This is a genomic window from Paenibacillus sp. J22R3 (genome assembly GCF_056269305.1).
The window spans coordinates 57,672-173,014 of the sequence record NZ_JBWDNS010000006.1 but is presented as its reverse complement, the minus strand read 5'-3'; the positions used below and the strand labels follow the sequence as shown (position 1 = coordinate 173,014).

The window sequence follows — 115,343 nt, the reverse complement described above, 5'->3', positions numbered from 1 at the left end:
AGTTGATTTTGGCGGATATCGATTCCGTTGACCGCAAGATCGAGCGTTCCCGCAAAAACCTTAAAGGCGGCGACAAGAAGGTCGTGCAAGAGGTAGAAACGCTTGAACGAATTAAAGAAGCGTTGTACAACGATCAACCGGCGCGCAGCCTGGACCTCTCCGAGGATGAGAAAGCGCTTGTTCGCGATCTTCACCTGCTGACGATGAAACCGATCTTGTACGCAGCCAACGTTAGCGAAGGCGAAGCGGCAAACTCCGATGGCAACCAATACGTGGAATTGGTACGTGAATTCGCGAAAGCAGAAGGCGCGGAAGTAGTGCCGATCAGCGCGAAAGTAGAATCCGAAATCGCTGAGCTTGAAGGCGAAGACAAAGAAATGTTCCTAGAGGAGCTTGGCCTCACGGAATCCGGCCTTAACCGCCTGATCCGCGCAGCATACAAGCTGCTTGGACTGTACACTTACTTTACGGCAGGCGTGCAAGAAGTGCGTGCTTGGACGATTCGTAAAGGGATGAAGGCACCGCAAGCGGCCGGCGTTATTCATACGGATTTTGAGCGCGGCTTTATCCGTGCTGAGGTTGTTTCCTATGACGATCTGATGGCGGCAGGTTCCATGAATGCCGCGAAGGAAAAAGGACAGCTTCGCCTTGAAGGTAAAGAATACGTGGTGCAAGACGGCGACGTTATGCATTTCCGTTTTAACGTTTAGCGATTGAATGGTTGGTTTTAGGGCCCGAAATTCTCGGGTCCTTTTGCTATGTCTTGCGGCAGTTGTACTAAAGTCGGCAAATTCTCCAAAATTGTCACGTTTATGGTTTGTAGTGCGTTATGTTATACTAAAGGAACAATCAATTGGATTTATTCTAAAGTAGAGGTGAATGACAGTGTTGGACCGTTTACAGGCACTCGCTGACCGGTATGAGAAATTGAGCGAGCTGTTGTGCGATCCGGATGTGGCTAGCGATCCGAAGAAGCTGCGCGACTACTCCAAGGAGCAGTCGGACTTGCAAGCTCCTTATGAGGCATATACGGAATATAAGCAAGTTTCCGAGCAGCTTGATGATGCAAAAGTAATGCAGAACGAGAAGCTTGATGATGAAATGCGTGAGATGGTGAAGATGGAAGTCGATGAGCTGAGCACGCGCCAGGCTGAGCTTGAAGAACATATTCATGTTCTCCTGCTGCCTAAAGACCCGAATGACGATAAGAACGTTATCGTTGAGATTCGCGGCGCTGCCGGCGGCGACGAAGCGGCCTTGTTCGCATCGGATTTGTACCGGATGTATATGAAATTTGCGGATACTCAAGGCTGGCGCGTAGAGCTTCTTGAATTCAGCGAGAGCGATCTTGGCGGCTTCAAAGAGGTTATCTTCATGGTAACCGGCAAAGGCGCATACAGTAAGCTGAAATTCGAGAGCGGCGCGCACCGCGTTCAGCGGATTCCGGTAACGGAGTCCGGCGGCCGGATTCACACGTCGACATCAACGGTTGCAGTTATGCCTGAGGTTGAAGAGGTCGAGATTGAAATCCTCGATAAAGATATTCGGGTCGATACGTTCTGCTCCAGCGGTGCAGGCGGTCAGTCCGTTAATACAACCAAATCAGCGGTTCGAGTGCTTCACGTTCCGACGGGCATCATGGCTCAGTGTCAGGATGGGAAGTCGCAGAACGAGAACAAAGCGAAGGCGCTTCAAGTTCTTCGTGCGCGGATTTCGGATATCAAGCGTCAAGAAGAAGAAGCCAAGTATGCCGGCGAACGCAAGAGCAAAGTCGGTACAGGCGACCGCAGCGAGCGGATTCGGACCTACAACTACCCGCAAAGCCGGGTAACGGATCACCGTATCGGCCTTACGCTGCACAAGCTCGATTCCGTATTGAACGGCGATATGGGAGAAATCATCAATGCGCTGACCTTAACGGCTCAGACGGAATTGATGGAACGCGAGAATTTGGTTTAAGAGTTCGGTGAAATAGCAATCTTAGAGCGAATTATAGATGGAGTAAACGGGAGCGGCCTAGGCTGCTCCCGTTTGTGTAGCTTGGAGATGTGGGACCTCGAAAGAATGATGCGAGTGGAGCTTGAAGGAACGAAGTAAGCGAACTTTGAGAGAAGAAGCGAACCTCGAGAGAGGAAATCGAACTTCGAGAGAAGCAGCGAACTTGTGTAGAGATTATAAAGTTTGAGAATAAGGGAGTGCTTGTTGTGGTGGAAAATGGTCAAGCTGGAGGAGTTAGCGGAAGCGGGGTGCACCTTACAATTGGGGAAGTCTGCGTGCGTGCGACGAAGATGCTGGAAGCCCGTGGCGTCAGCGAACCTCGCAATAATGCGGAGCTGCTGCTGCTGCATGTGCTCGGAATAGAGCGGGCGGCGCTGATTCGCGATTGGCGAGACCCTTTTCCGCAGCAGCACGCGGCAGAATGGGAAGCGCTGCTTGCCCGCAAAGCAGCCGGCGAGCCGGTGCAGTATTTAATCGGCGAGCAGTGGTTCTACGGCTTGCCGTATCTTGTCACGCCCGCGGTGCTCATCCCGCGACCGGAGACGGAGCTGCTGGTTGAAGCCGTACTGGAAGCGGCGGATAAACTGTGGCCGGAAGCTGCGGGCGAGGGCGATGCAGGAAGTGAAGGAGCAGCGGCGAGTGGTAGTGCGCCTGTAAGCGAAGGCGCGGGAGTGAGCGGCGAGGCGGTAAAAGAAGGCGGGGAAGTGAGTGGCAAGGCTGTAAAAGAAGGTGAAGCAGCGAGTAGGGCGAGTGTCGTCATGGGGCCGACAGTGGTTGATGTCGGCACAGGCAGCGGCGCCATTGGCGTGACGCTGGCAACGCTGCGTCCGCAGTGGCGCGTATGCGCGTCCGATCTGTCGCCGGACGCGCTCGCTGTCGCCCGAACGAATGCGGAACGCCAAGGCGCAGCGGCGCGCATGACGTTCGTGCAGGGCGACCTGCTCGGGCCGTTCGCGCAGACGCGGCCCGAGGAGCCTGGAGTCGACGCGAATGGCGGCGTGGCCGGCCTGCGCATCGACGTGCTGGTCTCGAACCCGCCGTATATTCCGGCGGGTGACATTGCCGGCTTGCAGCCGGAAGTGCGCGATCATGAACCGCGTCTTGCTCTCGATGGCGGCGATGACGGCCTGACGCCGTATCGGCGCATGGCCGAGCAGCTCATGCAGCTGTCCGCGCTGCCGCGCATCGTCGGCTTCGAGCTCGGCATGGGCCAAGCCGAAGCGGTCGCCGACCTGCTCCGCGGCATCGGCGCTTGGCGCGAGGTGCGCATCATCGACGACTATGCAGGCATTGGCCGACATGTGCTGGCGGTGGAATAGCCTTTGTTGTTGCGGTGAGAATCGCGCTTTCTATGGGGCTGAGAGATCGGAAATCGAACTCTCAGTATGACGATCAGCGGAAGCAGCTTCTAGTTGGAGCTGAGAGTACAAAAATCCGACTCTCAGCAGTGAACTAGCGTGTATATTTGCCTGAGAGTTCCGAAATTGAGCTCTCAGGCTTTTTGTTGGCCGTTTTGAAGGTTGAAATGGCGAAAACAGAACAGGTGCAGGCTCCAGAAAACGTTAGAATTAGCGACTATGCCGCTAAAGAGGACCAAACTAGCTAGTTTCCACCATTCTTAAGCGGCTATTCCGCTTACAGTTGTTCAATCCCAAGAGTGTTTTCTAAACGCCAACATGTTCCGCCTATAATAGCCGATTTTACGCACTCGAAACTACTCCAACTAACATACATGAGCCAAGTTACATGAGGCGCTGTTTCTCTTTTACTCTACGAAACTTTTTAAGAGGATTGATAGGTTTAGAGAGCCGCCGCGAGGGACATAATGGGGATATGATCGTTCCGGAACGCAAGCCGATGCACCGACGGGTGCCACAAAGGAGCTTGTCGTTATGATTCGCACTTATTCCCGTTTTCCTTATCGTCCGATTTATGGGTATGTCCTTCTTATCGCCGCAGTATTGCTTATGAGCTGGGAAAGTCAACGTGCCGATGCGGCGATTGCCGGCGGCGGCATTCCGTCTGAATCTATTCGTCTACGTATTCTAGCGAATTCCGACAGCGCGTCCGATCAAGCGGTAAAACGTGAGGTTCGTGATGCCATCGTAGCGGAAATGAACAACTGGGTGGCTGGTCCGCAAACAATCGAGGAAGCGCGTGCCACAATCCGCAATCATATGAGCGACATCGAAGGCATTATTTCGGCCGAACTCAGCTCGCGCGGTTTTCACTATGGATTCCAAGCGGAACTCGGCCAAGTGCCGTTTCCAACTAAAATATATGGCACGCAAGTGTACCCTGCCGGTAACTACGAAGCGCTTCGCATCACGCTCGGTGCTGGTGCCGGACAAAACTGGTGGTGCGTACTGTTCCCGCCGCTCTGCTTCGTGGATGCTGTGAGTGGGGAAGCGTCAACTCCGGCGGTAGCTGCAACAGCAAGTGTAAGTGCCAAAGCAGACAACGATGCAAAAGTAACCTCAGTCGCGGCAGATGCTCCTGCCCAAGATAAAGCTTCCGATCAAGATGTTCAAGCAGGTGAAGCGAAGCAGCCGGAAGTGAAGTTTTTTCTGTGGGAAATCATCAAGTCGATCTTGAGCTTCTTCCGCAGCCTCTTTAGCTAACAATTAATAAAGCTCAATCGCGCACCTCGCGATTGGGCTTTTATTGTATGGGAGAGGGCTGTTTGGATGGCGCTTGGCGGCGTATGGTATAATGGGGCAAAACAAAGCAGAAGCTGGGGATACGACATTGACCATCCATCTACGAAAAACATTACTCTGGGAAGTGGACAGCCACCACCCGCGTGACGGTGAACTTAACGAGGCTGCAGCTTTGCTGCGAGAAGGCGGGACCGTTGCTTTTCCGACTGAAACGGTCTACGGGCTAGGGGCGGATGCGAGGAGTACGGCAGCGGTTGAACGGATTTTTGAGGCAAAAGGGCGCCCCTCCGACAATCCGCTAATCGTTCATATCTCGGATCGCAAGCAGCTGGAGGAGCTGACACTTCCGCTGGAAGGAGAATCGTCCATGCTCGCTGAGCGGCTCATGGATCGTTTCTGGCCGGGGCCGCTGACGATTGTGCTGCCGGTGAAGCCTGGGGCTGTTTCGCCACGGGTTACAGCCGGACTTGCTACCGTTGCGGTGCGGATGCCTGCTCATCCTGTGGCGCTGCAGCTTATTGCTGCTTCGGGTTGTCCGCTGGCGGCACCAAGCGCGAATCGCTCCGGCCGTCCGAGTCCGACACTGGCCTCCCATGTGCGAGATGACCTGAGCGGCCTGATCGACGGTATTGTCGACGGCGGCGCTGCAGGTGTAGGCCTTGAATCGACCGTCGTCGAGGTTGACGGCGATCTTGTGCGGATCTTGCGCCCCGGCGGCGTGACGGCCGAAGCACTGCGCGAGGTTGCGGCGCAGGTCGATTTCGACGCGGTTGCCGCGCCGGGCGCCGGCATGGAGGCAGCCGCTGCTGCGCCATCAGCGGCGGAAGCTCGCGCTGCGGAAGCGCAGGCGCCGCGCTCGCCCGGCATGAAATATGCGCATTACGCCCCGCAGGGGCTGATGCACTTGGTCAAAGGCGACGCTGACGCCGTCTCCGCCTATATTCAGGCGGAGGCCAGCGCAGCGAAAGCGCGCGGCGAGCGCACAGGCGTGCTCGCCTTCGCCGAGCATGCTGCTCGGTACGACGCCGACTGCGTGCTCGTCGTCGGCAGCCTGGCGCAGCTGGAAACGGCTGCGCACGGCCTCTATAATGCGCTGCGCGAGTTCGACAATCGCGGCGTACAGCGCATTTGGGCCGAGACCTGCTCGGAGCAGGGGATCGGCCATGCGCTCATGAACCGCTTATCCAAAGCGGCCGGCCACGCGGTGGTCCACGTCTAGCGACGGCGCTTGCCGTGCTCCAGCTACGCGGTTGCTCTCACCGCGCCGGGCCTAGCGAATCCGCGCGCACCAAGCGCCACCGGTCCAGCCTTAACCGCATCACCCCGCCGCAGCCCGTGCCACCGGCCCTTTCGCGCGCCTAGCGCCTCCCCAAGGTCATCTTTCCAATCTTGTCCGCATATGCTTGTGGAGAGGTTGCGGACAAGGAGAGGATGAAATGGTTGAGGCGGGCATGCATGCCGGACAATTGCTGACGCTGCTGATCATTGCTGTGGCACTAGGGATGGATGCTTTTTCGCTGGGTATCGGCATTGGGCTCAAAGGCATTCGGCTGCAGGATATAGCAAAGCTTAGCGCGATCATTGCGCTTTTTCACATGATCATGCCGCTCATGGGCATTTTCACGGGTAAATATGTAAGTACGCTGCTTGGCGGCGTTGCGACGACTGCGGCAGGTGCGCTGCTGCTGCTGCTCGGCGGCCATATGATCTACAGCTCGCTGCGCGGCGACGCCGTAGAGTCGATCGACTATCGCAGTTCATGGGGGATGCTGCTGTTCGCGTTAGGCGTGAGCGTGGATTCCTTTTCCGTCGGCATCTCTCTTGGCATGTTCGATACGGACATGCTGCTGACCGTACTGCTGTTCGGCGTTGCCGGAGGGATGATGTCCGTATTTGGACTGCTGCTCGGTCGTAAGGTGGGGACAAGTCTCGGCGGGTACGGGGAAGCGTGCGGCGGCGTCATCTTATTTACATTCGGCTTGCTGTTCCTGTTCTGACCTTCCGGCACACGCACGCTTACGAATCATACAGCGATTCGTTAGCGCGAAACGAAATACGGCATAGCAATCTTGCGTCAGCATCATTTTCTTCACCAATTCACCAATTCACCAGTTCACCATATCCCAAACCACACCTACGAAGAGGAGCGAAATCAATCGTGAAACGGATTCTATTCGTGTGCACCGGCAATACTTGCCGTTCACCAATGGCTGAAGCGCTGCTTCGGGCGATGTCCCAGCAAAGGGGCATGCAGCTCGATATTCGTTCCGCAGGCGTGTCCACGATCGATGGACTGCCTGTTTCCAATCATGCACGGACAGCGCTGTCCAATCGTGATATCGCGCACAACGGCACCTCAAAAGCGCTCGAAGGCGGCTCGATTGCGTGGGCTGATCTTATATTGACGATGACTGCCAGCCATAAGAGGCAGCTGCTGCAGCATTTTCCGGCTGCGGTGGACAAGACGCATACGCTGCTCGAGTTCGTGAATACGGACCCCAAGGTGCTCTCGGACATCGCCGAACTGGAAGGGCTCTATTCGACCTGGCAGATCAAGCAAGCGCTGGGCCAGCCGCTGACTCCGCAGGAGCGGTCCAAGCTCTTAGAGCTGGAGCGGCAAATTCCCAGCTTCGATGTGGAAGATCCTTTCGGCGGATCGCTGGCCATGTATGAGCAGAGTGCGACCCAAATCGAAGCGGCGCTGGGCCGTCTCCTGGACCGACTGAAGGGATAAGTTTGATATTATTTCTGTAAATTTCCCTCTCTTTTCTTTGCGCCACAGAGAGTGCTTCCAAAGGATGGCAGATGCCGTTTCTTGCCGGCAACGATTGATTTTGAGGCCGAAATCCGTTATGATAAAAGCAACTAAAGACGGTTTCCGATGTAACTGGCGACGAAAGTGGGTTAAACCACGGTGGAGCATCGGATCATACGGCCGGTCGCCTGGGCAAAGAGCAGCGTGCATTATGCATGCTTGCTCTTTTTTCGTCTTTTTCGGCGAAATCAGGTATACTAATGCCATTGTGAATCGACAATTTCCGCCATGTGCGGTTCTATTGGGAGGAAAATGGATATGAAAATCGCCATCGGCGCAGACCACGCGGGCTACCGCTTGAAAGATGAGCTAGTTCCGTTTATCAAATCGCTTGGTCACGAGATTGAGGACGTTGGCTGCGATTGCGACCAGTCCGTAGACTACCCGGATTATGCTCTTCCTGTTGCGGAGCTTGTTGCACAAGGCAAGGCAGAGCGCGGCATTCTCATCTGCGGCACTGGAATCGGCATGTCCATCGCGGCTAACAAAGTCAAAGGCATTCGCTGCGCGCTCGTGCACGATATGTTCTCGGCCAAAGCAACCCGCGAGCACAACGATACCAATGTACTGGCCATGGGTGAGCGCGTTATTGGTCCCGGCGTGGCCCAAGAGATTATCCGGATTTGGCTCGAGACCCCGTTCTCTAGTGGCGAGCGTCATATCGGCCGTGTGAACAAAGTAATGAAGCTTGAAGCAGACTTCGCCGATGCGGCGAAATCTGAGTAAGGGGCGTACCCGGCGATGAGCGACCAAGACCACGGAATAAACAGCATGGATTCGGCAAAGCTGACCAAGGATGTAGAAACCATAGTCCGCGAGCTTGCAGCCGCGTCCGGCATTCGCCAAGGACAGCTGCTCGTAATCGGCGTGTCTACCAGCGAGGTGCTCGGACAGCGGATCGGTACATCAGGCACGATAGAAACGGCAGCTGCGATCTATGCGGGGGTCGAGAAGGTGCGTCAAGACTTGCAGTTTTATCCGGTTTATCAGTGCTGCGAACATCTCAACAGGGCCCTTGTCATGGAACGGGAAGCTGCCGAGCGGTATGGCTTAGATCTCGTTTCGGCAATCCCTGTGCGCAAAGCCGGCGGTTCGATGGCAGCCTACGCGTTCCAAACGCTGCAGGATGCCGTGCTGACCGAGACGGTTCAGGCACATGCGGGCATCGATATCGGCGACACCTTCATCGGCATGCACTTGAAGCGTGTTGCGGTACCGGTGCGACCAACGATTCGAGCAATCGGATCCGCGCATTTAACGATGGCTTACACCCGTCCGAAGCTAATTGGCGGGGAACGTGCGGTTTACACGCGAGAAGCGGCTGGCCCGGCAACATCTGCTGGCACTTGCGACTAACGAATATACTTATTTATCTTGAGGAGGACTCATCAACATGGAAAACCTACGTAAACAAGATCCGGAAATCCTGAAAGCCCTAGGCCTGGAACTTCAGCGCCAACGCGACAACATCGAGCTTATCGCATCCGAGAACATCGTTTCCGAAGCGGTATTGGAAGCAATGGGCACTGTGCTGACGAACAAATACGCAGAAGGCTACCCGGGCAAACGTTACTACGGCGGCTGTGAGCATGTCGATATCGCGGAAGATATCGCACGCAACCGTGCCAAAGAATTGTTCGGTGCCGAGCACGCGAACGTTCAGCCTCACTCCGGTGCACAAGCGAACATGGCTGTTTACCTGGCAGCTCTAAACCCGGGCGACACGGTTCTTGGTATGAACCTGGCGCATGGCGGTCACTTGACGCACGGCAGCCCGGTTAATGCATCCGGTCTTCTGTACAACTTCGTGGCCTACGGCGTTAACGAAGAAACATTTACAATCGACTATGCAGAAGTGCGCAAGCTGGCGTTCAAACACCGTCCGCGCATGATCGTTGCAGGCGCATCGGCTTACCCGCGCATCATCGATTTTGAAGAAATGGGCCGTATTGCTAACGACGTAGGCGCATTGCTCTTCGTTGACATGGCGCACATCGCAGGTCTGGTAGCTGCTGGCTTGCACCCAAGCCCGGTTCCACATGCACACTTTGTAACAACAACTACGCACAAAACGCTTCGCGGACCTCGCGGCGGTATGATCCTTTGCCGCAAAGCATGGGCGCAAGCGATCGATAAAGCAGTATTCCCGGGTTCCCAAGGCGGACCTCTGATGCACATTATCGCGGCAAAAGCAGTAGCTTTCGGCGAAGCGCTTCAGCCTTCGTTCAAAGAATACGGCAAGAACGTTGTCGACAACGCAAAAGCGCTTGCTGACGCTCTTATTGAGAAAGGCATCAACATCGTTTCCGGCGGTACCGACAACCACTTGATGCTGATCGACCTTCGCAACCTGAACATCACAGGTAAAGATGCGGAGCACGTTCTGGATTCCGTTCAAATCACAGTCAACAAAAACGCGATTCCGTTCGATCCAACGAGCCCGTTCATCACAAGCGGTATCCGTATCGGTACGCCTGCAGCGACATCGCGCGGCATGGGCGTAGACGCAATGGCTACAATCGCAGAAGTCATCGCCATGACGCTCAAGAATCCGAAGGACGAGTCCGTTCTGGAGAAAGCACGCGGTATGGTAAGCGACCTCGTGTCGCAATACCCGCTTTACCCGGGCATGACTTACTAATATCGACTTGGCAAAATCACAAAAAGGTGGCAAAGGGTTCATCCCTATGCCACCTTTTTGTGCGTTCCGTGGGGTTCAGTCCTGTGCCGCCTTTTTGCGTTCAGCACCATGCATGCCGCGGAGCCGGAATCATTAGTCAGGTGAGAGGGGAGCGCTGCTGCACTCCTGCCACCGCACGTTCAACTCTAACGAACCGTAGAGGTCTTATTTCGCCGTTTTCCCCCGATTTAAAATTCTAACGAACCGCACAGGTCTTATATCACCTCAATCATGCTCGATACCGCCATTTCCGACGAAATAAGCCCCCTGTGGTTCGTTAGAATTTTAGAAGACCCTATTTCCGCAAAATAAGACCTGTACGGTTCGTTAGCGAGAGTGAAATTGAGAGTGGGAGTGGAGGTGAGGTGAGGTGAGGGTACGAGTGAGTAACCACAGCAACTAGCTTGCCAACACCGCCGCCTGATACACAATTTCCCCGCTCGAACCCCTTGCTCATTTTCCTAACTGTCGCTCCTGCTACACCACAACTCATCGCCCCAACTATCGCGATCCGCAGTCCCGCCGCATACTGTTCCATCTGTAGCAACCCGCAGTCCCGCTGCTCGATCTCTGTCCTGCTACTGCCCTGCCGACCATGCAAATTACTCACACTAATCATCTAGCTTTTGTCGATTAATTTATGTTGCAATCGCTTTCTTTCTGGTTATATAGTGGGAGTGCGGGTAATCCGAAACGTTTCGGAATGGCTAGCCATAATAGGATGAAGACGAAGGAGTCGAACCGAACATGAAACTTGGAATCATTGCAGATTATCGTGCTGAAAGCTTCGATTATGCGGCCAATCTCGGCTTGGCCTTTTTAGAGTTTTGCGTCAATGTGGGCACTCCTGCTGCTACCTTCACGGACCTTGTGCCGGAGCTGAAAGCCGCGAGTGAGCGGACCGGCGTAGCTGTTGCATCGATCGGACGTTGGGGCCCTGATCGGATCAATAAGGATGGCAGCATCAACGAAGAGGAACTGAAGGCATCACAAGCACTTATCGATGCTTGCCAAGAGCTTGGTTGTCCGGTATTTGTAGGCGGCTGCAACTACATCGAAGAGCTCTCCTATTACGAGAACATCACAGCGGCGATTAACTACTTCACCGTCCTGATTGAATATGGCAAAACGCGCGGAATCACCATTGCGACGTACAACTGCCACTGGAACAATTACATTGTGGACGATGCAGCGTGGAAGCTCATTCACGGCCATTTGCCGGAGCTTGGCATCAAATACGATCCTTCGCATGCCCGATATGCCGGACAAGATTATTTGAAAGAAATCGTGGATTGGGGCTCGCGCATCAAGCATATCCACATCAAAGGCTCCGTCATCATTGACGGCAAACGTTTCGATGATCCGCCGGCAGGCATGGATCAGACAGATTGGGGAACGTTCATGGCGATCCTCTATGGGAGTGGCTACCAAGGCGGCTTGAGCATCGAACCGCATTCCCACACATGGACGGGCGAGCTCGGCGACAAAGGCGTTCAGTTCACAATCGACTACTTTAACCGCCTGCTGCTCCGCGGGTAATCCTACGAAAAGATGGCATTCGGCTCGACCGGATGCCATCTTTTTTATTTGCTCGGCAGTTCCTTGTGATGGATATACCGCTGATCTGGAACGAGGTGGACGATATATTGCCCAATATGCAACATTATGTGGATTTAATAGTCTCATAGAGGAAAATGATGCTGAGATTACAACATTCTTGCTTCAAACAGCCGATTAAGGGCCAATCCCCATTGGAATGTTGCATTTCGCGCAACATAAGGTAGAGAGTGCCCATTGGGAGGAGAGAGATGTTGCCATTCTAGCAACATTTACTCGTTACCATCCTATTAACACGTTACCATCATATTAGCCGCCACCCACAAACCATTCCCACATGCGACCTGCAACAGCTTCTTTTTCACGCTTACCTCGCTCAACCAACCGATTAATTTTCCTGAATTTAGCGAAAAATAATCAGCGCATCTGCCTCGGCATGATATGATGACCCTATATCCCTAACAAAGGCGGTGAGCCTCGACGTATGAGCATATTTGGAGTTTTTTTCATAATTATCTTGGTGTTTATCGTGGTGAAGCTGTTCCAATCCCGAGGTACTCAGCAGCAGTCTCGAGCAGGCGGCTTCCATGCAGGCAGTGGCCGTCGAAACGTCATGCCGACGCGTAAGCCACCGGAATACCTCGGCGTACCCGAGGGGCATCCGGCACGTTCCGCTGCCGAGCGGCTCGAGGCTGCGCTGTCGCAGGACTTCGAAGCGCGCGTGAAAGACCGCGTAATGAAACGCACGCCAAGCATGCGTGAGGGCGAATGGCAATGGCAGTGGTTTGAGCTGAAGCGTTATTTTCTCATGTGCGGGGTGCTTCGGAACGTACCGATGTACAGCGTGCGCGTAGATGAGGTTTGGCATGAAATGCTGATGTTCACCCGGGAGTATGAGCAGTTCTGCAAGCAGTTTTGCGGAGGGACGATTCATCATGCCCCGCATGGTCCGGATGCGAAGCCTGCACAGGGCGAACGAGCCTGGTTCGATTGGATCTACGGTGAGCTGTTTCTTCCTGTACCGGTGAGCGGACAGCTATGGGGCGCGTTTTATCGGACACCGCTGCCGCATGAGTTGATGTATGAGCTGGAAACGAGCGACTCCGATGACTTGCGCAGCAAACGATTCAACGAGAAGGCAGCAGCGCAATTTGATGATTTGAATGCAACCATCGATTACTTAATTGATCGTGGCGGCAAGCTCGCGTCCGCTAAGGAACAGCCGATTTACAAAGATAACCGTGTCACGGACTCCTCCGACATGATGACGACCGGAGTGCTCTCCGGGATGTTTTTCTACTCTTCATTCGGGCCGATCGACAACTTTCATAATCAGATGGATGAGAGTCAAACCGAGGAACAACGTAACGCGAACGGCGACGGCAGCGGTGGGACTACCCCGATTTGCAGCAACGACGACGATAGGGGCTCCTCTGACTATAATGACGGCGGCAATAATGATGCCGGCAATGGTGATTCCGGCAACGGAGGATTCGATGGCGGTGGCAGCAATTGTTCAGGTGGTAGTGGCGACTCGGGAGGCGGTTCGTCCTGTGGAAGCAGCTGCGGCGGCAGCAGCTAAGCTTGTAATTACGCTCACTCCCATGTTCACATTCACGCGCACGTCCGCGTTCCCGTCCATTTTCTCGCTCACGCTCTCGTCCACGTAATTCAAGCCCCTTTCGGGTATACTTTGCATGTGTTTCTTGCTTTGCATGGCCCACATAGCACATTGATGCGCCGAATGTTATAATAGTCAGTTGAAGAAGCATTTCAGGAGGATGAATAGAACTATGGGCAATCTCACAATATGTGACCATCCGCTAATCCAGCATAAGCTGACCTTTATTCGCGACAAAGATACGAAAACCAAGGATTTCCGCGAATTAGTCGATGAAGTCGCCACGATGATGGCATATGAAATTACGAGAGATTTACCGCTTGAAACGACTACAGTCACAACGCCGGTCATTGAAGCGACAAGCAAAATCGTCTCCGGACGCATGGTTGGCCTTATTCCAATACTGCGCGCAGGACTCGGTATGGTGGAAGGGATGCTTAAGTTGATTCCTTCGGCTAAAGTCGGCCACATCGGGCTGTTCCGTAATCCGGAAACACTCGAGCCGGTGGAGTATTACGTCAACCTGCCTGCTGATGCTACAGAGCGTCAGTTAATCGTTATTGATCCGATGCTCGCTACGGGCGGATCGGCGAACGCAGCTATTCAAGCGCTCAAGACACGCGGCTGCACGCAAATCAAGCTAATGTGTCTCATCGCGGCACCGGAAGGTGTTGCTGCTGTACAGAAGGCGCATCCGGAAGTCGATATTTTCCTTGCTTCGCTGGACAGTCATCTTAACGATCACGGCTATATCGTACCAGGTCTGGGCGACGCCGGTGACCGTATGTTTGGCACCAAATAATCAAGCGTCTGCAACTTGGGGCTCTATTTGCTACGCTACAATTAGGAGTGACATGCTTTGTCTAAAATTAAAGTAATGACGATTTTTGGCACCCGACCGGAAGCGGTTAAGATGGCGCCGTTGGTACTTGAGCTGGAGAAGCATCCGGATCAGATTGAGTCCGTTGTCTGCGTGACCGCGCAGCATCGCCAAATGCTCGATCAAGTGCTCGATTTTTTCAAAATCACGCCGGAGTACGATCTCAACGTGATGAAGGATCGGCAGACGCTGACGGAAACGACCGTCAAAGTACTTGAAGGTCTTGAACCCATACTTCGCGAAGCGAAACCGGATATCGTGCTCGTGCATGGCGATACGCAGACTTGTTTCTTGGCCAGCTATGCTTCCTTCGTGCAGCAGATCCAGGTTGGGCATGTTGAAGCAGGCCTGCGTACATGGAACAAAATGTCTCCATATCCGGAAGAGATGAACCGCCAACTGGCAGGCGTGCTCTCGGATGTGCATTTCGCACCGACGGACAGAGCGGCTGACAATCTGCGCAAAGAGAACAAATCGGAGTCTACGATCTACATAACCGGCAACACGGCGACAGACGTATTCCAATACACGGTGGACAAGTCATTCACGCATCCCGTGATCGAATGGGCGGCGGGTAAGCGCATGATTCTGATGACGGCTCATCGCCGTGAAGCGCTGGGCGAGCCTCATCGTAATATTTTCCGCGCGGTGAAACGGATTGCTGATGAATTTGAAGACGTGGTTGTCGTGTATGCGGTGCATCTGAATCCTGCAGTTCGCGAGCCGGCGAATGAGATCCTTGGCAATCATCCGCGTATTAAGCTAATCGAGCCGCTCGATGTGTTTGAATTCCATAACTTCTACCCGCATACGTACATGATTATGACGGATTCCGGCGGTTTGCAGGAAGAAGCGCCGTCCTTCGGCGTTCCGACCCTAGTGCTTCGCGATACGACCGAGCGACCTGAAGGTATTGATGCAGGGACACTTGAGCTGGTAGGCACGGACGAAGAGGTTGTTTATGAGCGTGCTCATGCGCTGCTTTCCGACTCCAAGCTGTATGAGAAAATGAGCCAAGCGGCCAATCCTTACGGCGATGGGCAAGCATCTGTTCGGATTGTTCAGGCGATCCTGCATCATTTTGGAAAAGTGGACAATCGTCCAGAGCCGTTCACACAACGTTCATAGTTTACATCGGTAGTATAGCATTCCGAGTAACGCAACAGCATACAGTGCTACTGTACGGTTTGGAAACCCGGAAACCCCAGGTAAATCAAGGGTTTTCGGGTAACCGTTCACTAAATGTTTGAATTTATATCAATTGACAAAAGCGAACCCGCTTGGCTAAAATAAATAAGAGTTTTGGAGTGATTCTAGGATGACGAATCCGTCCCATAACGACAATAATCGCAACACGGATAACAGCAGCTTCGGAGATAATCCTTGGCGTGCCATGGGTCTTATCGGATCCGTTGGCGGGACAATCGGTGCCTGTCTTGGACTGGGCTACTGGATTGGACTCAAGGTTGATCAAGCGCAAGACACCGGGTACGGCTCCATTGTTGGCATGGCTATTGGTTTTGTTGTCGCGGTCTTCATCACCATCATTCTGATCAAGGCGTTTACAGGGGGCAAAGCGAAATAATGGATGATTTGTCCGGCCACCTTCGAACGGTTAAGCGTATTACGTTCTTTTTTTTGTCTCTATGTTTTATTGGATGGGCCCTCCTTCCGGAATATAAACCGTTCTTCGGCGGTCTTGTTCTCGGAACTGCGGCAAGTCTTGCAAACGCCTTCCATCTTTCTTGGAAAGTACAGCGAGTCGGCGCTATATCGGCTGCGGGAATTCAGAAACGCCATAACCTTGGTTTTCTGACTCGCGCATGTATTGCACTGTTGGCGGTTGTAATCGCAACCAAGTACTTTTCGTTTAGCCTCTATGGAACAGTAGCTGGATTATTTGTTGCTCAATTGGCAACACTCATATTGGGATTTAAAGCCAAGAGAGATCCGGCCGTACGGCAATCCACCGATGAAAGGGGTGAAAACAACTAATGGATCATATTTTTCCTGAAGTAAATCTGGGTGGCATTCGATTTGATTTGGCTGCCATTATCATGATAGTTATCACCAGCATTATCGTATTTATTATTGCTAAGCTGGCGGTTCGTAACGCTTCGGTCACTAACCCGACTAAGATGCAGAATTTCTTGGAGTGGGTTATCGAATTCGTACAGAACATCATCGGTACAACGATGGACTTGAAGAAAGGCCGTCCGTACCTGACGCTGGGTATTGCTATGATCATGTACCTGTTTGTTGCCAACTTGCTGGGTTTACCATTCGGTATCATTACCGAGGCGCATCATGGAGCAACATTTGCAGGCATGGAGCTTAACCTGCACGGTGAAGAGGAAGCGCATCTCGCATGGTGGAAATCACCAACTGCCGATGTCGCGGTTTCCGGCGCATTGATGGCTATCGTAATCGTGCTCACGCACATCGAGGGTCTGCGTCGCAATCGTAAGCATTACCTCAAGCATTACTTCGAGCCTTATGCAGCATTCTTCCCGCTTAACGTAATCAAAGAGGTCGCTAAGCCGCTTTCGCTTTCGCTTCGTCTATACGGTAACATTTTCGCGGGTGAGGTTATGATTGGCGTCATCATGGGCATGGGATGGTTTGGTATCCCGGCGCTAATTGTATGGCAAGGATTCAGTGTTTTCGTAGGCGCAATTCAATCGTTCGTATTCGTTATGCTAACGATGGTTTACATGTCGCAAGCGATTGTTCACGAAGAACATCATTAAGTCAGTAACAAACCTGCTACTGGCAGGAAACAATAAAACTATATGTAAACATTTTAAGGAGGATTTCTCTAATGGGAGCTTTGGCATTAGTTGCAGCAGCAATTGTATTCGGTCTTGGAGCACTGGGTGCAGGTATTGGTAACGGTTTGATCGTAGGTCGTACAGTTGAGGGTATTTCCCGTCAACCAGAACTTCGTGGTACTCTTCAAACTACAATGTTCATCGGGGTAGCGCTTGTAGAGGCACTTCCAGTTATTTCCCTAGTACTAGCGTTCATCTTCTTGGGCAAAGCGTAAGATTACTAATGCATTATGGCGGGGAGTGCAATCAGCCTCCGCGCCTTCCTTTTGCCTGCTTCAATTGAGAGCCGGCTAATCTACGGAAAGGAGTGACGTACGTTGGATATCGTATGGTCCAATTTTTTCATCCAACTGGTTGCTTTCGGAATTCTTTACTGGCTGCTAAGCCGTTACGCTTTCGGTCCGCTATTCTCCATCATGGAACAGCGCAAGCAGTTCGTGAAAGAACAGCTTGAGAGCGCGGAGAACAGCCGCAAACAAGCCGAAGCACAGTATGAAGAGCAGAAGCAATCCCTTCAACAAGCACGTAAAGATGCTTATGAAATTATTGAGCAAGCGAAACAAACTAGCACGAAGCAAGCTGATGAAATCGTACATGCTGCTAAATCCGAGGCTACTCGCCTGAAGGACGACGCTGTCAAAGATATCGAAAGCGAGAAGAACAAAGCGATTTCTGCACTCCGCAGTCAAGTTAGCGGTATGTCCGTCATGATCGCTTCCAAAATCATCGAGAAACAAATCGATGACAAATCGCAAGAGCAGCTTGTTGACCAATACTTGAATGAGGTTGGAAGCAAATGAGCCGCGAGAGCGTCGTAGCTAAACGCTACGCTAAAGCGCTGTTTGAACTTGCACAAAGCAATAATGCGATTGCAGATGTTGAGAAACAACTGAAAATCGTCGTCGACGCACTGACCGGAGACGCGGAAATCCGTAAGTTTCTTGGTTTGCCAAACGTTGAAGTGACGAAGAAGATCGACATTATTAAAGGTGCGCTATCTGACAAAGTGTCGGTAATGGTACTGAATACAGTAGAGCTGCTCATTCTCCGCGGCCGTCATGACGCGATCGCAGAAGTGTACGAAGCTTATACGAAGGTAGCGGGCGATGCGCTCGGTCAGGCACACGCTACTATATATACGGCTAAATCCTTGTCCGCTGAAGAGCTGTCCAAAGTGGCTGCGCAATTCGGTACAATGGTTGGCAAACGCATTATCGCGAAACAAATCGTTGAACCGGCTTTGCTCGGCGGCGTGCAAGTACGCATCGGCGACCGTCTGTATGATGGCAGCCTCTCCGGCAAGCTGGCTCGACTTGAACAAGCTTTGAAAACTCAAGCATTGTAGATAGGGGTGAACGGAATTGAGTATCAGACCTGATGAAATCAGCACGCTGATTAAACAACAGATCGAACAATTTAAATCCGAAATTCAAGTCGTTGATGTCGGTACGGTCATCCAAGTCGGTGACGGTATCGCACGTGTGCACGGCCTAGAGAACGCTATGGCCGGCGAACTGCTCGAATTCTCGAACGGCGTTATGGGTATGGCCCTTAACCTTGAAGAGAGCAACGTCGGTGTCGTTATCATGGGACCTTACACAGGCATCCGCGAAGGCGACCAAGTGAAGAGAACAGGTCGTATCATGGAAGTTCCGGTTGGCGAAGCTTTGCTTGGCCGCGTAGTAAACGCACTGGGACAACCGGTTGACGGCAACGGACCAATCAACACAACTAAAGCACGTCCAATCGAATCTCCTGCACCGGGCGTAATGGCTCGTAAATCGGTATTCGAGCCGATGCAAACGGGTATCAAAGCGATTGATGCGATGATTCCAATCGGCCGTGGTCAACGTGAGCTTATCATCGGCGACCGCCAAACAGGTAAGACTCAAATCGCGATCGACACGATCGTGAACCAAAAAGGCAACGGCGTTATCTGTATCTACGTTGCAATCGGTCAGAAACAATCCACTGTTCGTACGGTTGTTGAATCCCTTCGCCAACAAGGCGCTTTGGATTACACAATCGTTGTTACAGCGAGTGCTTCCGAGCCGTCCCCGCTTCTTTACCTGGCACCTTACACAGGCTGCTCGATGGGTGAGGAGTTCATGTACAACGGTAAACACGTACTAGTTATCTATGATGACCTTTCCAAACAAGCGGCAGCATACCGTGAGCTTTCCTTGCTGCTTCGCCGTCCGCCGGGTCGTGAGGCTTATCCAGGGGACGTATTCTATCTTCACTCCCGTTTGCTTGAGCGCGCAGCTAAGCTGAACGATGAGCTTGGCGGCGGTTCCTTGACTGCATTGCCATTCATCGAGACGCAAGCCGGCGATATCTCGGCTTACATCCCGACAAACGTAATTTCGATTACGGATGGTCAAATCTTCCTAGAGTCCGACCTATTCTACTCCGGTCAGCGTCCAGCGGTTAACGTTGGTAACTCTGTATCCCGTGTAGGTAGCTCCGCTCAAATCAAAGCCATGAAGAAAGTTGCGGGCACGCTCAAAACTGACCTTGCTCAATACCGCGAATTGGCAGCATTTGCAGCATTCGGATCTGATCTTGATAAAGTAACGCAATCCCGTCTAAACCGCGGTGAGCGCACGCTGGAAATCTTGAAGCAAGGCGTTAATGCGCCATTGCCGGTAGAGCGCCAGGTCGTTTCCCTTTACACGGTTACACGTGGACACGTTGATGATATTCCGGTTCAAGATGTACGCCGCTTCGAAGCTGGCCTTCTGGCTTACGTGGATGCTAACAAACCAGAAATTTTCGCTTCCATCCGCGATACGAAAGATTTGACTTCCGACAATGAGAAAGTGCTTGTTGAAGCGATCAAATCGTTCAAGAACAGCTTTGCAGTGTCGGTTTAAAACCTTTCTTTAATCATTCAAACGGTATGCTGCTTAACGTATACCGTTTGAATACTGTGCGGAATAGAACTGGTTAGGGTGAGGCTTGCTTCACCCATACGGCCGGTAATAAGGTGGTGACAACGAATGGCTAAAGGTATGCGCGAAATTAAGCGCTCGATCAAGAGTAAGCAGAATACGAAACAGATCACGAAGGCAATGGAGATGGTTGCATCCGCCAAGCTCAAGAGAGCTCAAGATGCCGCTGTAGCATCACGTCCATATACCGACAAGATCAAGGAAGTCGTAGCGAGCATTGCATCGGGCGGGGGCGCGATTAAGCATCCTATGCTGCAAAGCCGCGAAGTCAAACGTACGGCCTACCTGGTCGTCACGTCGGACCGCGGTTTGGCGGGCGGATACAATGCGAACGTGCTTCGTAAAGTATGGACGGAGATTCAGGAGAAGCATAAGTCTGCTGCTGAATACGACGTTTTCGTCATCGGACGTAAAGGCCGGGATTACTTCAAACGCCGGAACATTAACCTTGCTGATGAAGTAACAGGACTTTCCGATTCACCGAAGTTTGCCGATATCAAGTCGTTGGCAGCAGCTGCTGTTAAAGGCTTCGAAAGCGGTAAATATGACGAGCTAAACCTGGTGTATAACCAATTCTATAATGCAATTACCCAAGTTCCTGTCATTAAGCAGCTGCTTCCACTGGATCAGTCTGAATTTACAGGCGCGAAGGCAAGTTACGAATATGAGCCGTCACCTGAGAAGGTACTCGACGTTCTATTGCCGAAATACGCGGAAACGGTTGTTTACAGCGCGGTATTGGAAGGTAAAGCGAGCGAGTTCGGCGCACGTATGACAGCGATGGGCAATGCAACGAAGAACGCGACGAAGATGATCGCAGGCTTGACGTTGACGTACAACCGTGCACGTCAGGCAGCAATCACACAAGAAATCGCAGAGATCGTCGGCGGAGCTAACGCACAGGCATAAGCTTCACCATTAATGCATCCGAAGTAAGCACCAGCTGGTTGTGATCGGTCTAACGGCCGTTTCACTTCCGGCGGTGCAGCTCCGGAAAACATGAAGGAGGTACAAGAATGAGCAAGGGGCGTGTAGTCCAGGTAACAGGACCGGTAGTCGACATTGCGTTCGACAACGGACAATTGCCTGAGATTCTTAATGCGATAAAAATCGAAAGAGCGGCTCAAGGCGCAGGCGAGCGCGATATCAACCTTACGGTTGAAGTAGCAACTCACCTCGGCGACAATCTGGTTCGCTGCGTTGCGATGTCTTCCACTGACGGTCTTGTCAGAGGAACAGAGGCTGTGGATTTGGGTAAACCGATCACAGTACCTGTAGGACCAGCAACACTTGGCCGTGTATTTAACGTACTTGGCGATCCAATCGATAACAATGGTGATGTTGACCGTACGATCTCTAACCCGATCCACCGTCAAGCACCTCCGTTTGAAGAATTGTCGACATCACAAGAAATCTTGGAAACAGGGATCAAAGTTATCGACTTGATGGCTCCTTACTCCAAGGGTGGTAAAATCGGTCTCTTCGGCGGTGCGGGCGTAGGTAAAACCGTAACGATGCAAGAGCTTATCCACAACATCGCACAAGAGCACGGCGGTATCTCCGTATTCGCCGGCGTTGGTGAGCGTACTCGTGAAGGTAATGACCTTTACCACGAGATGAGCGACTCCGGCGTTATCGCTAAGACAGCGATGGTATTCGGTCAAATGAATGAGCCTCCGGGTGCGCGTCTTCGCGTAGCTTTGACGGGTCTTACAATGGCTGAGTATTTCCGTGATGAAGAAGGAAGAGACGTTCTTCTGTTCGTCGATAACATCTTCCGCTTCACGCAAGCTGGTTCAGAAGTATCCGCTTTGCTGGGCCGTATGCCATCCGCAGTAGGTTACCAACCAACATTGGCAACTGAAATGGGTCAACTGCAAGAGCGTATCACTTCCACGAAGAAGGGTTCCGTTACTTCCATTCAAGCGATCTACGTTCCTGCCGATGACTATACGGATCCGGCTCCTGCAACGGCGTTTGCCCACTTGGATGCAACGACTAACCTTGAGCGTAACATCGCTGCAATGGGTATCTTCCCGGCCGTAGATCCGCTCGCTTCGTCTTCCCGTATCCTGACGCCTGAAATTCTTGGCGAAGAGCACTACCAAGTAGCGCAAACCGTTAAGAAAGTTCTGCAACGTTATAAAGAGCTTCTGGATATCATCGCGATCCTCGGTATGGACGAATTGTCTGAAGAAGACAAGCTGATCGTTCACCGTGCGCGTCGTATTCAAGTGTTCTTCGCGCAACCACTGCACGTTGCGGAAGCGTTCAATGGTATCCCGGGCTTGTACGTTCCTGTTAAAGAAACGGTACGCAGCTTCAAAGAAATTCTTGAAGGTAAGTACGACCACCTTCCAGAATCGGCATTCCATAACGTCGGAACGATCGAAGACGCGGTTGCTAAAGCGGAAAAACTTGCTCAAGAGGTTTAATCGCTCATAGCTAGGGAGGTAATATCATGAGCTCCTTTTTATTGGAAATTGTAACACCTGAGCGTAAAGTTTACGCGGAGGATGTAAATATGATTATCGTTAAAGGCTCCGAGGGTGAGATGGGTATTATGCCTAATCACATTCCGATGGTAACGCCTTTGCGAATTGCTCCTGTTACGATCAAGAAAGACCGCTCTGAAGAAACAATTGCCGTTAACGGCGGGTTCCTTGAGATCCGTAAGGATAAAGTGGTTATCTTGGCTGAGAGTGCAGAACTGCCGGGCGACATCGATCTTTCCCGCGCAGAATCCGCGAAGCAGCGTGCAGAGCAACGCATCAACGGCAAGCGCGACGAGTATGATCAACTTCGCGCTGAGCTCGCCTTGCAGCGTGCACTTAACCGTATCTCGGTAAAGTCGCGCTAAGATAGTTAGCGAAGAAGACTGATTCTTTTCGCAGAGGTATTCTGTGAGAGAATCAGTCTTTTTGTTTTGTGATCATATATGTAATCATTTGGAAATAAACTGACAAATGATGGACACACTCAGATGGTAAATCTGTAGTATAATGAGAAAATCCGACATCGTAAGGAGGTCCTGCCATGATCGATATTCATACGCATATATTGCCGGGCATTGATGACGGTGCTGCTGATATGGAAGAAGCACTGGATTTGGCTAGAGCCGCTGTGTCGGATGGCATTACCGGACTGATTGCCACTCCGCATCACGCGAATGGCCGTTATATGAATGACGCGGCTTTCACGCACCAGCAAGTAGAGCTGCTGAGAGAGCGTCTTGCAACGGAGAGAATTTCGCTTGAACTGCATGTGGGACAAGAGATTCGTGTACATAGTGATATGTTTGAAGCACTAAGTGCTGGGGAGCTGACCACATTGGCCAAATCCCGTTATATTTTATTAGAGATGCCGTCTTCATCCGTTCCTAAGCGGATGCTGGAATATATTCATGAATTCAAGATTATGGGCATACGACCGATCATTGCCCATCCCGAGCGTAATGGTGAGGTTGTTCAGAATCCATCCAAATTAAGAGAAATGGTAGACGCAGGTGCCTATGGCCAAGTGACGACTCACTCTCTGCTTGGTGGATTTGGTAAACAAATCGAACGTTCCGCCTGGCAGCTATGCCAAGAAGGTCTCATACATACGCTCTCTTCAGATGCACATCATGTCGTGCGTCGCGGTTATCGCCTTCAAGAAGCTTATAAGAGAGTAAGAGAAGAATTGGGAGAGAACTTCGAGCAATGTTATAGGCAAAATGCGGAAGCCATAATTAAAAATTATGTATTCAATGAATCTCCAGTAGTGGGCAAAACTTCCAAAAGTAAAAAGCTGTCAAATCTCCTAAAATTCTTTGGTAGATAATTGACCACCTAGTTAATGGATGGTACTATTGGTAGTGATTGTTACATATGGCGGCAATTTTAGACAAATTCTTAAGTAGAGGTGACTTATAGTGACAGTAAGAAAAAAATTAGTAGTAACTACCATCGCAGCAAGTCTAGTAGCCGGTTCGTTGGCAGGATTGCCACTTAGCAACAAAGGATTGGCACAGCAACTTGGGTTGTCGAATGTTGCAGCAGCAGCAACGGCAACAACGCCAACATATGCTGATTTCTTGGCTAGACTAGATCGTGTTCACACAGCACTAATCGCAGGTGGCGAAGCGCAAAGTGTTCGCGACCTTCGCGAAGTTATTGGCGATTTGGATTATGCTACTGCAAACTCACTGGTTGATCCGTTACTAGAGTATATTCCTTCTGAACTTTCGGACAACGAAGATTTTAAACAAGCTCTGTTTACGATTTTCCAAAGCATCGGTACTGTGACTTACAGCACGCATGTTTCCGAAATTGATGCAGTCCGCAACAGCGCTGAAGTACGTACAGCGTTTGCGGAACTTGAGGAAGCAACCGGCGTTAAGCTGACATTGAATGATCTGCTGGCATACGTAAGCGCAGTTGAAAGTGCTGCAGTTAATCAACTGAAGGCACCTGGTAAGTTAGCGCTTGTAGCTGCAGCAATTGTAAGCGGTAATACTGAAGCAGTTTCGGAAATGTTTGGTTCTGCTGCTGAAGAAGTATTGAACAATAGCTCTCTTAAAGTGAATGCACTTATTACATGGTTTGCTAATGAGAATACAGCTCCAAGACAAGAGCTAGTAGATGCTGTTGCAGCTACTCTGGAGAACTTTACAACGAATTACCCTGAAGAGGCTGAAATCGCAGCTGAGGCTACGCAAGCACTGGCAGTAGCATTTATCCGTGCTGAGACAACGGGTAGTGCAGTATCTTCTAACAATGGCCGTACACAAACGGTTACGCTTTCGTTGTTGAAAGATATCAAGATCCCATCTGATGTACTAGAGTGGGAAGTTACAGGTAGCACCAATATTTCAAAAGATGCAACTCTATCTGGTGTAGTTAACCTTGCAAGCACGGCTACTACGGGCACAGCAACGCTAACCGCATCCGTTATGGATAAAGTGATTTACAGCGAAGTAATCACACTAACTTATAGTGCTGGTTCCGTATATATCCCTAGCGCGCCTTCCATTTTCGATACTCTCGGTGATCTTAAAGGCAAGATCGCAGCTGCAACAGGCGCAGAGAAAGCCAAGCTGATCCAAGAAGCAATTGATAAAGCTGCAGCAGCTATCGCAGAACTCGCGAAGATTGATGCTAAAGGCGATGTTAAAATTGTAGATGGTAAAGCAACTGTAACGGTAAGTGCGGCGGCAATTGAGAAAGCTATCAACGAAATCGCAAAAGTTATCGCAGCTTTGAAAGATGCGGCTCCTGGTGCGGAAGCTGCGCTTAAAGTGGTACTGACAGTTGATCTCGGAACTGTTAATGCCAAAGATGTTAGTGTTTCCGTTATCGGCGACAGCGTGAAGAAAGTTACCGGAGCTAACGTAATTGGCTTCAACTTTGGCTTCAATGGCTTTAGCGCGACATTGCCGGTTGGTGCTGAGATCAACGATGCTTTCACATTCAACGTGAAGAACAACGCTCCTGCGGGTCCTGCAACTTCGTTGAAAGCTGTATCTGACGCTTACGACTTCGCCCTAGCAGTTGGAGGCAAAGAAGTTCACGAGTTCAGCAGCCCAATTGAAGTTAACATTCCTGTAAATACAACAGGCGTCGACAAAGAACTTCTAACAGTATTCGACGGTACGACTTATTATGGGGGCGTATTCCACGATGGCGTGATCACTGAGAAGCGTGACCACTTCTCCACCTATGTAGTAGTTGAGAACAAAGTTGCATTCAAAGATATTAATAAAGTAAAAGCATGGGCTGGCCGCCAGATCGAAGTTATGGCTGCTAAAGGCGCTATCCAAGGCCGCTCTAATGGCGCATTCGTTCCGAATGGTGAAGTAACACGCGCTGAGTTCGCTAAGATGCTCGTTCGTGCACTTGATCTGGACAACGTATTGGCCAAAGAAGGCTTTAGCGACGTGAATGCTGCTGACTGGTTCGCACCATTCGTAGCTGCAGCATCCGAAGCTGGTATCATCAAGGGCCGTACAGCTACTTCCTTCGCGCCTAACGCTACAATTACACGCGCAGAGATGGCTGTAATGGTCGCTCGTGGTCTGGAAGCAGCTAAAGGGGTCAAAGCTAGCGCAGAAGACCTGAAGGCTCTAGACGCATTCAAGGATGCTGGTTCGATCAATGCTAGCTTGAAGGACGGAGTAGCTTTTGCAGCGAACAACGGACTTGTTGTGGGCGATAAAGGCAAATTCAATCCAAACGCTACAGCTACACGTGCTCAAGCGGCAGTTATTATCTACCGTGCATTTAACTTCAAGGGTTAATCAACTCGCGTTACAGGATGGAATGGCATAATATACATCCCCCTTCAATGGGGGATGTATATTGCTTTAAAGAACAAAATTCACCCAGATTAATCCAAAATTACGATGATGAAATTGCGAGGGATATGATGTGCAGATCGAGTTAGAACTCCGAGACTATATACGGATTATTACCAAACGGAAATGGATGATCGTTGCAATTGTAGTCATCTGTTCAATGGCAGCGGGGTTGTATAGTTATTTCATGATTGAACCGGTTTATCAAGCGACGACGAAGATTGTTGTCAATCGTACAGCCGCCACAGGTGCTTCCGCGAACGACTTGGATTTGAACGAAGTGAATGCCAATCTACGTTTGATCGATACCTACAAAGAAGTTATCAAGACACCGGCTATTATGGAGGCTGTGTCCAACAAGCATCCGGAGTTTAACATGAGCGTGGATGATTTGATTGCGAAAGTGAAAGTAAGCTCCGTTAACAACACGCAAGTAATGACCATGTCCGTTCAGGATCTCTCCTATGAGAAAGCAGCAGAAATTGTGAATGCAGTGTCGCTGATGTTTAAAGAACAAATTCCGACAATCTTCAACGTTCAGAACGTAACCATATTAAATCTAGCAAAGTTGAATCCCAGCAAAGAGCCGGTACCGGTTAATAACAAGCTCGAGCTGAACGTGATTTTGGCATTTGTTGTATCCCTTATGGCAGCATCCGGAATTGCTTTCTTACTTGAGTATTTAGATGACACGATTAAGACTGAAGCGGATGTTCTTCGGTACTTGGAGCTTCCAACGATGGGGCAAATCGCAAAAGTGAAGAACGAACATGCGAACAGAGAAGAAGCGATTAAGACGGCTAAAGTGAAGGCAGGTGAGATCTCGAATGTCCAAGTTGGGAAATAGCAGATATCTGATTACGTATTATGAACCAAAGTCACCTATTTCAGAAGCTTATCGTGCCATGCGGACGAATATCGATTTCTCCTCAGTCGATGATCACATTCAAGTCATCATGGGAACCTCTGCATCACCGGGAGAAGGAAAATCAACGACAATCGCTAATCTTGCCGTAGTTTATGCCCAAGCGAATAAGAAGGTTGTTCTCATCGATTCCGATATGCGGAAGCCGACGATGCATCACACATTTGGTCTTAGCAACCGTCATGGTTTGTCTTCCTTACTATCCCGTCAGTGCGATCTGGATGAGGCGGTTAAAACGACGGACATCCCTAATTTATTCATTATTCCTTCCGGTCCTGTGCCGCCTAATCCTTCCGAGATGGTTGCGTCTCAGCGGATGAGTGCACTACTTGAAGAGCTGCGGACGAAGTTTGATATTGTCTTAATCGACAGTCCTCCGACCTTAGCCGTAACAGATGCACAACTTATTTCGACAAAATGTGATGGCGTATTACTTGTTGTCGAATCAGGTAAGGTCAAACGCGATGCAGTTATCAAGGCGAAGCAGCAGCTAACGAATGTGAAGGCCAGAATACTCGGTGTGGTTCTTAAGAACATTGAGCAGAAGAACAGTGATGGCTACTACTACTATTATTATAGTGAAACAGAAAAATAGTTCTTAAGTATTGTTTTGCTAGGGAATAAGTTCTATTATTATATCTGGGACTGTTGTCTAATACTTCCAATTGAGGGCATATAAGCCGGATACTAATACTGAGAACATGGGGGAAGTCCAATGCTATACAAGAAGCGTTCTTTGCTTTTATTGGGAATTGATTCATTAATCGTTTGCTTCAGCGTTGGAACGTCGTATTTATTCCGATATGAAGGGAACATACCAGCTGAGTCTGTACTTCAAATGCTAATTTATGCATTAGTTACAGCAGTTATATGTAATATGACAATGGTTTACTTCAAGATGTACCAACGGATATGGAGATATGCCAGTATTGGTGAGCTTGTTTCACTGCTTCGAGCAGTCATTCTCGGTTGGGTAATTTCCTATGGTCTAACGAGCATCTTCATGGATGAGAACGTACCATTGCCAATAGCGGTACGTACCATGGAGACGATGCTTTTGATTATGGGTGGCATCCGCTTCGTATGGAGAATGATCGTAGACAGTAAGAATACAGCCGCTAATAAGTCTAGAGTGCTTGTTATCGGAGCCGGAGACTGCGGTGCCATCATCGCGAAAGAAATTAAGAGCAATGCTAATGCGCAATTATATGTGGTTGGCTTTATTGACGACGATAAGAAGAAGTTACTGCAGCGCATACTGGGTATACCCGTTCTTGGTGATCGGTACGCAATCGAAGCGATTGTAAGAAGGCATAAGATTAACGAGATCATTATTGCCATTCCATCAGCTGTGAAATCGGAGATTTCTGAAATTATTTCAATTTGCAGAGAAACGGATGCTAAGGTGAAAATCATACCTGCACTAAATGATTTAATCGCTGGAAAAGTATCGGTTAGCGCAATGAGAGACATAGACCTGGAAGACTTGCTGGGACGCGATCCAATCCTGCCTGATTTGAAAGGGATTGCCGACTATGTAGAGAACAAGGTTGTTCTGGTAACCGGTGCAGGTGGATCCATAGGTTCTGAATTGTGTCGACAAATCACGATATTCAGGCCCAAGAGCTTGATTCTATTAGGGCATGGAGAGAATAGCATCTATACCATTGAGATGGAGCTGCGCAGACGTTTCCCAGACCTCGCACTCGAAACCATCATTGCAGACATTCAAGACCGTGCACGCATTGATGATGTATTCCGCGAACATAGACCACAAGTCGTCTTCCATGCTGCAGCGCATAAGCATGTTCCACTAATGGAAAGAAATCCGGCTGAGGCCGTTAAGAATAATGTATTTGGCACAAAGAATGTATCAGATGCTGCTGATCGTTACGAAGTTGAGAGATTCGTTCTCATATCATCTGATAAGGCGGTTAATCCTTCGAGTATTATGGGGGCAACCAAACGGATTGCTGAGATGTACATACAGATGCTAGATCAAGTGAGCCATACCAAATATGTTGCTGTAAGGTTCGGTAATGTTCTCGGCAGCAGAGGCAGTGTTATTCCAAGGTTTAAGGAGCAGATCGCAGCCGGCGGTCCAGTGACCGTCACGCATCCAGAGATGGTACGTTACTTTATGACCATACCAGAGGCTGTACAACTCGTAATACAAGCAGGTGCTTTTGCTGCGGGTGGTGAAATCTTCGTACTGGATATGGGCCAGCCTGTCAAGATCGTAGAGCTTGCGGAAGATGTTATCCGATTGTCTGGATTTGAACCATATACCGAGATTCCAATTGAATTTACCGGTATTCGTGCAGGTGAGAAACTGTATGAAGAGTTGCTGCTGAATGAAGAGGCGATTGCGAAGACGAAGCATAATCGTATATTTATAGGTAAGCCATTAGGTATTAATCAAGCGGAGTTGGAGCTTCAGTTTAAGCGTCTGGAACGTGCAATAGGTGATGAGAAAGATGATATTCGAAATGTTATTGAGTATATCGTTCCGTTGTTTAAGGATGTTTCCTAACATCAAGAACTGAAATGTACGTGAAAGGAATGAATACAATGCAAAAAATGAAGAGATGGAAAAAGGTTGCTTTGTGGATTGCATCAATAGTTGTCGTACTTGGAATTGGTGGTATATTCGCAGCTAACTATGCTGTGAATAAAGTCATTGGATCCTTGGCTGATAGTCTTGAGCCTGATATAACAACCGATACTGCAGGCGAAGTAATTGCAAATGAACAAACAAATAATAATAATGGCGATAATGAGGGAGTACAAGCTGGCACGAATAATGTTGTGCCAACTGAGAATGAACCGACCAAAGATACAACTCATAACCAGGATAAAGACAATCTAGAAAGTAAACCCGCTTCGAGTGAGGGGGAAACTAAGACGAGTGATGAACAACTCAACGTGTACTCGCCTGAAGTATCAATTAAAAAGGCTGAAGACATAAAGGAATCCGTCTCGGTAAAGGATAAGGCATCAGTAACTTCGATTCTTCTAAGAAAACTTAGTATAAAAGACATGAAGAAACTACAGCAGCTAGCCAGTGGTGGTCTAAGTATTGAGGAGAAAAGAGAGGCTCGTAAGATTGTACTGAATGGGGTTAGTCCGGAACAATATAATGAGCTGTCTCAAATTGCGAAGAAGTATGGAGTTAGTCAAGGAAAGACGTATGATGCTGTAATTAAAGAAGAAAAGTAGCTAGTTAAATGCATTTTAGTTTTAGGAAATCACCTGCTTTCCTTGAGCTGTTAATAATATCAGCTTCAAGGAAAGCTTTATTTTAATTTACAAATAATACATAATTTATATTGTAATTGGAAATTTTTTTAAAATAATCGAGGAAGGAAGTTTTATATAATGAGAGAAAGAATTTTCCTTTCTTCGCCGCATATGAGTGATGAAGGTTATGAGTTGAACTATGTAAAAGAAGCATTTGATACAAACTGGATTGCTCCACTAGGTGAAAATGTGAATAAGTTTGAAGATGAATTAGCGGTAATGGTGGGTTCTACTGCTGCAGCTGCACTTACTTCTGGAACAGCAGCGATTCATTTGGCTCTAAAAGCTGCTGGGGTAGAGGCAGGAGACATCGTTTTCTGTCAGTCACTCACCTTCTCAGCAACAGCCAATCCGATTATATATCAGAACGCTATTCCTGTATTTATTGATAGTGATTATTTAACTTGGAATATGTGTCCAAAAGCACTCGAAGAAGCATTTAAGAGATATCCAGAGGTTAAAGCAGTGATTGTAGTACATTTATACGGTATGTCAGCTGAAATGGATAGAATAGTAGACCTTTGTAGAAAACATAATGTTGTTTTAATTGAAGATGCTGCTGAAAGCTTAGGTGCATATTATAAGAATCAACATACAGGTACCTTCGGTGATTATGGAGTTTTTTCTTTTAATGGGAACAAAATAATAACGACATCGGGCGGCGGGATGTTAGTTTCAAATAATAAAGAAATTATAGCCAAAGTGAAATTCTGGGCAACACAATCCAGAGATACGGCAAGACACTATCAACATAGCGAACTAGGTTTTAACTATAGAATGAGTAATGTGCTGGCAGGGATTGGTAGAGGTCAGCTTAAAGTTCTAGCTGCAAGAGTTGCAAAGAAAAAATATATTTATGAGTTTTATAAGAGTGAGCTAGCAAATCTTGACGGTATCGGTTTTATGCCGTCAGTTGAATGGAACAAACCAAACTATTGGTTAAGCTGTATAACACTTAATGGTGTTGTAAGACCAATTGATATTATTAATGCATTAGAACGAGAGAACATTGAATCTAGACCAGTTTGGAAACCGATGCATTTACAGCCCTACTTTGAAAAATATAATTATGTAGGAACGGATGTATCGGAGAAGTTGTTTGAAAATGGTGTTTGTTTGCCTAGTGATACGAAGATGACGGATGATGATCTAGAGAGAGTTGTAAAGGCTATTAAAGGGTTGTGGTTGGAGTAATGAATTATTCTAAAATTAAAACTTATAAAAGGTATATAAAACGACCTATGGACTTTATGCTTTCATTAATTGCTATTTTAGTTCTAAGTCCAGTGTTAATAATAGTTGCTATTCTTGTAAGAACGAAGTTAGGCGGTCCAGTGCTGTTTAAGCAAAAAAGACCGGGGCTTAATGAAGAGATATTTATGATGTACAAGTTTAGGACTATGACGAACGAAAGAGATGTAAATGGGGGCCTTCTTCCTGATAGTGTTAGGCTGACGAGGTTTGGTAAAATATTACGTTCTTCATCCATCGATGAACTACCAGAACTATTTAATATTTTAAAAGGTGATATGTCAATCATAGGTCCCAGACCACTATTAGTACAATATTTACCTCTTTATAATCACCACCAAAAGAAGCGGCACGATGTAAGACCAGGGTTATCTGGTCTGGCACAGGTCAGCGGTCGCAATGCAATTAGTTGGGAAGAGAAATTTAATCTCGATATTGAGTACGTAAACAATGTAAGTTTTATTGGGGATTGGAAGTTGATTTTAAAGACTTTAAAGAAGGTATTCGTTAGAGAAGGGATTAATTCTGATACTTCGGCTACGATGGAGCCTTTTAAGGGTAGTATCAAAGAAGAGAAAAATACTTCGAGAAAAAAACTATTAATAGTTGGCGCCAGTGGTCATGGGAAAGTTGTAGCTGATATTGCGATCAAACTGAATAGATGGCAGAGCATAGCTTTTCTAGATGATGATGAAAGTATTGAATCAGTAATGGGAATGAAAGTTATTGGGGATTCTGATCAACTTCTTACACATGTTGATGAGTACGAAATTTTTGTTGGTATAGGTAATAATGCTACGAGACTAAAGTTACATGAGATGATTGAAACAGTAGGTGGAAGTATACCTACATTGATTCATCCGAAAGCAGTTATAGGGGAACAAGTTGAGTTAGGAACTGGAACTGTTGTAATGGCAGGAGCAATAGTTAACAGTTGTACGACAGTAGGTAAAGGATGCATTATTAATACTGGTTGTACAATTGATCATGATAATTTCATAGAGGATTTTGTACATATATCACCTGGCGTACATTTAGCGGGTGCAGTAAGAGTTGGTCGAGGATCATGGGTAGGGATTGGTAGCGTGGTGAGTAATAATATAAATATCGTCAGTGGATGCAAAATTGGAGCTGGTGCTGTCGTGGTTAAAGATATAACTGAGGCAGGAATCTATGTTGGAATTCCGGCAAGGAGAGTTTAGGAGTATGAGGATCCTTGTGTTAGCTAACTTTGGTATGGGGCTATATAAGTTTAGAAAAGAATTGTTGGAAGAACTAATTCATCAAAATAATGAAGTGTATATTTCGTTGCCTAATGATGATGAATATGTACCGAAATTAAAACAAATGGGTTGTAACTTTATAGACACTCAACTAAGTAGGCGTGGAACTAATCCATTTTCAGATTTCAGGCTTTTGCTAAATTATTTAAAAATAATAAAAAAGGTAAAGCCAGATGTTGTCCTAACATATACGATTAAGCCCAACGTGTATGGAGGAATCGCATGTGGAATTACTAAAACACCATACATAACAAATATAACAGGGCTAGGGACATCAGTTGAAAATAAGGGATTAATTCAGAAGATCACATTAATGCTCTATAGCGTTGGATTAAGAAAAGCGTCTTGTGTTTTTTTTCAAAATAACACTAATCGGGATTATTTCATTAACAATAGAATTGTTAAGTGTAGTACAAGGTTAATCCCAGGTTCAGGAGTCAATTTAGCAGAGCATAGTTTCGAAGAGTATAATCAGGATGATAAAACAATAACGTTTCTTTTTGTTGGAAGAATCATGAAAGCAAAAGGTATAGAGGAATTGTTACAAGCGGCCAAAATCATTAATGATAAATATCCAAATGTAAAATTCGATTTATTAGGTGATAGTGAAGAAGACTATACATCACAATTGCAAGAGTTAAATCAAATAGGGGTTATCAGTTATCACGGTAAGCAAGAAGGTGTACATTCATTTATAAAGAATGCTCACGCAACAGTACTTCCTTCTTATCATGAAGGTACGGCTAATGTATTATTAGAATCCGCAGCATCTGGACGACCAGTATTGGCCTCAAGAGTACCTGGCTGTACTGAAACCTTCGATGACGGTTTAAGTGGTATTGCTTTTGAAGCTAAGAGTGTCGACAGTTTAGTTGAGGCAATTATTAAATTTATTAATCTACCTTATGATAAAAAAAGACAACTAGGTATTGCTGGCCGGAGAAAGATGGAAATTGAGTTTGATAGAAATTTAGTGATTACCGCATATATGAAAGAAATAAATATGATAATGAAAAAGGAGAACTATAATGAACCTTTACGAGAATTTAGTAAATAAAGAAGCTAAAATATCACTAATTGGGCTTGGTTATGTAGGGATGCCGGTTGCTGTAGCTTTTGCAAAGAGAGTTAATGTAATTGGGTTTGATGTTAATAAGAAAAAAGTTGAACTTTATCAAAATGGAATAGATCCAACTAAAGAAGTAGGAAATGAAGTGATAAAAAATACGACAGTTGAATTTACTTCTGATGAATCAAGGCTTAGAGAAGCACAATTTCATATTGTTGCGGTTCCCACGCCTGTAAAAGAAGATCGTACTCCGGATCTATCGCCTGTGGAATCAGCAAGCCGTACACTAGGTAGAAACTTAACAAAGGGTTCCGTTGTTGTCTTTGAATCGACTGTTTATCCTGGTGTAACTGAAGATATCTGTGTGCCAATATTAGAAAAAGAATCGGGTTTAACATGTGGAGTGGATTTTAAAGTAGGATACTCTCCGGAAAGAATTAATCCTGGTGATCAAGAACATAGATTAGAAACAATTATTAAAGTAGTTTCGGGAATGGATAAAGAAACACTTGATGTTATTGCAAAGGTATATGAACTAGTGGTAGAGGTTGGAGTATTTAAAGCGGAAAGCATTAAAGTAGCTGAAGCTGCAAAAGTAATCGAGAATTCTCAGCGTGATATTAATATTGCTTTTATGAATGAGTTGTCAATTATATTCAATAAGTTAGGGATTGATACGAAGTCAGTACTTGAGGCAGCAGGAACAAAATGGAACTTCTTAAAGTTTTCACCCGGACTAGTAGGGGGGCACTGCATAGGTGTTGATCCATATTACTTGACATACAAGGCAGAACAAATGGGTTACTACTCTCAGATTATTCTCTCAGGGAGAAAAATTAATGATGACATGGGTAAGTATGTAGCTGAAAGTACTGTGAAGAAAATGATAAAAGCAAATAAACAAGTTAATAGAGCAAAAGTAGCTATATTCGGTGTTGCATTTAAGGAAAACTGCCCTGATGTTAGAAATACAAAGGTAGTAGATGTAATTAAAGAATTAGAAGAGTATGGAATAGAAGTGAAAGTTATTGACCCTGTGGCAGATAAGGAAGATCTGTGGCATGAATATAAAATTATTCCAAGTAAGTTTGAACAAATAAAAGAAGTGGATGCAGTGATATTTGCAGTTCCTCATGAAGAATTTAAAGGTATTAATTTAATGGACGTCAAGAAGATGTTTAGATCAACAGGATTTAATAATTTAGAGGCTATGAATGAGGTTGCATCTAGCTCGGAGTTTGAAGTAGGAATTGAAAGTGATGCTCATGTATTAATTGATATTAAGGGAATGTTTAACCGAAAAGAAGCAGAACAAATGGGATTTTCATATTGGAGGCTATAAAATGGGTTATGAGAATATAAATTTTCCAGACAATACAAAGTTTTTAGTTACTGGTTCTGCTGGTTTTGTTGGTTCGAATTTAGTGGAAGCGATTATTAAACTTGGCTATCGAGTTAGAGGTCTTGATAACCTTTCAACAGGGAAAAAAGAAAACGTCGAAGAGTTTATAAATAATCCTAACTATGAATTTATTGAAGGAGATATTAGAGATTTAGATACATGCATGAAGGCTTGTGAAGGCATCGATTTTGTTTTACATCAAGCAGCATGGGGTAGTGTACCAAGGAGTATTGAAATGCCATTGTTTTATGAAGAGAATAATATTAAAGGTACATTAAATATGATGGAAGCAGCCAGACAAAATGGCGTAAAGAAGTTTGTTTATGCTTCAAGTTCTTCTGTATACGGTGATGAGCCTAATCTGCCAAAGAAAGAAGGGAGAGAAGGTAATCTGTTGTCACCATATGCACTTACGAAAAAAGTAGCTGAGGAGTATGGAAGACTTTATACCAAATTATATGGTCTTGATACATATGGATTACGTTATTTCAATGTGTTTGGTAGAAGACAAAATCCAAATGGGGCATATGCAGCGGTTCTACCAAAATTCATAAAACAACTACTTAATGACGAACAACCAACTATTAATGGTGATGGTAAACAGAGCCGAGATTTTACTTACATTGAAAATGTAATAGAGGCTAATATTAAGGCTTGCAAAGCGCCTCATGAATCAGCAGGAAGAGCCTATAACATAGCTTTCGGTGGCAGGGAGTATTTAATTGATATCTATAATAATTTATGTAAAGCATTAGAAAAGGATATCAAGCCAATATTTGGACCAGATCGAAAAGGTGATATTAAGCATAGTAATGCAGATATTAGTAATGCTCAAGAAATGCTTAAATATGACCCGGAGTGGAGTTTTGAACGAGGGATTGTAGGGGCAATAGACTGGTATAAGAATAATCTACAGAACAGTTGAGGAAATTATGAAAAAAATTATTCATATTATTACTGGTCTCGGTAGTGGTGGAGCTGAAAATATGCTCTATAAGTTAATAAAAAATTCAGATAAGCAATTGTATTATCACGAAGTAATCTCTTTAATGGATGAAGGAGTAATGGGGGAGAAAATAAGAGCTGAGGGAATAATAGTACATTCGTTAAACTTAAATTGGAAAAATCCATTTAAGTCCTTAATAAGGGGATATAAGATTTGCAAAGGATTTGATTTGATTAACTCGTGGTTGTATCACGCAGATTTATTTTCATTTATTATTGCAAAAGTCTTGTTAAATAAGAAACTGATATGGAATATTAGACATAGCAATCTCGATAAAGAAGCGAATAAAGCTCGAACATTAAGAATTGTTAAGTTAAATTCCTTATTTTCAAAACATGTAGATCATATAACATATAATTCAATTAAAGCATTTGAGATCCACAGAGAAGTAGGATATGCCAACAAGAAATCAACGACTATATCAAATGGATTTGAGCTAGACACTTTCAAGTTTAGTTCAGAGGATAGAGTTAACATTCGCGAAAAATTAATTATAAGTAAAGATGAAAAGGTGATTATCACTATCGGTAGATGGGATATACAAAAGGACTATACTACCTTACTTATGGCCTTAAATGAACTTAAAGTAAACAATGTTCATTTTAAAATGATAATGGTTGGAACAAATTTAGATTATGAAAATAAAGCACTAACAAGCTTGACAGCTCAATATGATTTACATAAGAATTTGATCTTACTGGGAAGAAGGACTGACATTCCAGCAATATTATCAGCAGCTGATATTTATGTGTCATCCTCATTAGGTGAGAGTTTTTCAAATGCGATAGGTGAAGCAATGGCTTGCGAATTACCATGTGTTGTCACAGATGTCGGGGATTCAAAATTAATAGTTGCTGATACAGGGCTAGTGGTTGAAGCTAAAGATTACAAAGGCTTAGCAAAGAAAATAAACTGTTTTATTAATTCAGATAATAGAGAGACTGGTAAGAAAGCTCGTTCTAGAGTGATTCAAAATTATGATATTAAAAACATTGTTAAATCATACGAAAAAATAATATATGAGGGTAAAGGGTAGGGGCAGGGTCTAGATAGGGATTGCGTTAAGTTTAATGAGATTACATATGGACTGCTAGTTATTTAAATTGTAATGTAATTGCTTACGTTAGTGATTACACGACAAACAGAATGTATAAAAAGCCACATTGCAATGGGGAGACTTTATTTAGAAAAGAGACACAGGTGTAATCCTTGTTTTTATTATTTAATTATTATAATTTATTCTTGGTGCTTACTCTACGTCTACGTATCTTTTGATGTCAGGCAAATTGACAGATTCTATTAGGTGAACTTGGAACTTTTTAGTTCGTGTTAAATCGGACCATATCTAAATGAATGTAGAAATGAACTTAATCTATTAAGAGGAGAAGGATATATATAATATCCTTCTTAAATCTAGTATTAATTACTTGTAGATAATAAATATTACGTAGAAAAGAGGAAGTATAATGCAAGGAAAAAAGATTATGTTTGTGCTGCCACGACTGCACACAAACATTCTTCCTTTAATACGCTCTCTTGAGCGTAATCATATAAAGGTGAATATACTTGCTTTTTATTCCTATAAGGGCAAACATTCAGAAGATCATGATAATATTGATATTAACATTGTTGGTTTCTCTAAAGTTGTAAAATTTTTACCTGACTCTCAGAAATTGAGGTTCGGTATTCCATCATTTCTTTTGATTAAAAGAATTAGCCAAATAAAGCCTGATATAGTGATTGTTAGAGAGTTTCTACCTTCTGCTGCTATTGTACATTTATATTGTAAAATAATTGGTATACCTACATTGATGTATACACAAAAACCTTTATATGGATGGAAGCCAAGTCTATTGAGGCAAATCTATCAAACATTATTATTCCCCAAAAATGTATACACTACTTCTCCAGGGAATATTAATAATCATGAGATTAGTATACAAAAATATACATGGGGAAAAAAGTGGGAGTACGTGCCTTTTATGGCGGAAGTTTGTGTGAAAGCGAAACGACGCAGTTATTTTTATAATAACCAAATTAATATTTTATTAGTTGGGAAATTTACTGGAAGAAAAATGATATTGGAGTTTTTGAATGTATTCAATAAAATATGCAAAGAAAGTAAAGGTTTTCATCTTACGTTAGCGGGTACTATTTTAGATGAAGCTATCTTGGAACAAGCAAAGACATTTATTGATGTTAACCATTTACCTGTAAGCATTAAGTTATCAGTTCCCCATAATGAAATGACTGAATTATATCTAAAGAATGATGTTTTTGTTTTACCGGCAATTAGGGAGCCGGCATCCGTTTCACAACTTGAGGCAATGTGTCATGGATTAGCTGTTTTATGTAGTAATGATAATGGTACTGCTTACTATATACAGCCTGGTAAGAACGGTGAGGTATTTGACTCTGGAAATTTTTATGAGGATTTAGAAGAAAAGTTACGATGGATTCTAGAAAGCAAAGAGAGGATACGAGAATTGGGGCAAAATAGTATTAAAATTGTAGAAGAGAATCATAGTATTAATAATTTTATTTCTTATTTAAATAATTCGGTGTATGAAAACAGTAAAACTTAGCATAATTAAACGTGTACTTTCCTTTAATATGCTTTTGAAATATTTCTAACAGGGTGATCAATTTTGTGGAAAATTAAAGGTTCCTTAAAGAGTACTTTTTTAAAAAGCGTATTAATGATAACTGGAGGTACGGCATTCGCTCAGATTATAGGCTTGACTCTTCAACCGGTTATCACAAGATTGTATACTCCTGAACAATATGGAATAATATCAGTTTTTACAGCTATTCTACTTGTTGTTAATATTCTTGGTTCTATGAATTATGAAATGGGTGTCCCAATTGCAGATAGTGATGAAAAAGCAGTAAATGTATTATCATTGAGCCTAATCACATTGCTTTTTTTTACTAGTACAACAACTTTGATTTTCTTCTTTTTTGGTGATAATTTTTTAATGATATTCAATGGCGAAATGTTAATTGAGTATAAGTACTTTATTCCATTCGGTGTTTTTTTAGTAGGTTTGTATAATATCTTTACTCAATGGGCATATAGAAAAAAGAATTTTAAAGTAATTACAAAAACAAAATTCACCCAAGCATTATCACAGATGTTAATTAGTATTGGATTTGGTTTTGTGGGAATAGGAGCCATAGGTCTAATAATAGGTAGAATCTTTGGACAGAGTGCAGGAATCTACAATTTATTTTACTCTTTTATTAAAAAAGATCGTCATTTATTTAGAGATGTTAGGAAGAAAGAAATCTTTTGGGCTGCTAAACGATATATTAATTACCCTTTATTTACTACGCCGAGAAGATTTTTGGGAGATAGCACCATTTCATTGCCGTTGATATTTCTTACTTCTTTGTATGGTAGTCATACTGTAGGCTTATTTGGCCTAGCTAATAGTGTTATTCAACTCCCGATGAATTTAATTGGTGGATCTGTTAGTAATGTATTCTATGCAGAAAGTGCTTCATTAAGGAGTACTAATTCACAAAAAGTAAAAGACCTATCTAATAAATTGTTGAAATACATGATTTTAATTGGGATAGCCCCTTTAATAATCTTGATATGGCAAGGTCCATTTTTATTTTCTTTTGTCTTTGGCAGCGTTTGGGAGGATGCAGGCGTGTATGCTTCCTTACTCTCAGTAGCGGTGTTTTCTAGACTAATTTTTAAACCAGTTAGTAATATATTTGATATTTATGAAAAACAGAAGTTAGCGCTACTTCTAAATACATTTAGAATATTTTTAGTTTTAATTGTTTTCGGAGTATCGAAGGTCTTGTCTTTGAATTCCTATTGGGCTGTAGGATTATACAGTATCTCAGAGTCTACAATATCCTTCATACAATTTTTACTAGCTCAAAAAATATTGAATAATGAAATAAATAAGTTAAGAACAGAAAGTTAATTATATAATTTAATCTCTCATGTAAAGGAGGACGCAATTTATGAAAAAAATAGCAGTAGCAGGAACAGGTTACGTTGGTCTAGTAGCCGGCGTTTGTTTTGCCGAAATGGGCCAACAAGTGACTTGTGTCGATATAGATGTGAAGAAAGTCGATTTAATGAAATCTGGCATTTCTCCGATTTATGAAACTGGATTAGAAGAGCTAATGCGTAAGAACTATGCAGCTGGAAGAATTAATTATTCTACTGATTATAAATCAGCATATAAAGATGCAGATGCTATTTTTATAGGTGTTGGTACTCCGGAGCAACCTGATGGTTCAGCCAATCTCTCTTACATAGCAACGGTTGCAAGGCAAATTGCGGAGTCAGTAGAAAAAGATTGTCTCGTGGTGGTGAAATCCACAGTTCCAGTAGGTACAAATGATAAAGTTGAACAATTCATACATGACTTCTTAGTCAATGATGTGAGAGTAGAAGTAGCATCCAACCCTGAATTCTTAGCACAAGGTTCTGCGGTACGTGATACGCTGCATGCCGACAGGATTGTTATTGGAACGGAAAGCAAATGGGCCGAAGAGCTCCTACAGAAGATCTATGAACCATTTAATTTACCTATAGTTTCTGTTAACCGGAGATCTGCAGAGATGATTAAGTATGCTTCAAATGATTTCCTTGCTCTTAAAATATCCTATATGAATGACATCGCGAATCTTTGTGAGTTAGTCGGAGCGGATATTCAAGATGTTGCAAAAGGGATGAGCTTCGATGATCGAATTGGCAATAAATTCTTAAATGCTGGCATTGGCTATGGGGGTTCATGTTTCCCAAAAGATACAAAGGCATTAGAGTATATTGCAAAGCAGCATAGTTACGAATTAAGAACCGTTAAAGCTGCTATAGATGTAAACAATGACCAAAAAACGCTCTTGTATAAAAAGGCAAGTAAGCGTCTAATTACTTTCAATGGCCTAAAGGTAGCAGTACTAGGTCTTACATTTAAACCAGGTACAGATGATTTGAGAGAAGCTGCTTCTCTTGTGAACGTTCCCTTATTATTAGAGCAAGGTGCAGATATTTATGCTTATGATCCTGTAGGAAAAGTGAACTTCTCCAAAGTTTATCCTGAAGGCGAGCATGGTAGAGGTACCATAACGTATGTTGATAGTGTAGAAGCTGCTCTAGAAGATGCGAATGTCTGCTTTATCTTCACCGAATGGGGAGAGATAAAAGCCATTTCAGCAGGAGCTTATAAGTCGTTGATGCGAACTCCGTTAGTTTATGACGGCAGAAATTTGTATCAAGTTGATGCGATGAAAGATTCAGGTGTAGAATATCACTCCGTGGGCAGAACACCTGCACACAGAGAAGTTAGCAAGGAGTCGAAGAGCCTTGAACTTCAAACCTTTGGATCCTAGTAAAGTGTACCTTATTACCGGAGCCGCAGGATTTATTGGATTTTTCTTATCTAAAAAGCTTCTAGATCAGGGATGTCGAGTAATTGGTATTGATAATATCAATGATTACTATGATGTGAATCTTAAGCATACTCGATTGGAACAACTTCAAGCTTTTGAGAAATTCACGTTTATCAAAGCCGATATCTCTGATAAAACAATAATTACTGCAATATTTGAAGAACATAAACCAAACTATGTAGTGAATTTAGCTGCTCAAGCAGGCGTTCGTTATTCCATTGAGAATCCGGATGTATATATTCAAAGCAATATTATAGGGTTCTTTAATATCCTTGAAGCCTGCAGATCGTATCCGGTTGAACATCTCGTTTATGCTTCATCTAGCTCGGTATATGGTGCGAATAAGAAAGTGCCTTTCGAAGAAACAGATATGGTTGATACTCCTGTATCGCTATACGCATCTACCAAGAAATCAAACGAGCTAATGGCGTATACATATAGTCATTTGTATAACATTCCGGCTACGGGACTACGATTCTTCACGGTGTATGGTCCTATGGGTCGCCCGGATATGGCCTATTTCGGATTTGCGGATAAGTATTTTGCTGGCCAACCTATTCACATTTATAATAACGGCGATTTTGATAATGACCTATATCGGGACTTCACGTATGTAGACGATATTGTAATAGGCATCGAACGTCTGCTAAGTAATTCGCCTACTGAGTCTGTTCCGCACAAGGTGTATAATATCGGAAACAACAAACCTGAGAAGCTTATGAGCTTTATAGAAACATTAGAAACGGCTCTAAGCAAGGCATCTGGTAAAGAAGTGTTATTTGAAAAGGTGTTTGAACCAATCAAACCTGGTGATGTGCCAGCAACCTATGCATCTACAGATATGTTACAACAAGCTGTAGGATTTAAACCGGAGACCCCAATTGAAGAAGGATTGCAAAAGTTTGCGAACTGGTATGTGGATTATTATGGGTTAACAAGGAGAGAAACCACATGAAAGTTCGGAAAGCTATTATACCTGCAGCAGGACTAGGGACGAGATTCCTTCCGGCAACTAAGGCGCAACCGAAGGAAATGCTTCCAATCGTGGACAAGCCTACGCTTCAATATATTATTGAAGAAGCGGTAGAGTCCGGGATTGAAGAGATATTGATCATAACTGGTCGAAACAAGAAAAGCATTGAAGACCATTTCGACAAATCCGTCGAATTGGAATTGGAACTAGAGTCCAAAGGTAAGCTTGATTTGTTAAAACAAGTTAGAGGCATTTCGGATATGGTGAATATTCATTATATTCGTCAGAAAGAGCCTAAAGGGTTAGGTCATGCCATTCATTGCGCCAAAAGCTTCATAGGTAATGAACCGTTCGCTGTTATGCTAGGTGATGATATTGTTGATAATCCTAAGCCTTGTCTAATGCAGATGATGGAAATCTATGATGAATATAAGACCACTATTCTAGGTGTTCAAGAAATTGCACATGAAGATGTCAGCAAGTACGGAATTGTTGAAGGTAAGCATATCGAAGATCGGATCTACAAAGTAAAGGGTCTGGTTGAGAAGCCATCTGTGGAAGACGCGCCTTCCAATATAGCCATCCTAGGGAGATACGTCATTACTCCGACTATATTTGAAATTTTGGAATGTACAAAGCCTGGTAAGGGCGGAGAAATTCAGCTTACAGATGCACTTAAAGTCCTTGCACAAAAAGAAGCTATGTATGCTTATACCTTCGAAGGAAGACGGTATGATGTTGGTGATAAGCAAGGTTTCTTGCAAGCAACTGTAGAGTTTGCTCTTAAACGAGAAGACCTGAGAGATGAGTTTCTGGAGTATTTAGTGCAGATAACCGAGAAGGAAAGTAAGAAGAAAGCAGCTGTTATGTAGTGATATATAGATTCAACTGAGCTCTAGCAAGGTTATTAATAATAATGAGTTTTTCTAAGAAGAGGTGCAGACGAATGTTAAACCGCAAAGCTAGTAAACTAACGGTATCCTTTTTATTATCCGCAGCAATATTACTTACGATTCAATCCATTGTTGCAGCAGCTCCATCAGCTGCACTCAAAGTTAAGACAAGCTCCTTCAACATGGTCTTCGACGGTAAGACGCTTGTGCTTCCGGACGGACAATATGTATTCGCTGTTAATGGTACATCCTACGTGCCGCTGCGCTTCGTATCTTATGCCCTGCAGAAGAGCGTGCAGTGGGATGCTAAGGCTTCCCAGGTTACTGTGGCAAATCCGAATAAGCAGGAAGCTGTTGTATTGAAGGACTACCTTACTAATGTCATTGCACATGGTAATGAAGTGTCTGCTAAGGGCGGTGTATCCGTACAGCTTACACCGAAGAGTGTGAAGGTTGTTGTGGATGGTAAAACGAAAGTGATACCTGCTGGACAGTCCGGTTACATTGTTAATGGTGCGTTGTATGTGCCCGTACGCTTCATGTCGGAAGCGGTAGGAACGGCGATTCAGTGGGATCCGGTGAAGAAGCAAGTATCGGCTGAGTCGGCTGCTTATCGGGCTGAGCATGGCTCGCAAGGTAATAACGGAGGTACGGGTGGCACTGGTACTGGCTCTACTGGCGGTACTAACGGCGGGTCGACAGGTGGCTCTACTGGCGGTGGAACTGGACCGGTTAAACCATCTTACGAGTCTATCACGGCTAATGCGCAGTCGCGGCTGACTAACCTGCAGAATAGCTGCCAAGCGTCATTGATGGATATTGGCATCCAATACATCAGCACGGATGATGCGAAGCTGAAGGAAAAGCTGAAGAATCAAGGCTATGCCAAGCTTGATGCGTGCACAGCTTCCTTTAATACAATCGTAGGTGAAGTTGAAACGCAGCTGAAGGCGAATGGTTATAGTACGGCTGTCATTGCGGACTACCGTAAAGAGTTTAATAGCCAAGTTGAGGCCGGTAGAGAGATCATGAAGGGCATGGCCTAAACAGACTGAACAAACAAAACGACTGCTCTCAGTGGATACTGATTGCAGTCGTTTTGTTTGCTAGAACTCTTCAAAGATATTCATCCAGCCCATAATTGCAATGATCATGATTGTCCAGAAGAAGCTGCTAATCAACGTGCCCCAGAAGAGTCCTACCCAAAACCTTTTATATGATTCTTGATCCATCTCTATAAGCCACACTTCTTGTTTTAGTGAGAAGTATAGACAGGATCTAGATGTTATAAACGTGGATGAGATAAACGGTTTTAGCTGCCAACACGCCGTCTTTGCTTGGACCACATCTTTACCCACAGATAGTTGTCGTCATCGCGGTAAAACCGTACACCAATCAATTTCAAGGGTGACCATACTTCTTTGAAATAGTAATTTGGCATTCCTTCTACCTCCCTGTAGATATATTAAATATCATACTAAGGTACTGGTGCGGAGTATGTCGCAATCTGTCGAGAACCTAAAGAAATTTTAAAAAAAGTATGAGGAATATATTAGCGAAGAAGCAAAAAATATAGCGAAAGCTAGGTGTGTAAAGGGTTTTATCGAATTCTAGGAAAATAGGATCATTTTGGGTCATATGAACTATATGATAAATGCGTAAATTCATAAAGGGACTTATGTGCATGCACATAAGTCCCTTCGTTTTAAAACTAGAATAGAGTCCGGTTTAGTTAATGCTGTCTACATAAATACTTCCGCTCCAAGCGCCGGTTGTGACGAGCTCAACGCCGATGTTCTTGATCGGAGTGGCTGCGCCGGAAGGGATGGTTAAGGTGATCGTGTTCCATGCATTCTTCGTCAAGCTGGCATAAGTTTTATAAGTGCCGTACCAGGTCCAGTTATTGCTTTGGACATAAGGCTGGACGGATGCGATGGCAGCGCCGCTTGGCACCCAGACGCGGAAGGAAAGTGTTGTGTTCGCGCTTAGGCCGCTTGGATTATCGAGCTGCGCATAGTAGGTAGCAACGCCAGTTGCGCTGGAGGTCATTTTCAGGGAATAGCTGCCGGCATAAGCACGGTCAGTGCTTGCAGATACGGCTAGACCGTTTCGACCGAAGAAGCTTTGCAGGGAGTTGTTTTCAAAATTGAACTTAGCGCTATCGCCTGTCGCTGGCGGGAACACCAGATTGTAGTGAGCGTCACGGAAAGCTTGCGTAGCAGGTCCTAGGTTCGTGATGCTGCCATTGGCATCAACTCCGTTAGAGGTCCAAGGCATGACGCCTGCGTATCCGTTAGTGTACGCATTCGCGAAATCGCTTGTAATGGTGTGACCGGTGGAACCAAGCGCCGGGGATTCGCCAATGACGACAGGGCGGTCATGGACGATGCCGAACGCGGTAGGCGTCATGTAGAAGGGGATGCCGAAGTAAGGGTCTTGCCAGCCATAGTAGTGAGGAGAGTAGAAGTCGACCTTCGCGAGCGTGTTGCTGACCTGGGCTTGCAGGGCAGCATCGCTGATTTTGTTGCCGGTGGAGCCGGATTGGGTGGCGCTGTTATACTTGACCATGCCTAAGCCAACTGTGGTTAGAATGTTGCTGTTCTGATGGATTGCGACGGCTGCTTTGGCAAAATACGTCTGTAGGCGAGCCCATGCGATTTGACCGGCTGCAGCGTCTTCATACACCCAGTCCGGCTCGTTCATGAGGTCGATGGACCAGAGCCATGGGTTGGTCTTGTAGCGATTCACGAATGGAATGACGTAATTGTTGACGTAGGTGTCAATATTGGCGTTCGTGCTGAGCATGTTGCGCCAGCTGTTGTAGCTGGTGTGGGTGTTCTTGAAATGGTCGAAGGACATCAGGGTTGCCATGACATAGACGCCGCGATTTTGCGCGATTTGGAATAGGCTGTCGAGGTTGTTCCAGTGAGCGGTAGTTGCACCGGATACGACACCGCTGCTGTTGATGTTGATGCCGACTTCGCCATCGCAGGTAATCCAGATTCGCGTGGAGTTAATGCCGTTGTTGCGCAGCGTCTGGAAATGGTTATCCCACCACGTGTAGTCGAAGGAGCCGCCAAAATCATTCCAGCTGTTCCACGGCGTGTTGGCCCCATTTATGAAGATCTGCTGACCGCCTGCATAGAAGTTCGTACCGGTAATCGTAATGCGATCGCCATACGCCGCCCCGGCTGAGGACGGTAAGACTAGTGCGCCAAACAGCATTGCAAGTGACAAACACAGAGACATGAAGCGTGAATTCTTCCTCATTAAGTTCACTCCTCTCATATGTAAAGCGCTTACATAACTATTTTTTACCATTATCGATAATCCGCATAGAGAAGTTTGTTATGAGAAGGGGGGAAACAGGTCCTTTAATGGTAGGAATTTTGCAATCTGGATTCGGAATAGAACATATAGAATAAAAAAACTCTCAGGACCTGTTCACCAAGCTGGATAATTCTTTCCTCGGCCTTGAACTGAAATACTCGAAAATCCCCATCTCATCTAATCCTTCAAATTATAGAAAAGGTTAGGTTCCGCACTTAATCACACTGAGCTATTCCCAGAAAGTCAACGTGAGGTTTCAGAATATCGATCGCGTGAGTATCGGATGCAATCACGTTTGATTCTATTGATCTCACGCACTAATTGATTTTTGGTTCTATGTCCAGTACTTGTGGATTCATTAATGATCTCTTGGTTGAACACAGCATCCCTTCCTTTTGAACAAAAATAACCATCCCTTTTCGAGATGGTCTTTTAGTCACAGTATACTCCTACTACGTCTTACTTACGTTTACCGATTTTTTAAGAGGTGTCATGTAATTAGTTAATGTTCTTCCGAATTTTATCGAAGGAATTTCAACGTATTTATAAGAAAGGTAAGAAATCAATATTGAGCATGTAATGGTGGTAATTAGAATAATATAATTCGGCACTAGATCATTTAAAGTATGGATTAAAGTGAGAAGTATTAAACAATGGTACAGGTATAAACTGTATGAAATTTTACCTAAAAAACGGATTGGTTTTTTTAGTAAAAACTTCGACACATTTGAGTTCGCTAATGAAATTATGATTAATAACGAACCTCCAATTACTACAAAGAAATTGTCAAGCATTCCCCTTAAAAACATGTCTGCGCCAGGTGCTAAGGCGTTTACAGCGAACGATGGTTTCGCGTAAATGTATAAAAAGATTGCACCTAATAATAACAAATATATGTATTTAAACTTAATCATTTTTTCAAGTAGAACGTCCTTATGTTTTGCTAATACTGCCCCTGTTATAAACACATGGGCGTAATATATTGTACTCACAAAACTTGTTGAACTGCTCGGATCAATAAGGATATTCAAAACTAAGCTCATTACAATAGTACTAATGATAAATAGTAAATTTCTTTTAATGCCATTCCTTAACACTAACCAAATAATTAAGGGAAAAAGGATTGATATTCGCATTTCATGTATTAATGACCAGATAACAGGACTTACAACGCCATTATTATAATCGCCTATTAGTATCACGTGTTGAAGAAACGAGGATACAGTGAATGGCTCGTTCCATCTACTATTAAACCATTCACTATAACCTTCAATATTGCCGGAGTAAAATAAGGTGCCAGCGAGAAATGATAATGTGATTGCTATCCAGAAAGGGAAGTAAATTCTCAGAACCCTCTTAGTGAGATAAGTCTTGTAACTCACTTGATTCCCCGCTATGAATGGGAGAGATAAAACAAAACCGCTAAGTAAAAAGAATAAGGTAACGGCCTCAGAAGCAGCTATCATTGGTCTTAAGGGACCAAATTCTATTAATTTTGTCCATAAGTTACTTTGGAACAGACTTAGTAAATGGCCAAACAAGACTGCAACAGCCGCCAATCCTCTTAATGAATCCAATTCCTCATAGCGTTTCAAGAATAACTCTCCCTTTTATTAATTCATGTAGGACGACGAGACGTGAAAGTGGTGTAGTTAGTTTATTGTTGAGCTAAATAACCCCTCTTTATTTTTGTTTCCTGCTCCGAATGATGCCTTAGTCAAGTTTAACGATGATATTACCGGTTGTGTTCTTTTGTACGCAACGTAAAGCGCTACAATAATTAACACGGGGACCCACTGTTCTCTTCGAACGAAAGGTCCTGAAATCATGGTTTGAGTTAATCTTACGCATGCATAGATGAATAGAAATGTTATTAATCGACGATTAAAAACGTTCTGTGCCCATTCCGATTTTATCAACCTTTTTGCATAGATTACCGGAAATAAAAGGTAAATTAAGACGCCTAATAATCCGAAAATACCTGTCTCTGCCGCAGCGGCAATAATAGTATTGTGGATATTGACGTGATGGATGTTGTGAAGCTTGAATTGGTCAAAACCAGTGCCGACAAAGATATTGTCCAAGAATGCATTGATACCAATGAAGTTCAAGTCCGTACGGGTTGAAAAGCTACCGATTTCACCATCACTACGCTCTAACCTGGTCTGTATTATTTCAGGTGCGAACTGGATTAAAGTACTTGAATCTTTAAAGAAAAAGTAAACCGTCGCTAAAATTATTCCAAATGTAATTAGTGCTCTAATAAGTATCTTTTTTTTGGATCCAAAAGCACCAACTATGAACAGAATGCCGCATAGAGTGAATATTGAACCGAATGATCCGGATAGTATAATCGTGTACATTGAAGCAAGAGCCAGCAACCACCAAACCATTTTTCGAGGTCTAGTCTGAGCCATATACATTAATATAGTCGTTGAAATCGCCATGTTAATACCGAGCGCTGTCGATAATCCATAAAACCCCTGATACCTACCATTAAGCGATTTAATCTCCCCATCAAGTCCAGTAAACACTCCGAATGAAGATGCACAAACTAAAACTGATGTAATAATGTACGGAATTAACCAAATTTTTAATATTCTTACCCCATTTTCTGCCTCTCCATCAACAAGATAATCAATAACTGTCATCAATACAGTAAGGATAAATACATATTGAAGAAAAGTGGACAACGAGTTAGCGATATCTGCAGTTCTTGATAGTGAAAGGAATGTTCCCAGTCCAATTAGGAAAGTAGAAAAAATTGTTATCTTGTACCTAGAATTAATTACATAAAGAATTGAACTACCGTTCATAACCTTTTCTGCACAAATAAAACAGAAGGCTGATGCGTACATCACATCACTGAAGCTAAGATTGATGTTTACCCCTGGGATAATTTGAAACACATTAAGAATGGAACCTAATGTAAATAATATCCAAACAATTCTTTTGATACAATCACCGCTTTTTCGACATTTTTACCAAAATAGTAACATTGTTACTAAGCGATGTGCAACCTTTTAATTTGGTGTTGTACTGAATGATCCATCTTTATTACGATTCCAGCACTGAACGATGTCGATGTTCCGGCTTGCGTATATATATAATTCAGCGACATCGTTACGCAAGTGTTGTTATGAATGTTAGCGTGTGCTGCCTTGTCCAAGCGTATTGCAGATCCAATAGATGACCCGTTAACGGTATAACCGCCAACTAGCTTGTTACCTGAAACATTAACATCGGTTGAAGTGAATACGGTTGTATCATTACCGAACCGATCCTTATACCTGATGCGGCAAAACGGTAAATACCAATATTCCTTCAATAATAAACAGCATATTATCTGAGTTAGCCTAGAGGTGTTACCGCTAATGATGAGCTTTTCAGCATCATCATTAACCGTTATCCCTCTATTATTGTTGCAGACCTGGTTGTTACTAAGAGTGAATTTCTTAGCAGCCGCGATGGTGAAGATAGCGGCGGATGTTGCCGTACAACTTTTCATTGTATTTATCTTCGCGTCAGTGTCTACATTGCCAACAATAAAATACCCGTCGAATATACATTGATAATTTTCTAATCTCTAATTGCTTCATACGGTCCGGCGCATATCTATCCGCCGCCGCTAATATTTAGGAATAGACAGTTTTGAAAAGTGACATTTTCAAAAATAAATAGAGTTATTTGGCACTAAATCAGCTCCTGCTTGAGGAGAGGTTCATTATGTATTTGAAAACGTACAGTTGTGGAAGTACCACGTCTCATGTGCTACAATAGACACTCCCTGTCTTCGATTATTAAGAAAAACGCAATTACATGCAGTGACGTTCTTCGTATGAATCTCTACTCTACCCACAAGATCAGACCCGATATATTCCATTATCTCCAACTATCATGGAGACATTAGATTTTTGATTTATGATGATCTTATACAATTTGAAGTTGTTAGGTACAATCACCAGTCTCGCATTTGCGAACCTTAACCGTGTAGTACTTTTAACATCAATGGCAATTCCCCCAGACACGGAGCCACTTATTTTGGAGTCTCAGGTTGGAAACAACACTTCTCCACCACTTGAAGGAACTGCTTTTAAGGCGTTCTGATGAGTGTAATGCTGTTGACAGCCCCCGTCAGCTCCGAACGACCTGACAGACAGCGCAATATCCGCCAACTGCGCAACAACATCAGATCAATCTGTATCTAGATGTGCTGGGCAAGCTGTGTCCGTTGAAAGCACGCGAGAGTGGAGGGCATTAGCCGACAGCGTATTTACTCAGCTTTTGAAACAATATCGATTATGTATTCAGGACAAATAGGCTGCTCTACCATAATTTATAATAGGTTATTATTGCATAAAATTTCCATTAGCAGTACATTCTAATGGGGAAAACCTGCAGATTCTGGCCATTTTTGTAAAAAGGAAGCGCATCCAACTACATCATAGACGCAAGTGGCAGGGTTTGTTATAATTGTGAGGGAAAATTGACCAAGGCGTCAGCACCTATCCCGCCCTATAGACTCATACCCATGGAGGCGAATTGTGTGGAGAAGTACATCAACAATTACGTGATTGTGGCGATCTTCATTCTTCTCGGTATCCTGCTTCCGGTGGTTGCTTTGGCTGTCGGCCGTTTGCTGCGTCCGCACAAACCGAATGAAGAGAAGAAGACCACTTACGAGAGCGGGAATGAGCCCGTTGGTGAGGGTCAGGTCCGTTTTAATGTGCGTTACTACTTGTTCGCGCTCATGTTCGTTATCTTTGATGTCGAAACCGTTTTCCTATACCCTTGGGCCGTTGCGTATAAGCAGCTCGGCTTATTTGTGCTTGTTGAAATGGCCATTTTCACAGGATTATTGTTAATTGGACTACTCTACGCCTGGAAGAAGAAGGTGCTCAAATGGAATTCAATTTAGAGTCAATTACGCCCGAGGAACGCAAGGAACTGGAACGCAACGTATTTATGGGGACGCTGGAGGAACTGAAGGCATGGGCTCGCAGCAACTCGCTTTGGCCGTTAACTTTTGGACTGGCGTGCTGCGCGATTGAGATGATGGGTACGGGCGCATCCCACTATGACTTGGATCGATTCGGCGTCATGTTCCGCACATCGCCGCGTCAGTCGGACGTGATGATTGTGGCGGGTACGGTCACGAAGAAGATGGGACCGCTGCTTCGCAGGCTTTATGATCAGATGCCTGAGCCCAAATGGGTTATTGCCATGGGTTCATGCGCAACCGCTGGCGGACCGTATGTGAAGTCCTACGCGGTCATGAAGGGCGTCGATCAGATTGTCCCTGTTGATGTGTACATACCGGGCTGTCCGCCGAATCCCGCAGCACTTATCTATGGAATTAATAAACTTCAAGAGAAGATCCGCTACGAGGCGAAGACCGGGAAGCGGGTGACGAATCGATGAGCGATGATAAGATGAGCGATGATAAAGAGAAGGAACTTCAGCAGAAAGAACAGCCTGCGGAATCAGAGCAGTCGGGGAGCGAAGCCGCTGTGGAGTCGAAGCCGGAGCAGCCGGTGAGCGAGAACACTGCGGAGTCGCAGCCGGCAGCAGCGACCAGCGAACAAGCTGCCGAGCCTGCAGTGGCAGCGCCGGCAAGTGAGCCGACAGCGCAGCCGGCGGCCGCAGCTCCGGTGAGCGAGCCAGCGGCTGAGCCGGCGGCACCAGCAGCGAGCGAACCCGCTGCTGTGGAGCAAGCGCCCGCCGCGCCGACCGTGCCAACTGCTGCGGAGCAAGCAGCTGTTGATCCGGAGCGCGAAGCGAAGCTGAAAGCTGCCGCCGAAGCGCGCGCGGCACGAGCCGCGGCTAAGGCCGCTGCCGAAGGCGAAGGAGGCATTGCTGCTCCGGCCGGCGATGTCGATGCGGAGAAGGCGGCGAAGATCAAAGCTGCCGAGGAAGCGCGCGCGGCTAGGGCAGCAGCCAAAGCAGCTGCAGAGAGCGAAGCTGCTCCGGCTGAGCCGAAGCCTCCTTCACCGAAGCAACCGCAGCTCGATGAAGCTGCTGCCCTCATACGTTCAATCGTTTCTGATGATGCCATCGTGGAAGCCTACATAAATGAAATAAACGGCCATATGCCGACGCTGGTCATTCGGACGGATCGTCTGCTTGAGAGTGCCGAGCTGTTAAAGTCGCATGAAACGCAACAATTTGATTACTTGCGGAACTTATCCGGCGTCGATTATGAGACGCATCTGGAAACCGTGTATCATCTGGTATCGCTGCAAGCGAAGCGGGAGATAACGGTGAAAGTGAAGACCGATCGCGACAATCCGCAAATTCCGTCTGTCGTTCCTATTTGGAATACGGCCAACTGGAATGAGCGCGAGGTGTACGATTTGCTCGGCATTGATTTTCCGGGTCATCCCGACCTGCGCCGCATCATGATGCCGGACGATTGGGTGGGGTACCCGCTGCGCAAAGATTACGAACCGCTAGACCCGGAGGTGTGATGAGCCGTGATTCGTACAGAAGAACTGCTGCTTAACGTCGGCCCACAGCATCCCAGCACGCACGGCGTATTCCGTATTGTCGTCAAGTTGGACGGCGAAGTCATCACGGAAGCAACGCCTGTCATGGGATACCTGCACCGTGGGACTGAGAAGCTTGCGGAGGATTTGAACTATACTCAAATCATTCCTTATACCGATCGGATGGATTATGTCTCGGCGATGACAACCAACTATGTACTCTGCCATGCGGTAGAGACGATGATGGAGCTTGAAATTCCGGAGCGGGCAGAGTTTATGCGACTGATCGTGATGGAGCTGCAGCGAGTAGCCAGCCACTTGGTGTGGTGGGGCACGTACCTGCTTGATATCGGCGCCATGAGTCCGTTCCTCTTCGCATTCCGCGACCGCGAGATCATTATCAATTTGTTTAATGAGCTATGCGGCGCACGATTAACGTACAACTACATGCGCGTTGGCGGGGTCAAATGGGATGCGCCTCCCGGCTGGATCGACAAGGTGCGCGAGTTTATCCCGTACATGGAAGGCAAGCTTGGCGAGTATGACAGACTCATCAGCGGTAACGAAATCTTCCTGGCACGGATTAAAGGCATTGGCCGCTACGATGCGCAAACCGCGATTGATTATGGACTCTCCGGTGCGAATTTGCGTTCCACAGGCGTCGACTGGGATTTGCGCAAAGCAAAGCCGTACAGCTTGTACGACCGCTTCGAATTCGATGTGCCGGTCGGTAAAAATGGCGATTGCTATGATCGTTATCTGATCCGCCTAGAGGAGATTCGCCAATCGCTTCGTATCTTAAAACAAGCCGTGGAACAATTCCCGTCATCAGGCGATGTTATGGGCAAGGTTCCCCGCGTTATACGGCCTCCGGCCGGCGAGCTCTATGTCGCGATCGAATCGCCGCGAGGCGAGATCGGCTGTCATATCGTCTCCAAAGGCAAAGCGGAGCCGTACCGCCTTAAATTCCGTCGCCCTTCCTTCGTGAACCTGCAAATCTTGCCGAAGCTGCTAGTCGGGGAAACCATGACGAACCTCATTACCATTCTGGGCGGCATTGATATTGTCGTAGGGGAGGTTGACTGCTAATGGGAGCTTGGCTCGAAGAAACGCTTACGTGGGGCAACGCGCTGCTGTTCTTCCTGTGGGGCGTCATCCTGCTCGTGATTGTACTCGGCTTCGTGACCTATGCGATCTTCTTCGAACGCAAGGTTATCGGCTGGATGCAATTCCGGATTGGTCCTAACCGCGTTGGCCCTTGGGGGCTGCTGCAATCGGTAGCCGATATTACGAAGCTGCTGATCAAAGAAGATACGATTCCGCGCAAAGCGGATCGGCTGCTGTTCATTCTCGCTCCTGCACTTGCTTATGTGCCTGCTTTTGCCGTGCTGGCGGTTATCCCGTATACGCAAAAGCTTTATTTTGCCGACATTAACGTGGGCTTGCTCTATTATGTGGCGCTGTCTGGGATCTCGACCATTGCGATCGTACTGGGCGGCTGGTCGTCCAATAACAAATACGCGCTGCTCGGCGGCATGCGCTCCGCAGCACAAATGATCAGCTACGAAGTCCCGCTTGTCATCTCCGTAGTCGGCGTTATCATGATGTCTGGCTCGCTCAACCTTCGCTCCATTGCGGAGCAGCAAGGCGATTGGTTCTGGCAGTGGAATTTCATTCCGCAAATTATCGGCTTCGTGATCTTCGTGATCGCTGCGGTGTCGGAGCTCAACCGTACGCCGTTTGACTTGCCGGAGGCCGAATCGGAGCTTGTGGCCGGTTACCACGTTGAATACAGCGGCTTCCGTTTTGCCTTCTTCATGCTGACAGAGTACGTGTACGTGTATGCCATTGCGGCACTCACGACCGTATTGTTCCTTGGCGGCTGGCATGCACCGGCACCGTTCCTCACTTGGATTCCGGGGATCATCTGGTTCCTGCTTAAGTTCTCGGCAATTGTCTTCTTCTTGTTCTGGATCCGGGCATCGATGCCGCGTATCCGAGTGGATCAGTTGATGGGACTGGGCTGGAAGGTGCTGCTGCCGGTAGCCATCCTGAATGTGTTTCTGACGGCGGTGTATATGGAGTTGTTCGTGAAGTAAGCTTCTGACTTGGGAGTGCTGAGGACTCTGAGAGAAGTGTCTCTAGCAAATATGGCAGTAACGTTCAGGAGGGAATTGGAATGAAAGGTCTCTTAAAAGGGCTTGGTGTTACGCTCAAATCAATGACCGAGAAAAAAGTTACCACTTCCTATCCCGATGTGCCGATCGTCATGCCGGACCGCTACCGCGGCATCCAGCATTTTGAACCGGACAAATGCATCGTGTGCAATCAGTGTGTACGTATTTGTCCGACGGAGTGTATCTCGCTTGTAGGGAAGGCGAACCCCGATCCGGACAAAAAAGGGAAGGTCATCGACACGTACGACATCAACTTCGAAATATGCATTCTCTGTGATCTATGCACGGAAGTGTGTCCGACCGAAGCGATCGTCATGACGGGTAATTTCGAATTGGCGTCTTACAGCCGAGATGAGCTGTTCAAGGATCTGAAATGGCTGGATGAGAACAATCGTAACGTCCGCCAAGACAATAACAATATCGGTGCTCCCGCGGCGGCCAGGGGAGGAGCGAAATAGACGATGTTCAACTTTAATTTCTCCGGTGAATTCGTCGCCTTCTTCGTCTTCTCCGTCCTGATTATCAGCGGTGCCGTATTGATGGTCAGCTTCACCAAAGTCGTCCACATGGTCGTCTCGCTCGCAGCTGTATTTATCGGCATTGCCGGGATGTTCGTTCTGCTGGAAGCGGAGTTTCTGGCTTTCGTGCAAGTGCTCATCTACGCGGGAGCGGTCTCCATTCTGATGATCTTCGGCATTATGATGACCAAGCATCAGGAGGCGGAGGCCGAGCAGGCTAAGCCGCTGCGCGAAACATTGACGGCCATCGGCGCGCTTGCGCTGTTCGGCATTCTGTTCTATGCCATCCGTCAGTCCGAGTTTCCGGAGCCGGAGCAGCCGCTGATGCCGGCTTCGGCAGACAATACGATGGAGATCGGCAAGCTGCTGTTTACCGGTTATGTCATTCCGTTCGAGCTCGTATCGGTGCTGCTGACGGTTGCCTTTATCGGGGCTATCGTGCTGGCGAAGAAGGAGGCCGAATAGATGTTATCTTCCTATCTGACCATGGCCGCGATTCTGTTCTGTATCGGGCTTTACGGCGCGCTTGTCAAACGGAATGCCGTTATCATCCTATTGTCGATTGAGCTCATGCTGAACGCAGTAAACCTCAACCTCGTCGCATTCTCCAAATATGGTGTTGTCCCCTCGCTGACAGGACAGATGTTCACCCTGTTCAGCATTGCCGTTGCAGCTGCCGAGGCGGCTGTCGGAATCGCCGTACTGATTGCGCTGTTCCGCGCACGCGGGACTGTCAATGCGGATGAGTATGACGAAATGAGGAGGTAACGGCATGGATACAAGTTTCTCGCAATCAGCCTGGCTGATTCCGCTCTTCCCGTTCGCGGCCTTCCTGCTGCTGCTTGCCTTCGGGCGCGGCCAGCGGATGCTTGGCGTAACGCTCGGTGTAGTAGGCTCTTTTGCAGCTCTGGTGCTGTCCATTCTCGTATTGATCGAGCATATGGCAGATGGCTCTGCTTATTATCAATATGCGTTCAAATGGATCGAGCTCGGCAGTCTCGTGATGAATGCCGGCTTCGAGGTCACGAATTTAACGGCAATCATGCTGGTCGTCGTGACGTCCGTCAGCTTCTTGGTGAACGTGTACTCGGCAGGCTACATGAAGACCGATGAACGGATTTCCGTTTTCTACAGCTACGTTGCACTCTTCACGTTCTCGATGCTCGGCCTCGTGCTGGCTGATAATATGCTGACGCTCTATATTTTCTGGGAGCTGGTAGGGGTTTGTTCCTTCCTGCTCGTAGGGTTCTGGTATAGTAAACCGGAGGCTAAAGCTGCGGCCAAGAAAGCGTTCATCGTGACGCGGATTGGCGATGCGGGCTTGCTGCTCGGTATCTTGGTGCTCTATTGGTACATGCCGGAGCATGCGCTGGATTTTGTAAGTATAGGTAATGCCTTTGACGGTGGAACGGCTGTCATCGCTGCAGGGGTAACGACTTGGATTGCGGTGCTGATCTTTATCGGCGCTGTCGGCAAATCCGGTCAGTTTCCGCTCCATGTCTGGCTTCCGGATGCGATGGAAGGCCCGACGCCGATCAGTGCGCTGATCCATGCTGCAACCATGGTTGCTGCAGGGATCTACCTCGTTGCACGGACGTTTGATATTTTCCAAGCTTCACAGACAGCTATGGATATCGTCGCGTATGTAGGCGGCTTTACCGCCATATTCGCCGCTACCATCGGTGTCGCGCAGAATGATATTAAGCGAATTCTCGCTTACTCTACGGTCAGCCAGCTTGGATACATGATGATGGCTCTTGGGCTTGGCTCGATGACGGGCGGTATTTTCCATCTCTTCACGCATGCCTTTTTCAAAGCACTGCTCTTCCTGGGAGCGGGCAGCGTCATTCATGCCGTACATACGCAAAACATTCACGAGATGGGCGGCTTAAGCTCCAAAATGCGCATTACAACCTGGACGTTCGGCATCGGAGCGCTTGCGCTTTCCGGTATTCCGCCGTTCTCGGGCTTCTGGTCCAAGGATTTGATTCTCAATGAGGCGCTTCACGAGAAACCGGTGCTCTTCGTAGTCGGCGTAATAGCGGCATTCTTCACTGCATTCTACATGTCGAGGCTGTTCTTCCTCGTCTTTATGGGCAAGCCGAAAGGCGACCATGCCCATGAGTCACCGTCCTCGATGACGATTCCGTTGATCATTCTGGCGGTGCTGGCGGTTGTGGCCGGTTTTATTCAAACGCCTTGGAACGATACGCTCGGAACATGGTTAACCGACGGTGCCGAGAAGGAGCATGGCGGAGGCGGTCTCGTGATGGTGATTTCCGCAGCTGTCGGTCTGCTAGGGTTGTATCTGGGCTGGCTGGTCTTCGTCAAAGGAACCATTGCACGGGATGCGGTATCCTCAAGGGCACCTTGGCTTGTAAGGCTGCTTGAGCGCAAATATTACATGGATGAGCTGTATGACATGCTGCTGGTACGTCCGCTGCGCGGGCTGGGCCAACTGCTGAATATGGTGGATGACTACGTGGTGGATGGACTTGTTCGCGTAGCAGGCGGAACGGCAGTGCTGTTCGGCCGCGGCGGAACAAGGCTCCAATCCGGACAAATCCAAACCTATGGATTGGTCACGCTGCTGGGTCTTGTCGTTCTTATTGTGGCAATTGTCGGAAGGAGGTTCTGGTGATGCTGGCTAATCTTCCGATTCTATCTCTTATTACATTTTCTCCGCTGCTAGGCATTCTGGTGCTTCTGTTTCTACCTAAGCATCGGAGCCGCTGGCTGAAGGTGGCTGCGATCTCGGCTACGATTCTTCCCCTGCTGTTGTCGCTATGGCTGTATGCCGATTATGACGGCACCAAGGGCGGGAAGAGCTATGAAGAGACGGCAACCTGGATTGATACCTCGCTGAACAAAGAAGCGGTTGGCGATGTGAGCTCCTATTCGTTCACCTTCCAATATCACATGGGCATCGATGGTCTGTCGCTGCCGCTGCTGCTGCTCACTACCATTGTCGGTGTTATGGCTGCACTGGCTTCCGTGCATGTGAAGAAACGATGGAAGTCGTTCTATATCTGGTTCTTGCTCCTTGAAGTCGGCATGATCGGCGTATTCCTGGCGCGAGATGTCTTCTTGTTCTTCGTCTTCTTCGAAATGACCCTTATTCCGATGTTCTTCTTAATCGGGATCTGGGGCTATATGAACCGCGAGAAAGCGGCGAATAAGTTTCTGCTCTATAACGGAATCGGCTCTGCGATTATGCTGCTGGCTTTCGTGATGCTTGTTGCAACGGCAGGCTTCCGCGTGGAGCAGCTGCCGGAGAAACAGCAGACGAACCTGAGCTACAGCGGCAGTTACGAAGTGATCAGCAACAATCTGACGAGTCCGGACTCCTATGTGAATATGTCGACGGAACAGATGCAGGGGCAGGATAATCCGCTCTATCTCTCGGAACGGATGCGCTGGGTTATTTTCCTATTACTGTTGATCGCATTCGGCATTAAGCTGCCGATCTTCCCGTTCCATACGTGGATGCTGCAGGTACATGCCGAAGCGCCGCCTTCTGTCGTTATGATCCACTCCGGCGTTCTGCTCAAGATGGGAGCGTATGGGTTACTCCGTTTCGGGGTATTCATGTTCCCGGGGGTAGCGAAGGATTGGGCGGTGGCGCTGGCCATACTCGGTGTCGTGAATATTCTGTATGGCGCGATACTGGCGCTCGTGCAGAAAGAATTTAAACTCGTGCTTGCCTACTCCTCGATCAGTCATATGGGGATCGTGCTGCTCGGGATCGCTTCCTTTAATGAAATCGGGCTCAATGGCGCCCTCATTCAATTGATCTCGCACGGTTTAATCTCCGCGCTGCTGTTCTTGGTTGTCGGCAGCATCTACGAACGTACGGGCTCGACGGAGCTGAAGGATCTCGGAGGTTTGGCCAGAAGCATGCCGTTCATGAGCGGTATTCTGCTGACGGCCGGTATGGCCTCTCTCGGCTTGCCGGGTTTATCCGGATTCGTAGGCGAGTTCCTCTCATTCTTAGGACTGTTCGATTCCATGAGAGTGATTACGGGCATTGCGGTGCTCGGCGTTATTCTGACAGCCATCTATGTGCTTCGGAGCATACTTGGCATTACCTTCGGCTCGATGCCGGAACGGTTCGCGGCGGCACGGGATGTGCGCCTCATTGAAGCGGTGCCGATGATTACGCTGCTGGCATTCATCGTACTGATCGGGGTATACCCGGCTGTTCTGACGGAGCCGATGAAGCATGGTTTTGACATGCTGCTTCAGCAACTTACAGAGAAGGCGGGGAGGTAGACGATGGAAGCTGCACAACAACAGCTGCAATCGCTCACCTGGAGCGATGCAGGCTATCTCGCCCCGGAATGGATTCTGATCGCTTTTACAATTGTGCTCGCTGTAGTGGATTTATTCTTGCCGCGCCGTTCGAGCAGGAGCGTTATTGGCTGGTTGACGCTTGGCGGCATCCTGACCTCGCTTGGTTTCGTCGCCTGGCGAATGCTGGACATGGCTTCGAAGACGGCAGATGCGGAAGCGGCCGGTCAAACGATGAGCGGTGTCATTCGTATCATGGCTGACAGCTACCGGATTGATTATTTCTCCAGCATGCTTAAGATCGTGTTCCTGGTGGCAACCGCACTTATCGTGCTGATGAGCCTGGGTACGGTGAAGCGATCAGACATCGTGGATAAAGGTGAATTCTATTACTTGCTGCTCCCGGCAGTCGTCGGTGCGATGATTATGGCTTCCTCGGGAGATCTGATCACGCTCTACATCGGGCTGGAGCTGTTAAGCATTACAACCTACGTGCTCGTCGGTATTCGCAAGCAGGCGGTGCAATCGTCAGAGGCCGCGTTTAAGTACGTGGTGACGGGCGGTATCTCCTCGGCGTTGATCCTGTTCGGGATGTCGTATCTCTATGGCATTACAGGCGCGACGAATCTTGGCGCGATTGCGCAAGGGGTTCAACAGCATTCAGCCGACTTCCCGGCACTGCTCTACGTCGGATTCTTCTTCATCTTAGCGGGTCTTGGGATCAAAATCGCCGCAGCTCCGTTTCATTACTGGGCAGCGGATGTCTACCAAGGAGCCCCTACGCCGATTACGGCTTTCCTGGCCGTCGTCTCCAAAGGCGCGGCATTCGCGGTTATTTTCCGCCTCGTGTACAATGTGGCTTTCTACGCTTCATCGCCTGAGAAGCCGATTGCGGATGATATATTCCTAGCGCTCAATGTGATGGCTGCAGCCGCGATGCTGGTAGGATCGACGATGGCGCTCAGACAATTCAACGTCAAACGTCTGATTGCCTTGTCCGGTGTTGCGAATGCGGGTTATCTGCTCGTTCCGCTTGGACTCTCGCTCAAAGGCATGCATGCCTCGAATTTCGGGGAGTTTATCTTCTATCTCGCGGCATACCTGCTGATGACGATCGGTGCGCTTACCGTGTTCACCGTCATTAGCAAGTCGGCCGGCAGCGAAGAAGTAGGCGGCTTCTCGGGACTCTATTACAGGGCTCCTTGGACCGCAGCAGCGATGGTCGTCTTCGTCCTCTCGTTAGCGGGCCTGCCGATTACAGGCGGTTTCTTCGGGAAGCTGTTTATCTTACTTGGTGCGGCGCAGTCGCATCTCTACTGGATTGCAGCGATTATGGTCGTGAGCAGCGTAATCTCGTATTATTTCTACTTCGGCATCATCAGGCAAATGTTCATGCGGGCTACTATTGATAATGAGGTGCAAGTTCCGGTCACAAGCGGCATCGTCATCTGGCTGTGTGCGGGCGCTACCGTGGCGCTCGGTATCGTGCCAAGTCCGGTATTGAACTGGATTAACACGCATTTCTCAATCGTAAATGATTTGTTTGTCCGATAGCTTAGCAGCAGGGCAGGGTTAAGTTAGGGTCGAAAGGACGAGGAGCGGGCCTGCGGGTCCGCTCTTTTGTTGTTTGAAATGAAGCGAAGTGGCATCGATTGCATGGACAAGCCGTACAAGGTCGAACCCATGCTGATTTTCGGGGGTTCTCTTGTCCTAGTTCATTATTATCGAAGTTCAACGAATCTTTAGATTAAGTCAGGCATATCGGCGCATAAACATCGGAGTAAACAGCTATAAAAGCGGGACTATCGACCTTTTAATTGTTGTTTCTACAAATTCCTTAAAGGAGAATGGGACTCGGGAAGCGAAACGTTTCAGATCACAGGCTGCGGGTTAAAGGCAGACTAGGATGATCATCTCCAATAGGGATTCTAACACTTGTATGAAGCCGAAAGGGACAGTGGCTGTTATGCCAACACTAGGCTATAAGGATACGTCTTATTCCGCGGCGCCGCGCCGAGTCGGCAGTCGTTTAGCTGCGGCCGTGGCGACAGCGGCGGCGTTTGCGGCGGCATTTGTGCCGCGCCGCGCTGCACGTCGCACCGCGCTGCACGCCGTGCTCGCAGCGCTGCTGCTGTGGAGCGCCCCTGCCGGCGCGGCATCCGCCGCCGCCGCAGGGGCCGCTCCCGCGGCCTCGCCGCCTGCGGCGGCAACCGCCGGCCCGCCGCATGGCGCGGCCGCGGGCGAACCCGCCGCCGCCGGCGGCCAAGATGAGCCCGCGCCCACCGGCGGCTGGCTCATCAAGTGGCGCGACCCGGCGCTGGCGAAGCCGCTGCCGGGGACGCGCCTGCTCCGCCGCCTGGCGATGCCGGCGGCGGGCGCGGTGGACGTTGTCCGCCCCGAGGACCCGGGGGCGGACACGTCCGAGTGGCTCCTCCGGCTGCAGCGGATGCCGGAGATCGCGTACGCCCAGCCGATCGGCAGCGTCAAGCTGCTGGCCGTGCCGGCGAGCAATGATCCGGAGCTGCCGAAGCTGCAGCATCTGGATCAGATCGGGGCCCAGACCGCCTGGTCGAAAGTGCATGATCAGCTGGATCTGACCATTGCGCTCATTGACACCGGCGTCGATTTGGACCACCCGGATCTCAAGAACAACTTGGTGGCCGGTACGAATCTGGTCAGCCCGGGCAAGCCGCCGGAGGATGACAACGGACACGGGACGGCAGTAGCCGGGGTTCTTGCGGGCGAAGGGAACAATAAAGAAGGCATTGCAGGCATTCTATGGCGTGCCAAGCTTATGCCGATCAAAGCGCTGGATGCCGATGGCTTCGGCGATGAAGAGCGGCTGGGCAAGGCGATTGTCTATGCGGTCGATCATGGTGCTCGCATACTCGTCCTCTCCGTTGGTCTCTATCGCTATTCGCCTTATCTCCGTGACATCGTGCAATATGCGGAGTCGAAGGGGGCGCTGCTTGTAGCGGCCAGCGGGAACGACGGGCTGGCGCTGGGTTCGAAGGCCGAAGTGAAATATCCGGCCGCTTACGCTACGGTACTTGCTGTGGCCGGTGTTGACGCGGATGGGAAACCGGAGCCGCGCTCCAATGCCGGTCCGGAGAATGATATTGCGGCACCATGGCATGTCTATACGACGGCACTGGGCGGCGGGTACAAGCATGAAGAAGGCACCTCGATGGCTGCGCCTCAGGCAGCGGCAGCGGCAGCGCTCGTATGGGCGGTACATCCCAGCTACAAACCCTACCAGGTACGTGCTTTGCTCAGGCAAACGGCAAGGGATATTGGCAAACCGGGGGTGGATGATGCTAGCGGCTACGGCCTGCTTCAGATCGACCGTGCTGTAACGGGAGTTCTTCGAGCAGATGGCTATGAGCCGAACGACACCAGGCAGACCGCGCAGAAGTTCCCGCTTGGCAAAAGAATCGCAGCTGAGCTTGCAGGCGGCCAAGATAAGGATTGGTATACGCTTGACGCTCCTTATGATGGCGTGATATCCCTTCAATTTCAAGGGCTTCTCTCAGGTGGGGAGACAACGCCAATTCTCCAAGTGACTCATGTTGTGGGAGGCGTAGTGCAAGGCACGAAAGTTACGAAACTCGGCAACCAAACCGTCGAGTGGAACGTTAAGAAAGGGAGGAATGAATTTGAGCTCCACTTCTTCGCCCAAACGACGAAGCAGCGGCTGCCTTATTTGCTGACCTCCTCCTTTGAGATTGCACCGGATAGCTACGAAATGAACGATAAGCAGTATCAAGCATTTACGCTGAAACCGAAGTCCCAGCAGGTGACGGGGAATTTTCATCAGACGGGGGATCGTGACTGGTACGCTATTCATTTTGAAACGGGGGGCACGCTCAAGCTCTCGCTTTCTACCGACTCCGCACGAATTGATCCCGCACTCGCCTTCGGGCGGCAAGGGGCAACGCTGCAGGAAATCGACGAGAACAGTGAAGGCGAGACGGAAACCTCGGATCTGATCAATGTTACACCGGGTATCTATTACATACGCGTTCATAACGGAATGTCGGCACAGGCCGGTCCGTCTGCTGCGGCGTATACACTGAATATAGAGCTTATTTCCAAATATACGGATCCCAACGAGCCGAACAACAAATCGTATGAAGCAACAGGGATAGCCAAAGGTTCTGATTACTGGGGTGTCATAGGGGCAGAGGATGCCGATTGGTATCAATTGCGCCTTGGAAGTGAAAGTGTGTTATCCGTGCAGGTTAACGGTATTCCGAGTGGAATCCGAATGAAGGCGGAGGTGTTTGATAAACGGCAGCAGCTGTTATTTACCTTGCAATCCGCAAAGAATGATACCCGCATGGTCAAAGAGCAGCGCGTACAGGCAGGCCTGTATTACGTCAAGGTGACGGCGAGCAGCAGCTTTGACAGACAGTACTATGGCTTTCGCATGGATGCAGAACCGGTCGTGGCAGGGTTTCGCGATATTACCGGTCACTGGGCAGCAGATACAATTGTAGCGCTGAGCAATGACCGCATCGTGGAAGGGAGCGGCAACTACCGCTTCTACCCGAATCGGAGCATTACGCGAGCAGAAGCGATCTCCATGCTGGTGAGGGCACTGAATCCGATTGCAAGCACGGGACCGAGCTTCACGGATGTCACCTCTAAGCACTGGGCGTACGCCGCCATTACAAAAGCTTCAGGAACCGGATGGGTCGGTGGTTATCCGGGCGGGGCCTTTGGTCCTAATAAGCCGATAACCCGCGAAGAAATGGCGGTCATTCTGCTTCGGGCCCTCCAGCTGAACAGCTCACTTCCTTATGCAGCGACTTTCGTGGATGTGAAGCTGACGCGTTGGTCCGCACCGGCTATTCAGACGATGAAGCAACAAGAGCTGCTCGGGGGATACCCGGACGGCAGCTTTAGGCCGGAGCAGACGGCAACGCGAGCGGAGTTCGCGGCACTGCTGCTTCGAGCCATGAACATGTAGAATTTGTAGCAGGGAGTCAATCGAATGGATCAATTAGCCGCTAATGCCGGCGTACATGCACTTATTTCCATTGTTGTTGAGCTGTTTAGCATTGCAATGGCTTGGATTGTCTTGCAAGAGCTGAAGTTTGACACGATCCTGAAGCGCCCGCGCAGCTCACAGGCACGTATTTTGCAAATTATGCTCGCCATCGTGCTCGGGCATGGCTTTGCCGGCTTCGTACTCGATTACTGGAACTGGTCGGGCTTGCTTAAGGGAATTGTCGAATAACAAGGTGGCAATATGTAAACAATGGGTAGTATATGACGGTACGAAACGAAAAATAGGCTGCGAATACTATAAAAAAAGCCATTTCAGGTGCGGGTTCGACAGGTAGAAAATAACGCTTGTCGTTTCTTGTAGACGGGTGGTAAGATGTAGGTTGGGTACGGAGTACCGTACCATTAATTGTGCATAAGACAAGAATCTACTGCACGCGGAGGGAAACCTAAAGATGAGCAAAATAATCGTCCGCGGCGGCCAGCGACTATCCGGAAACGTTCGTGTAAGCGGAGCAAAGAATGCCGTATTACCGATTCTCGCTGCCACGTTACTTGCAAAGGAAGGCGAGAGCGTCATTTATGACGTGCCTAATCTAGACGATGTAATTACGATTCAACAAGTGCTTTCTGCCTTAGGCGGGAAACTGACATATGACAATGAAACGATGCGGATATCCGCAGCCAATTTGACTTCGTTCGAAGCTCCTTATGAGTGGGTGCGCAAGATGCGTGCATCCTTCCTCGTTATGGGACCGCTTCTGGCTCGTCTTGGGCGTGCAAGAATTTCTCTCCCGGGTGGATGTGCAATCGGCACACGTGCGATTGACCAGCATTTGAAGGGCTTCGAGGCGATGGGCGTCGAGATCGTCCTTGGTCAAGGTTTTATCGAAGCACGCAAGGAAGGCAAGCTCAAAGGCGCCAAGATCTATCTCGATGTAGCCAGCGTAGGCGCAACGGAGAACATCATGATGGCGGCTGTACTTGCAGAAGGCACCACATCCATCGAGAACGCGGCGAAGGAGCCGGAGATCGTGGATCTAGCCAATTACCTGAATGCTATGGGTGCGAAGGTTCGCGGAGCAGGCACGGGCATTATCCGTATTGAGGGTGTGGAGGAGCTGAAGGGCGCTCACCATACTGTCATTCCGGACCGTGTGGAAGCGGGTACTTTTATGATCGCGGCTGCCATGACCGGCGGCGATGTTCATATTGACGGCGCAATCGGCGAGCATTTGGCACCGGTGATCTCGAAGCTTGAAGAGATGGGCGTTGCCATTACGGAGACAGACAACGGTCTGCGCGTAGTGGGTCCGCAGAAATTGAAATCAGTAGACGTCAAGACGTTACCATACCCCGGATTCCCAACCGATATGCAGTCGCAGATGATGGCGATTCTGTTGATTGCCGAAGGCACCAGCATCGTGACGGAGACGATCTTCGAGAACCGTTTCATGCATGTCGAGGAGTTCCAGAAGATGAGCGCTCAAATTAAGATCGACGGCCGCATGGCCATCGTAAGCGGCAACACAGCACTGACTGGCGCAAAAGTAACCGCTACCGATCTTCGTGCAGGTGCAGCACTTATCTGTGCAGCTCTTTGTGCGGACGGTGAGAGCGAAATTACCGGCCTTCACCACGTAGATCGCGGCTATGTCGACATTACCGGTAAGCTTGCGGCGCTTGGCGCTAATATCCACCGTGTTGATCCGATACCGGCTGAGCCTGTGTATTCTAAAGTGCTCGAAGGCGTTGCTGCAGTGCTGGAGGAACCAGTCGTTGTAGCAGCAATGTCCGCAGAACCGGTGAAGCGTGAAAAAGAAACTCCGCGCCTGAAGGTTCAACCTACCTGGGCATAAGATTCATTCCTAACACATAATCGTAATAAGCTGCCTCTTGCGTTCACCTGTGAACGCAAGAGGCAGCTTTTGTTTTGTGCAGATTGGCGATAATCTCCCCTCCCCCCGCAGGGAAGATGAGCTCTCAGCAAACATTACGTTTGAGAGTCGGGTTTCTCGACGCTCGAGGTGTGACAATGGTGAAGACCCCTACTTATTCGGTACTATCCTACTTTTCCGGTTCATAGACTGTAGCAAATAGGAATTAAGAGAAATGAGATTAGCAGAACAGGAAGGAGCAGCAGATGGAACGTGTGAGATGGCGGACAGGCAGTCCGAGGAGCCGGTGGTGGAGAGGCTGGATGTTGTGGTTTACGTGGGGGTTGCTGCTTGTCGTGCTGGTGAGAGGGGCTGTCTATCTCCTGGACGATAGGAATGCGGCTGCCAAGAACGGCGAGATTGGCCAAGCAGCGGATCAGCAGCAGGTGTTCGGCAACGACGCATCCAAGCAGACTGCCGCAGTAGAGGAAAGCGCAGTGCCAACCGAGACGGACAAGCAGCCTATGAAGGAAGCGCAATCGGTCGGCAGCGGCAATAAAGGGTTCAACGCACTCAGCGCCTACGACCGAATGTGGGTTAACGTGTATCTCACCAAGGAGAAACGGATTGAGAAAATGCCCATTGAGCTTTATGTGCGCGGCGTGCTGGCCGGCGAGATGCCGATTGATTTTGAATTGGAGGCTCTGAAGGCGCAGGCGATCGCAGCCCGAACCTATATCTATAAACGAATGCAGGCGAACGACCGCAGCGGGCTGAGCGGTGAAGCAAAGAAGGCAGATGTGAACGATACCGTCATGAACCAAGTATATGTGCCTCTGAGTTCGCTTCTGTCACGCTGGAGCGGGACAAGCAAGGAAAAGAACCTCGAGAAGCTGAATGAGGCTGTATCGCAAACCAAGGGGCAGATCGTGACCTATGAAGGGGAGCCGATCCAGGCGGCCTTCTTCTCAACGAGCAACGGGTACACCGAGAATGCTTCGGATTATTGGGATCTGGATCTTCCGTACTTACGCAGCGTTGCCAGCCCGTGGGACAAGGCGATTTCACCTAGCTATAAAGAAACGGTTACGATGTCGCTCAATGATTTTAGCAAGAAGCTTGGCATTAAGAAAAGTGCGGTCCGGCAGATGCGTATTCTGGATACGACAGCGGGCAAACGCATTAAGACGGTTATGGTTGGCAGGGAGATGCTAAGCGGCAGAGAGATTCGAGAGAAGCTGGGACTGGCCTCCTCGCAGTTCAACTGGACCATCCTCGATGATGAAATCCAAATCACCACTTTCGGCTATGGCCATGGTGTCGGAATGAGTCAATGGGGAGCAAACGGTATGGCGCAAAAAGGGGGAACGGCTGCAGAGATTCTCGCACACTATTATTCGGGAACGCAGCTTTCGAAAGCGAAAGGGCTGGTAGACTAGCGCAGCCATCGCCCCTAGCTTCTCTAACAATCTCAAAAAATGTTAAACCCTCACGTATAAACTGCTAGGTTGTGGCAACAATGGCTAGTGAGGTGATCGAACAATGAGTGATAACAAATCAAAGTTCAATGAAGAAGCTCCCAAAAATGTAGTGGGAGGCACTGCCGTCAAACCATCTGCATGGAGAAAGCTGCTTGCGAAGAAGTGGGCAGCACCGTCAGCATTCCTAGCCGCGGCAGCAATTATCGTAACCTTAATGTGGCTCTATGGGGGAGCTGGGGAAACTAGTAACAAGCCAGCCAGCACCGACGTAGAAGTCTCTCAAGGTACAACGGATGGAATGACAGCAGACCAATTGCCGGCAGATGACGAAGCAGTTAACTCATCGGAGTCAGAATTGATGAAATGGCCTGTTGACCGCAGCCAGCTGGATGTTGTAGCGCCGTTCTATGATGCGAAAGCTTCCGGTGAAGAGCGTCAAGCCGCTCTGATTCAATCGGGCAACACGTTCGTAACGAACATGGGCATTGACTTCGCGAAGAACGACACGGCATTTGATGTATCGGCAGCGCTGAGCGGCCGCGTCATCGTATCCGAGAAACACCCGCTTAACGGCAACATTGTCGAGATCAAGCATGCGGACGGAATCGTAACCGTCTACCACAGCTTGAGCGACGTGCAAGTTAAAGTGGGCGATGAAGTGAAGCAAGGCACGGTCATTGCGAAAGCCGGCAGAAGTGAGCTGGAGAAAGAACTTGGCGTCCACATGCACTTTGAAGTGCGCAAGGACGGCAAAGCGATTAACCCCAATACGTTTATCACATCTGATTCCGCAAGCGCAACTGAGAACTAGAAGCAAGCGGAGTGCTTTATGAAGGCAGGATACCCTGCCTTCTTTTTTTTATGTTCTTTTGCTTGTGAAATGGGACTTTTGGAGTGGAAAAGCGGCCGTATCTGAAAATAATTGCTGTTCTTTAGCTTGTCACGCTTGGACACAAAGAATATATACCCGTACCCCTCATATACTGTACCAAACTATCTCGAGTAGGGAGGCGGGAGCGTGCACGATTATATCAAAGAACGGACCATAAAAATCGGCCGTTGCATCGTCGAGACGAAGCATACGGTGCGGACGATTGCTAAAGAATTTGGCGTCTCCAAAAGCACGGTGCACAAGGATTTGACCGAGCGATTACCGGAAATAAATCCCGATTTGGCAGACCAGGTCAAGCACATTCTGGAATACCACAAATCGATCCGGCACCTGAGGGGAGGAGAAGCAACCAAAATCAAGTATAAGAAGAGCTCAGGACGCAAGCGTGAGGTTCTTGCCGCGGCAAAATCGTAAGCGATTTTTTCTACAAAAATAGAGGAATTTCGTACATTTCAGCGAATACTAAACAGGATGATCAGTGCACCTGACTACTTACTACTAAAGACGATTGTTTTGCGATCACATTCGCAAGTTTGAATTTGCGACATTCGTCATTCGACGTGGAGGAATTAGAGACATTATGTTTAGCAAGGATATTGGGATTGATTTAGGAACAGCTAACGTGTCCATTCATGTAAGAGGGAGGGGCGTTGTACTTGATGAGCCTTCTGTCGTCGCGATTGAGAGCGAGACGAAGCGCGTGCTTGCAGTAGGTGAAGAAGCGCATCGGATGGTAGGACGGACCCCTGGTAACATAATCGCCATCAGACCGCTTAGAGACGGTGTTATCGCTGATTTTGAAATTACGGAAATCATGTTGAAGGCATTTATCGATCGCGTGGGCGGCCGCTCTTGGCACAGCCGCCCCCGGATCTTAATTTGCGCACCGACCAACATTACTTCGGTAGAGCAGAAGGCGATCCGCGAGGCTGCAGAGCGCAGCGGCGCCAAGGATGTCTTTCTTGAAGAGGAGCCTAAGGCAGCTGCGATTGGCGCAGGCATGGATATCTACCAGCCGAGCGGCAACATGGTTGTTGATATTGGCGGCGGTACAACGGACGTGGCCGTGCTTTCGATGGGCGACGTTGTAACCGCCTCTTCCATTAAAGTCGCAGGGGACAAGTTTGACGAAGCGATCATGAAGTACATCAAGAACAAGTACAAGCTCTTGATCGGGGAACGGACAAGCGAAGACATTAAGATTAAGATCGGTTCCGTCTACGACAATGGATCCAGACAAGAGATCGACATTCGCGGGCGGGATATGGTTACGGGCTTGCCGCTGACCGTGACGATTTACTCGGAAGAAGTGCGCGAAGCGCTCTGGGAGCCGGTATCGTCTATTGTATCGGCAGCTAAGTCTGTACTGGAACGGACTCCGCCGGAATTGTCGGCCGACATTATTGACCGCGGCGTAATCTTAACAGGTGGCGGCGCGCTGCTGGGCGGCCTTGATGCATTGCTTGCAGAAGAGCTTAAGGTACCGGTACTGATTGCAGAAGACCCGATGCACTGCGTTGTTAAAGGAACAGGCCTGCTGCTTGACCATTTGGACCGTACGTCGCGCAGAGACAATAGAAGACGCTAAGCGATCACGGGATGAATGGATGCGTGCAGGATGTTCGGGTAGGACGCCTTTAGGGGGGCGTGCCAAGGGACAAGCTTTTGTACGGATGAAGATTAGTTCAAAAGTCATGCAATCGTTCTATTCATCGTGAGGATGGGTTAACCGATATATACAATATATACGCAGATTGGTTTGCGTTTGAAGCCGAGGCTTCGAATGCAGCATTCTGCGCTAACTTATCCCGTACGTTGAGCGCTCAGGAGGTAGCTTCATGCTAAGAGGTCTGTACACAGCTGCATCAGGCATGATTTCGCAGCAGCACCGGCATGATACTGTAACGAATAATATTTCAAATTTAAATACACCTGGTTATAAAGAGAAAAGTGCGGTTACGCACTCTTTTCCAGATATGCTGCTGCGTCTGTCCGGCGTTCAAGACGGCGGAGGCCGCGCAGTAGGCAAGCTGAACACCGGGGTGTTCGCGGAAGAGAGCTTGCAGATCAACCTGCAGGGCGATTTGATGCAAACGAACCAGTTCAGCGATTTTGCCATTGTATCGGACATTGTAGTGCCGGGCATGGCGTTTGATGGATCGGGTAAGGCGATGTCGGCGGACGGCAACTACGTGTTCCAACCGCAGGCATTCTTCACCGTTCAGAATACGAATGGTGAAATGCGCTATACGCGTGATGGTCAGTTCAAGCTGGATGACGAAGGCTTTCTGACATTGCCGGACGGGTCCCGCGTAATTGGTGCTAACGAGAAGCCGTTTCAGCTGCCTGCGGGTATGACGTTTAACAAGCTTACGCTTACGAGCGATAATCAACTGGTTGACGTAGATACAGGTGAAAGCGCCGGTCAACTGCTCATCTCTGTGGTCGATAATCCGAATAACCTTGTTCGTGAAGGTGACGGCAAATTCAAGCTAGGCGATGAGAATGTAGGCGTTCGGACGATGGCTGCGGGCGATCGGATCGAGTTGAAGCAGGGTTACGTGGAGCGCTCGAATGTGGATCCGGCGCAGTCGATGGTCGACTTGATGTCGGCGGCACGTGCTTATGAAGCGAATCAGAAGGTTATTCAATTTTATGATAAAAGCTTAGATAAAGCGGTAAATGAGATTGGCAGAGTATAACCGCCCACAAGCAATGCTTGACGATACAGGCAGAGGAGGCTACTAAATTGAACGGTTCGATGATTAATGCGATGGTGTCCATGAATGGGCTGCAGCAGAAGCTGGACTTGCTCGCCGACAATATTGCCAATGTGAATACAGTCGGCTATAAGCGCAAGACCGGCACATTCGAAGATTTGCTGACTACGCTTAAGAAGCAGCCGGAAGTGTTTGATCAACCGGGACGTCTGACTCCGCTTGGTTTCAACCAAGGCTGGGGTTCGCGTCTGACGATGATTCAGCCGGACTTCTCCCAAGGACCGATTCAACAGACGGACCAGCCTCTTGATGTAGCAATCGAAGGCAATGCTTTGTTCGAGGTAACGGTTAACGCCGAAGGTGATCTTGGTTATACACGCGGCGGCTCATTCCAGACCACGTTTACGCGAGATGGCGTCAATATCCTGACAACCAAAGAAGGATACCCGATATCGTCTGTAGACGGCGATCCGATTGAGATACCTGCAGAGATGAAGGAAGTCAGAATGGATCCGAACGGAAGCATCGTCGGTACGCTGCCATCCGGTGAGATTGTGCAGATGGGGCAGTTGAAGCTGGTACAAGTGGACAAGCCTTCCCTCTTGTCGCAGGTTGCGGATAACTTATTCGCCATTGCAGATGGATTTCAGGTAAGTGATGTCATGCATGACGTTACGGCAAGCGCCGAGTCTAAGATCGCGATAAAACAAGGTTTTCTGGAGCAATCTAATGTCGTCTTGTCCGACGAGATGACCGAATTGATTAGCGTGCAAAGAGCTTATTCGCTCAGCTCAAGGGCTTTATCTTCCAGCGATACGATGCTGGGCCTTGCAAACAATTTGCGCGCCTAGGAAATGAGTGAATGCGTATGGATGCAAAGAAAGAAACAGCGGCGGGTTTAGATGGAGTTTCTCAATTGGAACGTACCAGTCTGATGAATCCTGCGCCTGCGGGCGAGAGGCAGCGTCAGAACGGTGCGATGCAATCTGAGCGTGATATGGAAGCCGTTAAAGGCAAATCATCAGCGCGTAAGAAACGCAATCCGGCACTTCGGGCTTTATTATGGACGCTTCGCAAGAGCATCGTTCCCATTCTGTGCATCGCAGCCGTACTCGGCGGCATGTACATGGGGTATTCGATCATAGGCAAGCGGCCGGGAGTCGAAGTGTTTGATATTGCCACATGGAAGCACATGTATGACCTAGTGTTCGCTGATTAATAGGAAGCCTGCTCATTCGAGCAGGCTTTTTGATTTCCGTTTCTAATCCAAGCCGCATAAATAAGCACCTCCTCGAATATCATCGGACTACCGTAGTAGTTGCGATGTGTATCGAGGAGGTGCTATTGGTTTACATCTTATTTGACGATGACACGGATACTGATGGATTTACCGTCAAAGGTGGCTCTCACCATCGTGCTTCCTTTGCCGACTGCCGTAATGACGCCGGCTTCGACAGTGGCTACTTTATTGTTGCCAACCGTCCATGCCGCACTCTTCGTTACATCCGTGATACGGCCTACATCGTATTCAGCCGTAACCTTAACCGTTTCTTTGCCTTCTGCAGCAAGTGTAAGGGATTTGGCCGACGAGGTCAGCTTCTTCACTTTAGCCACGACCGTAATGGACACCTCGATTGATTTGCCTTGATACGTGCCTGTCAGCTTACCTGTACCCTCTGTTAATGCTTTCACAGTGCTTCCTTTAATAGAAGCAAGTGTTTCTGGGTTCATGGTCCAGTTCATCTTGGAGCTCAGGGAAACCGATTTACCGCTCTTATAAATACCTGTTACTTTAAGGCTCTTGGTACGGGAGATGTTCAGGGAAAGGCTGCTTGCATCCACGAACAGCTTCGTAATTTCCTCTTCAATCGTGACACGAATTGTAGTTGATTTGCCAAGATACGAAGCAGTAAGGGTAACGCTCGAGGCTTGCAGGCCTCTCATATTCGGAGCCTTCACGAGCAAGTTGGCTGAGGAGCTCTTCCAAGTAACAAGGCTCGTCACATCTTCTTCTTCGCCGTTCTCATACATGAGCGTAATAATCGGCAGCTTCACTTCTTTGCCTATGACAACGGAAGCGTTCGATTGATCAGGCGTCAGCATAAGCGGCTTCTCGTGCACGACTACAGTAACAGTAACCGTCTTGGATTGAATGGTACCTGTAAGAACGGCTGTACCGACCTTCTTCGCCGTCCACTTGCCATCTACTTTGTCCACGATGTCCTTGTCGCTGCTCGTCCAAGCAACAAGGTTGGTTACGTCGATCGTTTCTTCGGCTATCGATTCGGCTGAAACCTTAGGCAGTGTAATGCTTTCGTTTACGAATGCGTCAACGGTTTCAGTAGCAGCTTTGAGGCTGCTGACTGTCGGATAAACCGTAACCGAAACCACCTGGGACAGACCCAAGTAAGTCGCTTTAATAACGGTTGTACCAACGCCTTTAGGGGTAACAACGCCGTCTTTAACGGTTGCTACAAACAAGTTGGAGGAGGACCAGGCTGCTTTGCTTGTCACGACCTCAGGTGTTCCCGTCCCTTTCATCACCGTTACGCTGAACGATACCGGACTATCCTGCATACTCAGATGCTGATCTTCCTTGGGGTTCAAGCGCATAGCTTCATAAGCAGGACGGACTACGACAGTAATGCTGCTCGATACGCCTAGATGCGTAGCCGTGATCGTAGTCGATCCGCTTCCTACAGGTGTAACGATACCTTTGGATACAGTGGCAACGGCTGCATTGCCGGAATTCCATTGCGCGGTATCCGTAACGGTTGCGGAATCGCCATCTTCCGTAGTGACTACGGCTGTTAGTGATTGGGTGCTGTCGCCAACATAGAATTCCAGCAAGTCGTCAGGTGAAAGGGTGAGCTTATCATAAGGAGAGGTTACGATTAGCTTAACCGTATCGCTTCTTCCTTTATATTTGGCTGTGATGGTTGTTTCGCCGGCATTAATCAGCTTAATGTCGCCATCGTCTACTGTGGCAACATTGGGGTTTGAACTCGTCCATGTTGCGGAGTCGGTAACGTTCTCGTTCGCGCTGCCGCTCTTGATAGCCGTTAGGGTATAGGCGATCGTATCGCCCAGATGTACATCTTCAGTGGTACCTACATTTGTCCCGTCCTCCATGATCGTTACGCTGTCGTAGCGATAATTAACGGTTATAGGCAGCGTGATTTTGTAGCCTTTATACGTTGCGCTTACCGTTGCAGTGCCCTTCGCTAAACCTGTAACAACACCGGCGGACACTTTCAGAATGGCTGCATTGGAGGAGCTCCAAGTAGCATCTGTAGTAACGCTCTTAACAGAAGTTGCACCTTGTATAGTGGCATTCACTTCAAGTGAAATGGAGTCATCATCGATATAAAGCACGGCGGGTGACGGAGCGTTCTCGAAGGCAATTCCCGTTACGACTTCTTCGGCGTAAGCGAGTCCTGCAAAGGAAGAGAAGCTCAGGACAATGGCAAGCATCATTGTAAGCCAGGTGCGTTGCCACAGGGGTGCTGCGTGTTTGTTCGTGCGCATGATTGTCTAAAACCTCCAAAGACTATAAATTTCCTATCCATTATAATTAACGGCTTTGGAGGAGGGAAATTGAAGGTGTCAGATAGGTATTGCCAAATTTAGTTCGCAGGTCATGGGAATTTCCCGTTCCAAGAAACGGCAAGAATGGTGGGTTGCAGCTGGTCTTATGCATAGTTCGGACAGTTTTATTTTTTCCAGCGGAGAGGTATAATGGGTTAGAAACTTTGAAGCATCTTTTCCGCCATAAAGGTAAGGGGGCGTAAACGTTTGAATCTTCCTAATTTGCTCACGATGCTTCGTTTTGCTTTAATCCCCGTTTACGTTGCCGTATTTGCTTCGGACGCTACGAATCATATGAAATGGGCTTTTCTGATTGTCGTCATCGCGGGACTTACCGATATCTTGGACGGTTATCTGGCGCGGAAATACGGGCAGGTGACTTCGGTAGGGGCGATGCTTGATCCGCTTGCGGATAAGATGATGATGATTACCGTCATTGTGTCGCTGCTCATTACCGAACATATTCCGTGGAGCGCGGGGGCGGCTATATTTATCCGGGATGCGGGGATGATTATCGGATCGGCATTTTTTCATTTTCGGGGGAAGAAGACGGTTCCTGCCAATTGGATGGGGAAACTGACCACCATCCTGTATTACTTAGCCATCTTGTTTATCTTCTTTGAAATGCCTTTTGCCAGAACCTATTTATGGGGTGTCATTGCGTTTTCATTTATAACTTCGTTTATTTACATTTTTCTCTTCGTTGGATTGAACAAGGACGAAGAGGAGCAGGGCAGTGCGGCGCAGAGCACAGGAGAACAGACAGATACTAAAGCTCCGCCCATGTAATGGTAAAAAGGAGATTGAACTCGCCTTGGCCGCGATGAACGGCTGCTGCGTTCAATCCCCCTTATCTTAACCTCACGACTGCAGTTTCGTGATGGATGGCCTTATTTTGGCACAATAGCCTGTAATTTATTACAACAACCTTGAAGGGAGCTTACATCATGTTAGATATTAGACAAATCCAAGAAATTATTCCGCATCGCCCGCCGTTTCTGCTCGTTGACCGCATTATTGAGCTGGAGGAAGGCAAACGAGCCGTCGGCATCAAGAATGTGACGATGAATGAACCGTTCTTTACGGGACATTTTCCGCAATACCCGGTTATGCCGGGCGTACTTATTGTGGAGGCGCTGGCGCAGGTCGGCTGTGTCGCTATTCTTAAAGTAGAGGCAAACCGCGGCAAAATCGGTTTCTTCGCAGGCATCGATAACTGTCGTTTCCGTGGTCAAGTGGTTCCCGGCGACACCCTTACATTAGAAGTGGAAATCACCAGAATGAAGGGCATGATCGGTAAAGGACAAGCTGTTGCCAAAGTCGGCGATAAAGTCGTAGCTGAAGGTGAGATTATGTTTGCACTGAAGGATCCTGAATAAACCCGAATAGGGCTTATACGGACAGGACCTGCAGCTTGCTACATATATATTAAACCGTAATTACTGCGGATGGAGAGAGGATGCTGAAGATGAACCAATCTACTGTAGAACGATACGAGGCTTGGCTGAGCGATCCGATGATTGATGCTGCTACGAAACAAGAGCTTGCCGCGCTAAGAGGCAACGAGAAGGAAATTGAAGATCGTTTCTACCGGGAGCTTGAGTTCGGAACAGGCGGACTGCGCGGCGTTATGGGTGCAGGAACAAACCGATTGAACAGCTACACGGTCGGTAAAGCTACACAAGGGCTGGCGAACTGGGTACTTTCCAAGAGCAGCAACCCTTCTGTCGTCATTGCATTCGATTCCCGCAACAACTCTCCTGAGTTTGCGCTTGATGCTGCACTTGTCTTGGCTGCCAATGGTGTGAAGGCTCATGTATTCCAAGCACTTCGTCCAACCCCTCAGCTTTCCTATGCTGTTCGTGCGCTTGGCGCCACTAGCGGTATTGTGATTACAGCAAGCCACAATCCACCTGAATATAACGGCTACAAGGCTTATGGTTCCGATGGCTGCCAGCTTGTTCCGGGAGATGCAGCTGAGGTTATCGGCGCGATCCAGCAAGTAACGGGATTCGATCAAGTCCGCCGCATGAGCCGTGAAGAAGCGGAAGCAGCAGGCTTATTGCACTGGCTGGGCGACGCAGAAGACCAAGATTATATTAACACTGTCGCTGCAGAGAGCTTGAACAGCAAGCTGCTGGTGGACGGGCTCGGCGAGGCGCTGACGGTTGTATATACACCGCTTCATGGTGCCGGCAACATGCCTGTACGCGAGGTGCTTAAGCAAGCGGGCCTTACGAATGTTCATATCGTTCCCGAGCAAGAACAGCCTGACGGCTACTTCAGCACGGTGAAATCACCGAATCCGGAAGAGCGTGAGGCATTCAATCTCGCGATCAAGCTCGGACAAGAAGTAGGCGCGGACATTATTATCGGAACAGATCCGGATTGCGATCGGATGGGCGCGGTTGTTCGTAATAATGAAGGCGAATTTGTCGTGCTGACGGGTAACCAGTCCGGCGCGATTATGGTCAATTATTTGCTTGGCACACGTAAGGAACGCGGCGAACTGCCTGCTAACGGCGTCGTAGTGAAGACGATTGTGACGAGTGAAATGGGTGCTGATATTGCTGCTTCCTACGGAGCGGAAGTCGTCAATACATTGACCGGCTTCAAATATATCGGCGAGAAAATGACGCAATATGAGACAAGCGGAGAGCATACTTTCCTATTCGGTTATGAGGAAAGCTACGGTTACTTGGCAGGCACTTATGCGCGTGATAAAGATGCGGTCATCGCTTCCATGCTAATTTGTGAAGCAGCTGCTTATTATAAGAGCAAAGGCAAAACGCTGTACGATGTACTTATTGAATTGTATGCGCAGTACGGCAACTATTTGGAGCATCTGGAATCCCGTACGCTTAAGGGCGTTGACGGCGTTGCCCAAATCGGAGCGATCATGGAAGATTGGCGCAGCAATCCGCCTGCTGAAATCGGCGGCGTAGCGGTTGATCAAATGCTCGATTATTTGCCGGGACTGGGCGGCTTGCCTCCTGAGAACGTGCTGAAATTTTTACTTGCTGACGGCTCATGGTTCTGCCTTCGTCCATCAGGTACGGAGCCGAAGATTAAGGTGTATTTCGCAGTACGCGGCAGCTCGCAAGACGAAGCGAAGGCAGCGATTCAGCGCCTGACTCAAGCTGTGATGAAGCGCGTGGACAATTAGATCGGAATTGGGATCGGAGCTTCCGTACGTGAATTTGCTGCGGAAACACAGACAGATAATCGTAGCGATAATTCCTACGGAGAATGTTAAGGAGTGGAAGATGTGCAAACTGGTTGGCAGCAATGGAATCGTAAAGCGACGTTTGTCCTTTGTGTATTAACGATATTAGGGTTGATTGCAGCATTGCCTATCGGCGCTACGCGCTGGAAGATGGAGGAAACCTCCGATAAGGTTCAGATGGTGTTCGATTACCGCGATTTGGTCCAAATCGCAGCTTACCAATCCCATCCGAAGCAGTTCGTGAAGGATGAGCTTGTGAAGATGCATTCGGCAGGCATTACGGCGATGGCGGTATTCGAGTCTTCGCTGCAGGAGCTAAGCTGGGCCGGCCGTTTGTCGCTCTATAATTCATCAAGCGCAAGCGAGCTGCAAGGCAAAACGTCTCCGGCAGATGAGAATTATACGTATGTGCTGTTCTCGAGTGCGAAGGATGAAGATGCACTTCGTCCGGTATTGGAATCGACTTATAAGCAATGGGGCATTACGACTTCCTCATGGAGCTACGAAGGCCACGGCGGCTTGATTCTGGAAACGCCGCTTGAGAATGCAATCTTGAAGCCGATGGTACCGGATCCGATTGCGCTTGGAGAGATTCATGAGGCAGGCTTTACGATTGTGCCGCGGTTGTCCGATCGTGTGCCGTTTGATGCCGCTTCGGTAGATGCGATGCTTGGCGGTTTTGAACAAATGGGTGTGTCGCGCATTCTGTTTGAAGGCGATGCTGTCAAAGGCTTCGCGGATAATGCCGAGCTGAAGAGCTTGAACCAATTCGCAGAGCTGCTGAATAAGCATGGAATTGGCATCGCGACAATCGAGAATTCTAAGCCTCAGAAGGGCATGAGCACGCTCGGATATTTGACTCATTATAATGTAGCAAGACTCTATTCGCTTTCGGATAATGATGCGGCTTCCATGAAGCCGGAAGAGATCGCTGATCGCTTCCAGCTTGCCGCCAAAGACCGCAGCATTCGCATGTTCTATCTGAACGGTGCGCCTTCGAGCAATCCGGTCAAATCGATGATTACCGATCCGCTTCAGAATTTGTATAATGCGATGCAAGACAAGAACGGTGTATTAGCCAAAATGGACAAGCTTGGCTTTGCGATAGACAGCCCGCAGCCGTTCGAGTACGAATCGCCATCATGGCATAAGCCGCTTAAAGGCGTAGTCGTGCTTGGCGCCATTGCCTTCATTACATTGCTGATCAGCGCATTCCTCCCAGGCGTGGCGATTCCGGTGTTTGTGCTTGGCCTAATCGGCAGCGCTGGCTTGTATGTGCTGTCGAAGTCCATTCTCGAACAAGGACTTGCGCTTGGCGCGGCAATCAGCGCGCCAACGCTAGCCATGATCTGGGCGATCCGCCGCGTGCGGGCGCATACGGTTGGGAACCGCAGACCGATTGGCGGTGCAGCAGATGCTACTGCGACTCGTGTTGCGGGCGGAAGCGACCAACAAGTACGCTGGTTCTTCCCGGGCATTAGTGCAGGACGCCGGTTCTTGATGGCGATTACGATCTTCGCGACGACTTCGGTTATCTCGATGAGCGGAATTCCGTTTATCGTCGGTCTCTTGAACAATATTACGTACAAGCTTGTACTGGAGCAGTTCCGCGGCGTAAGCCTGCTGCATTTGGCTCCAATTGCGCTTGTTGCGCTGTACTTGCTTCTTTATACCGGTGAATCCGTGATCGGCAATCTGCGAAAGCTGCTCAAGATGCAAATTACCGTTCTCTGGGTCGGCGTAGCCGGCGTGCTTGGTGTTATGGCCCTCTACTATCTGTCACGTACGGGTAATGCAGGAGAAGCGTCATCTCTAGAGCTGACCTTCCGGAATGTGTTGGAGTCGACGTTCGGCGTTCGTCCGCGGACGAAGGAATTCCTGCTCTCGCATCCGCTCTTCTTCTTCGGGATCTTCGTTGCGCTTCGCTATCGTGCAGCGTGGGTATTATTTATAGTAGGATCGATTGGTCAGTTGTCTATGGTGGACACATTTGCGCATATTCATACACCGCTTCCGATTTCCATTATCCGTGATTTGCTTGGTCTTGTACTGGGCGCGTTGATTGGACTTGTGATGATCGGCGTGTGGCAGATCGGGGAAGGAGTTTGGAAACGATGGGCACCACGAATCGCACAACTGAAACAGGGCAGCAAGTCCGGCGTATAGTCATATCCGGCTATTATGGTTTCCGCAACAGCGGGGACGAAGCGGTGCTGAAATCGATTTTGTTCGCGCTGGACGAAGAAGGTGCGAAGCAGGGGCTTCGCATCGTGCCGATCGTGTTGTCCGGCGATCCCGCCGGAACGACTTCGATGTATGGCGTGGAAGCTGTGCATCGGATGCGCCTCGGGGAGATCGTTCGCGCCATTCGCGGCAGCGACGGTCTGATCAGCGGCGGCGGCAGCCTGCTGCAGGATGCAACAGGTGCCAAGACGATTCCTTATTATACGGGGATCCTCAAGCTGGCTCAGCTGCTTGGGAAACCCACCTTCGCCTACGCGCAAGGGATTGGCCCCGTGAATCGACGGTGGATGGACCGGCTGATTCGCGGTGTCATGCGCCGCAGCGCGTATGTCTCCGTGCGGGACGCCGAATCCGCCGCTTTGCTTGGGCGGATGGGGGTACCGCGTGAGCGGATCGACGTTGTACCCGATCCGGTCATGGCCCTGCCGCTGCCGGCGGCGGCGCCGATTGCCGGCGGCGCGGGCGCAGTTGGCGCAGACGCGGCGGAGGCAGCGGCGGGGACTTCGCCGCTGCCGGTGGTCGGCGTGTCCTTGCGCCACTGGCGCAAGGACGGCGCCGACCTGGCGCGCGTCGCCGCCGCGCTTGGCGCGCTGGCCCGCAGCCGGGCGGTGCGGCTGCGGTTCCTGCCGTTCCACACCCCATCAGACGCGGAAGCGTCGCGATGGGTGATGGAACAGCTCGGCGATCTCGGCGCGAGTATTGCCGAGATTGCCGAAGTCGGCGACGACCCCCAGCTTATGCTGCTGGAGGTAAGCCGGTGTGACGCGCTGCTCGGCATGCGCCTGCATGCGCTGATCTATGCAGCGAATCAGTCCGTTCCGATGCTCGGCCTATCGTATGATCCGAAGATTGATCAGTTCCTGAACCGGATCAATCTGACCCCAATCGGCACGACCGAATCGCTTGATCCGCAAGCTTTCGTAACGGCGATCAGCAAGCTGCTCGACGATCCGCAAGGATGGCGCGCTGCCCATCACGACGCTATTCTGCAATTAAAAGAAGAAGCGCGTGTGCCAGCGAAACAAATTGCAACCATTTTACGTTAATCAATATATGGATGCTCCCTCTCCCCAGCAAACAAGAAAGCTACTAATATGTAGATATATGGCCGAAAAATGTAGCGAATACGCTGTGCGAGAAAGAAAATGTCGCAATATCTCGACCAAGCAGGCGATTTAAAGGAGAATTCCGTGAAAATTGCTTGAAAATGAGAGTGGAGTTTCTTTTTCAAACAGCGTATAATTCAATCCGGCGATAGCTATGAAAGGGAGATGGAAATGAGTCAGGTCGTACTCTACTCAATCGGATTTATCATTTCATTATGTCTTGCACTTGCACTTACCCCGTTTGTCATTAAATTTGCTAACAAAATCGGGGCAATTGACAAGCCAAATCATCGTAAAGTACACACACGAATCATGCCGCGGCTTGGCGGTCTGGGTATATATGCTGCTTTTGTCGTTGCTTATTTTGCCATTAAACCTTTCATTCCGGAAGGCTTACTGCGCAGCTACGACACGAACTTGATTAATGCGCTGCTTGTTGGCGGCACGATCATTGTCATCATCGGCGCACTGGACGACCGTTTTGAATTGTCTGCTAAAGTAAAACTGCTGGGCCAATTGATTGCGGCATGCGTTGTCGTACTCGGCTTCGGCGTTAAGATTGACTTGGTCAACATTCCGTTCGGCGAAGCGATGCAGCCGATTGGGGCGTGGATCAGTATCCCGCTTACGATCATCTGGATTGTCGGCGTAACGAATGCGATTAACCTTATTGACGGACTGGATGGCCTGGCAGCAGGCGTGTCCGGTATTGCGATCACTAGCATTCTCGTAATGGCCGCGTTCATGGGTTCGGCACCGGTTATCCTGCTATGCGCCTTGCTGCTTGGCGGCGTTATCGGATTCTTGGTCTACAATTTCCACCCGGCTAAGATCTTCATGGGTGACACCGGCTCGTTGTTCCTGGGTTTCGCCCTTGCAACATTATCGATGATGGGCTTTAAGCAGGTTACGATGGTTTCCTTCATCACTCCGCTTCTCATCATTGGTGTGCCATTATCGGATACGTTCTTCGCTATCGTACGTCGCTGGGTGAACAAGAAACCGATCTTCGCGCCAGACAAAGGTCATCTGCATCATTGTCTACGTGAGCTTGGCTTCAGCCACCGTCGCACGGTATTGATTATTTACGGAATCGCATCGGTCTTCGGGATATGCGCAGTTCTGCAATCCACGATCGTGCAATCGGATGCCGCAAACTGGATTACCTTTGGCGTCATTCTCATACTCGTATTCATTCTTCAAATCGGTGCGGAGCTTATCGGTATCGTGGATAAATCCCGCCGTCCGCTGATTAATTTCTTGCAGCGGTTAGTAATGGGTACGGAGCAATCGCGTTCGAAATAATTAACAATAAGTTAAATAAAAACTTCGTTCCTTACCGGGAGCGGAGTTTTTTGTTTTGTATGGGGTTTTACGCGTTAGAATTCTGGTTCTCGTCTAAACTTTTGGAAGCTTAGCGCCGATAAAAAGGATACATCAAACTATGTGTATGGGATTGAAGTGGAGGAGGCTCACCGTGATCAGAAAATTAGTTACGTTGTTTATTATGTTGGCCTTAGTAATTCAATTAGTGCCTGCGAATCGCATTGAGACTGCTCATGCCGCGACAGGCAATTTTACGTTCCCAAGTGAAAGCGACCAAATTGGTTCCCCGAGAATCACGACGGAAGAGCGTATTACTCTTCAAGGGACACTGAATAACGTGGACCCGACATCGATCTCTTATGATGTTATTCAAATCATTGATCCGACTGACGAGAACAAAACAGGAAGCAAGCGCGAGAACCTAACCAGTAACATTTCGGTGAACGGGTTTAGCTTGCAGGTGTTCAATATCCAACTGTTTCCCGGACTCAACAAAATTACGTTTAAAGGCACCCAAGGTGGAGGCGAAGTAGCGAACTCCATTTATGTTGAATATCGGAACGGACCGATGTTATATGATCTGACGGCAAGCCTAGACGGTAATAACTTTCCGGTCTTGGAGAACGCAACAACCGTGGTACAATCCACGACCTCCCGCGGACGCAACAGCGCGGATATCAGTATTACAGGTAAAGCGCCTAATGCACAGCAAGTGACAATCATTGTGAACGGAAGCAGTAAGACCTATTCGGTCAACAGTGCCAACAATGATTCCTTTGCGGCTGCACCGATCACCCTGCAGAAGGGGAAGAACCAAGTTACCATTCGCATTAAGAACGGCACGCAGGTTATTGAAACTACCCGTGACATTGCCTTCTACAATGGAAGCGTCACTTTCTATGATGTCAACATCAATGAGGTAAATCCTGCTGCGCCTACTACCTTCCTGCAATCGGCTGCACTGGAGTATAGCCCTAACTTTGTTATTACGAATACGAATAGCTTGAAGTTAACGGGTAAAGTCATTGTACCAAACAGTGTGTACCCAGAATTGTATGGAACGCCGCCGGTAATGACCGATCGGCCCCATCCGGATCCATTAGCACCGCTTGCTTCATTGAAGGCAGAGTACAAGAAAGCAGTAGATGCGATTTACACGGCTTTGCCGATCGCTCCTGCCAATATTGTTCCGGTTGGAACTCCCCAAATCACAGATAAGTTTTTTGTATTCCAATATACGCTTGATTTAGTTGCGCCGGTCGGCGGTTTTGCATTCGATACGCTCTATAATGTGAAGCTCACCGCGCGTAATGAAGAGAATGCACACTTGAACATAACACCGACAGAGCAAAGTACAGACAGCTTGTTCTTCTCTTTGCGCGACAAGAGCAAGCCGTTTGTCAGTCAAATTAACTATTTGGCCGGCTATAAGCCGACTAACTACCAAGGCATTGTAGGAACACCTCTCGAGGGGAAGAACATCTATGGTTTGCCGGTAGGTGTCGAAGTGCTGATTGGCAATCCAAGCGGGACTAATAATGTAGTAGTAACCAGAGTATCGGATTTGTATGGGCATAATTCGATTCCGGTGCTCAAGCCTGCGCCGGCAGCGGGCCAAACCCTTAATTCCAATGAGTATGCGATTCGAGAAGAGTCGCTGGTCACGCGGACAGTGAACGGCTCTCCGCAGGTCTTCCAACGCGTAATACTCGAATTTCACAGAATGCCATTCGAAGGCACTCAGACGATTACGGTACAGGTTGGCGGCGCAACAGGGGATTCGAAGTCCTCGAAATTTACGTTGCTATACGGACCTTATGCAAACTTCAACATGATATTCGATGGCATGACGGTTAGCGATGATTCCACTTCGGCGGATCGCGTTACGGATATCATCAAGACTAAATTAGGTAAATTCCGCGGCTCCCTGCAAAATATTAATAATACGTCTGAAATTAGGTACGATAACAGTGTGGGACCGAGAACGGTGTACTTCTACATTAATAATGTATCGTTCCCGCTGAAACCGGTCGGCACCGATGTGACGCAATTTGAACTTGATCCGTCCGTATTGACTCCTGCAACACCGGATATTTATACCAAAGCGCTTGACGCCATGTTTAATGGGGAAAATGTACTTAAGTTCGTTTTCCAAAGCTCAAAGAGTTATTATGAGAAAGTTGTTAAAGTGAATAAGGTACCGACGAACTTGCCGGTCATTCCTGCTCAGACGACAGGCGTCTTCCCATTCACGTACGAGGATGCAATTCCTAACCCGAAACCGATCCTGAATGATCCGAATTTTACGAAGACCGGCTCGATTTATAATACGACGCAGCCGTTCATGAATGTTTTTGGTACATTCGACTTCATTGATTTGGGCGAGAATGCCGTAACGGTCGGCAATAAAATGACGACGCTAATGGCTCCGGAAACAACAGGACACATTCCGGCCAGTGATTACATTCTTAGAATTACCAGTACATCGCTTGCTGCTCCTCTTACATGGAAGCTTAGTGATCCGTTCCAGATTGTAAACGGCGATACTCCGGTCGGTATTTATCCGGCAAACGGTAACATTAACGGAGACCTTGTTGTCCGTTACGACCTGAAGACACAATCGTTCCAGTTCCTGCTGAGGAAGCAAGAGTTGAATGCGGATGGAAGCTCAAGCGTGTTTCTGTTCAATGTATATAACAGTGGTCTTACCGGACCGAAGGCAACTTACCGCTTAGAAGTAGATCCAAGCGTGCTGCCATACAAGATTCTTCGTCCATACCTGCCGGCAGAAGGCATCGTGAATAAGAACTTCGTCGAAGTCATTATCAATGCCAAAGGTGCAGACAAAGTTACAATTAATAAACAGGTCGCAGATAAATATGCTTATGATGCGGATAACACTCCGGCTAACGGCATTGAATACCCGCACGCCTTTAAAGCGACGGTTTCCGGACTCAAGCCGGGCGTCAATAAAATTAACTTTTCAATCGAAAGTGCTTCAGATAGCGTAAATAACTTTTTTGAAATTACGTATCAGCCAACGAACATTCCCGGTGCTCAATTTCTAGATGAGATGAAGAGCTCCAATAAAGTGTTCGATGGTGCGGTTTCACTGACTTTCCCGAAAGGCACTTCCCTGATTCGCCGCGACTATAACGTACCGGCTAATCTGAAGAACCAAGTATTTACCGGGCATAAACTGCTGTTTGCCATTGCAAACCCCGAGGATGGCGTTGTGGATCGTCGCGAGTATGATAATCCACCGGCAGATTTCGATTTGATCATGCAGAACTTCGGTACACGATTTAAAGTGTCGTTCCCAACGCGATTTGTGAAATCCAGCCCGGTTTATTGGATTGATGCAGGTTTAGCCGACGATACGACGACACCGAACTATGATCCGCTCAAGATGGGTGTGGATCCTTATCAATATCCGGGTGCTATCGGACCTGGCGATACGAAGATTCCAACTTATGATGAACGTCCGGATGACCGCGAGCTGGTTGCTTCCAAACGCGGAACACTCACACTTTCCTTCGATCCAAGCATTCGGAATACAGCGGGAACGATTGTTACGGTTTACCGTTATGATGTGAAGAACAAGTTCTGGGTGAATCTCGGCGGGGTCGTGGATACGAAGAAGAATACGATTACGGTTCCTTTCGATCAGTTCGGCTATTATGTTGTAGCCAAGATGGGGTATTCCTTCTCCGACGTTACAAACCATCCGTATGCGCGTAACTATATTGAAACGATTTATTCGAAAGGTGTCATGAATGCAGCTAACTTCGATGATTTTGGCGCAGATATGTACACAACTCGCGGTGAGTTCACCAGCATGATTGTCAAAGCGCTGAATATTCCGCTCAACTATGAGCTGAGCAAGCCTCACTTTGACGATGTGCCTCCAATTATCAATCAAGATGCACTTTGGGATTATAGTACGATTGAGACTGCAGCTCGTGAAGGTATCATTCGGGGTACACAGCCGCGTGCATTTGAACCAACAGCGAACCTATCACGCGGAGATGCAGCTGTATTCTTGGCAAGAGCACTTAACTTGAAGCTCGATACGGATGCTGATAAGATAGACAAGGCATTACAGAAAACCTTCAAGGATTACACGGAGATTGACTACTATGCCAAAGCTTCTGTGCTTGCGATTGCCAAGAAGGGATACATCAAGGGATCCCCGGTAGACCCGGCAGATCCGAAGAAAGGCTTTACGTTCGAACCGAAATCCAGCCTTCTTCGTTCCGATGCGGCTATCATTATCGGCAAGATGCTAGCTGATCTCAAGAAACTTCCTAAACTAAACTAAGCTGGAATGGTTGTGCTGCTCGGGAGATTTCCGGGCAGCTTTCATTTTGTTACAAGTACTTCAAACGATTGCTAGAGTTATCTTTACATGGGAAATGTTATCTATCGACGAATATAGGACATTCGGCTTATAATAAACAACGTGGTAGACAAGTTGTTCTAGTTCATGTGGCATATCGACAAATTCGATTAAATAGCGTTAGAGATGAAGTTTTAAAGAAATTTCAAAAAACTTTTCCTCACATCGCAACTTTTTCGAAACCTGTGCGTTTAATTACATGAACAAGGCAACAGGAAAGCTGATCAAGCGTAGCGGAGCACTTGGAACTAATTCTCAAATTGCTCTTTACGCTAGAAATAGGCCATTGTATAATGTTATAGTGGTGTTCAGACTCTACCAGATTTTTCTTGTCAACTTTTGTTTACAAGATTCTGCGACAGGTTCCTACAAGGAATACTTCCAGCAGACATTATTTATACGAAATCTGCTCAACTCGTGAAAGGGGGTGAATCGGCCAATGAGACAAACGAGCAATCTATATTCTAAACAAAACTCTAAAGAAACTAAGCATTATATAGGAGGAGACAAAAAGGTTATGAAAAAAAGTTTAACTCTACTCGTAGCAGCAGCTATGACTCTATCTACAGCATCGGTGGCATTTGCTGCTGACGGCGCAACTACAACTGAATTGTCCACACAAGCGAAATTCGACGCACTTAAAGCAGCAGGCGTATTCAGCGGTTTCCCAGACGGTACTGCTGGTCTTGACAAAGAAATGACTCGCGCTGAGTTCGCTAAAGTACTTACGAAGCTAAGCGAGCTTGCAGAAAACTCTGCAGCTAACGTTTACTCCGACGTAGCAAAAACTCACTGGGCAGCTGGATTTATCGGCGCTGCATCTGAAGCTGGCCTTCTTAACGGTCTTGGCGGCGGCAAATTCGGTCCATCCGGTAAAGTAACAATCGAGCAAATCGCTAAAGTAGCTGACTTGGTAGCAGGCGTTGAGCCTTCTGACAAAGCAGTAACTGGTAAAGTATCTGCTTGGGCTAAAGGTTTCGTAGCAGCAGCTATCGAAGCTGGCTTGCTTCCTGAGCTTCCTTCCTACCAAGTGAACGCAACTCGCGGTCAACTAGTAGACGTAGCTTACGATCTTGCACAACCAGAAGATGTAGCTGTTACAGCTGAAGCTAAAGTTGTTGGCGCTAAGAAATTTGAAGTGAAGTTCAACAAAGCTGTTGACGCTGCTAAAGTAACTTTCGCAGTGAAAAACTCCACTAGCGCAACAGTAAACGTTGCTACAACAACTTACTCCGACGACAAGAAAACAGCAACTCTTGAATTCGCAAGCAACCTGGTTGCTGGTGACTACACAGTTACAACTAAAGTTGGCGAAACTACTCTTACTTCGACTTTAAAAGTTGAAGCTTCGAAAGTTACGAAGATCGAGCTAGCTTCTGACAAAGCTGTTCTAGACCGTACTAATGCTAAAATCGTAACTACTACTGTAAAAATCTCCAACCAATACGGAGAAGATGTTACTTCCACTAACACTGGCGTAACAGTTACAACTGGTAAAGGTACTGCAACACTAGGTTCTAACGGCGTGTTGACTATCGACAACGATACTGCTAATGCCCCTGCAGCTGGTAAAACTAACGTAGCTTTCGCTAAAGACGAGAAAGTAGCAGTAAGCATTATCGATACAGCTACTAGCACATTCGTTTCTGGTGTACTGACTGTAGCTGATAAAGCACAAGTTGCAGAAATCGCTATTAGCAAAATCTACAATGCAGACAATGGCACACTAGCTGTTGGATCGACTGCAGGCGAGTACTACCTGGAGCTATCCGCTAAAGACCAATACGGTAACAAACTGGTTAACGCAGCAGATTTCGCTGCTGACACTTTGATCACTGTTTCCAACCCAGCTGTAATCAACGTAGGTGCAGTTTCCTACAATGCTAATGTTGACGGCGGAACTCTATTGCTTCAATTGGCAGGTACGCCTACTGCCGGTACTGCAAAAGTTTCCATCATCTCCAAAACAACTGGTAAAACTGCAATGTTCGACGTAGCAGTTAAAGATGCTGTTAAAGTAGACACAATTTCCTTGAGCGCGCCACAAGTTGCAGTAGCTGGTGCTGACATCGAAATTCCGTTCACAGCAGTTGACCAATTTGGTGTAGCTGTTACTTCCGCAAGCTCCATCAATGCAACAGGCGCACTTCTTTCCAAAGTTTCGAGCGCAGGTACTCTTACATTCGTTCAAGACTATGTTAAGAAAACAGCTAAACTTGTACTAAGTGGTGTAACAACTAAAGGTACAGTTACAGTTACTGTTATCACAGGTACTGGTAAAGTAGTTCCACTTACAATCAGTGTTGTTGATGCAGCTGTACCATATGCAATCTCTGCAACTGCAGATCTTGCAACGCAACTGACTAAAACAGCTGTTGTAGATTTCGATACAGACAATGTTGTTGTTAAAGACCAATACGGTCGTGACATCACTCCAACATGGGGTGCTGGTAACTACACATTGGCAGTAACAAGCTCCGACACTGGTAAAGTAACTTATGCAAACGGCCAATTGACTGCAGTTGCTAAGGGTTCGTCGACAATCACAGTTAAACTGTTGAACAACGGCGTAGAAGTTGGTACTAGTGCATACACATTCAACGTTAAAGTAGTAGAAAAAGGCGACATCGCTTCTTATGAAGTTGCTGACGTAGCTACTTTGCTTGATGCATCTGCTGCACATGATCGTCAAGTTACTGTAAACGGCGTTCTTGCGGACGGTTCGAAAGTTGCTGTTCCTAACTCCTTCTTCACAGTAGATACAATTACTGCTGGTCTTTCCACTACTACACCAACTTCAAACAAACTTCACGCTGCATTTGCAGCAGGTTCGTTTGCTAACGGAGATGTAACAGGTACTTTCGTAGTAACTGTAACTGGTGGTGCTGGTGAAGTTATCACTAAAACAGTAAAAGTTTCCAACGCTGCTTCTGCGGCTGACAAACTTGAGCTGAAAACTGGTGGCGCTGGTACTAAAGAGAGCGACACTGTAGTATCTGCTGCTAAAGCAGCTATTGATACTGTTGCAGAAGTTCAAACTTTGGCTGCTGCATCTGTAAAAACAACTGACCAATACGGCGTAGAAATTACAACTGCATTCTCGAAAGTTTACATCACTAACGTAGCTAACGGCCACGTAATTGATGCAGCTCAAGCTAACTCCACTGTAGTTGCTGGCGACACTTTCAATGTTGTTGCTATCACAGCTAACGGTAAAACAATTACTTTCCAAGTAGTTGTAAAAGCTTAGTAACAAGTTTCTCCAAAGACAGGACCGAGCAATCGGTCCTGTTTTTCTTTTATACTGAAACTTTTCAATCATATATTCGTCTATATGTTTAGAATCTAAAATAAGGATGATGAACAGATGCGATTAATCAAACATGCAGGTATTTCGATACTTGTTGCTTCTACTGTATTACTTCCTATCTCGAATGTAATTAAACCTGTAACTGCTTCTGCTGCCTCAAGCCAAGTTGCATCGAATAAAATTAAAGCCTTTTCTTTGGGTGGGGGAAGTACTGCACAAGTAACAGACTTACAGTTCATGTATGGTGCCAATGAGAAGGTGGTTCACTTTACTTTAAGCGTATATAACGGTTCCAATAAGGAAATGGATTTCTCTGATTACTGGGTTGAATTATGGACAAAGAGCGGAATCAAGTACTCCATAAAATTAGATGAGCAAGATGCTAAGAAGAATAAAGTGGTCTCTAAGACTACAACGGATTATCATTTCTCAGCAAAAGTTAACCCAACGTTAAATTTATCGAATCTTTCTTTCAAGCTTGTGAAATGGGATTTCAGTACACCTAGCTACACGAGAACAGTAGGGCAAGTTTCTGTTCCAGCCGCTTATAATCCAGTGATTCCAGCTGGTACGGGTAAGGTTGTGAAGATAAACAATCTAAAAATGAGCAGTATTCTGGCTCGTAGTCAATTTGCCTTAATTGACGGGAAACTTGAAGGATCGCTATCATATCGTGTAACCAACTATAGCGATAAAACAATTCCATTGAATACGCTGAACTTCTACATAAAACGATCTGGCGGTACTTTAAGCAAATTAAATGCAGAAATGTCCGATGATCAACAGTTGGCACCAGGAGGATCAAAAGAAATTCAGCTATATGGGAGCTTGCCTATAACTAAACTTGATCCCAACATGCAACTAATTGTCACTGGAGCGAATGAAGAGACTAAGGTGGAAGTGCCTGTTGCTTTATATGCGATGAAACCGCAAAGTTTAGATAAAGCGTACGTAAAACCTAAGGCAGTGGGTAAACTTTGGGTCGACAATACTGTAATCGACACTAAGATTAGAGAAGCCTATTACAACCAAGACGGAGACACTCAACTATTATCGATGTACCTCAATTTTAATAACAGCGGTAAATCATCGGTAACTCTGCCGTCCTATAGCTATTTTATTATGACCCAAGATGGAGCACTTTATCCTGCAAAGCAATCACAGACTTCTACAATTGTTGAACTTTCGCCTAATCTTGCTAAAGAACAATACGTACAATTCAATCTTCCTGCAAAAGCTAAAACGGATCACTTGAAACTCATTATTCGCAAAACAAGCGAAGCAAACAAAAAAGGCTTTGTTGTGGGTTTATATGAAGTTCCTGCAAAGAGCACGAATGAAAATGCAAATCAAAGTACTGTACAGTACAACACCCAGGAAGGATTATATGAGTTCTCAGTATTACGTGGAGAGCGTTTGCCTTGGGGAGAGCAAGATGTGATCAATGCAATAATTTCAGTGCGTAATCCAGTTGCAACTACAAAGTCTGTACCTAATATTAAAGCTTCTATTGATATTAACGGGTTTACTTTGGACGATAAGGATGTACAGCTTATACGTACAGATAATTCTGTCGCTGTAGCGGGCTTAGGGAGTACAGAGTTTATTGTGACTACGAAAGTTCCTTACACATTTGCTTCGAATAATATTACGATTTCATTATCTGAAGTTGGTGGCCAAGATGGGACTGCTACAACGCCTATCGGCAGTTTCCAGTTAAATTCTAACAAAATGGCACTTCCGACAGTAAAAGCTGCCGACAGCTTAACAATCAAAGGAATTGGCCGTAAAGCTAACTTGAAATTAACTCAAATCAAAACCTATACGAATACAGATGCCAAGACAAAACTGCTTTATGCAGAGTTCGATTACAGAAGTTTAGAACAACGTTTCGCTAATTTAGCCAATTTACAAGCTTACTTTAAGACCAAGGATGGAAACTTTGTACAAGCTAGCTTCCTGAATATTAAAGATAAGGTAACGCCGAATAAAACTAGCCTTGTTATGGCATATGCAAACTTACCGATGGATTATGATCTAACGGGTGCGGAGCTGTGGATTGGTCAAGGAATCTCTCAAGGGAAATTCACCCTTCCGGATAGTACATCTGATGGCTATGTTAATGCAGTGAAATACGAAATGCCACAGGAAAATAATAATGTGTTAACGACTTTTGATAATATGGTCGTAAATCCTTATAAAATGTCTATGAGTAAATTGTCGTTTTCGTTAGCAGATTCATACGAGTTAAACATTGATTTTACTTATACCCTGTCGAAAATATTCGAATATGAAAAAGTAGCAGGATTGCATAAAATTGTTGTCGAAATAGTAGATAATGATAATAAGTTTGAACAGGTTCTTGAATTAGAGAATGGCAATGACGCATTGAAACTCGGTACCGATCTCACTAAAACGATCTCATTCAAAGATCAAAAACTATGGGGAGCAATCTACCGACCGTTCATCATTAATGTCTATGATCAATTCGAAGGACATAAGAAATTACTTGCTTCGCAAAAGGTAAACACTGCCTTAACGAATGCATGGTAAACAGTTGGGAAGGGATTTTAATTGAATCGTAAGTCAAAATGGGCCTTATTAGTTTTTTTAGCCGGAGTTGGATTGATTGGGGTAAATATTGTCTCCAATCAAGTAAATGGTGACAGCACTAGCGATACCCCTGGCTCCGTCAACGACCCCGTCGTAACGAAAAGCTACATCGATAAACAAGTAGCTGAGCTTGTGAAGGCGGAGTTGGCTAAGCAAAACGGCGGTATGGACGACAAGAAGCTGCAGGAGATGTTCGATGCGTTCCGCGAAGAAATGGCACAGAGCGGAGGTTCATCTAAAGTAGAAGTCGTCACGGTTCCTGTCGGGAAGCGGCTTGTTGCCAAGGATGGTACGGAATTTATCGTTCGGGCAGGGAAAGCGATGGCCTACAGTTCAGACGCTAACGGGATATCTGATCTAACGGATGGTAAGGACATTACGAATGGTAAAGCTGTGCCTAATAATCATTTCATTCTGTTCCCACGCGGTGGTCGTGGCGTGACGGCGCAAGTCGGACAGAAGACCGGATTAACGGTACTTGTTCGTGGTGCTTATGAGATGCAAGTGCAGCAATAGTTATTTTTACCCGATCTGACAAGAAGTTAGCCGCTTCGAAGTGAGCATTCCGGAACAAGCTATAAGCATCCCATCAGGAGGTGCTTATCATGTCGAGAAGTAATCGCAAAGTTGTTCCGGAATGTGCACAGGCGCTCAATCAGATGAAGTATGAAATTGCAGCCGAGCTTGGACTAATGTCAGGTGGATCTGCAGCCGGTTCTGGTGATACGGAATTCGCAACAGAGCTTGGCGGAACAGGCAGTTCAGGCGGTCATGTCAATTGGTCACAGCTTGCGACAAGAGACGCGGGTTCTGTAGGCGGGAATATGACAAGGCTGCTCGTCCAACGTGCAGAGCAGGTCCTCAAAGGTCTATCGTAGTTAGACGGCTATTGCCATTGACACAAAGCGACAGTTTCGGTATCATACTGTTTTAGAGAGTATTCATGAGACCTTTTCCGGATTACACATCGGAAAAGGTTCATTTTTTGAAATCGAAACGTTGGGCATTATATAGAACCCATTATCGGGTATTCATTTTCTTATAGAGTCCCAGCATTTTGTGCATGTTATTCATCATACTTAGAATTTTGAAAGCTGTAGGAGGTTGAGATTAGATGTCACTTAAAGGACGTCATTTGTTCACATCGGAATCCGTTACTGAAGGCCATCCCGATAAGATATGTGATCAAATTTCAGATGCGGTATTGGATGCTTTTCTTGAGGTTGACCCGTACGCGCGCGTAGCGTGCGAAGTTTCGGTAGCAACCGGTTTGGTGCTTGTTATCGGCGAAATCAGCAGTAAAGCGGATTATGTCGATATTCCTGCAATCGTTCGCCGTACTATTAAGGATATCGGCTACACGCGTGCGAAATTCGGCTTCGATTACAGCACTTGTGCGGTTCTTACATCGCTTAATGAGCAATCCGCTGACATCGCGCAAGGCGTTAACGCTGCGCTTGAGACGCGTGAAGGCGTAGAGAACGTTCATCAAGAGAACCCGGATATCGGTGCAGGCGACCAAGGCTTGATGTTTGGTTTTGCATCGAACGAAACACCTGAACTTATGCCGCTTCCAATCGCGCTTGCTCACCGCATTTCTCGTCAATTGGCGGAAGTACGTAAGAACGGTACGCTGGATTACCTCCGTCCGGATGGTAAGACGCAAGTAACGATCGAATACGTAGACGGCAAGCCGGTACGTGTAGATGCGATTGTTGTTTCGACACAACATGCGGAAGAAGTGACTTTGGAGCAAATCCAAGCTGATATCCGTAAGCATGTTATCGCTCCTGTCGTTCCTGCAGAATTGGTCGACGAAGAAACGAAATACTTTATCAACCCAACAGGCCGTTTCGTAATTGGCGGTCCTCAAGGTGATGCTGGTCTTACAGGTCGTAAAATCATCGTGGACACGTACGGCGGTTACGCTCGTCACGGCGGCGGTGCTTTCTCCGGTAAGGATCCTACAAAAGTTGACCGTTCCGCAGCTTATGCAGCGCGTTATGTAGCGAAGAACATCGTTGCGGCAGGCCTTGCAGACAAATGCGAAATTCAGCTTGCTTACGCAATCGGCGTAGCAAACCCGGTTTCGATCAATGTTGACACGTATGGCACAGGTAAAGTCGATGAGGAAGTTCTTGTTGAAGTCATCAAGAACAACTTCGATCTTCGTCCTGCAGGCATTATCAAGATGCTTGACCTTCGTCGTCCAATCTACGGTAAAACAGCAGCTTATGGCCACTTCGGTCGTACAGACATCGATGCACCGTGGGAACGCGTTGACAAAGCAGATTTGCTGAAAGCAGACGCTCTGCGCTAGTATTTGACTCCATAATCGAACCGCTCCCCACAAGGAGCGGTTTTTTTTGTGCAACGCTTAACTTTATCTTCATTTCAGACCTCTCCGAGCCGAAAAATATAGTACATGTGTCTTAATTAGGGAGTGGGTAATAGTGGTCCGAAATCGCAGATGGATTTCAATCTTCACAGTATTGATGGTGGTGCAATTCTTCATCATCGGCGGATTTGCAAGTAAACCCGCGCACGTATCGGCCGCCGCCAGCGGTCCGGTTATTTCCAGCTTCTCTCCATCGGTCCAAAGCGCAAATGTACCGGTGAATACCAATTTGATATTAGCATTCGACGAAAACGTGAAGAAAGGAACCGGCTCCGCGACGATTCAAATTCGCAGGCAGCTTGATAATCAGTTGTTCGAGTCCTATACGGTTGCGTCCGACAGCAAGGTTTCTATCGGCAGCGGAACGAGCCGGAACATCGTTACGATATCGCCAAGCACGAATTTCGCGCTTAATACGAGCTACTACGTCACGATAGATGCAGGGGCTTTCGCGAACGATGCGAATACGAACTTCGCAGGACTAACCAGCGCAGTAGGCTGGGTCTTCACAACGGTATCGGCAATCGACACAACAGCGCCGACCCTGTCGACAACTCCTAGTCCACTGACACCGGCGAATGGGACAACGGCTGGGGTAGGAACCTCCTTGACGATGGTATTTAGTGAGCCAGTGTATGCAGCCAGCGGCAATATTACAGTTACCAATGTTAATCAGCCTGCTGATACGCAATCCATTAGCGTCAATTCGATCAATGTAACAGGGAGCGGCAGTGCAGGCAAATCTATTGTCGTAAGTTTGCCGAACAGCTTGCAGGGGAATAGCACCTATGAGGTCATTGTACCGAGTGGGGCTTTTCAAGATGCTGCAGGAAACAACTTCAGCGGAATAACCGCTTCGAGCTGGAGATTTACGACCAATGCCCCACCGATCGGGACTGCGGTTCTATCGCCGGCAGATAATGCTTTTGCCGTAAGCGTAGCTTCGAATTTTACGCTTTCCTTCCCAGGCCCGGTTAGGGTGAATACCGGCACGATCAGTATCAACAAAATTTCAGATAACAGCACGGTACAACAACCGATTAGTGTTACTTCTTCAGCGGTATCGGTCGTTGCCAGCGGAGCCGGGTCAACTGTCATCATCAATCCACCTGCTGACCTTGCGGCGAATACAGGGTTCTATATCCTGATTGATGCAGGAGCATTTGTGGATGCTTCAGATTCATCTAAGCAATATCAAGGGATGCAGGATGCGACTTCATGGAATTTCTACACGGATCCGGGCAACGATACAACGCCACCTGCCTTGCTTGCAGAACGGAAACCTCTTAACGCACAATCATCAACATCAATCAATCTGGAGATGAACTTCAGTGAGCCGGTCTATCCGGGCACAGGAAACATCACCGTGCGCACCTATCCTTCCGGTGCCGTGTTCGCATCGATACCGGTTACTTCGTCCAAGGTTAGCGGCGGAGGTTCTACTAAGATCATCGTGACGGATACGAGTAAAACCTACGTGAACAATCAAAGCTACTATGTTGAAATTGGCGGACAAGCGTTCTCAGATGCGAAAGGGAACTATTATTCAGGCTTATCAGGCTCAAGTGCTTGGCGCTTCACGGTTACCCAAGATAGCGTGGCGCCTACAATCGTGACGCAAACGCCTGCTAATACGGCCATTGATGTTCCGGTGCTTGGCATGAAGCTGGAAGCCTTGTTCAGCGAACCGATTCTACTTGGTGCCGATTCACCTGCAATCGTAATCAGACCTATTACTGCCGGCTCAGGCAGTTCTGCGATCGCAACAACGTATGCGATTGATCCGAATAACAATCGGAATCTATTCATTACGCTTAGCGGCGCGATGAACCCTAATACAGACTATTATGTCGAGATGGCAGCAGGCGTCGTAACCGATTTGGCCGGTAATCCATTCGACGGGATTCTCAATCAATATCAGTGGACGTTCAAAACCTCTTCAGGAGCGGCAGGCGCTCCATCTGTGACTAGGGCTGATCTGGTAGGAAGCACTAAGATTGCGATCACCTACAACGAGAATTTAAGTACCGCCACAGATTCGATACCGGTTCCCGCTAATTTCTATGTGACCGTGAATGGTGCGGGACGGGCGGTTGCGGCTGTACAAGTAAGCGGGCAAGTCGTGACGCTCACGCTGCAGAGTGCTGCTTCTTATGGCCAAGTGATAAGAGTATCTTACTCAGCCGGTTCCAAGCCGATTAAAGATTTAACGGGAACGGCAGCAGCCAATTTCTCGAATTTGGCGGTTTCGAATGTGCCGGACTCCGTAGCACCTCGCCAAGTCAGTGGGACAATTGCAGGCAACTTGATCATATTGACCATGAGTGAAGAATTGGCAGCCTTAAATCAGAATGCGTATTCGCAATTTACGGTTCTGATTGATGGTGCATACCGCACGGTGACGCAAATCAGCGGCAGCGGAAATACGGTCTTCCTGAATTTCAGTGGGAATTCCGCTTCTATAGGACAGTCGGTCACCTTGTCTTATTCCGCAGGATCCTATCCGCTTCGCGACTTATCGAACAATGCGCTTGCGTCGTTCAGCAGCTTCTATATTCAGAACGGACAGGATGCGAAAGCACCGTTGTTGCAATCCATAACTTCATCAGGCTATACCATCACGTTAAACTATGACGAAGGACTTAACGGTGCGCTGATTCCTTACACCTCATCTTTCTATGTGACGGTGAACGGAACGGTAAGAGCAGTCTCCTATGTGACCGTGAATGGGACACAAGTCATCCTGAGTCTACCCATCTCCACGATTACCAGTGATGTCATATTGATCACTTACTTAGGCGGGACACCGGCGATTACGGACCTTGGAGGAATTCCGGCACAGGCGTTCAGCGGGATGCAGGCGAATGCTGGCGGAACGACAACGCTTGGTCTCAATGGGATCGTGGCCAAAGGCAGCGAAGTAACCATTACCTTCTCCAATGCCTTGAATACATCCTACCTGCCTTCAACGTCGCAATTCAGCATAAAGGTGAATAATGTGTCTCGTCCGGTTTCTTCAGCAGCCATTAAAGGTTCGGCTGTTGTACTCTCCTTGTACACGCCGATAAGTGTCGGAGATGTGGTCAAGGCGAGCTACAGCAGTGCCGGTACTTCTATTCGATCCACAACCGGTGCGATAGCTGCATCGTTCACGGATTCGAATGTGGCGAATCAGACAACATGGGATGATTCGACGAGCGGCGACTTCAAGTCTGCGGTAGGCGGAGGCTTGGAGATCAAAGTGGCCAGCGCGACGACGGCTTCAGCCGTTTCTCCGGCAGGCAATGCAGTGAACAAGTTTATCCTATCTTCCGAGAAGGTGGCACAAGCGTACAACGCGGTTCGGAAAGCCGGGGGCACGCTGCCACGTGTGGTCTTCACGGTGCCGGACTCTGAGAAAGCGGCAATAGTCGCGCTTCCGCTTGGAACATTGGAAGATACGAAGAAAGCGACATCCAATGCAACCTTCGCGATTGTGTATAAGAATGTGACTTATGAATTCCCGCTCAGCGCGTTCAATTACGCACAGCTTGGCCAAATGATGAATGCGGCAAGCGCAGTCGGGCAGTTGAATGTGTCGATCGACACAAATGCCGGAACGCTGGGATCGACGCTTACCTCTCAGTTGAACGGATCTAATGCGCAAATCCTCATCAATCCCATCAGCTTCGAAATGTCGGTTTCCAGCAACGGCATGACGAAGAACGTGGAATCGTTGAATAACTATGTGACAAGGTCTATTACTAGCAACGCCGTATTAGATGGCAAAGCCGTATCGGTTGCATGGCTGGATCCGCAAACAAACAAGCTTTCCTATGTACCGACTCGAGTGACTCACGCGAATGGGCAGTCTGTCATTTCGTTCAAACGGAAAGGGAACAGTGTGTATGCGGTCGTGCAAGGTGCTGCTGGGTATACCGATTTGACTAATCACTGGGCACGTGCGGACATTCTACTGCTGGCGAAGAAATATATTGTCGAGGGCAATACGCTTACGACCTTCGCTCCGAAGAAGGCCATCACGCGCGGAGAATTTGCTATGTTCATAGCCAAAGGGCTCGGCCTAGCCGGTGACCGTACAGCTGCCGGCAAATTCAAAGACGTGAATACTTCTACGGCGCTTGCTGCCTACATTGGGGCGGCGAGTGCGGCCGGAATCGTGAAAGGGATGGCAGATGGCTCATTCAAGCCTAACAATCCGATTACGCGCGAAGAGATGGCATCCATGATGGTGCGTGCAGCAAGCGCTGCAGGCATCTCCATCGTACCGAAGCAAACGACGACGAACCTGCTTAAGAAGTACACCGACCGCGGCAAAATCGGGACATGGGCGCAAACCGACGTAGCTAAAGCTGTCGACTCTAACATCATTAGCGGATTGACGACCAGTACCTTTGGTGCCAAAAATAAAGCGACAAGAGCAGAGGCTGCAGTCATGCTGAAACGGCTTCTAAGCTACTTGGAATTTATCGATATTTAAGAGAAATAGGGCTATCCTGTCGAATCGACACGGATAGCTTTTTTTTGTCGGTCGAATGATGTTGATAGGAGTCTTCTATCACTCGTAACTTTTCTACTAGTTTTATAGTCTAACCATCATAGGACATTTATGTGATGGGAGAGTTGCAAGAGTAATGCGCAGACTAGAAGAGACGAAGAAGACCTCGCAGGCCGGTAAACAACTGATCACACTGACGCTGGGAGCAGCGCTGCTCGTTCAGCCGATTTCCACAATAGCATGGCCATCAACGGCCGCAGCAGCAAGCGAGACAGAGGCCGTACCACAAACCACTACCACACAAGTAACGCAGCAGCAACAGCAACAGTTGGTTCGTATGTCAGAAGAAATGATTACTTCCGGCGCCAAGCGCGTCGACTATACATGGACAAGCAAGCCAGGGGAAGGTGCAGTACTGTCCCGCGTTCATGTCATTGAAATCGATTTGACCAATCCCTACGTGAAACTAGATGTCATGAACGGCAAACCGGGCTCGGTATCCAGCGTGAGCTCCGTCGGCAGTATGGTGAATAAGACCGGAGCGGTTGCCGGCATTAACGGCGATTATTTCAACACGGCTAATGGCAAAGGGAACCCAATCGGCGCGCAAGTGAACGGAGGATTACTGACTGTCAGTCCGTCGAAGCTGACTGGCATGTATGCTTTTGCCGTGACCGCAGATCGGAAAGCTATCATTGATTCCTATGGATTCGAAGGAAGCGTAACCGCAGGCGATGGTTCGACTTTCTCGTTATCCGGCATTAATAAGGCGGCCTACCGCACGGAGCCGGACAATGCATTCAGTCATGCCAATGCGATGTACATCTATACGAGTGCATGGACGCAGTCACGCCCGGATGTGACGGACAGCTCAACAACACCGACAGAGGTGCTTGTTCAGAATGGGATCGTCACGCAATTCGTCGATAATGGCATGATTCCGGGAAACACAATTCCTGCAGACGGCTATATTCTTCGGACACATGGCAAAGCAGCTCAGTATGCGCGAGAGCATCTTCAAGTCGGACAACCGGTAAACGCGTCCTATAATCTGATTGCCCAGTCTACGGGACAGAAGATTGACCCGAACTCCTTGCAAATGCTCATTGGCGGTCACACCATTCTGGTCGATAATGGCGCAGCGGCTACCTATACAAGAAATCCAAGCAGTATCAGTCCAAACACGGACCGTGCGCGCACGGCCGTCGGTTATTCCAAAGACGGCACGAAGGTCATGCTCATTACGGTCGAAGACAGCGGCAGCAGTCAAGGCGTGACATTGCCTGAGCTGCAGCAGCTGATGGTGCAGCTATCGGTATGGCGCGGTGTTAACCTCGACGGCGGCGGTTCCACCACAATGATCGCGCGTCCGCTCGGCGATACAAGCACGCAGCTGGCATTCCCGACGGAGTATGGCGATACGCAGCGTCAGGTGGCTAATGGCCTTGGCGTATTCTCACTGGCTCCGACAGGTCAGTTGAAAGGGATTAAAGCGAGCGGCAGCAGCGTACTGTTCCTCGGGCAGCAAGCGTCCTACTCCATGAAAGCCTATGACAACTACTACAATCCGGTAGAACCAGGCTCACTGACTCCGGTATGGAAGACCAGCGATGCACTGGGAACCTTCAATGGCAGCACGTTTACAGCGACTAAAGTAGGCAAGACGTCCATTAGCGTCAAATCCGGCGAGATTAGCGATAAGCTGGACCTTGAAGTCGTCGGCGGCGAATCGATCGCGTCCATGACTGTAGATGCAAGCTCACTCGTACTTGAGAGTGGTAAATCGCTGACTGTTCCGGTACATGTAACCTTGAACGATGGTCGTCAGCTAACGGTCCCGGCATCCTCGCTGAAGTGGGAGCTGCGCGGCTTTACCGGCGCATGGAGCGGGAATACGTTAACCATCGGAACGGTAAACCCTTCCGCATCGGTAGGCTATTTGATCGCCCGTTATGACGGTTTCTCCGCGATGACGGCGCTTGTTGCAGGAACCGACAAAAAATTCGATGATTTTGAAGGGAAGACCTACCCAATTTCGTTCCAAGGTACGAATGGTGTAGTGGGGACCTCTATGGTGGTCTCGGGACTTACCGGTGAGAATGCAACGAATGTCCTGCAATTGCAGTATGATTTTACCGGGGGCACCGGAACTAAGGCGGCCTATGCCGTGCTTAATGGCACCGGACGCAAAGTAGAAGGCAATCCTTCGGCGATGACGGTAGATGTCATGGGCGATGGAAGCTTGAACTGGGTGCGAGCTGAATTTGTGGATAGCAAAGGCGCAGCCCACTTGGTGACGCTTGCCAAGCAGGTAGACTGGATCGGCTGGAAGCAGATTAAAGTGAATTTGCCTGCTGACCAAATGGCGTATCCGATCACGCTCAAACGTCTCTACGTAGCTTCCCTTGAGGATGGTCAGGATGAGCGTGCGCTCACAGGTGCACTGGCCTGGGATAACATGGCGTTCCAATATCCGGCGGTGATTCCGGAACCCAAACATGTGAAGATCGAGTTAAAGGTTGGTTCTAAATCAGCTAAGATCGACAGTCAGCCTTATAAGATGGACGTAGCACCTCTTCTGCTAGACGGTACGACGTATTTGCCGCTTCGCTTCGTAACTGAGGCGATGGGCGCACAAATCGGTTGGGAAGCTGCGCTTAAACGTGTTTCCGTACTTCGCGGCGATAAGCTGCTTGAAATGTGGGTAGGAAGAAGTGATTTCCTGCTAACGGGTGTCCGAAAACAGTCTGAAGTGGCTCCGATTACGAGGAGTGGTCGTACCTTAGTCCCGATAAGACTTGTGTCTGAGCAATTGGGCCTACACGTAAATTGGGACGGTAAATTGGGTACGATTACCGTTGAATGAGATGGTCGCCTACTAACGGTTATGTGATATGATAGTTTTAGTATAACATGCAGAAAGTGGGCCGAGACATCTTGGATTATCGCATAAACGACATCGATCGCGTGATCAAGAACGCAGTCACCGTGATGGAGGACAGCAAATATCAGATTTTTGAAATTTGCGAGTCAGCGCGCAAGGAAATGTTCTCGCTCGGTCAGGAACTGAACCAAGTACTTGCTGAAGCTGCGGCTATTATCGATAAGGTAGATAAGCTGGAGCTGGATTACCGCAGAGCGCGTATCCGTTTGACGGAAGTAAGCCGGGACTTTGTCCGCTATAAAGAAGAGGATATCAAGTCGGCCTATGAGAAAGCGACACAGCTGCAGCTAGAGCTCATGGTGTTCCGTGAGAAAGAGACGTATTTGAAAGCCCGCAGGGATGATTTGCAGAAACGAGTGCGCAATGTTGAGAAATCAATTGAGCGTGCAGAGTCGATTGCTTCGCAAATCAATGTCGTACTGGAATATCTCTCGGGGGATTTGAACCAAGTGACTCGCATTCTCGAGTCGGCGAAGAACAGGCAGCAAATCGGCCTGAAGATTATATTGGCCCAAGAAGAAGAGCGTAAACGGATCGCCAGAGAGATTCATGACGGACCGGCTCAATCTTTGGCGAATATAGTGCTTAGGACGGAAATTGCGGAAAGAATGCTTGTGAAGCAGGAATTTCAAATCGTTCAGGAAGAATTAATAGATTTAAAGAGTCAGGTGCGTTCCGGTATCGAGGAAATTCGCAAAATCATTTTCAACCTAAGACCTATGGCCTTGGATGATTTGGGACTTGTACCTACACTGCGTAAATATATTCAGGATTATGAAGAGAAAAGCAAAATTCGGACGATGTTCGAAACGATCGGTAAAGAAATCCGGCTGCCATCCGCGATGGAAGCCGGGATTTACCGGATGGTTCAAGAAGCGTTCAGCAATGCCTTCAAGCATGCCAATCCTACCTTTGTCATCCTAGAGATAACTTACCAAGCTCAAATGGTTAAAATTGTCGTCAAAGATAACGGAGTCGGCTTCCATGTGGATCAAATCGAATCTCGTGCCAAGAACAGCGTCCATTTCGGACTGATCGGGATGCGTGAACGTGTGGAGCTGCTGGACGGAAGGATGGAGATCGAATCCACGATCGACCACGGCACGAAAGTAACTATTCATATCCCTATTAACGGGGAACAGAAGGAAGGAGTAAAATGACGATGGATGCAAGAAATGTAAGCGTTAAACGTAAAATAAAAGTTTTGATCGCTGACGATCATCAGTTATTCCGTGAAGGTCTTAAACGGATTCTCAATATGGAAGATGATTTGGAAGTAATCGGGGAATGCAATGACGGCATTCAAGTGTTGGAATTCTGCAACCAGAATAAACCGGAAGTCGTCCTAATGGATATTAATATGCCGATCGAGAACGGGGTCGTTGCGACAGAGCGTCTGCGCGATATTTTCCCGGAGGTTAAAGTTATTATTCTATCGATTCATGATGATGAAAGCTACGTATTTGAAACACTCCGCAAAGGTGCATGCGGTTATCTGCTGAAGGATATGGAAGCGGAAGCACTTGCGAACGCGATTCGTTCCGTCGTTAACGGATATGCCTACATACATCCGAAGGTAACGGGCAAGCTGATTAACCAGCTTCGCCGCATGACTTACCTCGATGAAATCGGTGCAACTTCCGGTGCGGCTGCAACACATGAAGCCGGCGTGAAGTTCATTCCAAGCGAGAACAACCCGCTGACACGTCGCGAGGCTGAAGTGCTTCGTCTGATGGCGGAAGGCAAGAGCAACAAGATGATTGGCGAGTTCCTGTTTATTAGTGAGAAAACGGTCAAAAACCATGTCAGCAGCATCTTGCAGAAGATGGAAGTGGATGATCGGACCCAGGCAGTTATCAGCGCAATTAAATACGGCTGGGTTACGCTGTAACGCATACATAAGAACGAAGAAGCTTCTGCTCGCTGCAGGAGCTTTTTTTTGTTGAGCAGGTGCAGGGGTAGGCGAGGTTGAAATCGTCTAACTAAGAGAGAGGGGAGGGAGAGAGATTCGAGACGAAGCGTTGATTGTTCAAATTCAAAACGGGGATCGCGAGGCATATGCGGAGCTGGTTGCCAGGTATCGAGATGAACTGTACAGGCTGATCTGGAGCGTAGTGCGTGATCGGCGCGATGCGGAGGATACGCTGCAGGAGACCTTCGTACGGATCTATCTCTCCCTCCCGGATTATCGAGGTGACGGGTTCAAGGCTTGGGCATCACGAACAGCCGTTAATCTCGCGATAGATTGCCGCAGACGCAACACCCGCAAAGAGGCGCTGCTGCAGCGCGCCGGCCAAGAGGCCATATCGCAAGGGGAAGTTGCGGCTGGGAGCAGGTCGATGGGGAATGCTTTACCTGCTCAGCATGGAGCTGGTGTAATGGTGGAGGCTGCGGCGGGGCATGCACCGCCTGCGGAACTTGAAGCATTGAAGCGTGATCGCAGGCGGCGTGTTCGCGCAATGGTAAGCACGCTCCCGGAAGGGTATCGGCGTGTGGTACGATCTTACTTCTTGGAAGACAGACCGTACAAAGAGATCGCCGAGCACGAGCAGCTGCAGGTGAAAAGCGTGGAGTCTAAGCTGTATAGAGCTAGACAATGGATGCGCAAGCATTGGAAGGAGGAGGATTTGGAATGATGCATCAGGATGAGGCTTACTGGCGGAGGTATGCAGAGGATACGCTTAGCGTAGAGGAACGGCTGGAAGCCGAGGAGCATCTGGCGGATTGCAGCAGCTGCCTGGAGTTATATATGGAGCTGCTGAACAGCGTTGATGAGGTCGAGTCGCTGGATAACGAGGCGGCGGAAGCAGTTACGGGGCGCATTATGGCGGCAATTGCCGCGGTGGAGCAAGTCCAAATACCTCCTCCTCCTCCGAAGGTGGACATCGTGCGCCGGAGTCCGGTCAAACGAAGCAGCCGCAAACAAACGATGATTCATTATTTGATCGCGGTATGCGTTATGCTGGTCCTCATGTCTACAGGTGTGTTTCAGCGCATAGCGGAGCAGCCGCAGCAGTGGGAAGAGCATCAAATCAGCAAGAAGGAATCGGTATCTGTCTCTATCATGGAGCGGACCGCGGCGGTTATCGAGGCAATGGTCGAGAAGCCGAATAAATAATATTTAGCAGAAGGCGAGATGATGGTATGGTTAAAAGTCCAGTGGCGACGCTGTTTTTGGGCTTTCTGCCGGGAATAGGGCATATGAAGGTGGGACGTTTCGGGCGCGGACTCATCTATTTGTTGGGGGTCATTTTCTGTTTCCTGTTCGCGTCCATCGCGGGGTCAAGCGTCAATGAGGAAGGCTTTATGGTTCTGTTTTTGTTTCTGGCATTCTTGATCTGGGCGATCAGCATACTGGATCTGATTATTTATTTGATTCGGCACAGCGGAGCAAGGGAGATTCATCTTCCGGCGCCGGTACCGGGACACTTGGCGTATGGTCCGCAGCCGATGCCGATGGAGACGATGACAAGCGGAATGACATATACCTCGTCGGGTGGAGGGCCATACACGGCGTCAGGCGCTTCGCACCAAGAGTCGAACGGTCCGTCGAGCGAGCGGTTTCAAACGATTCTGTTGTCGTTTATTCCGGGGCTGGGGCATCTACAGCTGGGGTTGATGCAGCGGGGATTGAATCTAATGATTGGTTTCTTCGGATTGCTGGCGATGATTATCTTCGTGGCGGTGCTTGCGGATCAACCGGGGTTCTTAACCTTCCTGTTGGTGCTTCCGATTATTTGGCTGTTCGGCATGTTTGATGCCATTCGTCATGTAGGCTTGAAGCAAGCCGGCGAGACGCTGCAGGATCGTTCCATTCTGGATGATTGGGAGGATCACCGTCAAGGCGGCAAGCGCAGCCGGTGGTTGTCGACGGTATTGTCGATTTTGCCGGGGGCAGGGCATATGTATCTCGGTTTGCAGAAGCGTGGGCTGCAGCTTATGGCCGGGTTCCTGCTCTCCATCTATCTGCTTGATGTGCTTCAGCTGTCGTTATTCCTCTTCATGGTGCCGTTATTGTGGTGTTTCTCTTTCTTCGATGCGCTGCAGCAGCAGTCACGCCTAAATAATGGAGACGGACAGCTGGAGGATGTACCGATTGTGGATTGGCTTATTCACAGGCAGAAATGGCTCGGAATCGCTTTAGTTGCACTCGGTCTATACTATTCGGCCGATCGACTGCTGCTTGAATATGTACAGCGCGTATGGGGAGACTGGCAGCTAACGTCGAACATTCGTTACTATTTCAAAACCGGATTGACGGCACTGCTGCTTATTGGAGCCGGCGTTAAGCTGCTATCGGGCAGCAAACAGAAGGCGGTGAAACCGGAATGAGGCAATGGCGAGTCGGTACGTGGTCGATGGGGACAGCGCTCATCGCGATGGGTGTGCTGCTGGTTGCTGTTCAATTCGGTGGGATGAGCTGGCTGGATCAGGGGATGATTTGGTGGCCGTTGCTTCTGGTGCTGATAGGTCTGGAAATTATCATATACTTATGGCGCAGCAAGACTGAACAGCCTGTGCTTCGTTATGATTTGTTCAGCATCATTGTGGTTGCCGTTCTCGGCGCCAGCTGTCTGCTGTTCACGACGGTAAATGCTACAGGCTTAATGGATGAGATTCGCGGCTCGATCGTCGCTAAAGAAGTTCGTGTGCAAGCGGAGCAGGTATCGGAGAAGATCGGGCCTGCCGTGAAGAGGATCGTCGTGCAGGATGAGCACTATTGGAACGGCTCGCTCATGATTGACGCCGATACTAGCAGATCTAATCAGGTGCAAGCTTTTGGCGCCTGCCGGTATGAAGTGGGAAGCGGGGACAAGGCTCCTGCCTCCGTTGAGTTGCTGGAGACTCACTCGGTTGGTGAAACATTGTACGTCACGCTTAAGCAACCGGAAGCGCGGAGGTCCTTGATGGCTTCGACGCCGTCATGCCAATTGACGGTGGTGCTTCCGAGCGATAAGACAGTCCGGATTGAGCATGGACTGCAGCGGTTTATGGGCGGGGATCGGAAGCTGCCGGTGGGCTGGGGGATGGAGTAGGGGGTAAGAGGGCGGATGGATGGAAGTGTGGAAGGGCGAAGTGCGGAAGAGTGATGGGGCAGGCGCAAGGACGCATGCCACTGAAAGGTCCAACTGATGAATGGCACAGACCAGAGCCAGAGGTTTATGGGCGTACTCTTTGAGTTGTATAAACTACACGAAAAACCGGAGCCTTCGGAGAAAATAGGTAGTTAACGTGTATAAAATACATTTGAAATATGGATAACCAGCTATATTCTCTAGAAAGAAACGGATGAGTTGTACTCCGTACACGTCATACGTCATTTGAGACTAGAAAACGGCGAACGTGTTGTACTCCGTACACGTCATCTTCGAACCGCGTAATAGGTGATACCTCGCAGCTTATCGCTTTGGCAACCAGAGAGCAATACTGCAAAAAACGAATCGCTAAGATCGCTAGAAAACCTAAGTTCTTCAGTGACCTTGCAGGGACGCATGCCCCTTTTTTGCGACTTGTCCGTGAATGTCCGTCACCCATGGGCGGTTTACGGCATATGATGTCACAAAAAAGGAGGTGGCTGCCTTGATTCCAGTCTTGCTATGGATCTTCGGTTGTTACGCCTTGGCTGCGGCTGCCGTACATGCCGTATCCGCACTTACCTGGAGACGGGAACGTCATATCAAGCATTACGTACTGATCGCCGGTAATGAACAACTGCAGATGGAATGGTATATGCGCTCGCTTCGGCGTTTTTCTCATTTTACTGGCACAGAAGTGAAAGTGACTGTCGTGGACCGCGGCTCAGAGGATGAAACGATGAGTATTGCTCGGTGTTTTGCCAAGCACGGTATGAATGTCCATTTTCACTCCTCTGCCTCGCCAGATGAGCACGGCCGCTTGCCGGAGACGCTGAGCCGACCCGCATCGGTTAAAGCTTCTGAAGTATCGAGCGTGAAAGATGGGAAACACTCGAGTGCGAAGAGCGAGAAGCAATTGACCGGGCATAGTGATAGACATTCGAGTGCGAAGAACGAGAAAAGTTTGAGTGCCAAGAGCGAGAAGAGTTTGAGTGCGGAGATTGAGAAAAATAGCAGTGCGAAAAATGAAGAGAGTCTTGCGAAATGGCATCGCTTTCGCACGAAGCTGCGGATATCAGGACGTCGGCATACGGATAGCCGGATCAAGAAGCAAAGCAAGCTAGAGCCGACAAACCTGCTCTGGATGCTTCAAGCAGAAGGCGTTGTCTCCGTGAAGGACCATGCGGTGCTGATTGACTTAAGAGATCCCGCGGATCTGTCGAAGCTCCCGTTCTAAGTGTACGAGTGAATGATACGGGGCGGATGATTACCCAAATCTGCTGTGCCGGAAAAAGTGAATTGCGATGATAGCGAAGCACAATGTATAATCTATTCAACTGAATATAGACGAGTGAAGCACACCCGTATGATCTGCCTTGAGGCGGATTGGGTGTGCTTTTTTGTTGTGCTGTGGGGCTTGGTAGGTACGGCAAAAAGGATTAATCGAATAAAGGGAGGCTGTCATCATGAAAGTGACGTTGTATGTGGTTGGGGGCGAGAGTAGGACTAGGGCGATGTGGTCGATAGCGCCTGAGGTGGATATGGCTTATTGGCTTGTGGCTGGGTATCGGGAGGAGGCGGAGCGGGTGTTGGGTGGTGGGGATGGGGATGCGAATGCGAATGCTAGTGTGAGTGCTAGTGCTGAAGATAAAGCGAATGGAAATGCGGATGCAAATGCGAGTGCTAGTGCGATTGTAAATGCAACTGCGAGTGCTAAAGCTAAAGATAAAGCTAAAGATAAAGCTAAAGATAAAGCTAAAGCTAAAGCTAAAGCGAATGCGAATGCTAAAGCGAATGCTAAAGCGAATACTAGTACGAATGCGAGAGCTAAAGCGAATGGAAAAGACAAGAACGAGAGCTGGTATACAGTTGTTGTTTGGTCTGAAGAATTGCCGCTTGGTTTGGCGGCAAGGGTAGTGGAACGTTGGCCTGGCGGAGCTGGACAGAAGGTGATGCGCGAGGTGCTAACGCGCCTTGTTCATGAGGCATGGGCTTATGATGCTCGGATGGGCCTGACGGCCAGAGGGAGCGTGGATGCCCATGCTGCGGTTCGCGCCTCCGAGCTGTGCGGGGAAGCGGATCAGGGGCTGGCGGCGCGGGCTGGTCGCGCCGCTGCGCTCTTGCAGGGACGAGCGCTGCTCAGCAGCGAAGCGCTCGCCCTGCTTGGGGCCGCGGGCGCGGCCGGGCCGGCCGGCGCAGCGGCGGTGCCTTGGAGCGCGGCAGCTCCCGCGCTCCAGTTGGCCGCGCTGCTCGGCCTGCTGCGCCTAGGCGGCGCAGTCGCCCCGCAGCCGCAGCCACGGCTGCTGCGGTGGCGGGAGGCGCTCGGCGCCAGGCCGCGCCCGCGGCTTCGCTGCCAGCGGTGCGGCAGCGGCACGGCGCGCATGCGCCGAACCGCATGCGCCGCGTGCGGCCGCGCATGCGCGTACTGCGAGGCATGCCTCACGATGGGCCGCAGCCGCGAATGCGGCCTGCTCATCCACGGCATACCGAGCAGCACGGCAGCGAGCATGCTCACGACTGGGGCCTCACCCGCGCCAAGCGCAAACGCGGCATCCATCGCGTCCAACGCCTCACCCGCGCCAAGCGCCACCATCGTTGCCTCATCCGCGCCAAGCGCTGTCGCGTTCACTGCCCTATCAGCGCCAAGCACCATCATAGCTGCTTCATCCGCGCCAAGCGCTGTCGCGTCCACTTCCCTATCAGCGCCAAGCACCATCATAGCTGCTTCATCCGCGCCAAGCGCTCCCGCCTCCAACGCCCCACCCGCGCCAAGCGCCTACGCGGCACCCATCGCGTCCAACGCCCCACCCGCGCCAAGCGCCTACGCGGCACCCATCGCGTCCAACGCCTCACCCGCGCCTAGCGCCCCCGCCCCAACCTGGGGCCTCAGCCCCGCACAAACGGCGGCTGCCGAGGCTGCCCTCAGCTTCATGGCGGCTAGCCCATCCCGCCCATCCCACCAAACTTCCCCGCGCAGATTCCTGCTGTGGGCAGTCACCGGAGCGGGTAAAACGGAGATGATCTTTCCGCTCATCGAGGCTTGTCTGCAGCGCAGCGGTCGTGCACTCATAGCGACACCGCGAAGAGACGTCGTGCTGGAGCTGGACCCGCGTATCCGCAAAGCATTTCCGGAGGCAACGGTAGTGACGCTATACGGAGGCAGTGAGCAGCGGTGGGAGCAAGGTGAGATCACACTGGCTACAACGCATCAATTGTTCCGTTTCCGCCAAGGGTTTGATCTTGTTGTCATTGATGAGATCGATGCTTTTCCTTATCACAATGACGCTATGCTGCACTACGCTGCGGATAATGTATGTAAGCCTGATGGCGTAAATATCCTTCTATCCGCTACGCCTCCGGCAGAGCTCAGAAGGGCAGCGAAGCTTGGCCGACTTGAGCATGTGCGCGTACCGGTTCGCTTCCACCGTCATCCGCTTCCGGTGCCGATTCAATGTCAAATCCCAACCGTGCGCAAAATCCTAGACAAGCGCCACCTGCCACGCCATCTCCTTAAGACGCTCGGGCAGTCCATCAACCGAGGTGCGCAGCTCTTCGTATTTGCCCAGCAAATTCGGGATGTAGAACCTCTGGTTGAGCGGCTCCGGCTCGCTTTTCCCGCAATTGTCGTGGAGGGTACTTCCTCCAAGGATCCGCATCGTGCGGACAAAGTAACCCGATTCCGGAATCGAAGCATCCGTCTGCTCGTCACAACGACGATTCTCGAGAGGGGAGTTACCGTTCCCAAGAGCGATGTGTTTATCCTCGATGCGGACGGGAAGCTCTTCGATGATGCGTCTCTCATTCAGATGGCGGGCAGAGCCGGCCGATCCAAGGATGATCCTGCCGGACGGGTGTATTTCTACGGCTCGTCCCGAACGCGCGCACAGCAATCCGCCATTCGACAGATCAAGGGCATGAATCGAATCGCCCGCCGAAGCGGTTATCTTTTATAACCAGCCAGCTGCCCTACGCAGTCCATCCCGGAAAGGCGTGACAACTCATACTCCCAACTCTTCTTTCATCCGTCTGGCGTAAGCTTCAACAGCTTGTCAGCCATACATCCCAAACAACCACAACCATGCTCTTGCCTAAATCCCCGGCTTGCGTCATTTGCGGGAAGCTAGACGGTCGGTCGCCGAGACATGCCGAATTCCCAGAGCTGTGCCGGCATTGTTTTGGACAAATTCCTTGGATTAAGCGACTTTACTGTGCCGTTTGCGGCAGGCCGGAACGATGTCCGGATTGCAGCCGTCGTCAAGAAACAGCTTTCGTTTGCAATCGCTCAGCGGTCCATTACGATTCTGTCATTCGGCAATGGCTGGCCCTCTACAAGTATCGCGGTCATGAAGGGCTGGCCCCCCTTTTGGGAAAAATGTTACTCCCCGCATATCACGGCATGCTAACGCATCAGTCCAGCGGCAACGCAATACCATTCCGGTTCGATGCCATGATCCCGGTCCCGGTAAGCAGCGAACGGCTGCAGGAGCGGGGCTTTAATCAAGCTGAACGTCTTGCCTCGTACCTTGCAGAACATGAGCAGCTAACGGTATGTGATATCTTGCGGCGCACCAGGCACAGTGACAAGCAAAGCTTCAAAACAAGAAATGCAAGACTGCGAGATACCAAACAGCTTTTTGCCGCCGACCTAGATGCCACTTCTAAGATGCTTGCGACACTAAGTCTAAACTCTACCGACCAGCCTAGAATTAATCTGCTGTTAGTAGATGATATCTACACCACCGGAAGTACGGCGAACTCCTGCGCACAGGCGCTAACGAAGGGAATAGAGCAGCTCGCACCTCATTTGAATACTCAAATATTTATTCTCACACTTGCTCGTTCCTAGCTGATTCATCTATATGTTGATCTACCAAATAATTGATGAATTTTGTCTGTTTTTGAGTTAATATGAAGTCACAAGTGGCTAGACTTGAAGGGAGCAGTGAAAGATGGATCTTGGGAATTGTCCTCGCTGCGGGAAACTGTATGCTAAGAACTTCCGCGATGTGTGTCCAAATTGCATCAAACAGATTGATAACGAATATTCGGTTTGCTCAGATTATCTGCGCAAGAATAAGGGCACGAACATCAACGAACTTTCAGACGCGACGAATGTATCTATAAAACAAATCACGAAATTTATTCGAGAGGGTAGAATTTCGCTGGTAGGTGCTCCGAATTTGATGTATCCGTGTGAAATGTGCGGCGTACTCATCCGAGATAATAACAAATGTGACAGCTGTAGGGCGAAGCTGCTGAAAGAAGTCAGCAAAGCCAAACAAGAAATTGCCAGCCGATCCGAAGAAGAGCCCACGAAGGCGCCAACCTCAGCAGCCTCAGCCTATCGCAACTTAGAGCGTGGCGGAGACTGATAATTTTACCTAGTTTTAAAATCTCTAAATATTTACACCCATTTGCCGATAATACTCTTATACAGAGTTATCGGCTTTTTTAATTGTTGGAGGGATTATGATGAAGATAAATCAATCGCACCGGATCAATGCAGTAAATCCGTACCAGAAGCAGAACGATCAGCAGGCAAATGCGCTCGATCGCAAACGGAAAACGGATAAAGTGCAAATATCTGCCGAAGCACAGGAGATGCTCTCTTCCAGTCGTGTCAATGACGCTGACCGCGCTAAGTTGATTGATGATCTTAAACAATCCGTAAGCACCGGAAGCTATCATGTGGAATCGGGCAAGATCGCAGAGAAGCTGCTTCCATTTCTTAAAAACTAACAACAAGACAGGTGAATCCTTGTGATTGTGGAAACAATTATCGCAACGCTTGAGCAGCAGGCTAGCGTATACCGAGAACTGCTGGCATTGGCCAATGAGAAGACGCCTTATCTTGTCCACAATCAAGTGGAGAAGCTAAACGCCATTCTTCAGAAAGAACGGAAGCTGCTGAAGACGGCTGAAGAGTTGGAGCAGCAGCGGATGAGGCTATCCGGACAATACTTCTCGGGTATTGGGATGCTTC

The 115,343-nt window shown here is 48.3% G+C and carries 96 protein-coding genes, 1 pseudogene and 1 riboswitch (2 of these 98 cut by a window edge); of the genes and pseudogenes, 91 read left to right on the top strand and 6 right to left on the bottom strand.

What is annotated here, in order from left to right:
- From ychF to AC0YN4_RS24145, 43 genes and pseudogenes are all read left to right on the top strand, one after another.
- Positions 1-710: the 3' portion of a redox-regulated ATPase YchF gene (ychF, locus tag AC0YN4_RS24355; RefSeq protein WP_475783061.1), read on the top strand. Its footprint begins 391 nt before the window's first position; only the last 710 of its 1,101 coding nucleotides appear in the window; its start codon lies off the left edge, out of view; its stop codon occupies positions 708-710.
- A gap of 175 nt (positions 711-885) precedes the next feature.
- Positions 886-1,959, top strand: coding sequence for a peptide chain release factor 1 (prfA, locus tag AC0YN4_RS24350; RefSeq protein ID WP_475783060.1), 1,074 nt, complete (start codon positions 886-888; stop codon positions 1,957-1,959).
- Between the two features lie 314 nt (positions 1,960-2,273).
- Positions 2,274-3,317, top strand: a complete 1,044-nt coding sequence (locus tag AC0YN4_RS24345) for a N5-glutamine methyltransferase family protein (RefSeq protein ID WP_475783059.1) — start codon at positions 2,274-2,276, stop codon at positions 3,315-3,317.
- Between the two features lie 573 nt (positions 3,318-3,890).
- Positions 3,891-4,619, top strand: coding sequence for a stage II sporulation protein R (gene spoIIR / locus AC0YN4_RS24340; RefSeq protein ID WP_475783058.1), 729 nt, complete (start codon positions 3,891-3,893; stop codon positions 4,617-4,619).
- A gap of 91 nt (positions 4,620-4,710) precedes the next feature.
- Positions 4,711-5,877 carry an L-threonylcarbamoyladenylate synthase gene (locus tag AC0YN4_RS24335; RefSeq protein WP_475783317.1) on the top strand — a complete coding sequence of 389 codons (1,167 nt, stop codon included), beginning with the start codon at positions 4,711-4,713 and terminating at the stop codon, positions 5,875-5,877.
- A 217-nt stretch (positions 5,878-6,094) separates the two neighbouring features.
- On the top strand, positions 6,095-6,655 hold the full coding sequence (locus AC0YN4_RS24330) for a manganese efflux pump MntP (protein WP_475783057.1): 561 nt from the start codon (positions 6,095-6,097) through the stop codon (positions 6,653-6,655).
- A gap of 161 nt (positions 6,656-6,816) precedes the next feature.
- Positions 6,817-7,392, top strand: coding sequence for a low molecular weight protein arginine phosphatase (locus AC0YN4_RS24325; protein ID WP_475783056.1), 576 nt, complete (start codon positions 6,817-6,819; stop codon positions 7,390-7,392).
- Positions 7,393-7,531: 139 nt separating this feature from the next.
- Positions 7,532-7,614: riboswitch (ZMP/ZTP riboswitch) on the top strand.
- A 117-nt stretch (positions 7,615-7,731) separates the two neighbouring features.
- Positions 7,732-8,199 carry a ribose 5-phosphate isomerase B gene (gene rpiB / locus AC0YN4_RS24320; protein WP_475783055.1) on the top strand — a complete coding sequence of 156 codons (468 nt, stop codon included), beginning with the start codon at positions 7,732-7,734 and terminating at the stop codon, positions 8,197-8,199.
- 15 nt (positions 8,200-8,214) lie between these two features.
- Positions 8,215-8,829 carry a TIGR01440 family protein gene (locus AC0YN4_RS24315; protein WP_475783054.1) on the top strand — a complete coding sequence of 205 codons (615 nt, stop codon included), beginning with the start codon at positions 8,215-8,217 and terminating at the stop codon, positions 8,827-8,829.
- Between the two features lie 37 nt (positions 8,830-8,866).
- Positions 8,867-10,114: a serine hydroxymethyltransferase gene (locus AC0YN4_RS24310; RefSeq protein WP_475783053.1), complete on the top strand. Its 1,248-nt coding sequence runs from the start codon at positions 8,867-8,869 to the stop codon at positions 10,112-10,114.
- Between the two features lie 786 nt (positions 10,115-10,900).
- A complete protein-coding gene (locus AC0YN4_RS24305; RefSeq protein ID WP_475783052.1) occupies positions 10,901-11,692 on the top strand; it encodes a sugar phosphate isomerase/epimerase family protein in 792 nt (263 codons plus the stop codon).
- A gap of 502 nt (positions 11,693-12,194) precedes the next feature.
- Positions 12,195-13,292, top strand: coding sequence for a glycine-rich domain-containing protein (locus AC0YN4_RS24300; protein ID WP_475837010.1), 1,098 nt, complete (start codon positions 12,195-12,197; stop codon positions 13,290-13,292).
- A gap of 211 nt (positions 13,293-13,503) precedes the next feature.
- On the top strand, positions 13,504-14,133 hold the full coding sequence (gene upp, locus AC0YN4_RS24295; protein ID WP_475783050.1) for a uracil phosphoribosyltransferase: 630 nt from the start codon (positions 13,504-13,506) through the stop codon (positions 14,131-14,133).
- 57 nt (positions 14,134-14,190) lie between these two features.
- The gene (wecB, locus tag AC0YN4_RS24290) at positions 14,191-15,339 is read left to right on the top strand and encodes a non-hydrolyzing UDP-N-acetylglucosamine 2-epimerase (RefSeq protein WP_475783049.1); all 1,149 of its coding nucleotides are present in this window, start codon (positions 14,191-14,193) and stop codon (positions 15,337-15,339) included.
- Positions 15,340-15,529: 190 nt separating this feature from the next.
- Complete coding sequence (locus AC0YN4_RS24285) at positions 15,530-15,796, top strand: AtpZ/AtpI family protein (RefSeq protein ID WP_475783048.1); 267 nt, start codon at positions 15,530-15,532, stop codon at positions 15,794-15,796.
- Positions 15,796-16,206, top strand: coding sequence for an ATP synthase subunit I (locus AC0YN4_RS24280; RefSeq protein ID WP_475837009.1), 411 nt, complete (start codon positions 15,796-15,798; stop codon positions 16,204-16,206). Before AC0YN4_RS24285 ends, AC0YN4_RS24280 begins: the two co-directional genes overlap by 1 nt.
- On the top strand, positions 16,206-16,961 hold the full coding sequence (gene atpB / locus AC0YN4_RS24275; protein ID WP_475783046.1) for a F0F1 ATP synthase subunit A: 756 nt from the start codon (positions 16,206-16,208) through the stop codon (positions 16,959-16,961). The genes AC0YN4_RS24280 and atpB overlap by 1 nt, the downstream gene beginning before the upstream one ends.
- A gap of 71 nt (positions 16,962-17,032) precedes the next feature.
- Positions 17,033-17,257, top strand: coding sequence for a F0F1 ATP synthase subunit C (gene atpE / locus AC0YN4_RS24270; RefSeq protein ID WP_090982204.1), 225 nt, complete (start codon positions 17,033-17,035; stop codon positions 17,255-17,257).
- A gap of 102 nt (positions 17,258-17,359) precedes the next feature.
- Positions 17,360-17,842, top strand: a complete 483-nt coding sequence (gene atpF / locus AC0YN4_RS24265; protein WP_475783045.1) for a F0F1 ATP synthase subunit B — start codon at positions 17,360-17,362, stop codon at positions 17,840-17,842.
- On the top strand, positions 17,839-18,387 hold the full coding sequence (locus AC0YN4_RS24260; protein ID WP_475837008.1) for a F0F1 ATP synthase subunit delta: 549 nt from the start codon (positions 17,839-17,841) through the stop codon (positions 18,385-18,387). Before atpF ends, AC0YN4_RS24260 begins: the two co-directional genes overlap by 4 nt.
- Before the next feature lie 16 nt (positions 18,388-18,403).
- Complete coding sequence (atpA, locus tag AC0YN4_RS24255; protein WP_475783043.1) at positions 18,404-19,918, top strand: F0F1 ATP synthase subunit alpha; 1,515 nt, start codon at positions 18,404-18,406, stop codon at positions 19,916-19,918.
- A gap of 126 nt (positions 19,919-20,044) precedes the next feature.
- A complete protein-coding gene (gene atpG, locus AC0YN4_RS24250) occupies positions 20,045-20,905 on the top strand; it encodes an ATP synthase F1 subunit gamma (RefSeq protein WP_475783042.1) in 861 nt (286 codons plus the stop codon).
- A 107-nt stretch (positions 20,906-21,012) separates the two neighbouring features.
- Entirely contained in the window at positions 21,013-22,431 is a 1,419-nt protein-coding gene (gene atpD, locus AC0YN4_RS24245) for a F0F1 ATP synthase subunit beta (RefSeq protein WP_475783041.1), read from the top strand.
- 26 nt (positions 22,432-22,457) lie between these two features.
- Positions 22,458-22,856, top strand: a complete 399-nt coding sequence (locus AC0YN4_RS24240) for a F0F1 ATP synthase subunit epsilon (RefSeq protein ID WP_475837007.1) — start codon at positions 22,458-22,460, stop codon at positions 22,854-22,856.
- Positions 22,857-23,032: 176 nt separating this feature from the next.
- The gene (locus AC0YN4_RS24235) at positions 23,033-23,818 is read left to right on the top strand and encodes a tyrosine-protein phosphatase (RefSeq protein WP_475837006.1); all 786 of its coding nucleotides are present in this window, start codon (positions 23,033-23,035) and stop codon (positions 23,816-23,818) included.
- A gap of 91 nt (positions 23,819-23,909) precedes the next feature.
- A complete protein-coding gene (locus tag AC0YN4_RS24230; protein WP_475837005.1) occupies positions 23,910-26,273 on the top strand; it encodes an S-layer homology domain-containing protein in 2,364 nt (787 codons plus the stop codon).
- A gap of 130 nt (positions 26,274-26,403) precedes the next feature.
- Positions 26,404-27,177 (top strand): YveK family protein, encoded by a 774-nt coding sequence (locus AC0YN4_RS24225; RefSeq protein ID WP_475837004.1) that lies wholly within the window; start codon positions 26,404-26,406, stop codon positions 27,175-27,177.
- Complete coding sequence (locus tag AC0YN4_RS24220; RefSeq protein ID WP_475837003.1) at positions 27,158-27,850, top strand: CpsD/CapB family tyrosine-protein kinase; 693 nt, start codon at positions 27,158-27,160, stop codon at positions 27,848-27,850. The genes AC0YN4_RS24225 and AC0YN4_RS24220 overlap by 20 nt, the downstream gene beginning before the upstream one ends.
- Positions 27,851-28,132: 282 nt before the next feature.
- Complete coding sequence (locus tag AC0YN4_RS24215; RefSeq protein WP_475837002.1) at positions 28,133-29,788, top strand: polysaccharide biosynthesis protein; 1,656 nt, start codon at positions 28,133-28,135, stop codon at positions 29,786-29,788.
- Positions 29,789-29,808: 20 nt separating this feature from the next.
- Entirely contained in the window at positions 29,809-30,474 is a 666-nt protein-coding gene (locus AC0YN4_RS24210) for a hypothetical protein (protein ID WP_475837001.1), read from the top strand.
- A gap of 159 nt (positions 30,475-30,633) precedes the next feature.
- Positions 30,634-31,749 (top strand): DegT/DnrJ/EryC1/StrS family aminotransferase, encoded by a 1,116-nt coding sequence (locus tag AC0YN4_RS24205; protein WP_475837000.1) that lies wholly within the window; start codon positions 30,634-30,636, stop codon positions 31,747-31,749.
- A pseudogene (locus AC0YN4_RS24200) lies at positions 31,749-32,375 on the top strand (sugar transferase); the annotation flags it as partial. The gene AC0YN4_RS24205 and the pseudogene AC0YN4_RS24200, both read left to right, overlap by 1 nt.
- Positions 32,349-33,008 carry an acetyltransferase gene (locus tag AC0YN4_RS24195; protein ID WP_475837148.1) on the top strand — a complete coding sequence of 220 codons (660 nt, stop codon included), beginning with the start codon at positions 32,349-32,351 and terminating at the stop codon, positions 33,006-33,008. The pseudogene AC0YN4_RS24200 and the gene AC0YN4_RS24195, both read left to right, overlap by 27 nt.
- Before the next feature lie 16 nt (positions 33,009-33,024).
- On the top strand, positions 33,025-34,146 hold the full coding sequence (locus tag AC0YN4_RS24190) for a glycosyltransferase family 4 protein (protein WP_475836999.1): 1,122 nt from the start codon (positions 33,025-33,027) through the stop codon (positions 34,144-34,146).
- Complete coding sequence (locus tag AC0YN4_RS24185) at positions 34,118-35,500, top strand: nucleotide sugar dehydrogenase (protein ID WP_475836998.1); 1,383 nt, start codon at positions 34,118-34,120, stop codon at positions 35,498-35,500. The genes AC0YN4_RS24190 and AC0YN4_RS24185 overlap by 29 nt, the downstream gene beginning before the upstream one ends.
- A 1-nt stretch (position 35,501) precedes the next feature.
- On the top strand, positions 35,502-36,485 hold the full coding sequence (locus AC0YN4_RS24180) for an SDR family oxidoreductase (RefSeq protein WP_475836997.1): 984 nt from the start codon (positions 35,502-35,504) through the stop codon (positions 36,483-36,485).
- A gap of 7 nt (positions 36,486-36,492) precedes the next feature.
- Positions 36,493-37,602: a glycosyltransferase gene (locus AC0YN4_RS24175; protein ID WP_475836996.1), complete on the top strand. Its 1,110-nt coding sequence runs from the start codon at positions 36,493-36,495 to the stop codon at positions 37,600-37,602.
- A gap of 430 nt (positions 37,603-38,032) precedes the next feature.
- Positions 38,033-39,151 (top strand): glycosyltransferase family 4 protein, encoded by a 1,119-nt coding sequence (locus AC0YN4_RS24170; protein WP_475836995.1) that lies wholly within the window; start codon positions 38,033-38,035, stop codon positions 39,149-39,151.
- A gap of 63 nt (positions 39,152-39,214) precedes the next feature.
- A complete protein-coding gene (locus tag AC0YN4_RS24165; protein WP_475836994.1) occupies positions 39,215-40,510 on the top strand; it encodes a lipopolysaccharide biosynthesis protein in 1,296 nt (431 codons plus the stop codon).
- 40 nt (positions 40,511-40,550) lie between these two features.
- Entirely contained in the window at positions 40,551-41,927 is a 1,377-nt protein-coding gene (locus AC0YN4_RS24160) for a UDP-glucose dehydrogenase family protein (protein WP_475836993.1), read from the top strand.
- Complete coding sequence (locus AC0YN4_RS24155; RefSeq protein ID WP_475836992.1) at positions 41,902-42,942, top strand: SDR family NAD(P)-dependent oxidoreductase; 1,041 nt, start codon at positions 41,902-41,904, stop codon at positions 42,940-42,942. Before AC0YN4_RS24160 ends, AC0YN4_RS24155 begins: the two co-directional genes overlap by 26 nt.
- Positions 42,939-43,832, top strand: coding sequence for a UTP--glucose-1-phosphate uridylyltransferase GalU (gene galU, locus AC0YN4_RS24150; protein WP_475836991.1), 894 nt, complete (start codon positions 42,939-42,941; stop codon positions 43,830-43,832). The genes AC0YN4_RS24155 and galU overlap by 4 nt, the downstream gene beginning before the upstream one ends.
- Before the next feature lie 74 nt (positions 43,833-43,906).
- Complete coding sequence (locus AC0YN4_RS24145; RefSeq protein ID WP_475836990.1) at positions 43,907-44,899, top strand: stalk domain-containing protein; 993 nt, start codon at positions 43,907-43,909, stop codon at positions 44,897-44,899.
- Between the two features lie 60 nt (positions 44,900-44,959).
- Here AC0YN4_RS24145 and AC0YN4_RS24140 read toward each other — a convergent pair whose 3' ends face one another.
- The 5 genes from AC0YN4_RS24140 to AC0YN4_RS24120 form a co-directional block, all read right to left on the bottom strand.
- The gene (locus tag AC0YN4_RS24140; RefSeq protein ID WP_475836989.1) at positions 44,960-45,085 is read right to left on the bottom strand and encodes a hypothetical protein; all 126 of its coding nucleotides are present in this window, start codon (positions 45,083-45,085) and stop codon (positions 44,960-44,962) included.
- 80 nt (positions 45,086-45,165) lie between these two features.
- Positions 45,166-45,294 (bottom strand): hypothetical protein, encoded by a 129-nt coding sequence (locus AC0YN4_RS24135; RefSeq protein WP_475836988.1) that lies wholly within the window; start codon positions 45,292-45,294, stop codon positions 45,166-45,168.
- Positions 45,295-45,581: 287 nt separating this feature from the next.
- Positions 45,582-47,123, bottom strand: coding sequence for a hypothetical protein (locus AC0YN4_RS24130; RefSeq protein WP_475836987.1), 1,542 nt, complete (start codon positions 47,121-47,123; stop codon positions 45,582-45,584).
- Positions 47,124-47,635: 512 nt separating this feature from the next.
- On the bottom strand, positions 47,636-48,778 hold the full coding sequence (locus tag AC0YN4_RS24125; protein WP_475836986.1) for an acyltransferase family protein: 1,143 nt from the start codon (positions 48,776-48,778) through the stop codon (positions 47,636-47,638).
- A gap of 57 nt (positions 48,779-48,835) precedes the next feature.
- The gene (locus AC0YN4_RS24120; RefSeq protein WP_475836985.1) at positions 48,836-50,092 is read right to left on the bottom strand and encodes an O-antigen ligase family protein; all 1,257 of its coding nucleotides are present in this window, start codon (positions 50,090-50,092) and stop codon (positions 48,836-48,838) included.
- Positions 50,093-51,714: 1,622 nt separating this feature from the next.
- On the opposite strand from AC0YN4_RS24120, the gene AC0YN4_RS24115 reads away from it, so the two are divergent.
- The 21 genes from AC0YN4_RS24115 to AC0YN4_RS24015 all read left to right on the top strand — a co-directional run bounded on the left by AC0YN4_RS24115 (position 51,715) and on the right by AC0YN4_RS24015 (position 73,852).
- Entirely contained in the window at positions 51,715-52,101 is a 387-nt protein-coding gene (locus AC0YN4_RS24115; RefSeq protein WP_090982453.1) for an NADH-quinone oxidoreductase subunit A, read from the top strand.
- Positions 52,086-52,604 carry a NuoB/complex I 20 kDa subunit family protein gene (locus AC0YN4_RS24110; RefSeq protein WP_090982261.1) on the top strand — a complete coding sequence of 173 codons (519 nt, stop codon included), beginning with the start codon at positions 52,086-52,088 and terminating at the stop codon, positions 52,602-52,604. The genes AC0YN4_RS24115 and AC0YN4_RS24110 overlap by 16 nt, the downstream gene beginning before the upstream one ends.
- Positions 52,601-53,650 (top strand): NADH-quinone oxidoreductase subunit C, encoded by a 1,050-nt coding sequence (locus AC0YN4_RS24105; protein ID WP_475836984.1) that lies wholly within the window; start codon positions 52,601-52,603, stop codon positions 53,648-53,650. The genes AC0YN4_RS24110 and AC0YN4_RS24105 overlap by 4 nt, the downstream gene beginning before the upstream one ends.
- A gap of 6 nt (positions 53,651-53,656) precedes the next feature.
- Positions 53,657-54,757 (top strand): NADH-quinone oxidoreductase subunit D, encoded by a 1,101-nt coding sequence (locus AC0YN4_RS24100; RefSeq protein ID WP_475836983.1) that lies wholly within the window; start codon positions 53,657-53,659, stop codon positions 54,755-54,757.
- Positions 54,757-55,767 carry an NADH-quinone oxidoreductase subunit NuoH gene (gene nuoH, locus AC0YN4_RS24095; protein WP_475836982.1) on the top strand — a complete coding sequence of 337 codons (1,011 nt, stop codon included), beginning with the start codon at positions 54,757-54,759 and terminating at the stop codon, positions 55,765-55,767. Before AC0YN4_RS24100 ends, nuoH begins: the two co-directional genes overlap by 1 nt.
- Positions 55,768-55,847: 80 nt before the next feature.
- Positions 55,848-56,303, top strand: coding sequence for an NADH-quinone oxidoreductase subunit NuoI (gene nuoI, locus AC0YN4_RS24090; RefSeq protein ID WP_475836981.1), 456 nt, complete (start codon positions 55,848-55,850; stop codon positions 56,301-56,303).
- 3 nt (positions 56,304-56,306) lie between these two features.
- Positions 56,307-56,828, top strand: a complete 522-nt coding sequence (locus AC0YN4_RS24085) for an NADH-quinone oxidoreductase subunit J (RefSeq protein WP_475836980.1) — start codon at positions 56,307-56,309, stop codon at positions 56,826-56,828.
- Positions 56,829-57,131: an NADH-quinone oxidoreductase subunit NuoK gene (gene nuoK / locus AC0YN4_RS24080; protein ID WP_090982274.1), complete on the top strand. Its 303-nt coding sequence runs from the start codon at positions 56,829-56,831 to the stop codon at positions 57,129-57,131. It begins immediately after the preceding gene.
- Positions 57,132-57,135: 4 nt separating this feature from the next.
- On the top strand, positions 57,136-59,004 hold the full coding sequence (nuoL, locus tag AC0YN4_RS24075; protein ID WP_475836979.1) for an NADH-quinone oxidoreductase subunit L: 1,869 nt from the start codon (positions 57,136-57,138) through the stop codon (positions 59,002-59,004).
- Complete coding sequence (locus AC0YN4_RS24070; RefSeq protein WP_475836978.1) at positions 59,004-60,635, top strand: complex I subunit 4 family protein; 1,632 nt, start codon at positions 59,004-59,006, stop codon at positions 60,633-60,635. The genes nuoL and AC0YN4_RS24070 overlap by 1 nt, the downstream gene beginning before the upstream one ends.
- Positions 60,636-60,638: 3 nt before the next feature.
- Positions 60,639-62,207, top strand: a complete 1,569-nt coding sequence (locus AC0YN4_RS24065; RefSeq protein WP_475783012.1) for an NADH-quinone oxidoreductase subunit N — start codon at positions 60,639-60,641, stop codon at positions 62,205-62,207.
- A gap of 385 nt (positions 62,208-62,592) precedes the next feature.
- Entirely contained in the window at positions 62,593-65,625 is a 3,033-nt protein-coding gene (locus tag AC0YN4_RS24060) for a S8 family peptidase (protein WP_475783011.1), read from the top strand.
- A 24-nt stretch (positions 65,626-65,649) separates the two neighbouring features.
- Positions 65,650-65,895 carry a DUF1146 domain-containing protein gene (locus AC0YN4_RS24055; RefSeq protein WP_475783010.1) on the top strand — a complete coding sequence of 82 codons (246 nt, stop codon included), beginning with the start codon at positions 65,650-65,652 and terminating at the stop codon, positions 65,893-65,895.
- Positions 65,896-66,118: 223 nt separating this feature from the next.
- Positions 66,119-67,522 carry a UDP-N-acetylglucosamine 1-carboxyvinyltransferase gene (gene murA, locus AC0YN4_RS24050; protein WP_090982285.1) on the top strand — a complete coding sequence of 468 codons (1,404 nt, stop codon included), beginning with the start codon at positions 66,119-66,121 and terminating at the stop codon, positions 67,520-67,522.
- A 284-nt stretch (positions 67,523-67,806) separates the two neighbouring features.
- On the top strand, positions 67,807-68,979 hold the full coding sequence (gene spoIID / locus AC0YN4_RS24045) for a stage II sporulation protein D (RefSeq protein ID WP_475836977.1): 1,173 nt from the start codon (positions 67,807-67,809) through the stop codon (positions 68,977-68,979).
- A gap of 103 nt (positions 68,980-69,082) precedes the next feature.
- Positions 69,083-69,832: a peptidoglycan DD-metalloendopeptidase family protein gene (locus AC0YN4_RS24040; RefSeq protein WP_475783008.1), complete on the top strand. Its 750-nt coding sequence runs from the start codon at positions 69,083-69,085 to the stop codon at positions 69,830-69,832.
- Positions 69,833-70,039: 207 nt separating this feature from the next.
- Positions 70,040-70,327, top strand: a complete 288-nt coding sequence (gene spoIIID / locus AC0YN4_RS24035; protein ID WP_090575384.1) for a sporulation transcriptional regulator SpoIIID — start codon at positions 70,040-70,042, stop codon at positions 70,325-70,327.
- 166 nt (positions 70,328-70,493) lie between these two features.
- The gene (gene mreB / locus AC0YN4_RS24030; RefSeq protein ID WP_090982294.1) at positions 70,494-71,501 is read left to right on the top strand and encodes a rod shape-determining protein MreB; all 1,008 of its coding nucleotides are present in this window, start codon (positions 70,494-70,496) and stop codon (positions 71,499-71,501) included.
- Positions 71,502-71,751: 250 nt separating this feature from the next.
- A complete protein-coding gene (locus AC0YN4_RS24025) occupies positions 71,752-72,615 on the top strand; it encodes a flagellar hook-basal body protein (protein WP_475783007.1) in 864 nt (287 codons plus the stop codon).
- Positions 72,616-72,662: 47 nt separating this feature from the next.
- Positions 72,663-73,484, top strand: a complete 822-nt coding sequence (locus AC0YN4_RS24020) for a flagellar hook-basal body protein (protein WP_475783006.1) — start codon at positions 72,663-72,665, stop codon at positions 73,482-73,484.
- A gap of 11 nt (positions 73,485-73,495) precedes the next feature.
- Complete coding sequence (locus AC0YN4_RS24015) at positions 73,496-73,852, top strand: DNA-directed RNA polymerase subunit beta (protein WP_475783005.1); 357 nt, start codon at positions 73,496-73,498, stop codon at positions 73,850-73,852.
- A gap of 137 nt (positions 73,853-73,989) precedes the next feature.
- Here the strand turns inward: AC0YN4_RS24015 and AC0YN4_RS24010 are convergent, their stop codons facing one another.
- Positions 73,990-76,161: an Ig-like domain-containing protein gene (locus AC0YN4_RS24010; protein WP_475836976.1), complete on the bottom strand. Its 2,172-nt coding sequence runs from the start codon at positions 76,159-76,161 to the stop codon at positions 73,990-73,992.
- 267 nt (positions 76,162-76,428) lie between these two features.
- Here AC0YN4_RS24010 and AC0YN4_RS24005 point away from each other — a divergent pair, with 267 nt between their 5' ends.
- From AC0YN4_RS24005 to AC0YN4_RS23875, 27 genes are all read left to right on the top strand, one after another.
- A complete protein-coding gene (locus AC0YN4_RS24005) occupies positions 76,429-77,010 on the top strand; it encodes a CDP-alcohol phosphatidyltransferase family protein (protein WP_475836975.1) in 582 nt (193 codons plus the stop codon).
- 158 nt (positions 77,011-77,168) lie between these two features.
- The gene (gene fabZ, locus AC0YN4_RS24000) at positions 77,169-77,600 is read left to right on the top strand and encodes a 3-hydroxyacyl-ACP dehydratase FabZ (protein WP_090982305.1); all 432 of its coding nucleotides are present in this window, start codon (positions 77,169-77,171) and stop codon (positions 77,598-77,600) included.
- An 80-nt stretch (positions 77,601-77,680) separates the two neighbouring features.
- The gene (locus tag AC0YN4_RS23995; RefSeq protein WP_475783002.1) at positions 77,681-79,387 is read left to right on the top strand and encodes a phospho-sugar mutase; all 1,707 of its coding nucleotides are present in this window, start codon (positions 77,681-77,683) and stop codon (positions 79,385-79,387) included.
- 102 nt (positions 79,388-79,489) lie between these two features.
- Positions 79,490-81,613 (top strand): DUF5693 family protein, encoded by a 2,124-nt coding sequence (locus tag AC0YN4_RS23990; protein WP_475836974.1) that lies wholly within the window; start codon positions 79,490-79,492, stop codon positions 81,611-81,613.
- The gene (gene csaB, locus AC0YN4_RS23985; protein ID WP_475836973.1) at positions 81,562-82,737 is read left to right on the top strand and encodes a polysaccharide pyruvyl transferase CsaB; all 1,176 of its coding nucleotides are present in this window, start codon (positions 81,562-81,564) and stop codon (positions 82,735-82,737) included. The genes AC0YN4_RS23990 and csaB overlap by 52 nt, the downstream gene beginning before the upstream one ends.
- 231 nt (positions 82,738-82,968) lie before the next feature.
- Positions 82,969-84,102, top strand: coding sequence for a glycosyltransferase family 4 protein (locus tag AC0YN4_RS23980; RefSeq protein ID WP_475782999.1), 1,134 nt, complete (start codon positions 82,969-82,971; stop codon positions 84,100-84,102).
- A 172-nt stretch (positions 84,103-84,274) separates the two neighbouring features.
- Positions 84,275-88,444, top strand: coding sequence for an S-layer homology domain-containing protein (locus AC0YN4_RS23975; protein ID WP_475836972.1), 4,170 nt, complete (start codon positions 84,275-84,277; stop codon positions 88,442-88,444).
- 517 nt (positions 88,445-88,961) lie between these two features.
- Positions 88,962-91,772, top strand: coding sequence for an S-layer homology domain-containing protein (locus AC0YN4_RS23970; protein WP_475836971.1), 2,811 nt, complete (start codon positions 88,962-88,964; stop codon positions 91,770-91,772).
- Positions 91,773-91,889: 117 nt separating this feature from the next.
- Entirely contained in the window at positions 91,890-94,385 is a 2,496-nt protein-coding gene (locus AC0YN4_RS23965; protein ID WP_475836970.1) for a hypothetical protein, read from the top strand.
- A gap of 72 nt (positions 94,386-94,457) precedes the next feature.
- A complete protein-coding gene (locus AC0YN4_RS23960) occupies positions 94,458-94,961 on the top strand; it encodes a hypothetical protein (RefSeq protein ID WP_475836969.1) in 504 nt (167 codons plus the stop codon).
- Positions 94,962-95,050: 89 nt separating this feature from the next.
- Complete coding sequence (locus AC0YN4_RS23955; RefSeq protein WP_475836968.1) at positions 95,051-95,323, top strand: small, acid-soluble spore protein, alpha/beta type; 273 nt, start codon at positions 95,051-95,053, stop codon at positions 95,321-95,323.
- Between the two features lie 236 nt (positions 95,324-95,559).
- Complete coding sequence (metK, locus tag AC0YN4_RS23950; RefSeq protein WP_475782994.1) at positions 95,560-96,765, top strand: methionine adenosyltransferase; 1,206 nt, start codon at positions 95,560-95,562, stop codon at positions 96,763-96,765.
- Between the two features lie 133 nt (positions 96,766-96,898).
- On the top strand, positions 96,899-101,323 hold the full coding sequence (locus AC0YN4_RS23945) for an Ig-like domain-containing protein (RefSeq protein ID WP_475836967.1): 4,425 nt from the start codon (positions 96,899-96,901) through the stop codon (positions 101,321-101,323).
- A 154-nt stretch (positions 101,324-101,477) separates the two neighbouring features.
- On the top strand, positions 101,478-104,207 hold the full coding sequence (locus AC0YN4_RS23940) for a stalk domain-containing protein (RefSeq protein ID WP_475836966.1): 2,730 nt from the start codon (positions 101,478-101,480) through the stop codon (positions 104,205-104,207).
- Positions 104,208-104,278: 71 nt separating this feature from the next.
- Positions 104,279-105,445 (top strand): sensor histidine kinase, encoded by a 1,167-nt coding sequence (locus AC0YN4_RS23935; protein WP_475782991.1) that lies wholly within the window; start codon positions 104,279-104,281, stop codon positions 105,443-105,445.
- A gap of 2 nt (positions 105,446-105,447) precedes the next feature.
- Positions 105,448-106,176: a response regulator gene (locus AC0YN4_RS23930; protein ID WP_090982456.1), complete on the top strand. Its 729-nt coding sequence runs from the start codon at positions 105,448-105,450 to the stop codon at positions 106,174-106,176.
- A 130-nt stretch (positions 106,177-106,306) separates the two neighbouring features.
- Positions 106,307-106,921 (top strand): RNA polymerase sigma factor, encoded by a 615-nt coding sequence (locus AC0YN4_RS23925; RefSeq protein ID WP_475836965.1) that lies wholly within the window; start codon positions 106,307-106,309, stop codon positions 106,919-106,921.
- Entirely contained in the window at positions 106,918-107,403 is a 486-nt protein-coding gene (locus AC0YN4_RS23920) for an anti-sigma factor family protein (RefSeq protein WP_475836964.1), read from the top strand. Before AC0YN4_RS23925 ends, AC0YN4_RS23920 begins: the two co-directional genes overlap by 4 nt.
- Before the next feature lie 26 nt (positions 107,404-107,429).
- Positions 107,430-108,617: a hypothetical protein gene (locus AC0YN4_RS23915; protein WP_475836963.1), complete on the top strand. Its 1,188-nt coding sequence runs from the start codon at positions 107,430-107,432 to the stop codon at positions 108,615-108,617.
- On the top strand, positions 108,614-109,321 hold the full coding sequence (locus tag AC0YN4_RS23910) for a LiaI-LiaF-like domain-containing protein (protein ID WP_475836962.1): 708 nt from the start codon (positions 108,614-108,616) through the stop codon (positions 109,319-109,321). The genes AC0YN4_RS23915 and AC0YN4_RS23910 overlap by 4 nt, the downstream gene beginning before the upstream one ends.
- Before the next feature lie 544 nt (positions 109,322-109,865).
- Positions 109,866-110,597 (top strand): hypothetical protein, encoded by a 732-nt coding sequence (locus AC0YN4_RS23905; RefSeq protein WP_475836961.1) that lies wholly within the window; start codon positions 109,866-109,868, stop codon positions 110,595-110,597.
- 229 nt (positions 110,598-110,826) lie between these two features.
- Positions 110,827-113,313, top strand: a complete 2,487-nt coding sequence (locus AC0YN4_RS23900) for a helicase-related protein (RefSeq protein WP_475836960.1) — start codon at positions 110,827-110,829, stop codon at positions 113,311-113,313.
- A gap of 189 nt (positions 113,314-113,502) precedes the next feature.
- A complete protein-coding gene (locus tag AC0YN4_RS23895; protein ID WP_475782983.1) occupies positions 113,503-113,763 on the top strand; it encodes a hypothetical protein in 261 nt (86 codons plus the stop codon).
- Positions 113,757-114,206, top strand: a complete 450-nt coding sequence (locus tag AC0YN4_RS23890) for a ComF family protein (RefSeq protein ID WP_475836959.1) — start codon at positions 113,757-113,759, stop codon at positions 114,204-114,206. The genes AC0YN4_RS23895 and AC0YN4_RS23890 overlap by 7 nt, the downstream gene beginning before the upstream one ends.
- 103 nt (positions 114,207-114,309) lie before the next feature.
- Positions 114,310-114,732 carry a flagellar protein gene (locus tag AC0YN4_RS23885; RefSeq protein ID WP_475782981.1) on the top strand — a complete coding sequence of 141 codons (423 nt, stop codon included), beginning with the start codon at positions 114,310-114,312 and terminating at the stop codon, positions 114,730-114,732.
- A gap of 100 nt (positions 114,733-114,832) precedes the next feature.
- Positions 114,833-115,099: a flagellar biosynthesis anti-sigma factor FlgM gene (gene flgM, locus AC0YN4_RS23880; protein ID WP_475783316.1), complete on the top strand. Its 267-nt coding sequence runs from the start codon at positions 114,833-114,835 to the stop codon at positions 115,097-115,099.
- 21 nt (positions 115,100-115,120) lie between these two features.
- Positions 115,121-115,343 carry the start of a flagellar protein FlgN gene (locus AC0YN4_RS23875; protein ID WP_475782980.1) on the top strand. It continues 278 nt past the right edge of the window, so the window shows 223 of its 501 coding nt (coding positions 1-223); it begins with the start codon at positions 115,121-115,123; its stop codon lies beyond the right edge, outside the window.

What these genes read in the sequence shown, in the direction of transcription:
- spoIIR (WP_475783058.1), top strand. Translation starts at nt 3,891, where the DNA reads ATGATTCGCACTTATTCCCGTTTTCCTTATCGTCCGATTTATGGGTAT.
- AC0YN4_RS24335 (WP_475783317.1), top strand. Translation starts at nt 4,711, where the DNA reads ATGGGGCAAAACAAAGCAGAAGCTGGGGATACGACATTGACCATCCAT.
- AC0YN4_RS24330 (WP_475783057.1), top strand. Translation starts at nt 6,095, where the DNA reads ATGGTTGAGGCGGGCATGCATGCCGGACAATTGCTGACGCTGCTGATC.
- rpiB (WP_475783055.1), top strand. Translation starts at nt 7,732, where the DNA reads ATGAAAATCGCCATCGGCGCAGACCACGCGGGCTACCGCTTGAAAGAT.
- AC0YN4_RS24315 (WP_475783054.1), top strand. Translation starts at nt 8,215, where the DNA reads ATGAGCGACCAAGACCACGGAATAAACAGCATGGATTCGGCAAAGCTG.
- AC0YN4_RS24310 (WP_475783053.1), top strand. Translation starts at nt 8,867, where the DNA reads ATGGAAAACCTACGTAAACAAGATCCGGAAATCCTGAAAGCCCTAGGC.
- AC0YN4_RS24305 (WP_475783052.1), top strand. Translation starts at nt 10,901, where the DNA reads ATGAAACTTGGAATCATTGCAGATTATCGTGCTGAAAGCTTCGATTAT.
- AC0YN4_RS24300 (WP_475837010.1), top strand. Translation starts at nt 12,195, where the DNA reads ATGAGCATATTTGGAGTTTTTTTCATAATTATCTTGGTGTTTATCGTG.
- upp (WP_475783050.1), top strand. Translation starts at nt 13,504, where the DNA reads ATGGGCAATCTCACAATATGTGACCATCCGCTAATCCAGCATAAGCTG.
- AC0YN4_RS24285 (WP_475783048.1), top strand. Translation starts at nt 15,530, where the DNA reads ATGACGAATCCGTCCCATAACGACAATAATCGCAACACGGATAACAGC.
- AC0YN4_RS24280 (WP_475837009.1), top strand. Translation starts at nt 15,796, where the DNA reads ATGGATGATTTGTCCGGCCACCTTCGAACGGTTAAGCGTATTACGTTC.
- atpB (WP_475783046.1), top strand. Translation starts at nt 16,206, where the DNA reads ATGGATCATATTTTTCCTGAAGTAAATCTGGGTGGCATTCGATTTGAT.
- atpE (WP_090982204.1), top strand. Translation starts at nt 17,033, where the DNA reads ATGGGAGCTTTGGCATTAGTTGCAGCAGCAATTGTATTCGGTCTTGGA.
- AC0YN4_RS24260 (WP_475837008.1), top strand. Translation starts at nt 17,839, where the DNA reads ATGAGCCGCGAGAGCGTCGTAGCTAAACGCTACGCTAAAGCGCTGTTT.
- atpG (WP_475783042.1), top strand. Translation starts at nt 20,045, where the DNA reads ATGGCTAAAGGTATGCGCGAAATTAAGCGCTCGATCAAGAGTAAGCAG.
- atpD (WP_475783041.1), top strand. Translation starts at nt 21,013, where the DNA reads ATGAGCAAGGGGCGTGTAGTCCAGGTAACAGGACCGGTAGTCGACATT.
- AC0YN4_RS24240 (WP_475837007.1), top strand. Translation starts at nt 22,458, where the DNA reads ATGAGCTCCTTTTTATTGGAAATTGTAACACCTGAGCGTAAAGTTTAC.
- AC0YN4_RS24235 (WP_475837006.1), top strand. Translation starts at nt 23,033, where the DNA reads ATGATCGATATTCATACGCATATATTGCCGGGCATTGATGACGGTGCT.
- AC0YN4_RS24220 (WP_475837003.1), top strand. Translation starts at nt 27,158, where the DNA reads ATGTCCAAGTTGGGAAATAGCAGATATCTGATTACGTATTATGAACCA.
- AC0YN4_RS24215 (WP_475837002.1), top strand. Translation starts at nt 28,133, where the DNA reads ATGACAATGGTTTACTTCAAGATGTACCAACGGATATGGAGATATGCC.
- AC0YN4_RS24205 (WP_475837000.1), top strand. Translation starts at nt 30,634, where the DNA reads ATGAGAGAAAGAATTTTCCTTTCTTCGCCGCATATGAGTGATGAAGGT.
- AC0YN4_RS24195 (WP_475837148.1), top strand. Translation starts at nt 32,349, where the DNA reads ATGGAGCCTTTTAAGGGTAGTATCAAAGAAGAGAAAAATACTTCGAGA.
- AC0YN4_RS24185 (WP_475836998.1), top strand. Translation starts at nt 34,118, where the DNA reads ATGAACCTTTACGAGAATTTAGTAAATAAAGAAGCTAAAATATCACTA.
- AC0YN4_RS24180 (WP_475836997.1), top strand. Translation starts at nt 35,502, where the DNA reads ATGGGTTATGAGAATATAAATTTTCCAGACAATACAAAGTTTTTAGTT.
- AC0YN4_RS24175 (WP_475836996.1), top strand. Translation starts at nt 36,493, where the DNA reads ATGAAAAAAATTATTCATATTATTACTGGTCTCGGTAGTGGTGGAGCT.
- AC0YN4_RS24170 (WP_475836995.1), top strand. Translation starts at nt 38,033, where the DNA reads ATGCAAGGAAAAAAGATTATGTTTGTGCTGCCACGACTGCACACAAAC.
- AC0YN4_RS24160 (WP_475836993.1), top strand. Translation starts at nt 40,551, where the DNA reads ATGAAAAAAATAGCAGTAGCAGGAACAGGTTACGTTGGTCTAGTAGCC.
- galU (WP_475836991.1), top strand. Translation starts at nt 42,939, where the DNA reads ATGAAAGTTCGGAAAGCTATTATACCTGCAGCAGGACTAGGGACGAGA.
- AC0YN4_RS24145 (WP_475836990.1), top strand. Translation starts at nt 43,907, where the DNA reads ATGTTAAACCGCAAAGCTAGTAAACTAACGGTATCCTTTTTATTATCC.
- AC0YN4_RS24140 (WP_475836989.1), bottom strand. Translation starts at nt 45,085, where the DNA reads ATGGATCAAGAATCATATAAAAGGTTTTGGGTAGGACTCTTCTGGGGC.
- AC0YN4_RS24135 (WP_475836988.1), bottom strand. Translation starts at nt 45,294, where the DNA reads ATGCCAAATTACTATTTCAAAGAAGTATGGTCACCCTTGAAATTGATT.
- AC0YN4_RS24130 (WP_475836987.1), bottom strand. Translation starts at nt 47,123, where the DNA reads ATGAGGAAGAATTCACGCTTCATGTCTCTGTGTTTGTCACTTGCAATG.
- AC0YN4_RS24115 (WP_090982453.1), top strand. Translation starts at nt 51,715, where the DNA reads ATGGAGGCGAATTGTGTGGAGAAGTACATCAACAATTACGTGATTGTG.
- AC0YN4_RS24110 (WP_090982261.1), top strand. Translation starts at nt 52,086, where the DNA reads ATGGAATTCAATTTAGAGTCAATTACGCCCGAGGAACGCAAGGAACTG.
- AC0YN4_RS24105 (WP_475836984.1), top strand. Translation starts at nt 52,601, where the DNA reads ATGAGCGATGATAAGATGAGCGATGATAAAGAGAAGGAACTTCAGCAG.
- nuoH (WP_475836982.1), top strand. Translation starts at nt 54,757, where the DNA reads ATGGGAGCTTGGCTCGAAGAAACGCTTACGTGGGGCAACGCGCTGCTG.
- nuoI (WP_475836981.1), top strand. Translation starts at nt 55,848, where the DNA reads ATGAAAGGTCTCTTAAAAGGGCTTGGTGTTACGCTCAAATCAATGACC.
- AC0YN4_RS24085 (WP_475836980.1), top strand. Translation starts at nt 56,307, where the DNA reads ATGTTCAACTTTAATTTCTCCGGTGAATTCGTCGCCTTCTTCGTCTTC.
- nuoK (WP_090982274.1), top strand. Translation starts at nt 56,829, where the DNA reads ATGTTATCTTCCTATCTGACCATGGCCGCGATTCTGTTCTGTATCGGG.
- nuoL (WP_475836979.1), top strand. Translation starts at nt 57,136, where the DNA reads ATGGATACAAGTTTCTCGCAATCAGCCTGGCTGATTCCGCTCTTCCCG.
- AC0YN4_RS24070 (WP_475836978.1), top strand. Translation starts at nt 59,004, where the DNA reads ATGCTGGCTAATCTTCCGATTCTATCTCTTATTACATTTTCTCCGCTG.
- AC0YN4_RS24065 (WP_475783012.1), top strand. Translation starts at nt 60,639, where the DNA reads ATGGAAGCTGCACAACAACAGCTGCAATCGCTCACCTGGAGCGATGCA.
- AC0YN4_RS24060 (WP_475783011.1), top strand. Translation starts at nt 62,593, where the DNA reads ATGAAGCCGAAAGGGACAGTGGCTGTTATGCCAACACTAGGCTATAAG.
- AC0YN4_RS24055 (WP_475783010.1), top strand. Translation starts at nt 65,650, where the DNA reads ATGGATCAATTAGCCGCTAATGCCGGCGTACATGCACTTATTTCCATT.
- murA (WP_090982285.1), top strand. Translation starts at nt 66,119, where the DNA reads ATGAGCAAAATAATCGTCCGCGGCGGCCAGCGACTATCCGGAAACGTT.
- spoIID (WP_475836977.1), top strand. Translation starts at nt 67,807, where the DNA reads ATGGAACGTGTGAGATGGCGGACAGGCAGTCCGAGGAGCCGGTGGTGG.
- AC0YN4_RS24040 (WP_475783008.1), top strand. Translation starts at nt 69,083, where the DNA reads ATGAGTGATAACAAATCAAAGTTCAATGAAGAAGCTCCCAAAAATGTA.
- mreB (WP_090982294.1), top strand. Translation starts at nt 70,494, where the DNA reads ATGTTTAGCAAGGATATTGGGATTGATTTAGGAACAGCTAACGTGTCC.
- AC0YN4_RS24025 (WP_475783007.1), top strand. Translation starts at nt 71,752, where the DNA reads ATGCTAAGAGGTCTGTACACAGCTGCATCAGGCATGATTTCGCAGCAG.
- AC0YN4_RS24015 (WP_475783005.1), top strand. Translation starts at nt 73,496, where the DNA reads ATGCGTATGGATGCAAAGAAAGAAACAGCGGCGGGTTTAGATGGAGTT.
- AC0YN4_RS24010 (WP_475836976.1), bottom strand. Translation starts at nt 76,161, where the DNA reads ATGCGCACGAACAAACACGCAGCACCCCTGTGGCAACGCACCTGGCTT.
- fabZ (WP_090982305.1), top strand. Translation starts at nt 77,169, where the DNA reads ATGTTAGATATTAGACAAATCCAAGAAATTATTCCGCATCGCCCGCCG.
- AC0YN4_RS23995 (WP_475783002.1), top strand. Translation starts at nt 77,681, where the DNA reads ATGCTGAAGATGAACCAATCTACTGTAGAACGATACGAGGCTTGGCTG.
- csaB (WP_475836973.1), top strand. Translation starts at nt 81,562, where the DNA reads ATGGGCACCACGAATCGCACAACTGAAACAGGGCAGCAAGTCCGGCGT.
- AC0YN4_RS23980 (WP_475782999.1), top strand. Translation starts at nt 82,969, where the DNA reads ATGAGTCAGGTCGTACTCTACTCAATCGGATTTATCATTTCATTATGT.
- AC0YN4_RS23970 (WP_475836971.1), top strand. Translation starts at nt 88,962, where the DNA reads ATGAGACAAACGAGCAATCTATATTCTAAACAAAACTCTAAAGAAACT.
- AC0YN4_RS23965 (WP_475836970.1), top strand. Translation starts at nt 91,890, where the DNA reads ATGCGATTAATCAAACATGCAGGTATTTCGATACTTGTTGCTTCTACT.
- AC0YN4_RS23955 (WP_475836968.1), top strand. Translation starts at nt 95,051, where the DNA reads ATGTCGAGAAGTAATCGCAAAGTTGTTCCGGAATGTGCACAGGCGCTC.
- metK (WP_475782994.1), top strand. Translation starts at nt 95,560, where the DNA reads ATGTCACTTAAAGGACGTCATTTGTTCACATCGGAATCCGTTACTGAA.
- AC0YN4_RS23940 (WP_475836966.1), top strand. Translation starts at nt 101,478, where the DNA reads ATGCGCAGACTAGAAGAGACGAAGAAGACCTCGCAGGCCGGTAAACAA.
- AC0YN4_RS23930 (WP_090982456.1), top strand. Translation starts at nt 105,448, where the DNA reads ATGGATGCAAGAAATGTAAGCGTTAAACGTAAAATAAAAGTTTTGATC.
- AC0YN4_RS23920 (WP_475836964.1), top strand. Translation starts at nt 106,918, where the DNA reads ATGATGCATCAGGATGAGGCTTACTGGCGGAGGTATGCAGAGGATACG.
- AC0YN4_RS23915 (WP_475836963.1), top strand. Translation starts at nt 107,430, where the DNA reads ATGGTTAAAAGTCCAGTGGCGACGCTGTTTTTGGGCTTTCTGCCGGGA.
- AC0YN4_RS23910 (WP_475836962.1), top strand. Translation starts at nt 108,614, where the DNA reads ATGAGGCAATGGCGAGTCGGTACGTGGTCGATGGGGACAGCGCTCATC.
- AC0YN4_RS23900 (WP_475836960.1), top strand. Translation starts at nt 110,827, where the DNA reads ATGAAAGTGACGTTGTATGTGGTTGGGGGCGAGAGTAGGACTAGGGCG.
- AC0YN4_RS23895 (WP_475782983.1), top strand. Translation starts at nt 113,503, where the DNA reads ATGCCGAATTCCCAGAGCTGTGCCGGCATTGTTTTGGACAAATTCCTT.
- AC0YN4_RS23890 (WP_475836959.1), top strand. Translation starts at nt 113,757, where the DNA reads ATGCTAACGCATCAGTCCAGCGGCAACGCAATACCATTCCGGTTCGAT.
- AC0YN4_RS23885 (WP_475782981.1), top strand. Translation starts at nt 114,310, where the DNA reads ATGGATCTTGGGAATTGTCCTCGCTGCGGGAAACTGTATGCTAAGAAC.
- flgM (WP_475783316.1), top strand. Translation starts at nt 114,833, where the DNA reads ATGAAGATAAATCAATCGCACCGGATCAATGCAGTAAATCCGTACCAG.